A 114,295-nucleotide genomic window follows, 5' to 3' on the forward strand; every position below is an offset into this window, starting at 1 on the left:
TCCCGGTGCGCGTTGAATTACACGAGCCAGCCGAACGGCTGGTCCGCATCGGTGCCAGCGCAGTCGTGGAGATCAGACATGGCGCTGCCTGCCGGTGACCTGCAGCGCCCGGGGTTTGACGATCTGCTGAAGTGGCTCGCCCCATTTCCGGGGCGTGCGGCGACGGCGACCCGGGTCGCGATCATCTGTGTGCTGACCACGCTCGTGGCGACCGCCTACGGTACGCCCGAGGCGGCACTCTCGGCCTATGTGGTCTTCTTCCTGATTCGGCCGGATCGCGTCACGAGCATCGTCATGAGTGCAGCGATGCTCGTGCTTGTGAGCCTCATCGTCGGCTTCGTGCTGTTCGTCGCCACGCTCGTGCTTGACAACCCGATGGCACGGGTCGCCGCCATCGCCGGACTCTCGGCGGTGCTCCTGTTTGTCACCTCGGCCAGCAAGCTGCGCCCCGTCGGCGGGATTATCGCGATGATCGTCGGCTTCGCGCTCGACAAGCTCGGCAGTGTCCCACTCGGTGAAATCGCCACGCGTGCGTTGCTGTACGCATGGCTCATGGTCGCGATTCCGATCGGCGCTGCGATCTGCGTGCAACTCGCCATCGGCGCCTCGCCGCGAAAGCTCGCAGGCAACGAATTGGCGAGGCGATTGCGCATTGCGGCCGAGGTGCTGCGCACCCCCGACGCCCCGCGCGACGCACTCGACGTCTGTCTGAGCGCCGGCGACGAAGAGATCGGCAAGTGGCTCAAGCTCTCGGTGCTGGAAGGTTCGTCGGCACGCGCCGACGCCGCCGCATTGCGACAGGCGACGTCGGCCACGTTTGCCATTCTCCTCGCCGCCGATCTGGTCGGCCGTGAACCGACAGCGCGGCTGCCCGCCACGTTTGCCGCCCCCTTGGCCAGCGCACTGGAACGTATGGCGGAAATGCTCGAGGCCGGTGGCTACCCGGTCGATATCGCCCCCTCCGACCTGCCGCTGCCGCCGTCCGGTGCACTTGCGACACTGACACCGCTCGCCCGCGTAGCTGTCCGGCAGCTGAGCGACGCCATCAGGGGCTTCACGACGGTGGATGCCCCTGCGACCGCGCCCGCCCCCCAACCACCGGCGCACAGCGGGTTCTTCCTGCCCGATGCCTTCTCCAATCCGGATCATGTGCGGTACGCGCTCAAGACCACGGTCGCCGCCATGATCTGCTACCTGCTCTACTCACTGCTGGACTGGCCCGGCATTCATACCTGCTTCATCACCGTCTATCTCGTGTCGCTCGGCACGACCGCCGAAACAGTCGAAAAGCTGACGCTGCGCATTGCCGGATGTATCGCCGGCGCGCTGGCGGGCACTGCGATGATCGTGTTCGTCGTCCCCGGTCTCACCACGATTGCCGGTCTGCTGAGCGTGGTCGCCATCGGTGCGTGGCTATCGGCCTGGATTGCGTTTGGCTCGCCGCGTATCGGCTATGCCGGTTTTCAAATCGCGTTCGCCTTCTTCCTGTGCGTCGTGCAGGGCCCGGCCCCGGCGTTCGATCTGACGATTGCGCGCGATCGCACCATCGGCATCCTGATTGGCAACGTTGTCGTCTACCTGATCTTCACCCGCGTGTGGCCCGTGAGCGTGGCCGGGCGTGTCGACGCGGCCCTTATCGAGTTGCGTCAGCGCTGGCGCGCGTTGACGACGATGCCGTACGCCAGCCTCCTGCGCGCACAAGCCGCCAGTGCGATGGCCCAACGTGGAGCCTTGCAGAACGACATTGCGCTGACGCACTACGAACCGTCGTGGGTGCGTCCCGCGCAGGACTGGACGGCGACGCGCCGGCGTGTGCTGGCCGAGCTTGAAGCGCTCGAAGGCCCGATGGTGCTGCTGGCCGAAAGACATCCCGCCGACGCGGGCATCGACGGCTGGTTGAAACGCCTTGACGAACGGCTCGATGGCGATGGACGCACCGGCTCCGCAGTATCGACTCCCCTCACGTCATCCCCCTCGGCCACGTCGTGGTCCGCCGATCAGGAGCGTCAATCATTGCTGATGCTTGGCGACGCACGCCTTATCCAACTCGACCATGCGACGCACGACGACAGTGTGGCGAAGGAGCCCGTTCCCCATGCGCCGGCTTGATCCGCCCACGCTTGCCCCGACGATGTCCCTCGCGGCCATGCTCACGCTGGTGGTGCTGGCGGGATGCGCGACGTCGTCGCTCGACATGGCGCCGGAGCGGCCGGATCGTCCATGGCAACCGAATACGGACGCATCCGGTGCGATCCGGCCCGGCGCCCCCGTGCTCGCCAGCGCCTATCAGAATCGTGGCACTTACCGGCTGCCCGCCAACCCGGCGCTCGCCAACGTCTCGCCCCCGCCCCCGCTTGAGCAAGACCACGCTTACACGCTGCCTGAGCTCATCGATCTGGCGCAGACGTCGAACCCCACGACACGCATCGCATGGAACGACGCGCGTAACGCCGCACTGGTGGCAGGCGTGGCGAAAAGCGCCTATCTGCCGCAACTGTCGCTGGCCGCGATGGGCCAGTACGCCGCCGCCCACAACTCGACGTCCAGCGTGCTGGGCGACTCGTCGGCCAGCGCCTCCACGCATGGATTGACGTCGGTGGTGGCGCTGCAATGGCTGTTGTTCGATTTCGGCGGACGTGCCGCTCGCGTGGAAGCGGCGTCGCAAGCCTCGGTCGTGGCAAATATCGGATTCACTGCGGCCCATCAGCAGGTGGTGTACGACGTCAGCGTCGCCTTTTACACCTACCAGGCAGTGCGCGCGCGTGTAGTGACGGCCGAGCAAGGCCTTGAGAATGCCGGCGCCGTGGCGGAGGCCGCCAAGTCGCGTTACCGGCGTGGTATCGGAACCGTGATCGAGGTCGCGCAAGCGAACCAGAACTACGCGCAGGCGAAACTAGCCCTCGTGCAGGCGCAAGGTGCGCAGAGCAATACCTATCTGACGCTGATTTCTGCGCTGGGCATCTCACCGCTGTCGAAGCCGAAGATTGCCGACATGCCGGTGCACGCGCTCTCGCCCACGCTACGCCAGCCGGTCGAGGAGATTGTCGCGACGGCAATTGCACGTCGACCGGACGTGCTGAGCGCCTATGCCGCAGAGCGCGCGAACCTTGCGAAAATTCAGGCGGCAGAGTCGGACTTCAAGCCGAAGGTTTTCCTGTCGGCCTCCGGTGTCTACAACACCGGCAATTCTTCACTGTCTGCCGTGCCCGCCATCGGTCAGCAGTTGCCGACCGTCAATCTGAGCGGCGGCCGCTACGGCGGCAGCGTGATCATCGGCGTCTCGATTCCGCTCTACGACGGCGGGCTGCGCTCGGCAGCCCTCGCGCGGGCCCGTAACGACGCCGACAGCGCGAGTACCCGGCTCGAACGCAGTCGTGAGGAGGCGGTGCGACAGGTCGTCGGCGCGCAAAACATGCTGCAAACCAGCCTGTCGGCACACGAAGCGGCCAAGGCGTTGATGACGGCAGCGCAAACGACCTACGACGCCGCATTCGACGCCTACAAACACGGCGTTGGCTCGGTCACCGACGCCTTGCTCGCTCAGAATCAGCTATTGGTCGCGCGCAACGCATACGCCGACAGTTACAGCAATGCGTTGTCCGCTGCGGCGTCGCTCGCGTTGGCGACAGGGGCCATCGACTGATCGACGGGTTGCGTTGCGTCACGCCTGGCCGCGACATCCGGATGGCGGCAGACAAGTGCTATATTGCGGCCAGACTTCCCCCACCACTCTTCGGAAACGAACCTCGAATGAAGGAATTTGCAGGCAAGTCCGCTAGGGCGACGATCGGGGCCTGGCTGATGGTTGCGACCGGCGTCGCGCTTGCGCAGACGGGCGCGCCGAGCACCGACGCCGCGCAGGCCCGCGCACTCGAGAAACTCGCTCGCGAGCGCAATTGCATGACGTGTCACGCCACCGACCGCACGCTGCTCGCGCCGTCGTACCGGGAGATTGCCAGGCGTTACGCAGGCAAAGCCGGTGCAGTGGACGAGATATCACGCTCCATTGCGGATGGGAGTCGCGGCAAGTGGGGAAACCTTCCGATGCCGGCCAGCCCACAGGTCGCCCCGGACGAGGCGACGCGTTTGGCAAACTGGATTCTCGGCATGGCGCATTGAGCCGTCAGTCATCAGCCGTCGTATGCCCTGAGCGTCGTGTCACAGCACGGCTGTCGTCCTACCCTTGCGAGCGGACCTGCTTCGCGACCTCTTCGATGACAGCCTGCCGGATCCGGTCCGGCAGTTGTACCTGCAAAGCGTCCGCGACCTGCTTGCCGATCAGTTGCACCAGCCACGCGGTCTGGTCGATCAACGCGTCGTGACAGCGGCGCTCCACCATTGTCGTGATGTCGTCGGCCAATTGCAGCGTGAGCCGGGCGCTCACACGTTCCGCGAAGACCGCGACATCGGCCGGCACGCCCTGTTCGATCGCCGCAGCCGTAGGGGCTGCGTGCTGCGGCGCTGTGGCCTCGCCGGGCGCGAGCACTTCGGTCAGCGTGGGAATGCCGGGATCGGTGCGCTCGGGCTCGTTCGTCACGGTCAGCCTCTCTGGTCGTAGTTGTTCAGGGTGTAACCGCGGTCGCGATAGAAGCGGTAGCGCTCACGGGCACCGGACAGTTCGTCCGGCGTGTCGCCCACAATCTCGACCACGCGCTCGAACCGCGCGAAGTGTGTGGGCACGCCCGCCGCCAGATTGAGCAGCACCTGATGATGCTGGGCCTCCTCGTCGGGGGCGGCCAGCACCACAGGCGTTTGCACGGCGAGCGGGTCGCGGGTGAAGCAATGCGGCACGAATTCCAGCGGCGAAAACGTCCACAGCGCCTGATCGAACGCGCGCAGCACGTCGGGTTCGCCGACGACCACGAGCGTCTGCCCGGCCCCATAGACCTTGCGCGCGAACCGGCAAGCGTACTCGATCCGGTTCGCCACATGCGTGTGAAAGTCGACGCGGGTCACCGGGCCTCGCGATCGATCAGGAACTGTGTCAGCAACGGCACCGGACGTCCCGTCGCCCCCTTGGCCGCCCCGCTCTTCCATGCCGTACCGGCGATGTCGAGGTGCGCCCATTCATACTTCTCGGCGAAACGCGCCAGGAAGCAGGCGGCCGTCACGCTGCCCGCCGGACGCCCGCCGATGTTCGCCATGTCGGCGAAATTCGACTTGAGCTGTTCCTGGTACTCGTCTTCGACCGGCAGACGCCAGGCCGTGTCGCCCGTCGTGCGGCCAGCGGCGAGCAATTCGTCGGCCAGCGCGTCGCTCTTCGAGAAGAGGCCCGAGTTCACATGGCCGAGCGCGATGATGCAAGCGCCCGTCAGCGTGGCGACATCGATCACGGCAGCCGGCTTGAAGCGTTCGGCATAGGTCAGCGCGTCGCACAGGATCAGACGGCCTTCGGCGTCGGTATTGAGCACTTCGATGGTCTGGCCGGACATGCTGGTGACCACGTCGCCCGGCTTCGTCGCCTGACCGTTGGGCATATTCTCCGTGGCCGGCACGATGGCGATGACGTTGAGCTTCAGGCCCATCTCGGCGACCGCGCGGATCGTGCCGAGCACGGAGCCGGCGCCGCACATGTCGTATTTCATCTCGTCCATGCCCTCGCCCGGCTTGAGCGAGATGCCGCCCGAGTCGAAGGTCACGCCCTTGCCCACCAGAACGACCGGCGCCTGCTTCGCGCCACCGCCCTGATATTTAAGGACGATGAAGCGCGGCGGTTGCACCGAGCCACGCGCCACCGACAGGAACGATCCCATCTTGAGCGCCTCGATCTGCTTCGGGCCGAGGATTTCGGACTTGAGCTTGAATTCGCTGGCGAGTTTCTGCGCCTGTTCGGCCAGATACGTCGGGGTGCACACATTGCCCGGCAGGTTGCCGAGATCCTTGGTCAGCGCCATGCCGTTGGCGATGGCTTCGCCACGCTTGGCAGCGAGCTTGGCGGCCTTCAGATTGTCCGGCGCCACCGCAAAGCAGACCTTGCTCAGCACCGTGGTGGACGGCTCGACCTTGCTCTTCATCCGCGTGAAGCGATAGGTGGCCTCGCGCAAGGCGAGCACCGAAGCGCGCACGGCCCAGGCCGTGTCCTGCTTGGCAATCTTGGCCTCCGGGAGCGTCCAGATGGCGTCGGACGCACGCGACGCCAGCACGGCACGCACGGCGGCGCGGGTAGCGTCGTTGAAACCCTTTTGCGTCAACTGATCCTCAGGGCCCAGACCGACGAACAGCACGCGTGCCGGGCTCCATCCGGCGACTTCGTGCAGCATGAGCGTGCTGCCGAGCTTGCCGTTGAGTTCGCCCCGCTTGACCATGCGGGCGAGCAAGCCCTTGCTTGCGACGTCGAGCACCTTGGCGAGCCCCGCCAGGGGCTGCTGCTCGAACACGCCAACCACCAGACACTCCGTCTTTGCGTTGGCAAGGTCGGCCTGGCCCGCCTTGGTCGAATCGAAGGCTTTTGTGCTAAAGTCCATCGCGCTTTCCTCGGGTAAAATTCGTACGAGCCGCAATTATCCGCTTTTTTCCGCGCTCGCCCAACCGCGAGAGCTCCCCAATCGTCATCACATGATTTTTCAGCGTTCCCTGCAGCGCGAGCTGAACTACACCGCCGGGGCCGTCTTCATGGTGCTGATCACCGTCATGCTCACCACCATGATGATCCGCATCCTGGGCTTCGCCGCGTCGGGGAAAGCCGATCCGCGCGACGTCCTCGTGCTCATCGGCCTGGCCGTGATCGGCTACCTCGCCGTCATCCTGATCGTGACGTTGTTCGTCTCGATTCTGTTCGTCCTCACCCGCTGGTACCGCGACTCCGAGATGGTCGTGTGGTTTGCCTCGGGCCTGTCGATCACCAACTTCGTCAGGCCCGTGCTGCGTTTTGCCGCGCCCTATCTGGCCGTGATCACGTTCTGTGCGCTGGTCGCCTGGCCGTGGGCAAATCAGCAGATCGCCGCCCTGGAGGCCCGCTTCGCCCAGCGCGACGATGTCTCGATGATCTCGCCGGGTCAGTTCCGCGAGAGCGCCGCCAGCCATCGGGTGTTCTTCGTCGAGACGGTCTCGCCGGATGCCACGAAGGTCCATAACGTCTTCGTCTCCGGCACCGAGAACGGCAAGGTCAACGTCATCGTCTCGAAGGACGGCCATATCGAGACGGCCAAGGACGGCAACCGCTACATCGTGCTGGAAAAGGGCCGCCGCTACGACGGCGTGCCGGGTCAGCCCGATTACCGCGTGATGGAGTTCGAGCGCTACGGCGTGAAGATCGACAATCCGACAACGGTCGACACCGACAACACCCCGACCAAGGGCGTGCCGACCACGCGTCTGTTCCGGGAGATTCAGAACCCGATCTTCCGTGGCGAAATCGTCTGGCGTATCGGCTTGCCGCTGCTCGCACTCTCGCTAGTGCTGCTCGCCGTGCCGCTCGCCTATCAGAATCCGCGCCACGGCCGCACCATCAACCTGGTCATGGCCGTGCTGATCTATCTCGGGTACACCAACCTGTTGAGCCTGTCGCAAGCCTATGTCGCGCAGGAGCGCCTGCCGCTCGCCATCGGCGTGTGGCTGTTGCACGTGGTGGCCCTCGGTGTCATCGTGCTGCTCTACCTGCGCCGTGTGCGCTTCCGAGGACTGTTCGGCCGCCGCCGTCACAACGGCACAGGCGGGATGCGTGCATCGGGAGGAACCCGCTGATGCGCATCTACGAGAAATATTTCGCGCGCCAGATCTATCTCGCGTTCCTGTTCGTTCTGCTTGCGTTCGTCGGTCTGTTTGTCTTCTTCGATCTCGTGAGCGAACTGGGCGACGTTGGCCGTGGCGGCTACCGCTTCCAGCACGCCCTCGCCTATGTGCTGTTGTTTGCCCCGCAGCGCATGTACGAAATCATTCCGGTCGCCTCGCTCATCGCCGCTATCTATGTCTGCGCGCAATTGGCGGGCAATTCGGAATTCACGATCTTCCGCGTCTCGGGGCTCTCGACCGGACAGGCACTGCGCTCGTTGCTGAAAATCGGCTTCCCGATCGTGTTGATCACCTTCGTCATTGGCGAGTACGTGGCGCCGAATGCCGAGCAGCTTGCACAGAAGATCCGCCTCGAAGCGTTGGGCAGTTCGGTCTCGGCCGGTTTCCGCTCCGGGGTCTGGGTCAAGGACACGGTGGATCAGGACGGCGCGCGCGTTACCCGCTTCATCAATGTGGGCACGCTCAATCCGGATAACACCATCGCCAACGTCCGCATCTACGAATTCGACGACAAGTTGCGGCTCGACAGCGTGCGGCTGGCCAAGCTCGGACAGTTCGACGCGCCGAACTTCTGGAAGTTGACCGACGTGTCCGAGACGGTCTTCAGCGCGACCGACGACGCCACCACCAGCAACGACCCGCTGCGTGCGCTCGTGCAGAGCAAGCAGGTGCATATCGACACGGTACAAATGCGCTCGGAGCTGACACCGCAGATTCTGTCAGTGTTGATGGTCTCCCCGGACAACATGGCGATCGGCAGTTTGTACCGCTACATCGGCCATCTGAAAGAAAACCAGCAGAACACCGACCGCTATAACCTCGCGCTCTGGCAAAAACTGCTGTATCCGCTTGCTGTCTTCGTGATGATGGCGCTGGCACTGCCGTTCGCCTATCTGCATGCACGGGCGGGGGCCATCGGCCTGAAGGTGTTTGGTGGGATCATGCTCGGCATGAGCTTCCAGTTGATCAACAACCTGTTCTCGCACCTGGGTCTGCTCAACACCTGGCCGGCGTGGTTCACGGCGGCGTTACCGTCGTTGCTCTATCTTGTGCTCGCCATCGCGGCGTTGCGCTGGGTGGACAAGCACTGAGGCGCGGGTCATGAACGGCAAATCCGGCGTCATTCTGTTCGCTCACGGCTCGCGCGATCCGCGTTGGTCCGAGCCGTTCGAGCGGCTGCGCGACAAGCTGCAAGCGCAGCGTCCCGATGCCGACGTCCGGCTTGCCTTTCTTGAGCTGATGACGCCGAACCTCGACGACGCGGTGGCCGGCATGACCCGACAAGGCGTGACCGATATCACGCTGGTGCCTGTCTTTCTGGGGCAGGGAGGCCATGTGAGACGCGACCTTCCCGCCCTCGCCGACGCCTGCCGCGCCGCACACCCCGGCCTCTCGCTACGCGTGAGCGCAGCGATCGGGGAAGACGACGCCGTGCTCGACGCCCTCGTCGACTACTGCGGCAGGATGATGGATGGCCGCTGATCGCCATAAAGAAGGCGGGACTGCCCTTAAACGTAAAAACGGCGTCACAGATCACTGTGACGCCGTTTTTGCATGAAATCTCCGGACACGTAGTCCCGGACACCTCGCTCAGGCAGCCATCGCCGCCTGCGCCGCCCAATCATGCAGCGACGCGGCATCGGCATGCGCAAACGCCTCGCCGATCAACAGAACGCTCGGCTGCGACGCGTCGAACCATGAGGCAGCCAACCCTTGCCGGACATCGTCCAGCGTGAGACGCACGCGCCGCTCGCGAGCGGTCGTGGCCGCCTCCACGATGGCCACGGGCGTCGACGCCGGTTTGCCCGCCGCGATCAATTCCGTCGCAATGCGCTGGGCGCTGTCGCGTCCCATGTAATAGACAAGCGAATCGGCCGACGCTTGCGCAGCAATCTCCGCCGACTCGGGCGCACGGCTTTGCGTGGCAAAGGCCACACTGCGGGCCACGCCACGCAGCGTGAGCGAACGGCCAAGCGCCGCCGCACTGGCCAACGCGGCCGTGATACCGGGAACGACTTCTACGGCGATGCCCGCCGCCTCCAGCGCGCGCAGCTCTTCGTCTGCCCGGCCGAACAGCATCGGATCCCCGCCCTTCAGGCGCACCACCAGCGCATGCGTGCGGGCGTGATCGATCAATTGCTTATTGATGAAATGCTGCGCACTCGATTGCTTGCCGCAACGCTTGCCGACGGCAATCCGCTTGGCCTGCGCGCACAACGCGAGCATCTCCGGTTCGACCAGTGCGTCGTGAAGTACCACGTCGGCCTGCGCCAGCAGTCTTGCGCCACGCACGGTAATCAGATCGGCTGCGCCGGGGCCTGCCCCAACCAGATAGACCTTGCCCGGTGTCTGACCGGGTTGCGAAGAAGTCACCATCATGATGCCGCCAGGGTTCCAGGGGTGTGACGCGGGCGCCTTCGAGGGCGCCCTACGCCAGGCAATACCAAAAGAGAACGTGTGTCCACCGAGGCGGACGAAGCCCGCCAAATCGTTACGCCGCGAGCGCGCGAATCATCCCTGCGGCTACCGTGTGGTGCGTCGCTTCGTCGATCAGCACGAACGCGCCCGTCGCAGGATTCGCATCATACGTATCTGCCGCCAACGGCTTTTGCAGGCTCAACTGTACGCGGCCGATATCGTTCATGGCGAGCGTGGTCTTGTCCGTGCCGTGCAGGAGCGTACTCACGTCGAGCACCGTGTCCACGCTGCCGATCTTCACATAGACGGTGCTGGTCGCCTGCTTGAGCAGATACTTGCGCTGCGGGGCGAGCGCATCTTCGTCGAACCAGCAGACGTCTGCGGACAGTTTGCGCGACGGCGCAAGCGCCGACTCGGCGGTGACGAACGTATCGCCGCGCGACACATCCACGTCCTCCGTCAGACGGATCGTGACGCATTGACCGGCAAAGGCCTCATCCACCAGACCACGCGGACCGACGATTTCGGCAACGCTCGCCGAGCGGCCCGCCGGCAACACCCGCAGCGCTTGACCGACACGCACCGAGCCCGACTCCACGCGGCCCATGTAGCCACGGAAGTCGTCGGCGTGCGAGCCGTCCTGACGCGCCACCAGTTGCACCGGGAACCGCAACTCGCCGCCCTGCTGCGAGACCGGCAGCGATTCGAGCAGATCGAGCAGCGGTTCGTCCTGATACCAGGGCATGCGCTCGCTGGCGTACACAATGTTGTCGCCCTTGAGCGCCGACACCGGCACGAAGCGCACGTCTTCAATTCCCAGACGCTGTGCCAACGCCAGATAGGCGGCGCGAATCGCGTTGAACGTCGTTTCGCTGTAATCGACCAGATCCATCTTGTTGATGGCGACGATCACGTGCTGCAAGCCGAGCAGCTTGACGATGGCGCTGTGGCGCTTGGTCTGCGCGAGCAACTCGGTGCGGCCGTCGACTTCGGTGACGCGCGTGGCATCGACCAGCACGATCGCGGCGTGTGCCGTGGATGCGCCCGTGACCATGTTGCGGGTGTACTGCTCGTGGCCCGGCGTGTCGGCGATGATGAACTTGCGGCGCGCGGTCGTGAAATAGCGATAGGCGACGTCAATGGTGATGCCCTGCTCGCGCTCGGCTTCAAGGCCGTCGGTGAGCAGCGAGAAGTCGATGTCTTCGCCGGCGGTGCGTTTGTTCTTCGCGCGGGCGAGCGCGGAGAGCTGGTCGGTCAACACCGATTTGCTGTCGTACAGCAAGCGACCGATCAACGTGCTCTTGCCATCGTCGACACTGCCTGCGGTAATGAAACGCAGCACGCCGAGGTCTTCCTGATGCGGGGTGAGGCTCATGATCTCTTCAACTCGATTGCGTGGCCCCCGGTGCGGCGAATCTGCTCGCCCGGCGGGCCGGTGTCTCTGAACGTAAGGGAGGACAGCCGTCCGGCGCCTTAGAAATACCCTTGCTTCTTGCGCTGCTCCATCGCCGCCTCGGACGTCTGATCGTCCATGCGGGTGGCGCCGCGCTCCGTGATGTCGGTCACGGCCGTCTCGGCAATGATCTCCACCGGGCTCGCGGCGACGCTTGCCACCGGGCATGTGCAACTGATGTCGCCGACCGTGCGAAAGCGCACCGATGCCGTCTCGCTCGACTCGCCGTCCTGCTTGGGGGTGAGCGGCGTCACCGGTACGAGCAACCCGTTGCGGCGCACGATTTCGCGCTCGTGGGCGTAGTAGATCGACGGCAGATCGAGGTTCTCGCGTGCGATGTACTGCCACACGTCCAGTTCGGTCCAGTTCGAGATCGGGAACACGCGCAGGTGTTCGTCGCCGTGCAGACGCGCATTGAACAGGTGCCACAGTTCAGGGCGCTGCGCCTTCGGGTCCCACTGACCGAACTCGTCACGGAACGAGAAGATGCGCTCCTTGGCACGCGCCTTCTCCTCGTCGCGACGCGCACCGCCAATCATGGCGTCGAAGCCGTGCTCGGCAATCGTTTCGAGCAGCGTGACTGCCTGCGCGGCGTTGCGCGAATCGGTTTCGCGACGCAGACGGACCGTGCCGCGACGAATCGAGTCTTCCACATGCCCCACGACCAGTTCGGCGCCGAGCGCCTTGGCGTGACGGTCGCGGAACTCGATCACTTCGGGATAGTTGTGGCCGGTGTCGATGTGCACCAGCGGGAACGGCAGCACCGTCTTGCGGTTCGGCCCGAGGCCGAAGGCCTTGAGCGCGAGATGCAGCACCACAACCGAGTCCTTGCCGCCCGAGAACAGCAGCGCGGGCTTGCGGCACTCCGCCACGACCTCACGCAGGATGTACATCGATTCGGCTTCGAGCCAGTCCAGATGATCCATTCGCGAGCCATTGGCCTGCGCGACTTCGTGCATCGCACCCATAGTGTTCCCTTCCTTAACGATTCCGAGATTTCCGAGATTCGATTTGCCACGATGTACCGCCACTCAGGGGCGCCGCATCGCCATATGTCTTGTTTGGCTGATCCTCAGCCGCTTTGCCCGGTGCCTCAGTTCGACTGCACCGAGACGGGGATCTTGCTCAGGTTGCCGGCGTGCAGCCCGCATTCCTTGCTGTCGCGCGACTCCCACCACCAGCGTCCGGCCCGGCTGTCTTCGCCGGGGCGGATGGCGCGGGTACACGGCTCGCAGCCGATGCTCGGGTAACCGCGCGCGTGCAGCGGGTTCACCGGTACGTCGCGCGCCGTCAGGTAGGCCCAGACCTGCGCTTCCGTCCAGTCGAAGAGCGGGTTGTACTTGGCGATGCCGCGGGCGTCGTCCTGCTCGGCGAACGCCAGTTCACCGCGTGTCACCGACTGCTCGCGACGTTGGCCGGTGAGCCATGCGTCGGCGTCGGCGAGTGCGCGGCCAAGCGGCTCGACCTTGCGAATCTGGCAACATGCCTTGCGCAGATCCACGCTCTCGTAGAAGGCGTTCGCACCATGTTCGGTCACGTATTGCTCAACGGCGTCGGCCTGCGGAGCGTACTGCACAACGTCGTAGCCGTACCGGGATTTGATCCGATCGATCATGCCCAGCGTCTCGGCGTGCAGACGCCCGGTATTGAGCGTGAAGACCGTAATCGGCAGTTGCTGGCGCAGAATCACGTGCGTGATAAGCATGTCTTCGGCGGCCAGGCTGCTGGCAAATTTCACGTTGCGATGCGACCCCGCAATGCGTGCGAGGCGCTCGGCCAGCACGGCTTCCATCTCGTCGAGCAGCGCCATGTCCTGATGCTCGGCATCGGTCGCATTCGACGGCACGGCGGCCGGGGTGGGTTCCCAGCGGGATTCGTTTCGCATGTCGCGAACTCCTTATGATCTGTGGGGTGTCAGCCGACCAGCTTCACTGCTGCAAGCGTGAGCGTCGCCGCCAGCGCCCCGCGCACGATGCGCTCGGGCAGGTGACGGGTGAGCTTCGCGCCCAGCCAGATCCCGGGCAGCGAGCCGATCAACAGACTGCCGAGCAGTGCCCAGTGCACCGTATCGAGCCAGATATGACCCAGCGCGGCAATCGCGGTCAGCGGCACGGCATAAGCAATATCGGTACCGGCGACTTCGGCCGGTTCCAACTGCGGGTACAACATCAGGATCAGCGTTGCGCCAACCGCGCCGGCGCCAATCGAAGAAATCGTCACGAGCCCACCGATCAGCGCGCCGACCAACACGGTGGCGACAGCCTGGCTGCGGCCCGTCAACTGCCAGTTCGGGTGAGCGCGCAGCGTCGCCAGCAGCTTCGCGCGGAACAGCAGGGAGAGCACCGTGAGCAGGACCGAGGCGGCAATCGTCAGCTTGATGACATGCAACGCCGCGTCGTCGATGCCGCCCAGACGCTTCAGCAAGAGAATCGTCACCAGCGCCGCCGGCAGCGCGCCGAGCGTGAGGCGGCGCACGATGTGCCACTTCACGTGGCCGTGCGAGCGGTGCGCCACCGTGCCGAAGCTCTTGGTAATGGCCGCAAACGCCAGATCCGTCCCAACCGCGACCGGCGCGGCATAGCCAAGCAACAGCGTGAGCACCGGCGTCATCAGCGAGCCCCCGCCTACACCGGTCATGCCGACCAGCAGGCCGACGCCAAATCCGGAAAGGGGTTCGAGCCACAGCGACATGTATGACGTTCCTGTTGGGTGCTTAATGCCTGGCGGGAATAACGTTATCGAAACAGTGGCACCCACTGTAATGAAAACCCTATATACTTCAAACGAATTAAAAATTGTTTGTATATTTTCTAAAGTTATACAAATGAACCTGCACCAGTTCCGTTTTGTGCGCGAGGCCGTTCGTCAGAATTTCAACCTGACGGAGGCCGCCAAGGCGCTATTTACCTCCCAACCGGGGGTTTCCAAGGCCATCATCGAGCTTGAAGAAGAGCTTGGGGTCGACATCTTTGCCCGGCATGGCAAGCGCATCCGTAATCTGACGGAGCCCGGGCGCATCATCTTCGAGTCCGTCGAGCGGATCCTTCTAGAGGTGGAAAGCCTCAAGCGGATCGGCAAGGACTATGCCGCCCAGGATCAGGGCAGCCTGACGATTGCCACGACGCACACGCAGGCGCGCTATTCGCTGCCGCATGCGGTGGCCGAATTCAAGAAGCGCTTTCCGAAGGTGCGTCTGTCGATCCTGCAGGGCAGTCCGACCCAGATCGCCGAGATGGTTTTGCACGATCAGGCCGATCTGGCCATCGCGACCGAGGCGATCGCCGGCTACAAGGATCTGGTGTCGCTGCCTTGTTATCAGTGGCAGCACGTGGCGGTGGTGCCGCCGGATCATCCGTTGTTGCAATTGCCGTCCGTGGGCATCGAGGATCTGGCGAAATACCCGCTGATTACTTATGACCCGCAGTTCGCCGGACGCGCCAAGATCGATCAGGCGTTCGCGTTGCGCCATGTCCAGCCGGACATCGTGCTCGAAGCCATCGATGCAGACGTCATCAAGACGTATGTGGAGCTGGGGCTCGGGGTAGGGATTCTGGCGGGTGTGGCATTCGACCCGGAGCGCGATCGTAATCTCCGGGCCATCCACGTCGGGCACTTGTTCGGCACGAACGTGACACGCGTTGCGCTGAAGCAGGGTGCCTATCTGCGTGGATACGTCTTCACGATGGTCGAACTACTGTCGCCGATTCTGACGCGCAAGCTGGTCGAGCAGGCATTGCGCGGCGAACACGAAAGTTACGAACTTTGAAGTCGTGACGCGCCGGAAAGCGCCCGCCCAGGCTGGCGAACCCTTTCGGCGCGGCAAACACCATCGAATTCCGCAGCGAAATTGATGCGTGCCTCCTCTCTGAGTCCTCTCAAATAGTGTGTCACCGGCGCGCCCGCGCGTTTTGCGGGGCGTTTTGCCGGATGGCCACACATCGCCTCGTTGAATGCCTGCTGGACTTTCTCCACCTTCTTCAGTTTCTGCGGATGGTGAAGGTGCGTCGCCCTGAGGTCGTGAAGCGACGAACAAATGTAGGCGTATCGAAACTGCGTTTCCGGCGTGTTATCGGATGCCGAGAACGAACGCATATTCAGGTTCTTGATCGCTTTGAACAGGTGCCGGAATGAACCCATCGTGACACGGCCTTGATCGTTTCGAGCGCTCTGGCTGCAACGCGCCGCCACGGTCTCACTCAAACTCACGAGCTGGGATGAGACGGGGATTCGGGTAAAGAACGTCATACTGATTAGCTCCATCGAATTACCAGGGGGATGCGCCACCGCGAGACGCCGCCCCTCAGCACAGGTTCGCTGACGACGCGCGCCGCACGGCGACACGCAGGCAAAGACCCCGGCCTGTGCCGACGCGTTCCCGGCCCGACGTCGCCACGCCCGAATCGGGAAATCCCCTGCGCCCCCCGCCCTGCTGTACCGCCCGACGCGGTGAGTCCGGCACTATTTTTCTTCGGTGGTCGAACGTAACCTGTGCGGTATGCTTACGCGATTCGACCAAAAGGAGACCCCATGCGCTCACCTGTTCGCGGCATCCGTCTGTCGGGCGTGCTGCTTGCCATGACCCTGACCGGCGTTGTGACGGCGGCTCGCGCCGACATCACCGTCGGCATCGATCTGTCGTCGACCGGCCCCGCGGCCGCTATCGGCATTGCCAGCAAGAACGCCATGCAACTTTGGCCCGACCAGATCGGCGGACAGAAGGCGCATTACGTCTTTCTCGACGACGGCTCCGACCCCGGCACGGCCGTGAAGAACGCGCGCAAGCTCATCAGCGAAAACAAGGTCGACGTGATCGTCGGCCCGAACATCACGCCGAGCGCGCTGGCCATGCTCGATCCGATTTCCGAGGCAGAAACGCCGATGATCACGTTGATCGGCTCGGCCGTAGCCGTGGAACCGCAGGATGCCAAGCGTCGCTGGGCGTTCAAGATGGCGGCGAACGATTCGGCCATGGCCGACGTGATGACGCGCTACATGGCGAACCACGGCATCAAGACGGTAGGCTTTATCGGCTTCGCGGATGCCTACGGCGAGAGTTGGTGGAAAGAATTTTCGAAGTTTGCCGAACTGCGCAAATTGAAGATCGTGGCGCAAGAGCGTTTCAACCGGACGGACACGAGCGTGACCGGTCAGGTTTTGAAACTGATGGCGAGCAAGCCGGACGCCATTCTGGTGGCCGGATCGGGCACCCCGGCCGCGCTGCCGCAACGCACGCTGCAGGAGCGGGGCTACGCCGGGAAGATCTATCAGACACACGGTATCGCCACCTACGACTTCGTTCGCGTGGGCGGTAAGGACGTGGAAGGCACCCTGTTCCCGACGCAACCGGGGGTCGTGGCCAAGACGTTGCCGGCGGGGCATCCGGCGCGCACGGCGGCCCTGGCCTTCACCAAGAAGTACGAGACCAAGTACGGCGCCGACACCGTCACGCAGTTCGCTGCCGATGCCTATGGCGTGTGGGATTTGCTCAACGATGCCGTGCCGCGTGCTGCGAAGGTCGCGGCGCCGGGCACGCCGGCATTCCGCACGGCGCTTCGCGAAGCGCTCGAGTCCACGCACAATCTCGCGATCCCGAACGGCATCATGAATCTGAGCCCGCAGGATCACGTCGGGCTGGATCAACGCGCCGGCGTGATGGGTCAGATCAGGAATGGCAAGTTTGTTTACGTCTCGGACTGATCGCGGCATGACGACACACACCATAGCGTTTATCGGGCTGGGGGCCATGGGTGGCCAGATGGTTCGGCATCTGATGGCGGCGGGACACCGGTTGCACTTGTATGCGCGCCGGCCCGAGGCCGCCGCGCCTTTCATCGAGCAAGGCGCGAAGGGATTTGCCACGCCCGCAGAGGCGGCAGCGGAGGCGGATTTCGTCATCACCAACGTCACCACGACGCAGGACGTGGAAGACGTGTTGCTTGGCCCCGAGGGCGTCGTCCATCGGGCGCGGGCGGGCACGATCTGCATCGATCACAGCACCATTTCGGCGGAGGCGACGCGGCGCATGGCCGAACGTCTGGCGCGCCACGACATCGCGTTCGTGGATGCGCCCGTGTCTGGCGGTCCGTCACGCGCAGCGGATGCTTCGCTGTCGATCATGGTCGGGGCGTCGCCCGATGCCTTCGATAAAGTCAGGCCGCTGCTGTCGGTCCTGGGCACGACGATCACCCATGTGGGGGACGTTGGGGCTGGACAGGTGGCCAAAGCCTGCAACCAGATCGTTCAGGTGATCAACATTCAGGGCATCGCGGAGGCAATGCTGTTTGCCGCGCGCAACGGCGTGGATCAGGACAAGGTCATCGAAGCCATTTCCCAGGGTCTGGCGGGCAGTCGAATGCTCGACATGATGGGGCCCAAGATGGCGCATCGGGATTTTTCCGCGGGCATTGAAGCTCGCCTGCACGACAAGGATTTCTCGATGATTCTGGACGCGGTGGCTGACGCGGGGCTATCGCTGCCTGCGCTGACGCTGGTGAAGGGGCAGTTGTCCGCGTTGATGGAAAACGGCTGGGGCCGCGACGACACCTCGTCACTGCTGCGCGTTCTGGAAGGGCAGCAGAAACTTCACTGAATGACGACGAGACGGGCTTGTGGCCGACAGAAATTTCGGTCATAATCTCGCCTTCGTCCGGTGAGTCCTCCGAGATTTATCGCACGAATCACGCTGCGACACCGTTCGGTGAACGCACACCCGCCCAGGTGGTGAAATTGGTAGACGCAGGGGACTCAAAATCCCCCGCCGCAAGGCGTGCCGGTTCGATTCCGGCCCTGGGCACCACCGACATTCCAAGGCATTCGGCGATTCCGCCCCTTTCTGCCCTGCTCCGCAATTCGTATTTTGCTCCGCAAACCGGTTATTTAGTCGGTTTAACCTTGTCGCCTAGTCGGTCACGCACGTAGTGTTCCGTCATCGCTAGCGACCTGTGCCCTAACTGCTTTTGCGCTTTGCGAATGTCCCCGGTCGCCGCCTCGCCGAACCTGTGTACGCATGCCTAGCGGCAGATTTAAATTCTTCGCAGGTTAGCGAATAAACACTTTTCGGAGGTACTTCCATTCGTCGGGGATTCGACACTTCGGATATGTGACGAACAGCACGAAGCACTGTGGAGGGAAGACGACGAGGCCGAGGCAAAACCTCGTCGTCTTTTGCTGTCAGGTTGTCAGAGTGAGACATCCTCAGGCCACAGATAATAAGCGCCATGCCGGGACTTCGAGATAAACTCGATCCCCGCACTTGCCCCCTGAGGTGAGAGGACATGCTCGCCGTGTTGCAACTCGAGATACCCGGCAGCGACAGCACGTTCCAGAAGTTCGCTCGTGCGCAAGCCAAGACGTCTGCCAAGCTTTGAGGACGTAAGCTTTTCAATTGTTACGCTAACAGCGCGATCCTCTTTCACCACTGAATTCGTACAACTTCCGACGGGACGTTCCAACGAAATGCGGACTTCTTCGCTGATACGAATAATGCGTTGGGCTTCTTCGTAGACATCTCGGTACAACTCCGCATCTTCAGATCTTCGGACGAGCATCCCCATCTCATTGTTATTAACCTGACTAAACTCATAAAGATTCAGACTTGTAACAACGCACAGCTCCTCGTTCATATAACACTTGGCGTGCAAGTTCTTGCAGTAGCTGGTACGAACATAGGTCAGACCTCGGAGCCATTCGATTTCCTGAGGTTGCAACTCACTCTTTCCGTATATCAGCCTGACGTCAATTTTCAGACGATTCTTGTCCGATAGAAGCTCCTTGATACGGTCATTCAGCTTCAGGAATGGACTTATCAAAATGAGCCGATCAACCGCGCCCTTGATCAACTCCTCTAGAAAGTAGTTTGTCGCACTAGTATTTAAGAATTTCGCCACGTTGTGCCCTCCTTGCTGTGGGTAACCGGGGGGCTCTGAGGTAGAGAATACGCGTTAGGGCGGCGCGTAAAACCTTTGATGGCAGAGTTTGAACTTTTCCGTGATAGCAGCCAACACCAACGCCGGCTTCGTCCGAGCAAGCATTGCGCGGTAAGAGGAATGCGGTGATGACGGCCAACGGCGTGCGTCTCATCCGTTTTGTCTCTAATCGCTGTCTATCCGAATTTGATGTGCAAGCAACTGCCGAAAACGAACATACGAAATATTCGTCGGTAGCGGCTTCACGAAATGCGCCTTGGGGCCGGAGGTAGCGAATAACGGCCCACCGCATCGGACGGGCAGCAACAGCAGTTACCGGACTAATCGCGGTTTCTCCCCACGCTTCGACGCGTGAAGAATAACGTGAGGCCCCATCAACATATCTGTCGCTACCATCGCTTGTGCGAAGGTCTCGAAATAAATCGCGTGCTCGGGGTCAGACACATGCGCTCGCCTGATTTCTCCCGCTGCCTCGTCCCAGGCGTAGCCGAGGTACTTCTTGTACTCGTGAAACCAGACCACATGCCCTTCACGCGCCAGCGACTTAGGGAGGGCGAGCCCGTCATCGGCCCGACCGCCATTTCCTCCATCCTTTCCGTCGCTTTGGGTTGAATCATTCATCCAAGTCTCCTGAAATGTGAGTGGATTGAGCCGACCTAACGGCTAAATCCATCATCGCAGGAGTGCCGCCCCCTGAGTTTCAGTAACTTCCGAATGTCCCCGCTTATGCGTCGACACTCGAAACGTTTCGATGCACTGCGAAAACGTTCGCGACGTATAACGGGCGAAAAGATGACGGGCGGAAAGTTTGTCGACGGCGGCTTAACGAACCGCCCGGTGAACCAACGAACCTCAGGCACAAATAAAAACATCATTTGATGCTATAATCGTGCCACCCACATCAATGGAGCTGGCATATGCGCACTACTTTGGCACTGGACGACGAGCTTCTCGCGAAAGCGCAGGCATTCACGGGCTTGCAGGAGAAGTCAGCATTGATCCGTGAAGCTCTCAAGGCTTTGATCGAGCGCGAAAGCGCCCGCCGTTTGGCTCGTCTGGGCGGAACAGAGGCAGATCTCTCCGACATCCCGCGCCGCCAAACGGAGCCCGCATGATTCTGGTCGACACCTCGGTTTGGATTGACCATCTAAGGGCCGGTGACGCCACACTTGTCCAGTTGCTGGAGACTGGGCGAGTGTTGGCTCATCCCTACGTGATTGGCGAACTTGCGCTCGGTAGCCTGAAGAATCGAGATGTCGTCATTTCAACGCTACGCGATCTTCCACGCGTTGCCGTTGCAACGGATGACGAGGTCTTGCGTTTCATTGGGGAGCAAACGCTTTTCGGGTTGGGCATCGGCTACGTTGATGCCCATCTACTTGCGGCAACACGCCTCACGCCGGGGGCCGCCATTTGGACACGAGATAAGCGTCTAGCCGCGACGGCCGAGCGACTATCTCTCGCTGCAAAGATTCTTCACTAAGAGAAACCGGTGTTCGTTGAAACTCACGAACACCAGCCCTCACACGCTCCGCAACGCACGCTACCACCTCGGTAATCATGCAATTTTCCACGATTGCCGTTTTTGCTTTGCGGAGCGCGGCCGAACCCTAAGTATTTGATTTCATCGTCTACAACCGCCCCCTCAAAATCCCCCGCCGCAAGGCGTGCCGGTTCGATTCCGGCCCTGGGCACCACAAGACCTATATCCCGTAAGACTTTCCCTGTTGTTTGGCGTAATTTCGGCTGAGGCGAAGGAAGGCCCATACCGATTCTTCTATCTTGTTGCGTACAGTCCGTTACCGGGAAACGGTCCGCGAACGACCAGACACACGTCAGCGAACGATCACTCCCCCGCGCCAAGAAACGCGACGACCTCCTGAGCTGTGGCTCGGGCACTGCGCATGACGCCAATCAGCGTCGCCGAGGCATATCCCGTCCACTCTCCATAGCCGACGAGCCACAACCGGGGCTCCTCGATGGCGCGTGTCCCGGACACACGAATCCGTCCATCGTCATCCGCAATCGGCAACGCCTGCAAATGCGCCAGCGCCGGACGAAACCCCGTACACCAGATGACGAGATCGACCTGCGTATGCGTGCCGTCCGGCCACACCACGCCGTCCTCGACGAATCGCTCGAACGCCCGCACCGCGTGCAAATCGCCCCGGTCTCGCGCTGCGAGCACAGAGGGCACCATCACTATGCGTCCCAGCCCGTTATCCGGATAAGGATCAGGCAAGCCTCGCTGGACCGCTTGCCAACGTGCCGTGGCTCGCTCGAAAAGTACGCGACCGTCCACATCGTCCGGCAGGAAGGACGGCGGCGTGAGCGTGACCCATGTGGCCTCGCTCACGCGTGAAACCTCTGCGTAAATCTGCGCCCCCGAATTGCCGCCCCCCACCACCAACACGCGCAGCCCATGCAGATCGTTCGCGCCGCGGTAGTCCGCCGAATGCATCTGACGGCCACGAAACGAGGCCTGTCCCGCATAGGTCGGCACATACGGCGAACGCCACGATCCCGTGGCGCTGATCACAGTGCGCGCCAGCCACTCGCCGCTGTCGGTCTGCACACGCAGCCCGTCGCTTTGCGCAAGCACCGTCTTCACCTTCACGGGGCGTTCCACCGGCACCCCATAGCGCGCTTCGTATGCCCGCAAATACGCCACCACCTCGTCGCGCGACGGGTAATGCCGCTCGCCACCCGGCATCGGCCATCCCGGCAGCGAACTCCATTGCGCGGGAGAAAAGAGTTGCAGTGACGGCCATGCACACTGCCACGCCCCACCCGCCGACGTCTGATCGTCCAGCACGGCATACTCCACCTGCCAACGACGCAGGAAATACGCCGTGGCCAATGCCGATTGCCCACCGCCGATGATCAACGTGTCAACGCGTCGCGGCGAAGCCGTATCCCGCCGGCTCATGACCTCCCCTCCTCGTCTTCCCCATGCAGATTCGCGAGCGGCCCGACCTGCCGGAAATAGCGTCCCGGCGACTCGCCGAACGCGCGACGGAACATCGCGATGAAATTGCTCGGCGTGGAGTACCCAAGCGTATCGGCAATGGTGCCGACAGGCTCGCCGTTGGCCAGCCGCTCAAGCGCGCTCACCAGTCGTGCTTGCTGCCGCCACTGCGTGAACCCCATCCCGGTTTCTGCGACGAAGAGCCGTCGGGCGGTACGCGACGATACCCCCGCGCGTTGCGCCAGTGTTTCCAGCGACGCATGTCCGCCCAGATCGTCGAGCACCGCGCGGGCCACGCGCAACACTCGAGCATCGACGGGCATCGGCAGACCGAGCGGTTCTGCCGGCGCGCGTTGAATCTCGTCCACCAGCACTTGCGCAAGTCGCATCTCGTCGTCGGTGAGCACGTCGCGCGACGCCCACGACACGGCCCGCTTGACGAGCGCCGCCAGCAACTCCGAAACGCCCACCACGCACGGCGCCGACGGGAGCCCGGTCGCCGCATACGGTGCGACGAGCACGATCCATCCGCTAACCACACCGGTGAACGCCACGCGGTGCGTCACGCCTGACGGAATCCACCCTGCGCGGTACGGAGGCAGCACCCACGCGCCAAACGGCGTATGGACATGCACCAATCCCGAGTGGATGCAAAACAACTGGCCGCGCACATGCGCATGCCAGTTCAACTCGCGCGTGCCGACCCGGAAAAGGCTGCGCTCTCGATCGCGCCCGCCGAATGCCCATATCGGTGGCCCGTCGGGCCGGTCGTTCGGCTGATATTGGGCGAACGGCGAGTCGGAGAGCGATACCAGGCCGGTATCGGGCGCGGCATCCGGCGTATCAAGGCTCATCGTTTTGTCCGATCTGCATTGTTTTATGACCAAACGATGTTATCAGGTCAGCAATCAACCCGCAGACAATGAGCGAAGTGCCACTGCCGGCCGCCTCCGGGCGGCTCATTCAACATCATGTCTGCCTTGCATGTCACCATCATCGGCGCGGGTCTGGGCGGCCTGTGCCTTGCCCAAGGGCTGCGTCGCGCGGGAATTTCGTTCGACGTCTACGAACGCGACGACGCCCCCGCCGCCCGGTTTCAGGGCTATCGCCTGCGCATCGACGCCGACGGCCTCGACGCCCTCACCCAGTGCCTGCCCGGCGCCCAGGTCGAGCGGATACGCGAGCGCGCCGCCGTGACGCGCACCGGCGGGCGCTTCGTGACCCCGCAGCTCCACGACGCCGATGTCGTCCTGCCGCCAAGCTGGCACAACGCACACACGGATAACGAAATTGTCGTGCAGCGCCGCTGCGCACCGCGCTCCACAGCACGCCGAACGTCACCCGAGAGCATTCCCGGCGACCTCAGCCTGCACCGTCAGACGCTTCGCGAGATTCTGCTCGACGGCATTCTCGATCGCGTGCACTTCGGCAAATCCTTCTCGCGCACGACAACGACGGATGACGGCCGTCGCATCGCTCACTTCGACGACGGAACGTGCAGTGCGCCGGGACTCGTCGTGGCCGCCGACGGCAGTCACTCCCGCGTGCGCGAATACGTGCTGCCGGGCATGGCGCCTCGAGACACCGGCAATGTCTGCTGCTATGGCCTCACACCGCTGTCTACCGCGCTGCTCGTGCTCATGGACGCTCACGGCGAAGCCACGGTAATGGAAGGCAGCACCGTGGTGTTCGCCAACGGCTTCGCCGTCGTGATCGAAGCCATGCTGTTTCGCCGGCAGCCCGGCGGCAGCGCCCCGTCAACCCCCATCGCCGCGGACCGCATGCCGCTCTCCTCGGTCTCCGACTACCTTTACTGGGCATTCATCGGTCCGTCGAAAACGCTATTGGGCTCCCCTTGCGCGAACGCCGAATCCTCGGGCCCGGCACCCCTTGCCCGCATCGAGACGCTCACCGAAACCTGGCATCCCCACCTGCGCTCACTGTTCGCGCACGCGGTTCCTGACACCATCCGGACAATGCCGGTGCGCAGCACGACCAGCCCGCTGCCGTGGCAGGTCGACGGGGTCACCGGTCTGGGAGACGCCGTCCACACGATGAGCCCCGCAGGCGGACTCGGCGCCAACACGGCCTTGCGAGACGCCGCACAACTGACCGAGCATCTGCAAGCCGTGGCGAAGGGCCATCACACATTGCCCCAGGCCATCGCCGCTTACGAACGCGATATGTGCGAACGGGCTCGCGAGGCAGTGCGCCTCGCCGACGCAGGCGCCGCACTGCTCAACGCCCGTCGCCACCCACCGCAGGCCGCCGCAACACCTGCCGCCGACACCATCCAATGATGAGCCGACGTCGCTCTCGTGTTACTTTTACGGCAACGTTACTGCGCGCAAGGAGTGACCATGTACACCGTAATGGGCATCACGGGACGAGTTGGCGGCGTCATCGGGCACGACCTGCTCACTGCAGGTCTGCCCCTGCGGGCGGTCGTTCAGGACCCGGTCAAATCCAGCCGATGGGCAACGCTCGGCGGTGAAATCGCCGTCGCCGAAAATGGCGATGTCGGCGCGCTCACGAACGCCTTTCGCAATAGCGAAGCGGTGTTCGTGATGCTTCCGCCCAACGCCGACCCCGAACCGGACTTCTCGCATGCGCGGCATCTGATCGACGCCATTCGGCAAGCACTCGCCGCCACACGTCCGAAGCGGGTGGTGTGCCTTTCCAGCATCGGCGCCGATTGCGAATCTCCCAGCCTGCTTACTGCGCTGCACATGTTCGAGACGGCGATGGTGTCACTCTCGTTGCCGGTGACATTCCTGCGCCCTGCGTGGTTGATGGAGAACTTCGCGTGGGACATTGCCCCCGCACGCGAGCGCGGCGAACTGCCGAGCTATCTGCAACCGGTGGACCGGGCGATTCCGATGGTCTCGACGAGCGACGTCGGTCACTTTGCCGCGCGCGCCATGCAGACGGACTTCACCGACGAACGCATCTGGGAAATCGAAGGCCCGGATCGCTACTCGCCCGACGACATTGCGGCGGCACTCGCGCGTGCGCTGGTACGCGATGTCCGTGCCGAGGCCGTGCCGCGCGCTGGCTGGGATCCGCTGTTCCGGGCGCAGGGCATGCGCAATCCGTTGCCCCGCATTCAGATGCTCGATGGCTTCAACAATGATGGATTCCGGTTCCGCGATGGGGGCCAACATACGCTGCGCGGCGACGTCACCCTCGTGGAGGCGATTGCCGCGTTAGTGCGCGAAAGCTGACGCGCCCCGCTGACGTCGCGTCCCAAGACTCCCGCTTCCGCCCATTACGGGCGAGCGTCGCAAACCGGCGTTTGCGCGAGCAGGTCTCGCCAACGTTGTGCCCAGTCGCCATCGTGGGTCATGCCGTTCACAACGCGTGTCTTCACGCACGCCCCGCCCGCGGCCGATGCGAAGCGGCGTGCTACCTCTGGCGGCACGACCGTATCCTGTGCGCCGCTGAAATGCACTTGCGCAATGCCGGCCACCTGTCTTGCCACATCGATGGGATTACGCGACGCGGGCATTGGCGAGACCCGATGCACCTGATTGACGTACTCAACGTCGAGATTGCCTGCCACGGTACGCAGGGTAACGACATCATGCCGACGAGCCGCCACCAGCACCGCAATGGCACCGCCGCCTGAATAGCCGACAATCTCCACGGCCTGCCCCGGCACCCGCTTTGCCAACTGTCCGACGGCGGCGTCCATCGCATCGACGACTTCGGGCGCGAAACGCTTGCCCGTCCAGTAAGCGACCTGACAGCGGGGGTTGTCCTGCATCGGGGTGAACTGGCAGGGTCGCGCCAGATAGGCGACATTCGCCGACGGATCCACGGCGGCAAGCGCCAGCCCGGTCGCGGCAACCGGCGTCGGATCGAGCGATGGCTCCGTGCGCGAGATCCACGCGAGACCATCGCCTTCGATGTAGATGCGCAGCGGTGCATCGGGTCGGGTGATCCGCGAGAACGTGGTCAAGCGGAAGTCGCCCGCCGCCAGCACTTCGCGTCGCAGTCCGGCAGGTTGGGCGAGCGCATCGGCGTGCGCGTTGCGATCCAGGCTCGCGCAGCCGGACATCACCGAGACGACGCCCAGCAGGCTCACGCCCAGCCACCCGAGACCACGTCGATCAAACCACGCCTTGCGCCACGAATCAAGCCGTGCCATCACGCCGTTGCGCCACGAATTGCTTCAACGCTTGCGCCATGCGCTCGACGACCGGCGCCCATTGTGCGCGGGCCTGTTGACGGAACAAACGCATGCCGGGGTACCACGGCGTGTCGTCCCGGTCGAGCAACCAGCGCCAGTCGGGCACGAACGGCAGCAGCACCCACGCCGGACGTCCCATGCCCCCCGCCAGATGCACTGGCGAAGAGTCGACGGAAATCAGCAAATCGGTCAGATGCAAAATGGCTGCCGTGTCTTCGAAATCGCGAATCTCGTCGCTCAACGACACCATCGACATGCCCTCGGGTGGCGTATTCGCCTGCGATGCCGCGGGCCCCTTCTGAATCGACAGGAACGTTGCGCCGCTCGCGCCCAGCGGCCCAAGCTGGTCAAGGTGCATCGACCGGTTGCCGTCGTTCACATGTTCTGGCCTGCCGGCCCATACCAGCGCGACCCAGGGTTTGGGCAATGCCGCGAGACGCGCTTGCCAATGCGCGACGCGGGCGGGGTCGGCGCTGAGGTATGGCATCGGCCCCGGCAGGTCGCCGAGCTTGAGTCCCATCGCCATGGGCAGACTCATCAGCTCGCAGTGCTGATCGAATGTGACCGGCAGCGTGCCACGCGCAACGATATCGTCATCGCCCCACATGCGCTTCGCAATGGAAAACGTTTCCTGATTCACCTCGAAGATCACACGCGCCTGACTACGCTCTCTAGCCCAACGAGCCATGCGCATGAACTGGAACGTATCGCCGTATCCCTGCTCGTCATGAATCAAGAGCGTCTGGCCGGGAATGGGCCGACCGTCCCATCGCGGACGTTGCACCTTGCGCTCGATGGATTGGGTGTGCTCAAGACTGTAGCGATAGCGATACTCGCGCCACCCGCGCTCGAAGTCGCCGAGCAAGAGCAACGCTTCGGCAAGATCGAAGCGATTCGACAAATCGCCCGGCACCTGACGGGCGAGCATATCCAGCAGGTCCCTGCCTTCCTGTGCCTTTCCCTGAGCACGCACAACGTGTGCCAGCAGTCGCCACAAGGCCATGGGCGCCACGCCGGTTGCCACGACTTCGCGAAGCATCGCTTCCGCGCCCGCGTAGTCGTGTGCGTGTGCACGTGCCACGATGGCTTTGTGAATAGCGGCAAGATCCGGCGACACGGGAACGTCGTTTCGCTGAATCGGCGCGATGGCGACGGGCGCCGTACCCGTCGCCTCCCGCGCGGCAATATCCGCCTCGACATCCGCTAGCGCCGCCTGCGCATCGGCGCTCTCCGGCAGCAGGACCAACGCTTCACGGGCATTCGTCAGTGCTTCGTCCAGCCGCCCGACGAGCCGCAGAATCCGCGCACGCGTCACGAGGGTCGACGGGTGCTTCGGCGCGAACGCCGACATGACCTCGACGATCTGCAATGCCTCCGCCACCTTGCCGCGCGCGAGGTGGATGTCGGCGAGATTCCGGTAGGCATCAACAAACTGCGGGGCCAGCTCGATGGCTCGACACGCGAGCGTCTCCGCCTCGGCAAAGCGCTGTTGCGCGCTCAGTAGCGACGCCAGATTGCTATGCGTATCGGCGCGCTCCGGATCTCGCTCAAGGGCGGCGCGATAGTGTCTCTCGGCAGCCTCCAGACGTCCAAGCAGACGCGCCGTGTTACCCAGATTGTTCTGCGCATCGGCCGAGGCCGGCAGCAATTCGCTCACCCGGGTCAGACATGACAGGCTCTCGTCAAGCTGCCCTGTCTCCTGCAACACAATGCCCAGATTGTTCCATCCCGCAGCAAACGCCGGATCGATGGCGACGGCCCGTCGCGCCGCTGTCAGCGCCTCGTCGAGACGTCCCGCCTGCCGGCACATTTCGGCAAGATCGGACCAAGCGGACGCGGGAGCATTCGGTGCGCGGCACGTCACCCGAAGATGATCGATGGCCATGTCCCGCTTGCCGTAGGCATGCGCCATCAAGCCCAACAGATAGTGCGCATCGGGATGTTCGGGCGACACGTCGAGCACGCGCCGGCACAGCAGTTCCGCCTGTGGCGCTTGCCCTGCCTGCCAATGCGAATGCGCCAGCGCAATGGCTTGCGTGAAAGTCAGCGTGCCGGGGGGCGTCGAAGGGGAAGACATCGGAAGGGAATGGGGCGGTGGGAAAGTTCGTGACTGCGCGATACTTTCACGGCGGATGCAGCCATGTCAATGACTGCGTCCGCCGGCATTGTCCGAGCGCGTCGGACGATCAGAAGCGCTGTTGCACGCGCACGATCCCCGTGTGCGACACGAAGCCGGAGCCCGCCTGCAGGTCGTAGCGAATCGAAGCGCTCAGATTGTTCGCCTTCATCAGCGTGAGACCCAGCGACATCTCGGCCAGATCCGACACCGGCGTGGCGCCCACGGTCGTGAACCCCGTCTGTCCGATCGGATCGGCAGCGAAGCTCGCCCCCGTCGTCTGGCGCGTGCGGTTGTACTCGTGAACCCAACGCACGCTCAGCTCGGGTACCCATGTGCCCGTCGAGGTCTCGAACGGCAACGCGAACTTGGCCCCCAACGCGCTACGCACCGAACTGCTGCCCGCACTGCCCACCGACAATGCCGTGCCGTTACCGCCCGTTTCCGTATAGCTGTTCTGATTCAGATAGCTATACGTAATGCTTGCGAGTGGCGTGACGACGGCGCGACCAACCGCCAGAGGCCAGCCGAACTCGGCACTGGTCACGTACTGCTGACCGTTGAAGTTGCCGTTGGCCATGCCGTTGAAACCCTGCATCGTGACGAAGCGCTTCGAGTCGTAGCGTTGCAGCACCACCGAACCGGTCAGGTTCACATACCACGGCTCGCCCGTATAGGCCGCGTAACCGATCAAGCCGTACCCGTTCACGCTGGTCGAATTGCCTGACGTGCTGCCGTCATTATTGATGACGGTGCGCGAGAACTGGAACGCCCCCCCCGCCCGCACACGGTCGCCAAATGCCCGGTCGGCACCGACAAGCAGCCCTCCATAGTTCGCACTGTAGCCATCGACGCCGTCACGCGCAGACTGACTGGCGTGACCACCAAACGCCTGTCCCCAGACACCCCAGTTGGCTGCACTGTCGCCCGTCGCAACCCCGGTGCCGCCAGCTTGCGCAACGCGCAGACCATTGACGTGCGAGTTCACCACACCCAGCGAATCGAACGTGGCCGCCCCTGCGGCGCGCGCGTTCTGTGCGGGCGCCAGTTGCTTGCCAATGCGGTTGGCCGAGTCGGCCGACCGGTCGCTGAGTGCACCGAGCGTGGCGTTGAACAGGTTCAGCAACTGCGGATCGCTCACGCCGGTATAGCCCAGCAATCCGCGCAGCGAAGATGCCGCGTTGGGTGTCGATGCGATAGTGGCGTTGGTTCGCGGATCGAACGCAGGCAGACCACCGCCATTGTTGCCGTTGCCCGCCACCGGATCGCTGCCTGCGCCGCTGCCCCCCGTACCACCCGTGGTTTCACCGGTGTTAATGCCGCCATTGCCGCTGGGGTTGTTCGCCCCGGTGCCGTTGGCCAGCGTAACCACCAGATTCTTGTGCGTGCCACTCGCCACTTCGGCGCCGCTCGCGTCGAGCGTCTTGGATCCGTTCACTCGGTAGACGAGCGAGTTGGCGTTGTAGTTGGCGATACCTGCCGTATCGATCACCACAAAGCGCTGGCCGGCGGCAAAGCTGTAGCCGAGCGATTGCAGGCCGATGCTCGAGCCTGCGGCCAGGGTGGTGTTGCCGCTGACGACAAGGCGACCGTAGCCACTGTCTGTCGCCACATCGCCCGTCGTGACTGCATTGGCGGCGACACCGAACTGAACCGTTGCACCCGCCGCCTGCGCGTAATTGCCCGAGACCTGTACAGCCTTGTCGACCTGCAGCACCGAGGCATCGTTGTTGACTGTGCGCACGCCGGCCAGATCGAAGTTGTTGCCGACCACGAGGTTGCCGCCGTTAAAGCGAACATCGGCTTGGGTGCTGACGATCGTGCCGCTGTAGTTCGGACCGAAGCTGGTAATCGTGCCGAACGTGCCATCCGACGGGCCACTGATACGTAAATCGTTTGGCGAGCGGTTGATGATCCAGCCGGCAATCACGCCCGCATTGTTGATCTGACCGATGGACGAGGTGGTACTTTGATTCGAAATGGCCCCCCCCAGGCCAGTGATGACGCCACTGGCCTGGTTATTGATGGTCCCAATGCTCGCCTCGTTGTAGATCCCGTAGTAGCCGCCAGAGATCGTACCTGCGTTATTGATCGCGCCGATCGTTCCGGCGTAAGCAATACCATTGGCCGTCGTCCAGCCGTTGTTGATGCCCGACGAGTAAGTCGCGTCGGTGCCTGTGAACCGGCCATTGGCAAGATTGTCGACGCTCGAAATCGTACCGCCATAGTTCGACAGCCCGGCGAACGTTCCGACCACACGGCCGCTGTTAGTCAAATTGCCCAGCGTCGAGCGCGGCGAAATGTTGCCCGACGGGACGAGCATCACGCCCGTGTAACCCGAGATCAGCCCACTGTTGTTGATCGAACCGACCTGCCCCGTGCTCCATATCCCCACCGCTGTCGACTGCGCCGAGGTGGCCGAGATCGTGCCCGTGTTGACTGCCGTGGTCAGCACCCCGGTATTGGCTACGCCAAACCGATCGCCCGTGATCTGAGCGTTGTTTTCGAGCCGCGTCAGCACATTCACCGTGTTCACGCCGGCCATGTTGTCCGAGAGCAGCGTTCCCTGATTAACGAGCGTGCCAACTACACCGCCGTTGTAAATCGCCGAGTCGGTCGCGCCGGTCGCGTGCATCTGACCGTTGTTTTGGATGCGTCCGATGCCGCCGCCGTTGCCCCCGACGGACAGGGCAGACGTGCCGGTCAACGTACCGTTGTTCGTCAGCGTACCGAGCGAACCGTTGATCGAGCCGAACGTCGTTCCCGAGATAGTGAGGTTCGTGCCATCGAACGCCCAGTCGGGCGAGGCGTTGACAGGACTGCCGGGCACGAGCGCCGTAGTCCCGCCAATTGTGCCTAGGAACTGCGGCGCGAAGATCGTCACCACCAGATCCAGGTTATTGCCGTTACCGACCTTGGCGCCGCTGGCGGACAACGCAGGATTGCCATTTACGACATAGCGCAGCGAGCCTTCGTTGTAGATTGCCGAGCCCACGGTGTCGATCACCACGTAGCGCTGCCCCGCCGCAAAGTTATAGCCCAGCGATTGCAGCGCGATGGTCGAGCCCGCCGCGATGTAGCTGTTACCCGCGACAAGCAGGCGACCGTAGCCGGCATCGGTAGCGACGTTTCCCGTAGCGATCGCACCGCTGGCCACACCGATTTGCAACGTAGCGGCGGCACCTTGCGAGTAATTGCCCGCGACGCGCAGCGCATTATTGATCTGCAATACCGACGAATCGTTATAGGCCGTGCGGGTATTGGCCAGATCGAAGTGATCGTCGAGCAGCAGATTGCCGCCATTGAAGTGCACGTCGGCTTGCGTACTCACGATGGTGCTGGAGTAGTTAGGTCCGTAGCCGGTGAGCGTGCCGAAGGTGCCGTCCGTAGCGCCGCTGATGTTCAGATTATTCGGCGAGCGGTTGATGATCCAGCCGGCAATCGTGCCCGCATTCACGATTTGCCCGATAGACGACGTGATCGCCTGATTCGAGATTGCACCGCCCAGCCCTGTAATCAGTCCGCCGCCAAGGTTGTTGATCGTGCCGATACCGGCTTCGTTGTAGATACCGTAGTACCCACCTGAGATCACCCCTGCGTTCCTGATAACGCCGATGGTTCCCTGATAGGGAGTACCGCTGATAGTCGAGTTGAAGTTCGTGATGGCGGAAGTTGCCACAGATGTCTTGTCGCCGGTCGCGAGAATCTGGCCAATCGCCTGATTGTCGATCGTCCCGATGCTGGAACCAACGTTCGATACGCCTCGCTCTCCCCCCGATATCGTGCCCCTGTTCGTCAAGACGTCCATTTGCGGGTTCGCCGCGCCTGTCTTGACAGACCCCACACCATAGTAAACGCCGGTGATCAGCCCCGTATTGGTCAACTGGCCGAATTGCGCCACATTGAGCGCACCGTAACCCGATGGCGCACGAATCGCCCCTGCGTTCAGGGCTGAGCTCAGCGTGCCGCTGTTGTACAGCCCTTGCGACGCCCCCGTAATGTCGCCGTAATTCTCGAAGCGGGTCATCGATCCGCCGTTGCTGATACCACTGTAGGCCACCGTCGTCACCCAACCACGGTTGACCAGCGTGCCAACAGTGCCACCATTGAACAGAGCCGAGCTGTTCGCCCCGGAGGCAGCGATCAAACCGTTGTTCTCGATCACCCCGATGTTGGCAGCCGTCGAGGCCGACAGCGCGTAAGCGCCGCTCAGCGTGCCCGTATTGACGATGGATCCGAGGCTACCTGTAATCGTTGCGAACGTCGTACCTGTGATCGAGAGATCGGCGTTGGTGTAACTCCAGTCAGACGAAGATGTGTCCTGTACCCCCTCGGAAAGCATCGTCGTGCCACCTATCGTCGCGACAGGCAAAGGCACTGCGTACGCCGTTGCGGCATTGAGCGACATCACGGCAATCGCCGTCATTGCGGCATTACGCGCGCAACGGCGATCGACCGAGCGCGACTTCGCGCCGCGACCACTCGCCACCTCCGACGCCACCTGATACATGCCAAGACTGGCGCTCCACACCACTCGATAGACGTGATTCATTCAATTCCCCTGATGAGTATTCTGTTTCTAATTCGACGGTTTCTGAATTCGGTGCGACCCCGCTCGAACGCCCGTGATGCCAACGCAAAGACTCCGCCGCGCGGGCAAAGTCCGTTGATGAGGCGCATATGAAGCGGGAGGTGGCGCAGACGCTAGTGCGTCATGACGCGAGATATTGCGATGCGGGGGACAAGTAAGACAGGGACGGTCGGAAAGGCGTCGCTTTGCTGTGCAGCAAAGGAAGTTTGCGTTCGCACAAACGCGCGAGACGTCTGAAAAGCAATACGAAGCATCTGGACAACCCCGTTTTATTGACTCACGCCGTCGATCAGCGCTGTGTACTTGTTATATGCGGTAACTATTTTTAATTCCGCGAATACTTTCACAAGCTTTCCCGACTGTCAATCGGGAATCGAGGATTCCGAAATAATCATTGATTTTATTGATAATTTTCTGATCATCACATACAACACGTCGCCTAGAAAATTCCACAAAATATGTAATATCGAGATAACGAACAGGGCGATCCAGGAAAATTTGTTCGCCCCGTTTTATCTCTCTCTACGCCAGGGCATTCAAGGCAACGCTCAGCTTACATATTGCTTACATTCACTCCAGGGCAACCCGATTTTCATAAAACGATACCGCCAAGTGAAGCGATGTCTCCCTGGGCGCATGCAAACCCCGTCAGCGAGGTTTCCAGGGTTCCGATACACTCGGCTTCGTTCACCGCAGCCACTCTCGGATCATTTTCGGAAAGGAATTTACGTATGAGCACGAACATCGAAACCATTGCCGTCAATCGCAACGACGGCACCGCGGCAACGCTGGGCGATTACGCCGGCAAAGTACGTCTGGTCGTCAACGTTGCGTCGAAGTGTGGCCTTACGCCGCAGTACGAAGGACTGGAGCGTCTGTACGAAGACAAGCGCGCCGCCGGTCTCGAAGTGCTGGCCTTCCCCGCCAACAACTTCAAGGGTCAGGAACCCGGCACCGATGCCGAAATCCTCGACTTCTGCACCACGCAGTACAACGTCACGTTCCCGCTGTTCGCGAAGCTCTCCGCGCTGGGCGAGGACCGCCACCCGCTCTACACGGCGCTTGTCGAAGCGCAGCCTGCGGCGATCGGCGAAGGCCCGTTCCGTGAGCGTCTGAAAGGATTTGGGGTCGAGCGGGAGAACCCCGCCGACGTGCTGTGGAACTTCGAGAAGTTCCTGATCGGTCGCAACGGACAAGTCGTGGCCCGCTTCTCGCCGGATGTGAAGGCCGACGATCCGCGTCTCGTTGCCGCCATCGACGCAGAACTGGCCAAGTAAGTCGCTTCAAAGGGGACTCATCATCCCCTGTGTCGCAGCGCCGGCAAGACGGTCGCCGGCGCGCAACGTGCCCCTCGGGCAACCCCTCACGTCTGGGCAAGTCGCTGCCCGGGCCTCATGGGGCAACGTCACGCGCCGGTTTCCGCTTCTCGCGACAACTCGCGAAAAACGGGCGCGCCGTTCCCCCCGGATCGACGCGCCCGCGATGACCCGACTCAGCGCTTGGCCGTGTCGGTCATGAACTTGCCGGTCGGCGCTTCGGCGCCCTTCTTCTGGCGACGCGTGTTGCCATCCAACCCACCGTCCACCGCCCATTCCGCAAACACCGTCGGCCCCGGCTCGAAATCGCGCGGCTGCCATTCCGGCGTGAGAATGTCTTCGTCGGCGTAGTACTCGATGAGCGCGCCGCAAGGATTCTTGAAGTACCAGAAATACGCCGACGAGATCGGATGACGGCCCGGCCCCAACTGCGTTTCCCAGCCGCAGCGGTCGATATGCATGCCGCCACCGAACACCTCGTGAATATCGCGCACCGTGAACGCCACGTGATTGAGCCCTCGCTTGCCGTTGGGCAACGCCAGCAGGAACAGATCGTGATGGCCTCCGTGCGGCGCACAACGCATGAACGCGCCTCGCTCCGGGTAGCGATCGGACAACTCGAAGCCCAGCTTGTCCTCGTAGAACGCCTGCGTCGCTGCCAGCGCATTCGTGAAGAACACCACATGCCCCACCTCGATGGGCTGTGCACGCTCGTACACCGGGCTGGGCGTATTCACGCGCTGCGCCGGCACACCCCACGGGTTGGTCGGCGCGCCCTGCACGTCGAGCGTGCGTTTGCCTGTCACCTCGACGCGCATCGCCAGACCGTTCGGGTCGATGCAGCCGGTCGCACCGTCCTTGAAGTAATAGCCCGGTTGATCGGCGAGCCGCTCGGCAATGGCCGCCACCTCATCGGCCGTGGTCACGCCCCACGTCACCTCGCGCAGCGTCGGCCCCTCTTCCATGGCCGGCGGCAACGACGGATCGTCGTGACGTACCGCCAGCACGCGGCAACCGTTCAGCGTTTCAAAGCGCAGGCCGTTGGCGTCGCCCGACACTTCCGTCAGTCCCCAATCGCCCAGAAAGCGGCGGCAGGTGTCGAGGTCGGTGACCCCGTAGGTAATTTGTTCGATGCCCAGAATCGTCATGACAGTCTCGGGTAAAAGTTCGGAGTCGGAGCGATCACAGATCCAGCGTCAGACGGTCGCCCTTGCAACCGGATACGCAAATCATCATGACCTTGTTCCCCGCGCGCTCGGATGCACTCAGCACCGAGTCGCGATGGTCGGGGCAACCGTCGAGCACGCGCGTCTCGCACGCGCCGCACACGCCTTCCATGCAGCTATGTTCGGCGTCGATGCCCGCAGCCAGCAAGGTGTCGAGCAGCGTCGCACCGGCCGGCACAGCGACCTCCTTGCCAGACTTGGCGAGCGTCACGACATAGCCTTCGGACGTGGCGGGCGGCGGCGCGTCGGGTGCCGCCGCGAAGCGTTCGATATGAACGTTGGCGATGCCCGCGTCGGCGCATGCTGCCTCGAAAGCATCGAGCATGACACCAGGGCCGCAGCAATACGCATGCGTGCCTGCCGGTTGCCCCGACAGGAACGCCGCGAGCGACGCAGGCTTGCCGTCGTGCTGATCGTCGAAGTGATAGGTGATGTCGCCGCCCAGCGCGTTCAGTTCGTCGACGAACGCCGCTTGCGGCGCCGTGCGCGCGCAATACATCAGCTTGACCCGACGGCCAAGCGCACGCAGACGCCGGTACATGCAAAGAATCGGTGTGACGCCAATACCGCCCGCCACGAGCACGGTGTGTTCGGCAGCTTCGTCGAGCACGAAGTGATTGCGCGGCTCGGAAATGTCCAGCGTCATCCCTACGCGGAAATTGTCGTGAATGAAACGGGAGCCACCGCGGCTCTTCGGGTCAGCCAGAATGCCCAGGACATAACGATTCACCTCGCCCGGCGCGTTCACGAGCGAATAGCTGCGCACCAGTCCGCTGGGCAGATGCAGATCGATGTGTGCGCCCGGGGTGAAGTCGGGAAACGGCGCACTGCTGCCCGCCGCTGGCACGAGTTCGATGCTCATGATGCCGGCCGCTTCGTAACGAAGCGTGCGCACCATCGCCGACAGGTTTGACTTGCTCATAACGCCGCTCTCTGATGTTTCTGATGTTGCTTGTTCTGATGAGGTCCGCCGCGTCAGCCCGCAGCGGATAAATCGATATCGAGCCGGGCGAACGCCTCGATCTCCACGCGCAGTTCCGGGAATACCAGAGCGCCGACCTGCACGAGCGTCGAGCACGGATACGCGCCGCCGTTCGCTGCCACCTCCGCGAAGACCTCGCGGCGCGCACGCCCGACCTCGTCCTTGTCGGCGATGTTGGTTACGTACACCACCAGCTTGTAGACGTTGGCCAGCGTGCCGCCGCCCGCCTCGACCAGCGCGCGAATCTTGCCGAGCACCACGAGCGTTTGCTCGTAGGCGCTGAGCGGCTTGTCCGAATCGCGCGTGGCCGGGTGGGCGGTCATGCCCGACATCAGGATCTCGTTGCCGAAACGAATGCCGTTGCTCCACGTTGCCGTGCCCAGATCGGGCACGGCCGGTGCGCGGATTCGCTCGGCCTTGAGGGGGTGATCGATTGACATGACCTGTCTTGCGCGGCTTACGCCTTGCCCTGTTGCATGCGCTCGAGTTCCGCCTTCGCCAGATTCTTCAGATGACGGCGCAGACGCACGATGCCCATGTCGTGCTGATACAGATGCTCGTTCTGGTTGGCGTCCGGCTCCATGTCTTCGAGCATCACGCGATCCTGCTCCAGCACCGCCCAGTGACGCGCTTCGAGACGATTACGGTACAGGAAGCGCCACGTATCGCGTTGCCAGCCTTGCAGCTTGCGGCAGCGCCAGTGGAACACGGCAGCGAGCGTCGGCGAGATCGGCGTATAGCTGCCCACGATCACGAAGTTGCCGCCGGGGCCGCCCGTCTTCGGGTACGGAATTTCGAGACGCATCCAGTGCGTGCCGGTATCGGCCCACTCGGTCCAGTCGAAGTTCACGTCGCGCTGGCCTTCCTTCTCGAAGACAAAACCACGGTCGGTGTCGCGAATGCGGAAGGCCGCCGAATTGTCCCCCTCGGCCATGGAGTGAGATTGCTTGTGCAGATACGTGCCGTGCATCGGGTCCATCACGTTATCGAGCACGTAACGGTAGTCGCCCTTCCACTCCGTGTAGCACAGGAACGACGAGTATTCGCCGTCGGCATCGAGTTCTTCCGGCAACACGAGCGGCGGCGGCGTATCGATGTTCTCGGTCGCGTTGTAGAGCCAGATCGCATCGTTGCGCTCGACAATGTGATACGACTGCGTCGGACGCGAGCCCTCGAGCTTGCAGCCGGGGCTGCCCGGCACACGCATGACGGTACCGTCGCAACGCACTTGCACGCCGTGATAGCCGCACGCGATCCGGTCGCCCATCACAATGCCCTTCGAGAGCGGGGCGCCACGGTGCGGACAATGATCGTCGAGCGCATGCACCTGATTGTCCTGATCGCGCCAGAACACCAGCTTCTTGCCCAGACGGCGCAGCGAGACCGGCTCGCGGCCGATCATGTGCGACGGGCAAATCGGATACCACAGTTGCTTCAGGCCGCGCTCGAGAATGGCGTCGGCGGTGAGAATAGGCTGTTGCGTAGTCATGGGGGACCTCCGTCGCGGTCGCCGCGCACTGGGCAGCGGGCAGCGACTGCGTTATGTGATGTATTTACTCTTCGGCCAGTCGGGCGATCTGCGCGGTGTAGTTCGCCTCGGTCCACACGTCGCCGTCCTGCGGACCGGGACCGGTGCGATTCAGATAGGCCACGAGACCCGCCAGGTCATGCGTACCGGCGGCGTAGGCGCGCTCGATGGCGTCGCCCAGCAGGCTTTCGTATTGCGTCGGCTCATGACGACGCGCTTGATGCGGTTCGAGATAACGGTCCATCATTTCCCTCCATTGCGAACCCGTTCGCGAATGCGCGCGTGTACGGGTACGAAGTCGTAAGTCGGATAGCATTCGGTGCGAAACACGCCCCAGGCCGAGCGTTCGAGTTCCACGTTGACGACAGGCAGCAGATGCGGTGGCAGTTCGAGCGTGACGATCTGGCCGAAGCCCATTGCCACCGTCCACGACACCACCTTCACGCCTGCCGGCGGAAAACGCTCCCACCATTCGGCCGCCTTCAGGCGGTCCTGAAATGCATCGAGATTGTTCGACTGGTCGTGTCGCAGGAACACCGTCAACAACATCGTCTCGGGCTGAACGGCGGTTGCGTTCTCGCTCATGGATAGCCTCGCCTTATTGCACGAACTGGTTGGTGAAGAGGTCAGCCGGATTCGACTTCTCGCGGATGACCTTTTCCTGCGCATAGAAGTCCTGCAGCTTCGTCACGCGCGCCGGATCGAACGCACCCAGTCGTTGCTGGCCCGGATAGACATTGCGGGCGTAGTACGTGAGGATCTTCTCGATCTCGGCTTCCTTGCCCTTGTAGGCAGGGACTGCGGCGCAGTAATCCTTCGCCGCACCGGCCGGGTCGCGCATGATCTCCGCCACCGACTTGATCGTCGCGCGAACGAACTTGCGGATCATCTCCGGCTTCTCGGCGATGGTCTTGTCCGACGCCAGAATCGCCTGCGCCATGCCCGGGAAATACTTGTCGGTCGACGTCATGGTGATCTTCACCCCGGCGTCTTCGATGTTCTGCGCCCACTCCGGCGTGCCCACCATCACTTCGGCCTTGCCCGTGGCCACTTGCTGCCACACACCGGCCGGGCCTGCGCCCTGAATGCGGGCATCGTTGCGCGTAAGACCGGCGGACGCCAGCAAACCGAGCGTGGCGTAGAAGCCGGTGTCCTGATAGGCGAGCACGGTGATCGTCTTGCCCTTCAGATCGGCGGGCGACTTGATGTTCGCATCGTCACGCACGACCAACTGGTGCAGCGTGCGCCCGCCCAGCAGCGCCACGCCCTTGATGGGGATACCGTTCGGGCGCAGCACGATCGGCGTGTCGCCAAGACCGCCGCCCAGATCCCCGTTGCCGGACGCGAGTTGCTTGCCGACGTCGGCACCGCCCTGCACGGTCAGCCAACGCACCGACAGCCCTTCCGCAGCGTAGTAGCCCTTCTTCTCTGCCAGCATCAGCGGCGCAAAGGCCGGCAGGTTCGCCGGTGCCGGCAGCAGATAGGTAATCTGCTGGGTCGCTGGCTGGGCCATGACCGGCGCCGCCAGACTCGTGAGTGCTGCCACGGCACACAGGCCGGCGGCTTGACGCGCGCGGCGCGCCAACGATGCACGGAAAATCGACAACATATCTTTGCCTCGCTCAAGTATCGGATTACCGCGATGCCCCGTGCATCGCGGCTTGCTTTGGCACTACCTGTCGTTCACACCCGGCCCGCCCAGGCGAGCGGGTTGTCGTTCATGCCCCAATAGAGGCTCTTCTGATTCGTGTATTCCAGCAAACCCAGACGGCCCTTCTCACGCCCCATGCCACTCTCTTTCCAGCCACCGAACGGCGTCGAAATCGAGAACTGCTTGTAGGTATTGATCCAGACGGTGCCCGTCTCCAGCGCACGGCCGATGCGCCAGGCACGCTTGTAGTCGCGCGTCCAGATACCCGCCGCCAGCCCGTAGACGCTATCGTTCGCCTCGGCCATCAGGTCGTCTTCGTTCTCGAACGGCAGTACCGCCAGCACCGGTCCGAAGATTTCCTCCTGCACCATGCGCGCCTGATTCGTCAGGCCCGCAATGATGGTCGGCGCATAGAAGTAGCCCTTCTCGCGGCCATCGCCCGCCGGACGCTCGCCGCCGCACAGCAGGCGGCCACCCTCTTCGAGTCCGATGGCAACGTAACGCTCGATGGACTCGCGATGCGCAGACGTGACAAGCGGCCCCATCTGCGTGTCTTCGCGCAACGGATCGCCCACGCGCAACTGCTTCGCCCCCGCCACAAGGCGCTCGACGAACGTGTCGAAGATCGCTTTGTGAACGAACAGACGCGAACCCGCGATACACGACTCGCCCGACGAACTGAAGATGCCGTAGAGCACACCGGCGACGGCGTGATCGATGTCGGCGTCTTCGAAGACAATGGTCGGCGACTTGCCACCGAGTTCGAGCGAGACCGGCATGAGCTTGTCCGCCGCCAGACGCGCGATGCCACGGCCGACTTCGGTGCCCCCGGTGAAGGCGACCTTCTTGACCTTGGGATGGCGCACGAGAATGTCGCCGATGACCGAGCCTTTGCCCGGCAACACCGACAGCACGCCGCGCGGGACTCCGGCGGCTTCGCAGATGCGGCCCAGTTCCAGCGAGGCGAGCGGCGTGACTTCCGCAGGCTTGAGCACCACGGCGTTACCCGCCGCCAGTGCAGGCGCAAGCTTCTGCGCATCCGAGGCAATCGGCGAGTTCCATGGCGTGATGGCGGCCACGACACCGAGCGGCTCGTGCACGCTCATCGTCAGGTAATCGCCACGCGACGGCGTGAGCGTTTCCTCAAGCGTCTCCAGACACGACGCGAAGTAGCGGAACGTGCCCGCCGCGCTCGCTACCAGTGCGCGCGTCTCGCTGATCGGCTTGCCGTTGTCGCGGCGTTGCAGATGCGCAAGCGCCTCGGCACGTTGCGTAATGCCGTCGGCCACGCGGTGCAGCACGGCGGCGCGCTGATGCGGCTTCAGTCCGGCCCAGTCGGCACGACGCCAGGCGGCATCGGCCACTTCCACCGCTTCGACGGCATCCTCGGCGCCGGCCGCCGCAATCTCGGCGTTCACACTCTCGTCGGCCGGGTACAGGCTCTGATAGCGCTTGCCTGTCCCGGGGCGCCACTCGCCGCCGACCAGAATGTCGCTCGAAAACCCTTGCAGCAAATCTTGATGGCTCATGATGCGCTTCCTGCTAGATCACACAGTTCGCAACGCGATTGCGCAGCGCACGAATGGCGGAATAGGCGGTCAGTGCCGACGTCTTGGGGTTGTCAGGCAAGGGCTTGCCGCACATCTCCAGCGACATTTCGCCGAACGCGCCACGCGCAGCGATGTGGTGCACATTGCGTGTGGTCGCCGGATCGGCGATCAAACGCACGCGCGTCGCGTCGAGGCCAAGACCGGCGATCGCCACGGTGGCCGCAACATTCGCATTCTTCGGATACAGACGCGCCGCGTCGCGGGCGCTGCCTTCGAAAATCACGGTCGCGGTGCTCAGCGTGGCCAGATCGCAGACCTGTTCGGCCGGCGTACCCTGCCACCCCAACGGCGGCTTGCGTCCGGTGTAAAGCACTTCGTCCAGACCGCCTTCGCGCGCAGCGGAAATCGCGTCGATGCCACCGATGGCGCCGGAGAGCAGCGTGACGGTGGACGCGCCATCCTTGGCGGCTTGTTCCAATGCGGCGAGCAGCTCGGTGTCGGACAGCGCGCCGATCGAGGCCACCGCGCAGTCGATACCGGACCTGAGCAGCGCAACGACGTGGCCCGACAGCGCGCTGTGACCCGCGCACTCGAGCACGAAGTCAGGACGGGTGGAAAGCGCTTGCGCCGACGACACGACCTCGGTATCGGCGCGCACGCTGCCGCGAACGCGCTCGGCAGCGTCTTCCGGCACGATCACATGGCCCACGCGAAGGTACGGGTCGCTGGCACAGGCTTCGTAGACTTTCGAGCCGATAGCACCGAAACCAATCAGTGCGACATCAACGCGACGGTGATTCACTTCATGCATTCACGGGCTCCCGGACCGGCGGGCCGGCAAAGTGCGAGGCGAAGCTGCCGACCGACAGCATGTCGACTTCGAGCAGCACCGGGCCGTCGTGCGCGAAGGCGCGAGCCACGGCGCCTTCCGCCTGATCGATGGCCGTAATACGCTCGTGCTTGAGTTGCAGGCTCGCGCAGAACGCGGCGAAATCCGGTTGGTGCAGTTGCACGTAGTGACGGCGGCCGCCGTACTGCGCGTCCTGAATGTTGCGAATCACGCCATAGCATTGGTCGTTCATCAGCAGAATCACGACCGGTGCCTTTTCCTGCACGGCGGTCGCGAGTTCGCCCACGTTGACCATCAGGCCACCATCGCCGCACAGGGCCACGGTCTTCTTCGCGTTGCCTGCAAGCGCCGCGCCGATGCCCATCTGCATGCCTTGACCGATGCCGCCGCCCAACGCGTGCACGCCTGCGCGCGGCGAGAAGATCTTCAGCAGTCGGTTGCCCCACGTGCTGTTCGAGATCGTGACGTCGCGCACCCAGTTGAAGTCGCGGCCCAGCGCGCCTTGCAGCGCTGCGACCAGTTGACGGTAAGGCCCAAGACCTTCTGCCACCTGTTTCACGGCTGCATCGCGTGCGGCGGCAAGGTCGGCGTGGAACGCCGGATCGACCGAGAGACGGCCTTGCAAGCGATCGGCCAGCGCGTTCAGCACGCGTGCGGCGTCGCCTTGCACGAACAGGTCGTTGCGATAGCCCCGGCCGTCCGCCAGACCATCGGCGTCGACACGATACAGCGGGCGCGGAAGCCCCAGCTTGTACTTGAGCGTCTCGTTACCGCGCAGACGAGAGCCGACCACGAGCACGGCGTCGCACGTCTTGTAGAACTTCTCGACCGTGGGGTGAATATTGAACGCGCCGAGGGTGGCCGCATGATCCTCCGGCACGATGCCGCGACCTTGCACGCTGGTCACAACGCCAAAGCCCATGTCGACCAGACGCTTGACGGCAGCCTCGGCGCCACGCGCACCGCCGCCCAGCCACAGCAGCGGGCGATGGGCCGCAGCCAGCTTGTCGGCCAGTTCGGCCACGCGGGCGTCGTCGTGCGTCGGCACCGAAATGTGCGGTGCCGCCAGATCGGTCGGCCATTCGATTTCCGCCGCCTGAATGTCGATCGGAATCTCCACGCTCACCGGGCCGGTCGGCGCCGTGAGCGCCGCACGCACCGCTTCGCGCACGGTCGAGAGTGCCGTGTCGACGCAGCGCACGCGGTACGCGGCCTTCGAGATCGAGTTCAGCATGCTGAGCTGATCCGGCGCTTCGTGGATATACGCGAGATCGCGGTCGAGGAATTCGGTCTCGATCTGCCCGGTGATGTGCAGCACAGGCGTGCCCGCGGTGAGCGCTTCGACCATCGCACCGGCCGCATTACCGGCGGCGGTGCCCGTGCTCGTGAACGCCACGCCGAGACCGCCCGACACGCGAGCGAGGCCGTCGGCCATGTTCAGTGCGCCGGCTTCGCCGCGTGCGCCGACATAGCGGATCTTTTCGCGGCGCGCGATGGCGTCGAGAATCGGCATGTTGTGAATCGAGATCACGCCGAATGCGGTCTGCACACCGCACTGTTCGAGAAACGCCGCGATGACTTCGCCGACGGTGGTTTTGTTAGACATGTCTTGCCAAGCCTCCGGAAACATCGATATGGCTGCCCGTCGTGTAGGACGATTGCGGGCTCGCCAGGAAAAAGATCGCTGCGGCCGCCTCTTCAGGCTTGCCCAGACGTTGCAACTGGATTTGCTTCTTCTGCGCGAGAGCGCCGGTCCATTCCTCCCACGTCTTGCCTTCGCCCTGCTCGGCGAAGCGTCGACGCCACTGGCCCGACTCGACCAGCCCGATCAGAATGGAATTGACACGCACGCCGTCGGGCGCGAATTCGCCGGCCATCGAGCGCACGAGGTTCTGAATCCCCGCGCGCGCCGAAGAAGTCGCCACCATGTGCGGCTCGGGCTGGAGCGCAAGCAACGAGTTGACGCAGACGATAGCGGCGTCGCCCGTCTCGCGCGCCGCCTCGCGCAGCATCGGCAGGCAGGCACGCGTGGTGCGAATCACGCTGAAGTACTTCAGCTCCAACTCTTCGCGCCACGCCTCGTCGGTCGTGTCGGCGAACGTCGAGACGCGGCCCTGCCCGGCGTTGTTCACCAGCATGTCGAGACGGCCGAACTCGCGGCGAATGCGCTCGGCCAGCGCACTTACCTCGTTCGCGTCGAGCACGTCGCATTGCGCGGCAATGAGGCGCGCTTCGGGATGACGCTCGCGCAAAGTCGCCTCGGCCTGCGCGAGACGCTCCGGGTTGCGGCCGCAAATCGCGACAGCGGCGCCCGCTTCGAGCAGACGTTCGGCAGTGGCAAGGCCGATGCCGGACGTACCGCCAGTGACCAGCGCTGCGCGCCGGGTGAGGTCGATCTTGATCATTTCAATCCCAGTGACTTCATGTAGGGGGTAGGTTGGCTGTCGCTGCCGGGTCGGTAATTCAGACGGTGCGACAGCGCGTCGGCCGCCTCGCGTACCTGGCCGATCAGCCCCGCATCGAGCATTGACGAATCGATGTTGGCGCGCGGAATGGTGACGGTGATCGCCGCGCAGATGCGGCCCGCGTCGTTGCGCACCGGCGCGCTCACGACACTGATGCCGCGCTCGAACGAGGATGCCGACACCGCATAGCCGCGCTCGGCGTCTTCGCGCACACGTTCGAACAATTCCGCAAGCGTCTCGGGCGTCTGCGGCGTGTATTTCTCGAGCGTCTTTTCCGGATACAGCGCGCGCAGCTCGGTCAGCGTCAGGTCACCCATCAACACGTGACCGTGCACCGTGGCATGGGCTGGCAAACGCGTACCCACGTTGACCTTGATCGAGTTGAACACGCCGGCGACGCTTTGCGCCTTGGCCACGAACACGATGTCGCGTCCGTCGCGGATCACGATGTGCGAGGTCAGTTGGGTGGCGTCGCGCAACCGTTCGATGATCGGAATCCCCAGATCGGTCAGCTCCAGCGAACTGAGGTATTCGAAGCCCAGACGCAGCACCGCCACGCCCAGACGGAAATTCTTCTCGCTACCTGCACGCTCAAGAAAGCCCATCGCTTCGAGCGTCTGCAACAAGCGGAAAACGGTCGTGCGCGGAATGCCGAGGCGTTGCGACAACTCCGGTGCACTGAATACGGCCTCACGCGGGGAGAACTGCGTGAGAATGCGCAAACCACGCTCCAGACCCGGCACGAGATAGCGAGTCTCGGACGTCGAACCTTCGGCGAGATCCTCGCCCTCGGTCTGGGCGCCCTGAAGGCTCGGCGAGTCGTCTTCGATCTGCGCGTCGGCCACTGCCATTGCGCGCTTCGGGGTTGCCGGTGCCATGTCAACGCTCTCCTGCCGCGATGCGTTCGAGCCACGCGGCAAGCGCGGCATTCAGAACGTCGGGGGTTTCGATATACGACGCGTGTCCCGCGCCTTCTATGATTTGCAGCGGCACGCCGGCCACGTCGGCAATCGTCTGGCAGGCCGCAGGCGGCGTGATCGCATCCTGCGCCCCCACTGCCACGGCGACCGGCCCCGCGTTCGCCGCCACGTATTGCGTCAACTCGCCGGCCACGTCGCCGTTCGAGAGCAGATGCGTGGCCTGACGGTAACCGGCCGGTTGCACGCGCGCCATGTTCCACTTCACCCACGCACGCGCCAGGTCTGCGGCGCCCGGTGCGACGAGGTTGTCGCTACGTTCGCGGGCCATGCCTGCGGGGCCAAGCTTGTCGAGCATCGCCAGACGGCTATCGCGTTTGCTCACCCGCACGTCAGGGTCGGCCTTGCCGTAACCGCCGGCCGGCGAGCATAGAAAGAGTCCGCGCACGCGTTGCGGTGCGCGGCTCGCGAACGTCGTCGCCATGATCGCGCCCAGCGAGTGGCCCACGAGCGCCACGCGCTCAAGCCCGAGGGCATCGAGCCAGGCTTCGAGGGCGTTGGCGTAGACGTCGGCATGCGGTTCGGCGTCGGCGACATTCGACGTCTGTCCATAGCCGGGGGCGTCCCACGCATACAGCGAGGCGTCGAGCCCGGTGGCTTCGAACTGCGCCAGCCATGAAGCGGCCCCCGATCCAATCCCGTGCAACATCACGACCGGCATGCCGCCCGCTGTGCGTGCGCCCGAGCAGCGATAGCCGACAGTGCCCGTGCGCGTGGCGAGGGTGTGGTACGGGAAGGCATTCAGACGCTCGCACAACGGGGCGACGGTGGCATCGTCTGGCACTTCGGACGGAAAGGCTTCGGCTTGCATGGTCTGGACTGAACGTCTGGCTTCGTGAATTCCTGCCGGTGCCGCACTTGCCAAAGACAAGCCCATCACCGGACTTTCCGGGGCGGATCCCCCGGAGGCTTACTTCTGTTCGCGCTTGATCTTCGCGAGCGGCGAATCGGGCGGATACGTCGGCGTGACCGGCTTTTGCGAGCCAAGCATCACGCACATGAGCGCGTCTTCGTCGCCAATGTTGATTTCCGTGCGATACACGCCCGGCGGCACCGAGATCAGGTCGCGCTCACCGAGAATGGCTTCCCACGTCTCGCCATCGCGCTCGCAGATCACCTTCATCTTTCCGCGCATCACGAAGAAGATTTCTTCGACGTCCATGTGGATGTGGCTCGGGCCGATGTTGCCGGCCGGAATCACCATCGTGGAGAACGTGAAGTGACCGGCGGGCACGGTATTGACGTCTTTGGCCACGCCGGTGCCGCCCGTGCCGACATAGCGCATTTGCGCACGGCGGTACTTCGGGTCGTAATCGGCCTGGAACTTGAGCGCGTCCCAGTCGTACTTGCGCGTGGAGAAACGCGCCACGCGCGTGTCCAGCCAGTCGCCGAATGTCTGGCCTTCGGCCTGCGTCCAGCTTTCGACGGCCTGCGGCGTCGCGGTGTTTTTAGCTTCGGCTTGCGCCATGTTTGTCACTCCTTGAAGGCGTTGCGAATGAGGGGTGGCTCGTCAGGGCATGACGAAACCGCCGTTGACCGGCAGCACTTGCCCGGTCACGAAACGGGATGCATCGGAGAGCAGGAACAGCACCGGCCCGATCACGTCGTCGGGCACCTGAGCGCGCGGCAATGCACGCCCCTCCAGATAGTGGCGATGACGCTCAGCCGGCACGTAGGCCGTGGCCTCGACCTCGACGAGCCCCGGCGCGATGGCGTTCACGGTGATGCCGTCGGGACCGAGTTCGCGCGCAAGCGAGCGGGTCATCGACATCACCGCGCCCTTGCTGGCGGTGTAGGCGAGCAGGCGCGGGGCACCCCACAGCGCCGTGTCCGACGCGATGTTCACGACGCGCCCCTGACCGGAAGCGCGCAGGAAAGGCAGCGCGGCCATCGTCATGAGCCAGGTGCCGCGCACGTTCACGTTCATGACCGCGTCCCACGTCTCGATGCTCAGTTCGGCGGCGAGCTTGCCGCCCGAGTTGGTGATCGCACCGTTGTTGACCAGTCCGTCGATGCCGCCCATCCGGTCGGCGGCGGCTTTCGCTGCCGCGTCCACCGACGCGGGGTCGCAAAGATCGAGACGCACAAACGACACGGCGTGTCCGGCCCCTTGCAATTCGGCCGCGAGCCCCTCGCCCGCCGGAGCGGCGATGTCGGCAATCGTCACCTGCGCGCCGCGTGCGACAGCGGCACGCACGAACCCTTCGCCCAGACCACGTGCACCGCCCGTGATCAGCAGCTTCTTGCCGTCGAGCGGCGCCAGCGAGTTGGCGTCGAGCGGGAGGATAGGCAATTCGTTCACGATGGACGTCCCCGGCGCTCAGGCAATGTTCATGGAAGCGCGCGGCACGTAATGCAGTGCGCGGCGCTCTAACCAGACCACGGCGGCGTAAGCCGCGATACCGATGACGGTGAGCCCGGCGATGGCGACGAACACCATCGCGGTATTGCCCTGGCCTTCGCCGTACACCAGCAGATAGCCCAGCCCCCGGTCGCCGCCGACCAGTTCGCCCACGGTCACGCCGATCACGGCCAGCGTCGACGCAATGCGCAAACCGGCGAAGAGCGCCTGCATGGCCGAAGGAAATTCAACGAAGCGGAAGATCTGCCAGCGACGGCCGCACAGGGCGCGCACCAGATTGACCATGTCGGGATCGACGGAGCGCACGGCGCCGAGCACGTTGATCATCACGGGGAAGAAGACGATCAGCACGGCAACCAGAATCTTCGGGTAGATGGTGTAGCCCATCCACATCACGAACAGCGGCGCGAATGCGACTTTCGGCGCGATCTGCAAGGCGAGGATGTACGGCGAGAGCATCGCTTCGGTCGACGGCGACAAGCCGAGGATCACGCCGATCAACACGCCCAGCGCCGAACCGATCACGAAGCCTGCGATCACTTCGAGCGCCGTCACGCCGATGTGCAGCCAGAGGTTCTCGACTTGGAACATGCGCACGCCTTCGATCAGGGTCGACGACAGCTTGGGCAACACGAATTCGGGCACGCCAAACGCCGTCGGGCCCCATTGCCACACGGCCGCGAAGATCAGCAGCAACACGAAGCTGCCGGCGGTCAGTTGCGTTTTGGAAAGGGATTTCATAGCGGGATTCCAGTGTCTTGCAGTGTCGGGAGCCGGGATCAGCCCAGGTGGTCGTCGCGGCCGACCTTGAGCAGTTCCATCAGATGGGCCACGTATTCGTTCATGCCCGCCTGCTTGCGACGCTCGATGGGGTTGTCGCGATGCGGCAGATCGACCGTAATTTCTTCGATGATCGTGCCCGGGCGTTCGCTCATCACGAACACGCGATCCGACAGCGCGATCGCTTCTGCGAGATCGTGGGTAATCATCAGCGCGGTTTTGCCTTCGGCGGCGAGCATCTGCGCGAGGTCTTGCTGGAGCACCATCTTGGTCTGCGCATCGAGCGCCGAGAATGGCTCGTCCATGAGCAGCACGTCCGGCTCGACGGCGAGCGTGCGCGCGAGCGCGGCTCGCTGGCGCATGCCGCCCGACAGTTGGTGCGGGTAGTGGTTTTCGAAGCCCTTCAGATGACAACGCGCAAGCAGCGTCTTCGCGACTTCCGCACGCTCAGCCTTGCTGCGCCCACGAATCTGCATGCCGAGCTCGACGTTCTTCTGGATCGAGCGCCACGGCATGAGCAAGTCTTTCTGCAGCATGAAGGCGACTTGCTGAGACGGACCGCGCACTGGCTTGCCGGTGAGCGTGACCTGACCCTCGCTGGGCGCGTACAGACCGGCGCCCATGTTGAGCAATGTGCTCTTGCCGCAGCCGCTCGGGCCGATCAGCGAAACGAACTCACCGGCCTTGATGCCGATGGACACGTTCGAGACGGCCGTCATTTCGCCCTTGCCCTGGCGATTTTTGAACCGACGCGTGACGCCGCGGTATTCGATGGCGAACGGCAGGGGTGCCGCCACCGGCTGCGCCTGACGCGCGTCGGCATACGCCTCGGCGACGTTCGCGTCCTTCAATTGAATCGACCTGAGCATGGGAAACCACCGTGTTTCTGGATGTTCAACTTGCCTCGGGCAGCCTGCCGCTTCACTTCGCCTGCATGGCCTGCCAGCCTGTCCTTCGCTTGCGTCTTTCGTTTCATATGTGAAACGTTGATTTACTTATGGATCAATTATAGGGAGTGACGCGCGTAGTCAAAATTGTTTTTTGACTAGGGGAAACCCGAATTCATGCGGAAGCCGGCCGACGAGCGCCGTTTCCGGACGAAAAAAACGCCGGCAAGCGGGAGCCGGCCGGCGTGTGAAGTGAGACCACTGGGTGAATCTCGAAATGCGCGACGTCAGAACGAGTGATGCACGCCCGACATGATGACGACCTGGTTGGCGGTCGACGACGCGCCGATGGTGTTGATCGCCGTCACGGCACCATTGCCGCTCGCATGTTGGTAGACCCCGCTCACGTACACCTGCGTGCGCTTGGAGAACGCATAGACGTCGCCCAGGCTCACCTGCGTCCAGCGTTTGCCGGACATGTTGGTCGTGGCCGCGCCGAAGGTGATCGTGTTCGCCACGCTCGTGGCATAGTTCGCGCCGCCGTCGAACGACTGGTAGGTGTCGCTGAAGCCGGGCGACTGGAGTTTTACGCGCGTGTACAGGGCGTGCAGCAGCCACGGCCCGAAGCCATACGACACACCGGCGCCCATGTTCTCGACATTCGAAGCCGCATAGGTACCGACCGGCTGGCCCTGGAACGTGGCGCCGCCGAGCACGGCGACGTTCGGCGTGCGGTTGTTTTCGTTCGAGTACACCGCCGACGCCTTGAAGCCGCCGTTGGTGTAATTGGCCGCCACGCTCCACTTGCGCCCATTGGCGAAGTTCGTGTTGTTGCCCAGGGAAATCATGGCGCCCGCCTTGAAACCGGCGAAGTCAGGCGTGACGTAGCGCACCGAGTTGTCGACCTGCACGACGGACGTGTTGGCGAGTTCGTCGAGATTGCCCGGGTGGAACATGTACCAGTTCATGCCCAGATAGGCCGTGCTCATCGGGCCCAGCCAGTCGAAGTTGAACGTGGTCATGTGGCCGATGGTGAGCGTGCCCATCTTGTCCGACTGGAGACCCAGCCACGACTGACGGTTAAACATCGCGCCCGCTTTGATCGTGTTGCCCGTCAGCGTGGAGAAGCCGTTTTCCAACAGGAAGATGGCGCGATTGCCGCCGCCGAGATCTTCCACACCGCGCAGGCCCCAGCGATCCGGCTGCGTGCCGCCCTGCTGCGCGATCCAGTTCGCGCTGCCGCTCTGGTTGTTCACGTATGCCACGCCCGCATCCATGCTGCCGTAGATCGTGACGTTGCTCTGCGCCTGCGCTGCGACCGGCACGCCAGCCGCCAACAGCGTTGCCGCCGCCAGCACCGTCATGCCCGGGATCCGCCCCATCGGAAACCGCTTCATCTGTGTACTCCTGTCGTTCGATGATTCGAGAACGGTGAAGACGCCGCCTCCGGTGCACGGCGACCCAAACCGGTCACACCCCTCGCGCACCTGTCTTTTTCGACGTTCCACCTGTGAAACGTTGGATTACTTATGAAACCAACAGAGCAGAGCTTAGGCCAGGTGACGTGCGAGTCCCGCAGCGGAGATGCACGAATTGATGAAGAGAAATTGGCGTGCTATCGCGCGCATGTTGGGTCGTCATTCCACTGTGTGCATGGAGTTCTTTCGGCACCGTTCGTCCCGTGCGCGTTGCCGGAAGTCCACGGCGCTCGCCGCTTTGCGCGATACCGTCTGCTCCGGATTTACCCGATGACCTCTTGCGATCGAACGAATCAAAAACAATAATATTTGAACATCATGTTCATATTTGAACGTTTTATTTTTTCTGATTCGTCGTCTCTTTTGTCAAAGGATGTCCCCATGCAAGCTCCTCTCATCGGCATCAACGGTGCCGGCATCGGCGGTCTGGCCGCTGCCATCGGTCTGATTCGCGCAGGGTTTCGTGTGCGTGTGTATGAGCAGGCCTCGCAGTTCGCCCGCGTCGGCGCAGACATCAATCTGACGCCCAACGCCGTGCGCGCGCTCGACGGCCTCGGTGTCGGCGACGCGTTGCGCAAGACCGCTGCACAACCGAGCCATCGCATCAGCCGCACATGGGATTCGGGAGAGGAGACCTCGCGCCTCGAGATGGCGCAAACCGCACAGACGAAATACGGGGCGCCGCAACTCACGATGCATCGCGCCGATCTGCTGCAAGCGCTGGAGCAAGCCGTGCCCGCCGACGCAATTTCGCTGGGCAAGAAGCTCGTGTCGTTCGACGCGCCGCAGGACACGCAGACCGGGCCTATTCGCCTGACGTTCGCGGACGGCTCGCATGACGAGGTTGACGTGCTGATTGGCGCAGACGGCATTCACTCCGTGGTGCGTACCGGCCTGTTCGGGCCGGAGTCGCCCGAGTTCACGGGAGTGGTGGCTTATCGGGCGGTCGTGCCGGCGCACAAGCTCGAGGGCGTGTCGAATCTCGGTGCGTTCACGAAATGGTGGGGGCCGAATCCGTCAAGCCAGATCGTGACATTCCCGCTCAATCTCGGTCGCGACATTTTCGTCTTCGCCACCACACCCCAGGATAGCTGGACGCTCGAATCGTGGACCGCGCCGGGCGACGTGCATGAGTTGCGCGCCATGTATGCCGACTATCACCCCGAGGCGCGCGCCCTCCTCGACGCTTGCGACAGCGTGCTCAAGTCCGCCCTTTATGTGCGAGATCCGTTGCCGCAATGGTCTCGCGATCGTGTCTCGTTGCTCGGCGACGCGAGCCATCCGATGATGCCGTTCATGGCGCAAGGCGCCGGCATGGCGATCGAAGATGCTGTGGTACTGTCTCGCCACCTGGGCGCTGTGGGTCCGAACGCCGATGCCGCTGCCCTGTGCGCAGCGCTGACGCGCTACGAAGCCTCGCGGCGCGAGCGCACGGCGCGTGTGCAAATCGGCTCGCGCGGCAATCAGTGGCTCAAGGAAGGCGGCAATGCCGATTGGGTCTACGAATACGACGCATGGCAAGTCCCGCTCGCGGCCTGATGCTCGCCTCCGGGCAGCGCGCCGCCGCCTTTGCCCGACGAATGGAATCGAACGCATGACCAAAGCCTCGCAACGCGCCGAAATCGCTACCGACAAGACCGACATTCACGAGTCCCCCGACGCTACGCAAGCCGGCCTTGTCACGCCGGTCATGCGCGCGCTCAAACTACTGCGCTTCGTGGCAGACGGCGGATCGACGGCCAACATGAGCGAAGTCGGTCGCCGTATCGGCGTGAATCGTGTGACGGTCATGCGTCTGATCGAGACGCTGCAATTCGAGGGGGTACTGGAACCGTTGCCGCACGGCGGGCATCGCCTCGGGCTGGGTTTTCTGACGCTCGCGGCCAGCGCACTCGCCGGCGAGGATCACCTCGCCACAGCACGACGCGTGCTGACACGTGTGACAAGCGAGACCGGTTTGTCGAGCTATCTGACGGTGCTCGACGGTGCGCAAGTTCGCTATTTACTGTGCGAGACCCCGGCGTTGCCGCTCGTCAGCAATATTCGCGCGGGCAGCCGTGTCACCGCGCATCTGACGGCGCCGGGCCGCTCGTTGCTGGCCCATCTGAGTCCCGAGCGTCGCCGTGTGCTGCTCGGCCCGGAACCGCTCGCCGCTGCCACGGCACAAAGCGCACGCACGTATGCGGCGCTCGATGCCCAACTGGCGCGCGACCGCGAAGCCGGATGCGCCTGGAGTCAGGACGGCTTCGAAGCGGGCATCGATGCCTGCGCGGCCGCCGCGCTCGATGCGCGTGGCAGGCCGCTGGCCGCACTCAGTGTGGCAGGTCCGCGCTCGCTGGTCGGCACCGATGCGGTAGCGCGCGAGCGAACCGCCGCTGCGGTCAAATCCGGTGCCGCCGATCTCGCCGTATTACTGGCAGATGCGCCAGCTTTCCTCGCGGCGGCCGGACGTCTGTAAACACACAGAGAATGCCCGCCGGCCGTGCACGACGAGCGGTGTTTCGCTCGCTTGTCGCTAGCCCCGCCTTTCGAAGACTTTCACGAGCCTCGCCCTGCCGTCTCGGTTGACCCGGCGTTTCGGTGTCCCATACGATACGCGTTACCGAGACCGTAATCTTCGGTAATGCGCCCGCGCAAGACACAACGCCTCGCGGCAAAAAACGGACTGCTACGATAGCATCTGCTCAAGCGCGTCTGCGCGCGACATCGTGGCGTAGGACATGTGTGTGGTCTGCGACAACGAACCCACTCACTCACGGCAACGGCCCGAATGAAAATCAATCCATGGTGGTTACGCACGGCAGCAGCCGGCATTCTTTTTGGCATCTCAGCCTTTGCCCAAGCACAGGAGGCCACCGTCTTCGCAGGCGGCATGAACGCACGCAACGATGACAATGCGCACACTTACGCCTGGGGTTTCGAATACAAGCAGGCGATCACGGAACATTTCTCCACCAGCTTCACATGGCTGAACGAAGGGCATGTACCCGATCATCACCGTGACGGCTTTGCCGTGCAGTTCTGGGCCCATCAGCCCTTCTTCGACCGGCGCCTGGATGTCGCGGCGGGCGTGGGCCCTTACCGCTACTACGACACCGTCGCCGCCAGTCGCGGCAAACTTTACCAGGACGATCACGGCTGGGGCGCGATGTTCTCGGTCGCGGCAACGTGGTACTTCCAAAGCCGCTGGTATGTTCAGGCGCGCGCGAATTATGTCCAGTCGCCGTCGAGCATCAACTCCGTGACCTATCTGCTTGGCGTGGGCTATCAACTCGACAAACCGGCGTCGGCCGGTCCGCTCACCGGCGCCAATTCGCAAGCGATGCCGACCGGCGACGTGCTCTCCGTGATGGCCGGCCTGTCCGTCGTCAACAGCCTGGACTCACAGAATGCCGCCGCCGAGGCCATCGAATACCGGCACGGCTTCGGCCGCTTCTTCGACGGCACGGTCTCGCTCATCAACGAAGGTCACAGCAATCTCGGCAACCGTCAGGGCATTGCCGCGCAGGCGTGGATCAAGAACGACTTCTTCGACAGTCGCTTCAGCCTTGGCCTCGGCTTTGGGCCCTACGTCACATGGAACAAGTACAAGGAGAATCGCCTGGCGGATGGCGCGCAAAACATCGTGGCCGGCTTGCTTACGATGAGCGCCGCCTATCGGTTTTCCGATCACTGGGTCGCCCGCCTGTCATGGAACCGCGTGGTGACCGGTTACGACCGCGACAGCGATATCTTTCTCGGTGGTATCGGCTACAGGTTCTGAACATCCACGCACGACAATCGAGGACTGCGGCATCCTGTCGCAGTCCTTTTTATTAACATCTTCATTAGAGTCAGGATTCAACATCCAACGAAGTATTCGGATGCCTTGAAACCCTTATTTCATGAGGCTTTCGAGGCCATTCGATATTCGCAATTGATTGTTTCGCCGCATGCGGTTTCTCCTGCGACGTGGTCGTCCTACCTTAGAGGCGTAGGCGGTGCCGGGCACTCAAGTGAGCCGGCCGACCACCAGAAAAGCAATGACAGGAGAATCAACATGACCCGCACACTTTCCCATCTGATGATCGCCGCGACCCTGGCTGTGGCAGCGGCCCCGGCAGCATTCGCCGGCACGGGCGGCAACGGTTACCCTGACGAAAACCTGTTCTGGCAATCGAGCGTGTATAGCGAAAAACTCGCCGTACCGCGTGCCGAGGTTCGTCAGCAACTGATCGACGCGCAAGGCACGCTCACGCAAACCGATAGCCAGTACCCCGCGTTGAAGACCTACGGCAAGCCAATCGCCGAACGTGTGCAAGGCTCGACCGCGTTGATCAATTCGACTTACGCAGGCAGTTAAGCGCCTGATCGCTCGCAACTGCTGCGCCACACCCCGCGTATTTCCGCGGGGTGTTTCTTTTTGGGCGACGAAAATACTCGCCGCCCAAGTTCAGACCGCGATGGCGGAGAACTGGCGCTCGCCCAACGGCGTGACACGTAAGGCACGGGGCTCGCGCGTGGGTTCGAGCCACTTGGCGTGCAGGCATGTGCTGAGCAGCGCCGCCCCCAGTGCACCGCCAAGATGAGGTTTGCGCTCGCTCCAGTCGGGGCAGGTGCAGGCGAAGCGCCTGCGGCGGGCGCGGGCGGAACTCAGATCGACGCCGAGGGCCGTGAGGCCGCTCACCCCGGCATCCGTGAGCGCCACGTCGCTGCCGTCGATCCGAAGCCAGCGATGTGCGCGCATCCGCTCAAACAGGTCGACGGCGATCTCGCCGGCCAGATGGTCGTAACAGGTGCGCGCATGGCGCAGTGGGACAGGCGTGGTTCGGCTGACCGGCACGGGACGCGGGCGCAACTCTCGGGTCGCCAGCACGGCGCTGGCCAGCGCTTCGATGGCCGCTGCCGTCTCGGGCGTGGCAATGCGGAAATAGCGATGACGCCCGCGCGCTTCCTGCGCCAGCACACCGCCATCGACGAGACGCGCCAGATGCCCGCTGGCGCTCGACGGCGAAAGCCCGGCCACCAGCGCCAGTTCGCCGGCCGGCCGCGCCGAGCCGTCCATCAACGCCCACAGCATGGTCATACGGCTGGCATCGGCGAGCAGCGCCGCCAGCGAGCTGACACTGGGGGCATGATCTCTTGCGATGTCCACAGATAGACTCCCGTGAAGAATATGAGCGCAGTATAGGCGTCGGAATGCGATCAACACTTCATCGCGTCATGAAACATGCCGGTCAGGGAATGCGTGAAGATGGGCACCATTGAGTCCTTCACGAAAACACGCCGCCATGCTCGCTGCCAACGTCGCCCTCCATACCGTCGCGCCTCCAGCCAACCCTTTGGCTGCCGTCGTTCACCCGAATCCGTATCCGTACTACGCATCGCTCGCCGAACGGCGTCCGTTCGACTTCGACGCCTCTCTCGGCATGTGGGTCGCCGCCGGGCCGGAAGCGTTGGCGGCTGTCCTGCGCCACCCGACATGTGGCGTTCGTCCCGCCGGGGCGACGGTGCCCCACGCCCTGACCGACGGCGCCGCCGGTGACTGGTTCGGCGCGCTCGTCCGCATGAACGACGGGGCGGCGCACGCCGCGATGAAGCCGTGGCTCAAGACACGCCTCGCCGCATTACGCACCGAACGCGCCACCCTCGCGAAACTGCACGAAGCCAGTCAGGCCGCGTTTGCGGACGCCTACCTCGCGTGCGGCGAAGGCCTCACCGCACGCCTGGACGACTTCGTTTTCCGTCAACCGATTTACGCCCTCGCCGCATGGCTAGGTGTCCCCTCGTCGCAGTGGACGGACGTTTATGACAACGTGCGAAAGCTGGTCGCTGCGATGGCGGAGTCGGCCAAACCCTCGCCCCGCGCCGACGTGCTGACATGCGGGCACAACTCAGCAGCCGCACTGCGCCGCCGCGCGACACATTGGCTCGACGGGGAAGTCGGCTCGGATACCTGGCTGCACGGCACCGCCCGAAGCGCCCTATCCGACGACGCCATCGACTACGACGCACTGACGGCTAACGTCGTCGGCCTCTTTACGCAAGCGCATGACGCCTGTGCAGGGCTCGTCGCCAACAGCCTGCGCAGGCTTGCGCGCCACGCCTCACCGTCACCCTCGTGCGCGGCTACCGGGCGGACGGCGGTTCCGGCCAACCTGAGCGTCGCCATCGCCGCTGTCGGCGAGGTGATCCGCCTCGATCCGCCGGTGCAAAACACACGACGATTCGTCCACGCCCCCGTCGTCATCTGCGAGCGAACGCTGGCGCGCGGCGATCAGATCCTTGTCGTGCTTGCCGCAGGTCCTGCGGGCGCCTCATCCGACGACACGGCATGGACCTTCGGACGCCACGCACACGCCTGCCCGGGACAGACACCTGCCAGCACGATAGCGGCCGTCGGCGTGCAGACGATTCTCGACAATACCGTCGATCTGGTGTCGACGGCCAATGGCACCGCCTATCATCCGCTCGGCAATGTGCGTATCGCCCGATTCCATGCCGACGCGGCACACCTCTGACCATGTATCGCTCGTCTTTGCTGCCATTGTTTTACCTAAAAGAACAACAATTCCATCAGGCGAAACAACCCATGGCAACCCAGAACCCAATAAGCACAAGGCTTTGCGGGCCATGACGTCCGACGCCGGGGATTTCGGGCACGATAGCGGTTTCCTTTCGCGCATCTGAGTAACAACGTTTGACGCCCGACGTTCTCGCGCGCGACCGCTTCGCCTTGCACTGCTCTCATGTCCGACATACACACTGACGGCATGCCCATGCCCGCCCGGGTCTGGGCCGTTGCGACCGTCATGCTCGCCATTTCGCTCTCAGTCCTCGATGGCGCCATTGCCAACGTTGCGCTGCCCACGATCGCGCGCGATCTGAACGCCAGCCCGGCCACGTCGATCTGGATCGTCAACGCTTACCAACTGGCCATCACGATTTCCTTGCTGCCGCTGGCTGCGCTGGGCGAGATCGTCGGCTATCGCCGCGTCTACAGCGTCGGCCTCGCGCTCTTCACGCTCGCGTCGCTGGCCTGCGCCCTCTCGGACTCGCTCGTCACCCTGACCCTCGCACGCGTGGCCCAGGGCTTTGGCGCGGCCGGCATCATGAGCGTGAATACCGCACTGGTGAAGGCGATCTACCCGTCACGCTGGCTCGGCCGCGGCGTCGCGCTCAACTCGCTCATCGTTGCCGTCTCCTCCGCCGCCGGTCCGACGATTGCCGCCGGGGTGTTGTCCATCGCGCACTGGCCATGGCTCTTCGCCATCAACGTGCCGCTCGGCATCATTGCCTTTGCCATCGCCGTGCGCTCACTCCCCGATACCGCGCGTGCCTCGCATCCGTTCGACTGGGTCGGCGCCGTGCTGAGTGCGCTCACCTTCGGCCTGCTCATCTCCGGGATCGACTCGTTCGGGCACGGGCAAGATCGCTGGCTCGTGGCCGTCGAACTCGTGGCTGCCGTCGTCATCGGCACGGTCTTCGTGCGGCGCCAACGTACCCAGCCCGTCCCGTTGCTGCCTGTCGACTTGCTGCGCATTCCGATTTTCGGATTGTCGATCTGCACCTCGATGGCGTCGTTCTGCGCGCAAATGCTCGCCTTCGTCTCGCTGCCCTTCTTCCTTCAGGACACGCTCGGCTTCGACCATGTTCAGACCGGGTTGCTGATGACAGCGTGGCCGCTCACCATCGTTGTCGTCGCGCCGCTGGCCGGACGCCTGCTCGAGCATTACAAGCCGGGACTGCTGGGCGCGATCGGTCTGGCCGCCTTCGCTCTCGGGCTGCTCGCGCTCGGCCTGCTGCCGGCCCACCCGAATCAGATCGATATCGTCTGGCGCATGGCGCTGTGCGGATTCGGCTTCGGTCTGTTCCAGTCGCCCAACAACTACGCGATGCTCATGTCCGCCCCGGCACATCGCAGTGGCGGCGCCAGCGGCATGCTGGGCACCGCACGCCTGACCGGACAGACAACCGGCGCCGCGCTCGTCGCGCTGGTTTTCAGCGTCTCGCCGGAAGGCTTCGGCACGCGGGCGTCGCTCTATGTCGCCGCTGCGTTCGCCGCGGTGGCCGCCGTGGTGAGCAGTCTGCGCACGTTGCCGTCCGCGCAGCCGGGCGCGAAATCGTCGCACGGATGAGAATCGCGCGCAGGCGATTCCAACGGGTTCACCCGGCCGCCCGCCCGGCCGTGCTACACTGCCGACCTTTTACGGCTCGCCTGCGCGGGCCGCAAACGCCATGAGTTTTTGCGCTATCGATTTCGGCACTTCGAATTCTGCCGTCGCCGTGCAAGACGGCGCGGCCATGCGTCTGGTCGAACTGGAATCCGGCTACGGCACGCTGCCGACCGCCGTATTTTTCAATGCTGACGAAGGCGGCCGTGCCTCATTTGGCCGCCAAGCCGTCTCCGATTACATCGATGGCTACGACGGGCGCCTGATGCGCTCGCTCAAAAGTCTGCTCGGCTCCTCCCTGATCGAAAGCACCACCGACCTCGGCAACGGCTCGGCGATGCGCTACATCGACATCATCGCCACCTTCCTGCGACATCTGCGCACACACGCGCTCAAGGCCGATGGCGGCGATCTGCGTCAGGTGGTCATGGGCCGCCCGGTGTTTTTCGTCGACGACGATCCGCGCGCCGACGCCGCTGCGCAACGCTCGCTCGAACAAAGCGCGCGCGACGTGGGTTTTCAGGACGTCCACTTCCAGTTCGAACCGATCGCCGCCGCTTTCGATTACGAGTCGCGCCTCACCAGCGAGCAGCAGGTGCTGGTCGTCGACATCGGCGGCGGCACCTCGGACTTCTCGCTCGTGCGCGTCGGCCCCGAACGCGCCCGCCATCTGGAGCGCAAGGGCGACGTGCTCGCTCACCATGGCGTGCATATCGCCGGCACGGACTTCGACCGGCGCATCGAGCTGGCCACGATCCTGCGCGAACTCGGCTACAAGGCGCTCGGTCCGGACGGCAAGGAAGTGCCCAACCGGATCTATTTCGATCTCGCGACGTGGCATCTGATCAACACCGTCTATACGCCGAAGCGCGTCGGTGAACTGGCCCTCACCGCACATCTGTACGCCGATCCGGCGCATCATCGTCGCCTCATGCGCACCGTCGAGCAACGCCTCGGCCACGCACTCGTCGGTCTTGCGGAAGACGCCAAGATCGAAGTGTCGGCGGGCGGCGAGACAAGCATCGATCTGTCCGTCATCGAACGCGAGCTGGCCGTTGCGTTCTCGGAAGCAGGACTGGTCGAAGCGGTCAGCGATGAAATCGCCAGCATCACGGCAGGCGCCGTGCACACGGCGGCACTGGCAGGACTGCGCGCCGAAGACGTCGATGCGCTCTATTTTACCGGTGGCTCGACCGGACTGCGCTGCCTGTCCGACGCGATGTGTGCCGCCTTCCCGAAAGCCACGCCGGTCTATGGCGATCGCCTGGCCAGCGTGGCACTGGGTCTGGGCATTCACGCCAAACGCGTGTTTTCCTGAGCCTTCGCCGCCGAAGCCAATGCCTGACCGGCAACGTCCGGCCATTCCGGCCATTCCGGCCATGACGAAACAAGCGCGCAACCGAAAGGTCTGCGCGCTTTTTTCTTGCTGCCCGGAGGGCAGGTCAGACGAGTAGCTGCCAAAGCAGCAGCGTCATCGCCAACCCCACCACGGACACGATGGTCTGCAAGACCGACCAGACCCACAGCGTCTCCTTGAGCTTGAGTCCGAAGTACTCGCGCACCATCCAGAAACCTGCGTCGTTGACGTGGCAGAAGAACACCGAACCTGCGCCAATCGCCAACGCGATCAGCGATCCCTGCACCGGCGGCAGGTGCATCACCAGCGGCGCGACGATGCCCGCCGTTGTGGTCGTGGCGACCGTTGCCGACCCTGTCGCCTGACGCAGCGCCACCGCAATCAGCCACGCCAGCAGGATGAGCGGCATATGCGTGCCGACGGCCACCTTGCCGATGGTCGTGGCAATGCCCGCCGTCACCAGCGCCTGCTTCAGACCGCCACCTGCACCGATGGTGAGCAGCAGCCCGGCAATCGGCGGCAAGGCACGACGCAGCGTCTCGCCCACTCGTGCACGCGGCAGGCCACGGCTCCAGCCCAGCACGACGATGGCGACGACGACCGTGAGCGCCAGCGCGATGATCGGCTCGCCCAGAAAGTTAAGGGCGTCGAACAGCGGCGTCTCAGGCGTGAGTGCGATCTTTGCCAGCGTGCGGCCCAACATCAGCACGACGGGGAGCAAAATCACGAGCAACGCAGCGGCGAACGGGGGCGGCGCCACATCGTCGTCGCGCTTGGTGAACAGGTCGCCAAGTTGTTGCGGTGCTTCGACATGCAGACGGGGGGCCAGCCACATGCCGTACAACGGCCCGGCCAGAATCACCGCCGGAATGGCGATCAGCAGGCCAAGGCCCATCGTCATGCCCAGATCCGCGTGCAACGCAGACACGGCGATCAGCGGCCCCGGGTGCGGCGGCACCAGGGCGTGCAGCGTGGTCATGCCGGCAAGCGCGGGTATCGCCACGCGCAGAATCGGCGTGTTGGCCCGGCGCGCCATCACGAAAATGATCGGGACCATCATGACCAGTCCCACTTCGAAAAACAGCGGCAGGCCGATGATCATGGCGACGAGCGCCATCATCCACGGCAACGCCGAACCTTTGGCAAACGTGAGCAGAACGGTCACGATCCGGTCGGCCGCGCCTGTGTCGGCCATCAATGCCCCGAGCATGGCGCCCAGCGCGATGATCATGCCGGCGTCGCCCAGCAGGCCGCCTGCCCCTTTGCTGAACGCGCTGGCCACCGCATCGAGCGGCAGGCCCGCACCAAGACCGGCGATGAACGTGCCGATCAGGATCGACAAAAACGGCGATAGCTTGAGGGCGCTGATGAAAACGATGATGGCCACGAGGCCGACGAGACAGGACAGCAGAAGGCGAGTGTCGTGCGCTGCCCAAGGCACGACGTGGTTGACTAGCTCCACGATGATCCTTGATGACGAGAAACGAGAACACCGGCGCGCAGCGTGCGGCCGGTGTGTGCGGGGATTGTGCTACTGGTGTCGGCCGCGTGCACGCACGGGCTGCGAGGCCCCGTGACACGGGGCGCGAGGGGGACGGCAGCGAGTTTCAGTCGTCGAAACATCGCGGCCGCCAGCGCGCGTTACTGGAACGCGACTTCGTTGAAACTGCGCAGCTTGCGACTGTGCAGGCGATCCAGACCGTTATCGCGCAATAGCTCCATCGCCTTCACACCGATCTTCAGATGCTGGTCGACCCGCTCGCGATAGAACCGGTCCGCCATGCCGGGCAACTTCAGTTCGCCATGCAGCGGCTTGTCGCTCACGCACAGCAATGTGCCGTAGGGCACGCGGAAGCGGAAACCGTTCGCTGCAATGGTCGCGCTTTCCATGTCGAGCGCAATCGCCCGGCTCTGGCTCATGCGCTGCACGGGCTCGCGGTGATCGCGCAACTCCCAGTTGCGGTTGTCCACCGTGACGACCGTGCCGGTGCGCATCACGCGCTTGAGTTCGAAATCGTCGAGTTGCGTGACGTCGGCCACCGCGCGCTCGAGCGCAACCTGCACTTCCGCCAGCGGCGGCACGGGCACCCACAGCGGCAGATCGTCGTCGAGCACGTGATCCTCACGCACATAGCCATGTGCCAGACAGTAGTCGCCCAGTCGCTGCGAGTTGCGCAGGCCGGCGCAGTGCCCCAGCATGATCCACGCATGCGGGCGCAGCACGGCGATGTGATCGGTGATGGTCTTCGCGTTGGACGGCCCCACGCCGATGTTCACCATCGTGATGCCCGTGTTGTCCGGACGCACGAGGTGATAAGCCGGCATCTGCGGCAAACGCGGCGGCGGCGTGCCATGCGCTTCGCGCGCACCGATGTTCTGATTCCAGTGCGTGACGTTGCCCGGTTCCACGAACGCGGTGTACTGACTGCGGTACTCGCGCGTTGCGGGGTCGTCGCTTGCACTCATCAGTTCGCGGCCCAGTTCGACGAACTCGTCGATATAGAACTGGTAGTTCGTGAAGAGCACGTAGTTCTGGAAGTTCTCGGGCGAGGTCGCCGTGTAGTGGCGCAGACGATGCAAGGAGTAGTCGACGCGCGGCGCCGTGAACAACGCGAGCGGGAGAATCTCGTCGGGCAGCGGATCGCGCGTGCCGTTCACGATGCTGTCGTCCATCGTGGCGAGATCGGGCACGTCGAACACCGTGCGCATGGCGCGCAGGTGCGTCTGATCGAGATCGCCTTCGAGATACACGCCGTCCTGATAAGCGAAATGCACGGGAATCGGCTCGTCGGAGACACCGACTTCGAAAGCGACGCCATGATTGTGCGCCAGACGCCGAAGCTGCTCGATGTAGTAACTCTCGAACAGATCCGGTCGCGTGACTGTCGTCTGATAGCTGCCCGGCCCCGACACAAAGCCGTATGACAGGCGTTTGTCGAGTTGGGTAATGTCTTCGGTGGTGATGCGAATGAACGGGTAATGCGCGCTCACCCGCCGCGCCTGATCTTTCTGTGTGGAAAAACGTTCGAAAGCGGCGCGGAGATACGCTGTGTTGGCGTCGTAAATCGTCTTCAGATAAGCGACGGCTTCCACCGGATCCGTGATCGATCGGGTGGCATGGACCGGTTCTTGTTCTGACATGCGCAAACCTCTTCAGTCTTTTTCATGATCTTGAGTATGCGCCTATTGTGACACGACTGTATGACGCCCGCGGTGTCCTTGCGTCACGCGAATTCCCGGTGGCTGAGGCGCCGGGTAGCGTCGACAGCGCGGGACGTCGACCGCCGCAGGCGACGGTCTGCCGGCATCAGTCCTCCAAACGCACGCCGACCTTGAGCGTGACCTGCCAGTGGGCAACCTTGCCGTTCTCGATATGGCCGCGTGTCTCGATGATCTCGAACCAGTTCAGATTGCGCAGCGTCTTGCTCGCGCGCTCGATGGCGCATTTGACGGCATCGTCGATGGACTTGGTCGACGAGCCGGTCAGCTCGATCTGCTTGTACACGTGATTCGTCATGACAGTCTCCGGGGTTGGTTTGGAGACTTCCCATGCTAGGCGTGTACTACTGCGGCCGCAAGTCGGCGCATTCCGACAGGTCGTCGTCGGGGCCGGCAATGGGGTGGGGTGCGCCGTGGGTGTCGTCGGGCTCGCCAGCCACCGGGTCGCGGCGCAGCATGGCCGGCACCACAGTATCGAGCGGCGTCGGCACGACGTTCGAAAGGTTGCGGCGCACCTTTTGCAGCAACTGCATGAGTTGCACCGTCTCGAAGGCGGTCAGCCCGTGCAGCGCCTCGTTGCGCACTTCGTCGGAAAGCGTGCGCGCGACCTGCAACTGCGCAACAGCAGCGCGCGTAACGAACAGACGTTCGATGCGCGGATCGCGAGCGTCCGGGCGGCGGCGCACCCACCCGGCCTCTTCCATGCGTTCGAGCATGCGGGCGAGCGTTTGCGGCGGGGTTTCGAGAATGTCGGCCAGCACGGTCTGACTCACACCGCGATTGACGGTGAGATAGACGAGCACACGGCATTGCGCACGCGTCATCGGCAACGTGCGTTGGGCAAACTGCTCGAAGCGGCGCCCGAACAGACGTTGAACGTCTGCCACGAGAAAGCCGAAACGTTGGGCGGAATCGGACACTTTCATATGCCGCATTATGCTAAACATGTTTAGGGATATCAAGCCGCGCTTCGCCCCGGTGCGGCAATTCTCGTCCTTGTCATGGGCGAAAGGCCACGGCATGCACCGTGGCCTTTCGATTTGCCGCTTGCCGATCGAGCGGATTCCGAACGGACATCAGGCATCAAGCCGCAGCGGGTGTGCCCGAGCCCTGCCCGCTGCCATGCCCCAGCCAGTCGAGCGCGCCCTCGCCTGCCGCCTCCCCGCCCGGCCCGGCGCGGCGTATCGCAACGCCGACGGCCAGCACATCGATGGCCGCGAGATGCAGAATGCGCGCAATCATCGTCACGTGAGCCCCCATCGTCTCGACGTGATCGTTCGGCAACACCAGCGTCGCCTTGCGCGCCAGCGGGGAGTTGCGGGCCGTAAGCGCGATGACCTTCGCGCCGCGCACCACCGCAATGTCGACAGCCTGGTTCAGGTCTGCCGAGCGTCCCGACGCGGAAATCGCGACCACGACATCGCCATCGCCCAGCAGCCCTGCCGACGCCTGCAACAGATATGGGTCGCCGTAGGCGATCGTCGGCATGCCGAAACGGAAAAACTTGTAGTGGGCATCCTGCGCAATCACGCCGGAATTGCCCAGCCCGTAGAACTCGATGCGATGCGCGCCGTCGAGCAACGTGACGGCCGCCTCGACCGTTCGTGCGTCGAGATGCTCGCGCATCTGGAGAATCGACGACACGGTGTTGTCGAGCACCTTGGCGCTGAACTCCGCCGCCGAGTCGCCCACATGCACCTGCCCGTGACGCACCGGAAGCGTGCCGGTCAACGCACTCGCGAGCTTGAGTTTGAAGTCCGAAAGCCCCTGGCAACCGAGCTTGCGGCAAAAGCGAATGACCGTGGGCTGGCTCACCCGGGCCAGACGCGCGATCTCCGACACCGGCTCCGCGAGCAAAGCGCGTGGTTGCTTGAGCGTGAGTTCCGCCACACGTTGTTCGGCCGGACTGAGCCGGTCGCGCTGACGATGCAAACGATCGATCAACGCCCCCGCGCCCGCCGCATGCGTGCCGAGTTGTTCGGCAAGAATGGCGGACGTGCCGAGAAACGCCGGGTGATCCGCCGTGATGACATACGTCGGGATCTTCTTCAGATAGGCTTCGAACCGGCCCTTTGCCTCGAAGCGCTGTCGGAATGGCGAGTCTTCGAACAACTTGCCCAGCTTCGGGATCACACCACCGCCCAGATACACGCCGCCAACAGCGCCCAGCGACACGGCAATATTGCCGGCCAGTGTGCCGAGCATCGCGCAAAAGCAATCGACCGTTTCGCGCGCGAGTGCGTCGCCCCCTTGCGCGAGCTTCACGATGGCGGGCGTCTCAAGTGGCTTCACCTCACGCCCCTCTCGCTGCGCCAGCGCTTGGTAGACGAGCGCCATGCCCGGCCCCGCCACAAGCCGTTCGAACGACACATGCGGGAAGTGCTTCCATGCGTAGCGCAATACGTCGATTTCGCGCTCGTCCGCCGGAGCGAACGTCGTATGGCCGCCCTCGCTGCCAAGCGCGATCCAGCGATCGCCCGCCGGGATCAGGCCCGACACGCCCACGCCCGTGCCCGGGCCGAGCAAACCGATCACGCCGTTGGGCTGCGGCTCGCCTTCGCCAACCTGCCGCTTCTGCGCATCGGAGAGGTAAGGCAGCGCCATCGCGAGCGCCGTGAAGTCGTTGACAACCAGCAAGGTCTCGAAGCCCAGCGCGCGCCGCGTCGCTTCGATGGAGAAGTGCCAGTCGCGATTCGTCATGCGAATCTCGTCGCCCTCGATCGGATTGGCTATCGCGATGGCGGCGTGCTGCACCGGCTCGGCGTGATCGGCCTCGTCGAGATAAGCACGGATGACGTCGAGAACGCCGGAATAATCGTCGCAGGCATAGTCACGGATCTCGGCCAGATCGCCGGGCGCCATTTCCAACGCGAACCGGGCGTTGGTACCCCCGATATCGGCCAGCAGTCGCGGGCCGCTCATGTGCGGCGGATTATTCCTCACTCCAGAAGACATCGATCTTTACTCCTTCATGGTGGATCAGCCGGGAGATGGCGTTGTCCTGTTCCTCGGTTTGCGCAGCTTCGAGCACTTCGCGTTTGGCCGGGCCCTGAATCTGCAAAATGAGACGCTCGCACGCCGCCAGTGCCGTGAGCGACCACGACACGCGCAGATGCGGTGCGTGCTGCGGCTGTACGAGCACGAACTTGCGGCGCGTGGTGATGGCGTCGTGCCATTGCGGCGCGTCGGCAAATAGCGATGCGGTATGGCCGTCTTCGCCCATGCCGAGCACGCACACTTGCGGCACGCCGTGCGTCCAGGTGTCGTTGAGCGTTTGCACTTGCAGCGCGGCATCCGTCGTGGTGTCGACGAGCGGCAACCATTGCGCGCCCGTGGCGCCCGGCAGCAGCGTCTCCGAGACCAGCCGGGCGTTGCTCTCGGCATGCGTGGGCGGCAACCACCGGTCGTCGACGAGCGTGACGGCAATGTCTCGCCATGCCACCGGCAGACGCGCCAGTTGCGAGAGAAATGCCTTGGGACTTGTGCCCCCCGACACGGCGAGCAACGCGCGCGGGCGAATGGTCAGGGCCTCATCGAGCCCGGCAACGACAGCGTTGGCGAGCGCCTGCGCCTGTGCTTCGCGCGTGGGGAAAATGCGCCAGTGAATCATGCGTGTCTGCCTCCGTTTCCTTGGCTGCGGACTGGCTGCGCCGGACGGATCGATCCCTCGCCCGGCGCGCCGTCTCAATTGTCTTCTTCGACCCAGCTCGTGCCGTACTGCGCCAGCAATGCGCTGGCGGCGGGCGGCCCCCAGGTGCCGGCGGCGTAGCGCTTCGGCCCCTTGTGCTGACGCGACCAATACGCCTGGATCGGCGCGACCCAACGCCACGCCTGCTCCTGCTCGTCGCGGCGAACGAAGAGCGCGAGACGTCCGTTGATGACGTCGAGCAGCAACCGCTCATACGCATCCATCCTGTGCCCCTTGAAGAACTGATCGAACGCCAGATCAAGGTGGACCGATTGCAGGGTCATGCCCTCGCCCGGCAGCTTCGCCAGACAGTAGAGACGGATGGATTCATTCGGCTGAAGGCGAATGACCAGACGATTGGCGCCGGGGTGTGCCGTGGCTTCGCCCAACAGCGGATAAGGGGTTGCACGATAGTTGACGACGATCTCCGCCACACGCTCGCCGAGGCGCTTGCCCGTGCGCAGAAAGAACGGCACGCCCGCCCAGCGCCAGTTGTCGATTTCGGCCTTGAGGGCGACGAACGTTTCGGTCTGACTGTCAGGCGGCACGCCCGGTTCGTCCACATAGGCCGGCACCGCCGACTTGTCGATGGCACCGCCGCCGTACTGACCTCGCACCACGTTGCGGGCCACCGTTTCGTCATCGAGCGGGCGCAGCGAGCGCAATACGCGCAGCTTCTCGTCGCGCACCGCGTCGGCGTCCATCGACAGCGGCGGCTCCATTGCCACGATGGCCAGCAGTTGCAGCAAATGGTTCTGCACCATATCGCGCAACGCACCGGTCTGCTCGTAGAACTCGCCGCGTCCCTCCACACCGATGGCCTCGGCGATCGTGATCTGAATGCTCTCGATCAACTCGCGCCGCCACAACGGCTCGAAGATCGCGTTCCCGAAGCGCAGTGCCAGCAGGTTCTGCACCGCCTCTTTCCCGAGGTAGTGATCGATGCGATAGATCTGATCCTCCCGGAAGCTCGCGCCCACCGCATCGTTGATGGCCACCGAGGACGCCAGATCGTGCCCGAGTGGCTTTTCCAGCACGATGCGGCTGTTGTCGTTGAGCTTGGCGCTGCGCAGCCCTTCGCAAATCGGGATGAACAGCGAGGGGCCCGTCGCCAGATAGAAGATGCGCACGCCCTTGCGCTGGGACAGACGCTCGGCCAGCGCGTCGAATTCCTCCGTGCGGCCGAGGTCGAGCGGCATGTAGTCGATGGTGGCGAGAAAACGCTTCCAGGCATCCTCGTCCCAGACGTCGGGCTTGATGTGCACCCGCGCATGTTCCTCGCACCACGCACGGTACGACGCAGCATCCATCGGCTTGCGGGAGATGGCCAGAATGTGGCCGGTATCGGTGGCGGCGTCCGAGCCCAACTGGCCCGTGCGGAACGCCCGGAACAGCGCTGGCAGCACTTTACGCAGCGACAAATCGCCGGTAGCGCCGAACAACACAAAGGTATAGGGTGAAGGCGTGTTCATAGAGAGCGTGGACTCCGTGCGACCGGCGCTCTTCATCGACACCACCTGACGACGACCGAACTTGGCAGGCATTCGGATGTCACTGAAGAAGCGCAACTTTGACACTGCATTGTAGTTTAACTACACTTCGAATCAACAAAATCTCGTGCTTTGACTACATCATCCGTCGATGATTTAGGACAGGGCAGCTTGTCACGCCAGCATGCGAACGGTGCCGCAGGCCGCACACGTGTCAGTCGCGTCATCCGCATCGGGCAACCCACAACGTCCCGGAATCACCATGACCCAGTCTTCGCAAAACGTGTCGCTGCATCCGGTGGTACAACGCGTGACCGAGCGCCTCATCGAGCGCAGCCGGTCGTCCCGTCAGGCGTATCTGGAAGGGGTCGCCCGCGCCACGCAAGGGCAGCCGGGGCGCGAGAAGCTGGGCTGCGCCAATCTCGCCCACGCGCTGGCCGCCGCTCCCGCCGACGATCGGCTCAAGATCCGCTCCGAGCGCACGCCCAATATCGGCATCGTGACCGCCTACAACGATATGCTTTCGGCGCACGCACCGTTCGTCGAGTTCCCCGACATCATCAAATCCGCGGCCCGCGCCCACGGGGCAAGCGCGCAGGTCGCAGGCGGCGTGCCCGCGATGTGCGATGGCGTAACGCAGGGCTACGCGGGGATGGAACTGTCGCTGTTCTCGCGCGACGTGATCGCCATGGCCTCGATCGTGGCGCTCTCGCATCAGATGTTCGACGCCGCCATGTTCCTCGGCGTGTGTGACAAGATCGTGCCGGGACTCGTGATCGCCGCACAAGCGTTCGGTCACCTGCCTGCCGTGTTCGCGCCGGCCGGGCCGATGCCCTCGGGGCTGCCCAACGACGAGAAGTCGCGCATCCGGCAGGAATATGCCGCCGGACGTATCACGCGTGCCGCACTGCTCGACGCGGAACTCGCCGCGTATCACACGGAAGGCACCTGCACGTTCTACGGCACGGCCAACAGCAATCAAATGCTCATGGAGTTCATGGGGTTGCATCTGCCGGGCGCGTCGTTCATCAATCCGCATACGCCGTTGCGTCACGCGCTGACGCAGGCCGCGACCGCACGCGCCGTGGCGTTGGCGAAGTCCGGCATCAATACGTCTCACATTCTCGATGAGCGGGCGTTCGTCAACGGCGTTGTCGGTTTGCTCGCCACGGGCGGGTCGACCAACCATACGCTGCACCTTGTCGCCATGGCGCATGCGGGCGGCATTCTGCTCGACTGGCAGGACTTTTCCGATCTGTCCGACGTCACACCGATGCTCGCGCACGTCTATCCGAGCGGCAAGGCCGATGTGAATCAGTTCCATGCGGCGGGTGGCCTGAATTTCCTGATCCGCGAACTGCTCGACGCCGGCTTCCTGCACAACGACGTCACTACCGTCATGGGTCGCGGTCTGCGCGCGTACACGCAGGAAGCCTTCCTGCGCGACGACGTGCTCTCCTGGCAAGACGCGCCCAAGGACAGCCTCGACGAGAACATCGTGCGGCCAGCGTCCCGGCCATTCGCTCGCGAAGGCGGCTTGCGCATGCTGGAGGGCAATCTCGGACGCGCAGTCATCAAGTCGTCTGCCGTCAAACCGGAACATCAGACGGTACGCGCCCCGGCGCGCGTGTTCTCCGATCAGGAGTCGGCACAAGCCGCGTTCCAGGCCGGAGAATTGACGCGCGATGTCGTCGTCGTGGTGCGTTTCCAGGGACCGCGCGCCAATGGCATGCCCGAGTTGCACAAGCTCATGCCGATGCTCGGCCTGCTTCAGGACGAAGGTCACCATGTGGCGCTCGTGACCGACGGGCGAATGTCCGGGGCGTCGGGTAAGGTGCCGGCGGCCATTCATCTGTCGCCGGAAGCCGAGCAAGGCGGCATGCTCGCGCGGGTGCAGGATGGCGACATCATCGTCATCGACTGCGAGAAGAATCTGCTGCATTGCGAGGTCGACGACACCACGCTCGCCGCGCGTACCCCGGAGCCGATGCCCCAACGGCCGTTCGATCCGTGGCGCAACGTATTCCGGCTCTTCCGCGACAATGTCGGCGCCGCGCCACACGGCGCTTGCGTGCTGTTCAACGACGCGGAATATCCCCCGTCGCGCTGACAGGCAGCGCCGCCATTCTGCCGCTTCCCCGTCGGGCATCGGGCGTCAAAATCTTGACGCCTTTTTTATCTGCGCGTCCCTAGACTGGCCTCGTTGTCACTCCTGTCGTCAATCGACACGTTGCCATGCCTACCCTCGCTCAGCGCGCCAGCCTTGAACCTCCCGATGTCAGCGGGGCTTCGGCCGACGCGCTCCATGCCCACGGCACAGCGCCCGCCCCTGCGGCGCGCGCTTCGGTCACCGCGACCGGCACCACCATCGCCGCCACGCCGGCGAGTACGCAGACCTTTCCCCCGCCCGACGCGTTCGCGACACCGCGGCAACGCAATCGACATATGCCTCGCGTTCGACTCGACGCGACGCTCGACATCACGCTCAGCCGCGCTGCCGTCTCTACGCTCGCCGTCACCCTCGCGATGAGCCTGCCGCTGCCATGGCGCGTCGAGACGATCCGCCCGATCCGGCGCGATACGGCGGCGGTGGTGTCGATCGCGCTGCCGCGTATCGAAGCCTCGCGGGCCATGCACGTCGTCATGCAATCGTTGCCGGAAGCCGAGTTCGGCGCGTTGCGTCTGCGCCCGGCCGTCTGAGCGACCGACGTGTCGTGCGTGTCCGACGCTCGCCCGATGCCTCCGATGCTTGTTGCGTCCCCCAGTCAACTTTGCTCCGCCCCGTTATGAACACAGCCATCTTCGAAGGCGTGTGGATTCCACTCGTCACGCCCATGACCGGCGCCAATGGCGCGCAGATCGATCGCAACGCCTTCGCGCGCCTGGTCGACTACTACCTCGCTGCGGGCGTGAACGGCCTCGTCGTGGCCGGCACCACCGGTGAAGGCACACTGCTGGACGACGACGAACGTCGCTGGCTCGTCGAGACTGCGTGCCATCTCGCCCATGGGCACGCTCCGGTAATGGCCGGTGTCGGTGCCGCCGATACGGCCAATGCCGCCCATCAGATCCGCAGCCTCGAGGATCTGCCGCTGGCCGGATATCTCGTGCCGCCGCCCTACTATCTGCGTCCGTCGCAGGAGGGCATTCTCTGGCATTACCGAACGCTGGCGGCCGGCACACGTAAGCCGCTCGTGCTCTACAACGTGCCGCTGCGCACGGGCGTAACGCTGGGCGTGGAGACGATCCGCGAATTGGCGTCGCACGACGCGTTCGCAGCGATCAAGGAATGCGACGCGCACCCGCTTCTGCACCTGCCGTCGCAGGTCACGATGCGCGTGCTGTGCGGCGACGACATGCAGTTGCTGGCGGCTCTGCAAGCGGGGGCAGCGGGGTGCATTTCGGCCGCCGCTCACGTGCGGCCGGACCTCTACCTGAAGCTGTTCCGCTACGTGCGCGACGGCGACATGTCGCACGCGACGACGCTCTTCAACGGCATGAAGCCGCTCATTCGCCGATTGTTCTCGGAGCCGAATCCGGTGGCGATCAAAGCCGCACTGGCGTCGCTGGGGTTGTGTGCGGAGACGGTTCGCCGCCCGCTCATGCCTTGCTCACCGATGCTTCGCAAAGAGCTCGACGCCCAACTCGAAGTGACGATGGCGTTCTGAATTCGGTCTGTGCATCAAAACGTGCATGGCCTCCCCCCGCCAGCCTTCACGACAGGACACCCGTTATGGATGACATCGAACAGCGTCACCGCACCGTCGCCCGCCTGCTCATCAAGCTCTCGGGCACCACACTGGCCCGGCTTGCCTATGCCACCGGCATCACCGGCAATACGATTTCGCGCTGGGTGCACGGCGATCACTGCGCGTTGGGGCCACAAGGCCGCGAGAAGCTTTTCGCGGCGCTCGGGGCCTACAGCGACGGCACCCACGTGCGATTCGCACCGCGTGCGACCGGTGCCGCACAGCCGGTGTTTCAGATCAACGGACTGGTGCAGGCGGAGCGCTTCGCCACGCTCGCGGCGCTGACGTTGACGCAGTTCGTTGCCGCGAGAGAGACGTGCCAGGGAAAAACGCTCGTGAGTCTCGTCACCGATATCACCGGGCAGACCACGGCATTGCTCGTCGGCACGCGCGAGGCGCTCGACGAGTTGTATGCGGAACTGGGCATTGCCGTCTCGCCGAAACGCCGTTTGGAGGCGGGACTCCGCGCTCGCGCTTCAGGCAATGACGCGGCGCGTCTACACTCGAACTGAACGAAATTCGCGTAGCGAAGCGCCGCTATCCGGCGATCCATTTTTGGCCCCCCGTCAACGATGGAGCGTGTCATGACGACAGATCGCATCAACAAACGCATGAAGGTATATGCCGCGCAAGGCTGGCAGGACACGGGGTACAGGATCGGCGCGCAGTCTGCACCGAAGGTGATCCTGCGCGCCTCGGGCGAATGGTGCACCAACACGGACGACCGCAGGTTCGGACGCCGCGATGCCGACGGCCGCACGCCGAACTCCGGCGCCACGTATCTGCACAAAGTTTCGGGCGACGATGAGTATCCGTATCACGGATCGGATGCGCTGATGGGGCAATTGGTCGGGCGCTTCGGCAAGGACGGACAGCCGTTCCTTATCGGGAAGCACAAGTCGTTCCGTGTGGAAGGGATGCCCTCGGACGTGTCGTTATGGCTGTGCTGCAACGATCCACTGGATAGCGCGAAACGTAACAACGACGGCGCGCTGGACGTCACACTCGAACTCGACGACGCCCGCGACGTCTTCGCGCCCAGAAGCCAGCACTTCGACCGGCCGTCGGGGACTTGGGTGGACGATTGAGGAAGTGCCCCGCAAGTAACGTTCCACCTATCGGCGGCGCCCGGCGCGCCGCCGGGCTTCGCGGGACTGCATGCCGTGCCGCGTGGAATGACCTAAGTCATGCGAAGTTGCTCGATCCAAACGGGTGTCGGTCCTTCCTCGGTGCCGCATCTAACACCGCAAACCAGATCAAAACCCGGATCTCCAGGCCATCACTCATGTAGACGGACCTGCCAGAGTTTGGACTGTGACCTACGAGCAAAGCGCTTGCTACATCGGGTTCTTTCCGAATTTCACGGTCTCCGCCGGGGTGGCGTGCTCTGCGACACTCCATTGAATTTTAACGGTGCAGGCTTCATCGACCGAACTCCCGATCTAGCCAACAACGCGCGCGAGGTCCATCTAAATGGATTTGTCGTTGAGGATAGGCGCTACATGCGTAAATGTAGCGCTGCCGCTACGCAAAGCGAGCCGTCGTGAGCCTACCCTCCAGTTTCGGAAACTATCCCCGCCTTCTCGCCTCTCGTTCGCTGGGAGCCGCCATCTTATGGATCGACTTCACGTTGATCTTCGAAAGTCTGGCGTTCCGATGGGATGCAGATGCCGTTTCGGTCGGCTTCGCCATGACGCTGTACGGCTTACCAGGCGTTCTGCTCGGGCCGTGGGTGGGTGCATATGCAGATAAGGTCTGTCCGTGGCGTCTACTGCGCTGGAGTTATGCGGCGAGGGCACTCACCGCCATCGCGCTCTGGCAAGCACCGACGTTAGGAATGTTCCTGGCATGCGTCGCGCTCAAGGGACTCTCCAACATGGTGCCAGCGCCCGCCGAACAGCAGCTATTCCGTCGCATTCTTGATGACAACGCACTGCCCGCGAATGCGGGACGGGTAACGCTCATTGATCAAATCACCAAGGTCGTCGCGCCTCTCGTTGCCGCCTTCACCGCTTATGTAGGTTTTTCCGGCTTCGCTATTTCCGCCGCTTTTGGGGGAGCAGGCTTCTTCCTCGTGTCAGGATCAAGAACACCGATCAACACCGGTGCCCATCCCCCCACCCAACGAGCACGCCCACTTTGGGCAGTATTCCATTCGGTACTGCGTGACCACGCCATGCTCAAACGGGTGTTTATCATCACGCTTTGCCAAGCGTTCATTCTCGGTTTTTACGACGCACTGCTATCTCTGTTTTTGAAGGCGCGCGGCTATCCGGACGGTACCTATGGCAGCCTTGTAGGCTGCACGGCCGCGGGAGCAATGATCGGGGCAGTTGTTTTCCGACATGCCGTCGGGCGGTTCGAATCGTCAGCGCTACTCGCAATATCCTGTCCATTGTTCGGACTGACGATTCTGACACCAGCTGTCATGGTGTACGCGAATGTCGCCATGCCTCTTCCCTTCATGCTTGGCCTTTGGGTCTGCAACGGGCTCGGCTATGGACTCGGCGTGATGTTGATGATGGTGACATTTCAGCGAGAGTGTCCCCCCGAAACCCTGGGCACCGTGACCTCGACCGGCAGAAGTCTTCAACTGCTGCTTTTGATCGTTGCGCCACTAGCCGGCGGAGCGCTCTCAAGCGTCACCAGCATCGAACTCGTATTCCTGATTGCAGGGGTAGCGGCAGTGGGACTTGGCCTCTTCGCCCGAATCCCACTGCACTCAACCGCCTCTCGCCTTTCGCGTTCGCAATAGCAAAACAGCCCCCTCACTGCCACCCAAACCGTCTTGCAAACCTACCTTTCATCAGTTGCGTCAGCACGGCGTAGGCGAGCAGGATAGCGGCGAGCATCGGGAAGTACGCGAGCGGCAGGGCCTGCATCTTGAACGTGTCGGCGAACGGCGACATGGGCAGCATCAGGCCAATCAGCATCACCGCCCCCGTCATCAGCAGCAGCGGCCATGCAGCGCGGCTCTGTACGAACGGAATGCGGCGCGTGCGGATCAGGTGCACGATCAGCGTCTGCGACAACAGCCCCTCGACAAACCATCCTGACTGAAAGAGCGTCTGGTGCTCAGCGCTGTTCGCCCCGAACAAGTGCCACATCGCCAGGAACGTCAGCACGTCGAACACCGAACTGATCGGGCCGAAGAACACCATGAAGCGCGAGAGATCCGCCGGGTTCCAGCGTTGCGGACGGGTCAGTTGTTCGTCATCGACGTTGTCGAACGGAATCGTCGTCTGCGACAGGTCGTACAGCAGGTTCTGCGTCAGCAACTGCAACGGCAACATCGGCAGGAATGGCAGGAACGCACTCGCGATCAACACCGAGAAGACATTGCCGAAGTTCGAGCTGGCCGTCATCTTGATGTACTTGAGCATGTTCGCAAACGTGCGACGCCCCTCGATCACCCCCTGCTCGAGCACCATCAGGCTCTTTTCCAGCAGGATCAAATCGGCCGCTTCCTTGGCGATATCCACCGCCGTGTCCACCGAAATACCAATGTCCGCTGCGCGCAGCGCCGGCGCATCGTTGATGCCGTCGCCCATGAAGCCGACCACGTGACCGTTCGCGCGCAACATGCGCACGAGCCGCTCCTTATGCGCCGGCGTGAGCTTGGCGAATACGTTCGCGCGCTCGACCGTCTGCGACAGTTCGGCATCGCTCATCGCCTCGATGTCCTCGCCCAGCACGCAGCCATTCACCTTCAGCCCCACTTCGCGACAAACCTTCGCCGTCACGAGGTCGTTATCGCCGGTGAGCACTTTGACATCGACACCCGAAGCCGCAAGCGCCTTCAAGGCCGGCGCCGTCGACTCCTTGGGCGGATCGAGAAACGCGATGTACCCCACGAGAATCAGTTCGCTTTCGTCAGCGATCCCATAGCGCTCGCGCACTGGCGGCAGATGACGCGTCGCCACGGCCACCACGCGCAACCCCTCGGCGTTCAGATCGGCCGTTACGCGACGCAGCCGCGCCAGCACGTCTGGCGTGAGCGGCTCGACATTGGCGCCATGCTGCACGCGATCGCACACCGCCATCACCTCTTCCACTGCGCCCTTGCAGATCAACTCGTGATGCGCACCGTTTTCGCTGACGACCACCGACATGCGACGGCGCTGAAAGTCGAACGGAATCTCGTCGATCTTGCGATAACGATTGACCACATCCAGACGCTGATGCAGTTCGGCATGGTCGAGCACTGCGACATCGAGCAGGTTCTTCAGGCCGGTCTGGTAGAAGCTGTTGAGATAGGCGTACTCAAGCACGTCTTCAGAGCCATGGCCCCAGACATCCGTGTGACGTTCGAGACAGATCCTGTCCTGCGTGAGCGTGCCAGTCTTGTCCGTGCACAGCACGTCCATCGCGCCGAAGTTCTGGATCGCGTCGAGCCGCTTGACGATCACCTTCTTGCGCGAGAGCACGACCGCGCCCTTCGCCAGCGTGGCCGTCACGATCATCGGCAGCATTTCCGGCGTCAGACCGACCGCCACCGACAGCGCGAACAGCGAAGCTTCGAGCCAGTCGTGTTTGGTGAAACCGTTGATGAGCAACACGATGGGCGTCATGACCATCATGAAGCGGATCAGCACCCACGACACGCGATTCACTCCCTGCTGGAACGACGTGACCGTCGGTTGCAAGGCGGTAACGCGCTGCGCGAGCGAGCCGAAGAACGTGCGCGCGCCGGTCGCCACCACGACCGCCGTGGCCGAACCGCTGACAACGTTCGTCCCCATGAACGCGAGGTTGTCGTAAGCGAGCGGATTGCCGCCGCCAGACTCGCATGCGTGCGCGAATTTCTCGACAGGCAGTGCCTCGCCCGTGAGCGCCGATTGCGAGACGAACAGGTCCTTGGCGGCGAGAATGCGCACGTCCGCCGGAATCATGTCTCCGGCGGCGAGCAGTACGATGTCGCCCGGCACCAGTTCGGCCAACGGGATTTCGCAGCCCATGCGGCCTGCCCGGCGGACAGGCTCCGCCTCGACATCGCCGTCCGTTGGCACCTCGCGACGCAGCACGGTAGCCGTGGTGCTCACCATTGCCTTGAGCTTCTCGGCTGCCTTGTTCGAACGCGCTTCCTGCACAAATCGCAACACCGTGGAAATGATCACCATCGACGCGATGATGATCGTTCCCTCGGTGTCGTCGGTCGCGTATGACACAGCGGCCAGTGCCGAGAGCAGCAGATTGAACGGATTGCGGTAGCAGTTGAACAGGTGCCGCCACCAGGGCAACGGCTTCTCGTGCTCGACTTCGTTGGCGCCGACATGGGCACGCACGGTGGCAGCTTCATCGTCGGACAAACCGTCTCGGGTGGTGCCCAACCGTGCGAGCAGATCCGGACCGGTGTCGCGGGCAGCCTCGACCAGACCGGGTGGTGCCTCGTGGCCATGCGCTGGCGCATCGAGGGTTTCGAGCATGTCGCGGCGACGGAAGAAGCGCAGGCCAAGGCGCGCGCCAAGCACCGCAATCAGTCGCTCGCTGAGCGTGAGAGCTTGTTGCATCGGATACCTCCTGAAATTGCCCCCGGGGCACCCGTGATTCGCCGGTGCCCCAGGAAGGTCGTGAAGCGGGTTCAGCCCGCCGTTTTCTCGCGGCGCACGAACGCCCGCAGCCATTGCCCGACACGCGTCGCAGCACCGGGTCGCACCGCCTTGGCGGCCTCCGGATGCGGGTCGACGTGATAGTGATGCAGGCACTCGCCCGGCAGCATCAGGGCTTGCGGATTGCCTCCGCGAAGGGTCATGGAGTAACGGAACACGATAAATCTCCCGGCCGCGCGGCATTCCGTCCGGCGCAGGCGATGCGTTCGGGGTTCACGACCGGCGCCTGTCTGGGACAGACGGTCTGAAAACGAACACACGCGCACGACGGGACGGCCCGAACGGCAAAGGTAATGCGAATGAGGGAGCGTGCTACGAGAGACGGACGCTATCGATATGGCCCAAGAAAACCCTTTGGCGCACGGGCCAAGGGGACAAGGCAATCGAAGCGGACATCAGAGGTGCGCGCCAACCCGACTATGCGAGTCAGCGGCGGGGAAGTACCCGGGGACTAACTCGCGGTGATGGTGTCGACCTGTGTCGACCGGCAACTACCACTAGAACTACTGTCCACGGAAGGACCTCCTGAGAGCTATGACGGCGCGATTCTACCTCCGAGTGCGTCGAAAGAAAAGTGACAATTCAACGTGTTACAAAATGATGACAAATGCAACTTTCCAACGGAAAGCGGCTCAGTCAGAATCCGTCATGTTTTCGTCACAAACCGCCTGCCGGCGGCCGTCGATGCGCCGGCACTGCGTGTGCAGCCCGGTAGCGTCCCAGACGCTCGGCAGTCATTTCTCGCCCTCCCGGACTTCATGGATTCGCTCAACCGCGCCCTCTTTCTGGCCATCAATGCCTCGCCCAATGTGAGCGAAGGCGAACTGGCCGTCGCCATCTTCCTCGCCAAGTACCTGATTGTCCTGCTCCCGGTGGGTCTGGCCACCCTGTGGCTGGCGGGCGGGCGCGACCGCGAAGGCGCCGTTCACGGACTGCTGGGGGTGGCGCTCGTGCTGCTGATCAATTTCGTGATCGGGCTGGCGTGGGCCGAACCCCGGCCGTTCGTCGTCGGCCTCGGCACGAACCTGCTGGCCCATGCGCCGACGAGCGCGTTTCCCAGCAATCACGCGTCGATCATGTTCACCTCGGCATTCGTCCTGATGGGCACCGTCGCGCGCACTCCGCGTCTGCTCGGCCGGTTGCTGCTGCTTTGTGCGCTGCCAGTGTGCTGGGCACGCGTCTACCTCGGCGTTCATTGGCCGCTCGACATGCTCGGCGGGCTGGGCGTATCGATCGTGGTCGCACTCATCATGCGCACGGCGAGCGCACGGGAAACGAGCCGCATTGTCTCGGCAGTTCTGGAAGGCATCTATCGCCGCCTGATGGCATGGCCGATTGCACGCGGCTGGCTGCGTCGCTGAAACAGGAAAATCCGGGACAAGCTCAGGAACTGCCTGAAATTCACGTAGGGATGTCGAAGAACAGCGGGGAATGTCGGTCGTGCGAGGGGAAGGTGGGGAGACTCGGGAGATCCGAATCTCCCAATGGTACTGCGCAGAGGGAAATCAGCGGTGGTATTCGCCAGCGGCTTCGGGCTGGTAATCGATGCCGAGCAGTTCCAGCTCGATCAGGTGGCCACCCGGCACTTGCCAGTGAATCGACTGACCGACGCGCAAACCCAGCAACGCGCTGCCCACAGGGGCCAGTACCGAGATTGCGCCTTCCGTACTCGCCAGATGCTGCGGATACACGAGCGTCACGCGATGCTCCTGCTGCGTGGCGAGATCACGATAGCGCAACACCGAATTCATCGTGGCGACGTCGGCCGGCATTTGCTCCGGATCGACGGCGATCGCCCGGGCGAGCTCTGTTTCGAGTGCCTCCACATACGGCAATGCCGCACGCGGCGCCTGCGCCATGAGCGCTTCCAGGCGTTCGAGGTCGAGAGTCGAGACAGTGATCGAAGGGCGTTGAGAGTGAACGGTGGACATGTCGGTGGGCCTGTTTTTCCTTGACGTTAAGAGAGTGGCCTTCAATCTAACAGAAGCCCCGCGCGGCGAGAAGTCCCGGACTTGAGCGCCATCCGCTAGAATCGACGCATCAAGACGTCTCAAAAAGCCGAATTCATGTCCGAATCTACTACGAACGCCGCCCTCTTCGAGCGCGCCCAGCAAACCATTCCCGGCGGCGTGAACTCGCCGGTCCGCGCCTTCCGTTCGGTCGGCGGCACGCCCCGCTTCATCGCTCGTGCGCAAGGCCCCTACATGTGGGATGCCGAAGGCACGCGCTATATCGACTACATCGGCTCGTGGGGCCCGATGATCGTCGGCCACCTGCATCCGGATGTGGTCGCCGCCGTGCAGACAGCCATGTCCCAGGGTTTCAGCTTCGGTGCCCCCACCGAAGCCGAAGTGGTGATGGCCGAAGAGATCTGCCGCCTCGTGCCGTCCATCGAGCAGGTGCGTCTGGTGTCCTCCGGCACCGAGGCCACGATGAGCGCGCTGCGTCTGGCACGTGGCTTTACGGGCCGCAACAAGATCGTCAAGTTCGAAGGCTGCTATCACGGCCACGCAGACAGTCTGCTGGTCAAGGCGGGCTCGGGCCTGCTCACCTTTGCCGATTCCACGCGCAATGCACCGTCGTCGGCCGGCGTGCCGCCCGAAGTCACACGCGACACGCTCGTCCTCGAGTACAACAATGTCGAGCAGCTTCGCGAGCTGTTCGCCGGGCAAGGCGGTGAAATCGCTGCCGTGATCGTCGAGCCCGTGGCCGGCAACATGAATCTGGTACGCGGCTCGCGCCATTTCCTGCAAACGCTGCGCGAGCTGTGCACCGCGCACGGCGCCGTGCTGATCTTCGACGAAGTGATGTGCGGCTTCCGCGTCGGTCTGGGCGGTGCGCAAGCGCTTTACGGCATTACGGCCGACCTCACCTGCCTGGGCAAGGTCATCGGCGGTGGCATGCCCGCCGCGGCATTCGGCGGTCGACGCGACATCATGTCGCACCTGGCACCACTGGGTGGCGTCTACCAGGCGGGCACGCTCTCGGGCAACCCGCTCGCGGTCGCCGCTGGCCTCGCCACGCTCAAATTGATTCAGGCGTCGGGCTTCTACGAAGACCTGGCCAAGCGCACGTCGAAGCTCGTCGCAGGGCTCGTCGATGCGGCGCAAGCTGCCGGCGTGCCGTTCTCGGGCGACAGCGTCGGCGGCATGTTCGGCCTGTACTTCCGCGCCAACGTGCCGCAGAGCTTCGCCGAGGTCACGACATCCGACGTGGCGCGTTTCAACAAGTTTTTCCATGCGATGCTCGACCGTGGCGTCTATCTTGCGCCGAGCGCCTTCGAAGCGGGCTTCGTCTCGGCCACGCACGACGACGCCATTCTCGATGCCACGCTCGACGCCGCCCGCGATGCGTTCCGGGCGATTGCCTGAGCGTGTCGCTCACCTGATTTCGCTCACGTCTTAACGTCTCACGTCACATGTCACGGATCGGGCCTGCTGGCAGGCTCGTCCGACTCCAACAAGGAGAATCACCATGCAAATGCTGCTGCCGACCATTCGCCGTCAATCGTTTGTTCGCTGGCTCGCGCTGGGACTGCTCACCTCGTTGCTGTCTGCCTGCGGTTACAACGAAATTCAGGTCAAGGACGAAGCGGTGAAGGCGGCCTGGAGCGAGGTCGTCAACCAGTACCAGCGCCGGGCCGATCTGGTGCCGAATCTGGTCAATACGGTCAAGGGCTACGCATCGCACGAGCAATCGACGCTCACCGAAGTGATCAACGCCCGGGCTAAGGCCACGAGCATCACCGTGACGCCCGAGACGTTGAACGACCCCGAGGCATTCAAGCGCTTCCAGCAGGCGCAAGGCGAACTGTCCGGCGCGCTGTCCCGCCTGATGGCCGTATCGGAGAACTATCCGAACCTGAAGGCCGACGGTCTGTTCCGTGACCTGCAATCGCAACTCGAAGGCACGGAAAACCGCATCACTGTCGCGCGCAATCGCTTCATTCAGTCGGTGCAGGACTACAACGTGTACGTGCGCCAATTCCCGAACAATCTGACGGCGAAGATGTTCGGCTACTCGACCAAGCCGAACTTCACGGTGGAAAACGAGAAGGCCATTTCGACCGCACCGGCCGTCAAGTTCTGAGGATTACGCCATGGCCGCCGTCTCTGCCGTCTCCCCGGTCACGTTGGACAGCGGCGGGCTGCCACGGCCCCCGTCGCGCCATTCGATGCCCCCTGACACACGCGTCGGCGCCGTCGGTGGTCAACGACACGCCGCCAAGGGGCGCTTGTTATGGGGGCTCTGGGCGCTCATGCTCGCATGCCTGTGCTGGCTGGCGCTGCCTGCCGGCGCAGAGGCGCTGGTGGCCGTACCTGCGCTCACCGCGCGTGTGACCGACCTCACGGGAACGCTCACGCCGGAGCAACGCAACGCGCTCGAGACACAACTCGCGCAATACGAACAACAGCGAGGCAGTCAGATCTTCATTCTGATGCTGCCGAGCACGGCGCCCGAGACCCTCGACCAGTACAGCATTCGCGTCGCCGACGCATGGAAAGCCGGCCGCAAGGGGGTGGACGACGGCGTCATCATGCTCATCGCGAAAGACAATCCGAACGACCTGCGCAAGATGCGCATCGAAGTCGGGCGCGGCGTGCAAGGCTCGCTCACCGATGCCATCTCCGGGCGCATCTTGCGCGACGTCATGGCGCCGTATTTCCGCAATGGCGACTTCTTTGGCGGACTGGCAGCGGGCGTCGCGGCGGTGCAAGCCGCCATGAACAATGAAGCGCTGCCCGCGCCGAACCTGCCCTCGACACGTGCGCCACACTCGGATCTGTCCGATTTCCTGCCGCTGCTTTTCATCGTCTTCATCATCGCGATGGTGGTGATCATGGAAAGCCGCCGACGCTTCCGTGGCCCCGGCCTGCCGGGGGGCGATCCCAACGATCCGCGCTCGCGCGTGCTCACGGGTCAACGCGGACGCATCGGTGCAGGCGGCTTCGGCGCGGGCCTCGGCGGCGGCCTCGGTGGCGGACTCGGCGGCTGGGGACGTAACGACGGCGGTGGCTTCGGCGGCGGTGGGGGCGGCGGAGGCGGCTTCGGGGGTGGCGGCGGTGGCGGCTTTGACGGCGGTGGCTCGTCGGGGAACTGGTGATAGCAATGACACACGAACCGATCACGATGCAACAGAAGCCGCACGACGTCTCACGCTGGCTGCGCCACCTCGGCACCTGGCGCGCGCACGCCCGGTGGATCTTCCCGGACAAAGCGCTCGATACGCTCGAAGCCGCGATCCGCGAGTCGGAGACGGAACACCGCTGCGAAATCCGCCTGGTGATCGAAGCGGCGATGCCGCTCGCTGCGGTATGGCAAGGTCATACGTGCCGTCAACGCGCCGTTCACCTGTTCCGCCAACTTGGCGTCGCCCATACCGGCGAGCGCACGGGCATACTGCTGTACATCAACATCGCCGATCACGATATCGAGCTGATCGCCGACAAAGGCGTCAATGCGCTGGTGCCCGCCCGCACGTGGGACACCGTCGTTACGCAAATGAGCGCCGGCTTTCGTGACGAACGTTATGTCCAGAGCGTGCTCGACGCGCTGAACACCCTGCGCGGCATTGCGCGCGAATCCCTGCCGGCCCATGCCGGCGCAGCGCCGGACAATGCACTGACCGACCGGCCGCTGATGATCTGACGTCTCATGTTTTCCGAACAGGATTTTGCTTACATGCGCCGCGCGCTGGCGCTTGCCGAGCGCGCAATGTTCACCACCACGCCGAACCCGCGCGTCGGCTGCGTGATCGTGCAGGACGGCCGCGTCATCGGTGAAGGCTTCACGCAGCCCGCCGGTCAGGACCACGCCGAAGTGCAGGCCATGAAAGACGCTCGCACACGCGGCGAGTCGCTACGCGGTGCAACGGCTTACGTCACGCTGGAGCCGTGCAGCCACTACGGCCGCACACCGCCCTGCGCGAAAGGGCTGATCGAAGCCGGCGTGAAGCGCGTGATCGCCGCAATGGAAGACCCGAACCCCCTCGTGGCAGGACGCGGCCTGACCATGCTGCGCGACGCCGGCATCGAGGTGCGTTGCGGACTGCTGGAGCAGGAAGCGCGCGAGATGAACATCGGCTTTGTCGCACGCATGGTGCGCGGCACGCCCTGGGTACGGTTGAAAGTGGCCGCGAGCCTCGACGGCAAGACCGCACTGAACAATGGCGTCAGCCAATGGCTCACCGGCCCCGCAGCGCGCGCCGATGGCCATGCGTGGCGTGCGCGGGCGTGCGCCATTCTCACCGGCATCGGCACCGTGCGTGAAGACGACCCGGCGCTCACGGTGCGCGAGGTCGAGACGACGCGTCAGCCGCTGCGCATCGTCGTCGATTCCCATCTGGATATTTCCCCGACTGCCAAAGTCCTCGCGAACGGCAACGCGCTCGTGGTCTGTGCGAATGGCGCGCCCGACCGGGTGTCGCGTCTGCACGATCTGGGCGTGGAAGTCCTCGATCTGCCCAATCCGAATGGCAAGGTGGAATTAGCCGCCCTGTTGCGCACGCTGGGCGAGCGTCAGCTCAACGAAATTCACGTGGAAGCCGGCTACAAGCTCAACGGCTCGTTGCTGCGCGAGGGCTGTGTCGACGAGTTGCTGACGTACCTCGCGCCGTGCATCGTCGGCGATGCGCAGGGCATGTTCAACTTGCCGGCATTGACGTCGCTCGACGACAAGCTCACGCTCGGCTTCACCGATGTGCGCATGATCGAGAGCGATCTGCGCATCATGGCGCGCTTCAGGCGCGACTGAACCGGCATTGGATTGGGATTGAAAAAACGGGGCGTACCCATAGGTGCGCCCCGTTCTTCTTTGCAGGACCGAAACCCGGCCCTGCCATCCCCTTCGGCCGTTCGCTCAGACGTGGAAACCCACGCGGCCAAGCGACTCCATTTCGACCGACACATACTGTCCCGGCTGGATGTACTCGGCCGGCGTTGCCCCGCCTGCCATCACGATCCAACCGGCTTGCAACGGCTCGCCGGCGGCTGCCGACAAACGCGCCGCCGCCACCAGCGAGCGCAGCGGATGCCCGAGCAGCGCCGCCGTCGAACCGACTTGCACGGTGCGGCCATTGATCGTCATCGCCAATCCCAGATTCGAGAAGTCGACGTGCGGATCGTGCCAGGCACCGATCACGAAGCCACTCGACGATGCGTTATCCGCAATCACTTCCGGCAACGTGAACTTGAAGTCCTTATAGCGCGAATCGATGATCTCGATGGCCGGCGCAATCGCTTCGACGGCGGCAAGCGCCTGCGGCCCCGTGACGTTGCCCTCGAGCGGCTTCTTCAGAATGAAGGCGATCTCCGGCTCGACACGCGGATGCACATAGCGCTTGAAGTCGATGGACGTGCCCTCTTCGACCTGCATGCCGGACGTGAGACGCCCCCAGATCACGTCGGACAGCCCCATCTGAATCATCTTCGCGCGGCTGGTGAAACCCATCTTTACGCCGACGCGCGTTTCACCGCGCTGCGCACGCCGCGCGAGCGATGCGGCCTGAATGGCGTAGGCGTCGTCGAGCGACAGACGGTTCTCGGTATCGAACTGCTCCACCTCGTGCGCGAAGTGCGCCGCGTCGTCGAGCAGCTTGGCGTAGTCTTGAATGTGGCTCATCGTGCCGCCTCGCTGACAGGGTCGAACACGGCGCGGACCGAGCCCAGGCCGTTGATACGGGTTTCGAAAATATCGCCGGGCGTGACCGCGGCCATCGGGCCGAGCGCGCCGGAGAGCACCAGATCGCCCGCCTTGAGCGGCGTGCCCACCGCCGCCATCGTGCGGGCGAGCCACACCACGGCGTTGATCGGGCTGCCCAGACAGGCGGCGCCAGCGCCCACCGACACCGGCTCGCCGCGACGCTCCATCACCATGCCGCACATCCGCACGTCGAACTCAGAGAGTCGCTTCGGCGTGTTACCGATCACATAGGCCGACGACGACGCGTTATCGGCAATCGTGTCGGTGATGCGGATGTTCCAGTCGGCCACGCGGCTGCCGACGATCTCCAGCGCGGGCAACGCGTACTCGATGGCGTTGATGACGTCGAGCTGTCCGGGGTTATCGACGTTCAGATCGCGGCCGATGACAAAGGCGATCTCGGCTTCGATCTTCGGCTGCGTGAGGATCGACGCCGGAATCGGCTCGCCGTCACCGTAGCCCATGTCGTCAAAGAGCATGCCGAAATCGGGCTGATCGACGCCAAGCTGCTTTTGCACGGCAACCGACGTGAGGCCGATCTTGCAACCGACGATACGGCGCCCGGCGGCCAGACGCCGCTCGGTATTGATGCGTTGGATGGCGTAAGCGTCGTCGATGCTCAGCGGTGCGTAGGTCTCGCGCAACGGCGCGATGAACTGGCGTGAACGCTCGGCTTCGAGGAGCGCGTCGGCCGCCTGCTGGAGACGTGCCTGCGTGGCGGCGTCGCGGGGTGTGCTCGCCGTCATCACGCGCCTGCCTTGGCCGGCGCGGCCGGCTCGTCCTTGGTGCGCTCGCCCACGGCCCAGTGCGCCGCCGGCACCTGCGTGGCATATACGCGAATCGACTCGAGCGGTGCGCCGAGCGTTTCATGCACGGTGCGCGCCACGGCCTTCACGCAAGCCTTCACGGTGGCGTCGTCGCGACCTTCCACCAGATTGATATGTACGATTGGCATGCTGCTGTCCCCTGAAAATGCCGAAAAGAGAGCCTTCGGACCCCATGATGCGCGCACCTCGGGGATACCGTCCAATACCAAATTTCGAGTTTCCGATACCATTTCGGTATTGAGATATGGCGCTGATCGCGGCGTCGGGACGGGATTTCCATGGACATCAAGCAGATGCGGTACTTTCTTGCCGTCGCGCAGGAAGGGCATTTCGGACGGGCGGCGGAGCGGCTGAATATGGCGCAGCCGCCGCTGACCCGGCATATCCACGCCCTCGAAGCGCAATTGGGCACGCCGCTTTTCGTGCGCACGCCCAAGGGCGCCACACTCACCGCGGCCGGGCAGACGCTGCTCGCCGAAGTGCCGAACATTCTGGCGCTGGCGCGTCGCGCGGAAGAACAGACGCGTCTGGCTGGCGAAGGCTATATCGGACGTCTCGATGTCGGCATCTTCAGCTCCGGCATTCTCAACGTCATTCCACGGTTGCTGGCAGGCTTTCATACCGAGCGCCCCGAAGTGAAGATCGGGCTGCACAACCTGTCCAAGACCGAGCAGATCGCGGCGCTGCGCGAACGGCGCATCGCCATCGGCTTCAACCGCCTGATTCCGGATGAGCCGGATCTCGTCGTCGACTGGATTCACCGGGAGCCGTTTCTGGTGGCGCTCTACGAGGGGCATCCGCTATGCGAGCGTGCCTCGCTGACGCTGGCCGACCTCGACAACGAGCGCATGATTCTCTATCCGAATGCGCCGGTCCCCGGACTCGCCGAAGAGGTTGCCGCCGCGTTCCGTGCCGAGGGTGTGGTGCTACGCGTAGAGCAGGAAGTGGAAGACGTGGTGACGTCGATCGCGCTGGTGGCGAGCCGCTTCGGCGTGTGCGTGACGACGGAATCGGCCGCGAACCTTCGCCTGCCCGGCGTGGTGTACCGGCCGCTGAAATCTCAGCGTCTGCGCTCCATCGAACTGAACTGCATGTATCGCCGAGACGACGACTCCCCGATTCTGGCGGCCTTTCTGGCGCTGATGCGGCGCTCACGCAATCAACGCCACGCGCTGACGATGTAGTCAAGCCGCATATCCGTCGATATATGCCATCGGATGCAAAGCATCACAATTGGATTCCAATGAATTGCAGATTGTATCCAAAACGTCCTATTCGATTCTCGACGCCGCCGATTCAACATGGCCCCGATTTGCGGATTTGAATCGATTTGCGTGCGTTTTTCATCTGCGTAGTACTACGGAGTTTCGCTGTGAGGACTCTTATTTTTTTCTTCTGACCCCGCCAAGATCGTTTGTTTATGCGGGTCTTCGAGGCATCGGGGATACCTGTTTCAATTGGGCTGCGTATTACGCTACTATTGCGCATCGTTCAGGCCAATGACGGCATGAATGATCCAATACCGACAGGTTTAGCAGTCGATCAAGACCACCGCACGCTCGGGTAGTCAAAAAATACAAATCAAGGAGATGTCCACAATGCAGTTCCGTCACAAATCCCTGTTCGTCGCCGCTGCTCTCGCCTTCATTGGAACGACCGCCAACGCCGAGACCGTCAAGATCGCCATCGCCGGCCCGTTCAGTGGCTCGGTTGCCCAATACGGCGACATGGTCAAGGCCGGTGCCCTGACCGCCATTGAAGAAATCAACGCGGCAGGCGGTGCGAATGGCAACAAGCTGGAAGCCGTGATGATGGACGATGCATGCGAGCCGAAGCAGGCCGTCGCCGTCGCCAACAAGATCGTCAGCCAGAAGATCAAGTATGTGATCGGTCACGTGTGCTCGGGTTCGACGATCCCGGCATCGGACATCTACGAGAACGAAGGCGTGGTGATGATTACGCCGTCGGCGACCGCGCCGCAACTGACCGAAGGCAAGAAGCGTCACTTTATCTTCCGCACCATCGGTCGTGACGACCAGCAAGGTCCGGCAGCCGCCCAGTACATCATCAGCAAGGTCAAGCCGAAGAAGGTTGCCGTGCTGCACGACAAGCAGTCGTATGGCCAGGGCATCGCCACCTCGGTGAAGAAGGACCTCGACGCCGCCAAGGTGCCGGTCGTGCTGTTCGAAGGGATCAACGCCGGTGACTCGGACTACTCGGCGGTGATCACCAAGCTCAAGTCGCAAGGTGTGGACTTCGTGTACTTCGGCGGCTATCACCCGGAAATGGGCCTGCTGCTGCGCCAGGCGCGTGAGCAAGGCGTGAAGGCCACGTTCATGGGTCCGGAAGGCGTGGGCAACAAGGACGTGACGGCAATCGCCGGCCCGGCCTCGGAAGGCATGCTCGTGACGCTGCCGGCCGACTTCGCTGCCGATCCGGCCAACGCCAAGCTGGTGAAGGCATTCGCCGACGCCAAGCGCGATCCGAACGGTCCGTTCCAGATGCCGGCTTACACGGGCGTGCAACTGATCGCCAAGGGCATCGCCGGCGCGAAGAGCACCGACTCGGAAAAGGTCGCCAAGTACCTCCACGCCAACACGTTCGACACGCCGATCGGCAAGGTTGCGTATGACGCAGCCGGCGATCTGAAGTCGTTCAAGTTTGTGGTGTTCACGTGGCACAAAGACGCCACCAAGACCGCCGCCAACTGATTCCCTGACGCTTTACCGGCCAGCGAATCACCCCCAGCCGCCCGCCGACCCCGGCGGGCGGCGCGCATTCGCGCTCGGCCCCCGCTCGTCGCGAGGCTTCCCGCATGAACGAATTTTTTCCACAGCTCGCCCAGCAACTGGTCAATGGCCTGACGCTGGGTGCGATCTACGCGTTGATTGCCATTGGCTACACAATGGTCTACGGCATCATCGGCATGATCAACTTTGCCCACGGCGAGATCTACATGATCGGCGCCTATGTCGGGCTTGTCACACTGACTGCCATTGGTGCAGCGGCGGGTTACCCCTTGCCGCTCGTGCTGGGGGCAGCGCTGCTGGTATCGGTGCTGGTCACGGGCCTTTACGGCTTCGCGATCGAGCGGGTGGCGTATCGCCCGCTGCGCGGCGGACCGCGTCTTGGACCGCTGATCTCCGCGATCGGTATGTCCATCTTCCTGCAGAACTACGTTCAGATCGGTCAGGGCGCGCGTGATGTGTCCGTGCCGATGCTGATCTCGGGCGCGATCGATATTCCGATGGGCGACTTTACCGTCACCATTCCCTACGCTCGCATGCTGATCGTGGGGGTGACCATCGCGCTGATGATTCTGCTCACACTGTTCATCGCCAATTCACGCATGGGCCGTGCCTGCCGTGCCTGCGCAGAGGACATGCGCATGGCCAACCTGCTCGGCATCGATACGAATCGCGTGATCTCGTTCACGTTCGTGCTCGGCGCCATGCTCGCCGCCGTGGGGGGCGTGCTGATCGGCCTGACGATTGGCAAGCTCAATCCGTACATCGGCTTCATCGTCGGTATCAAAGCCTTCACGGCGGCGGTGCTGGGCGGTATCGGCAGCATTCCCGGCGCCATGCTGGGCGGTGTGCTGCTGGGGCTGGCAGAGACGCTCGCTTCGGGCTACATGCCCTCCGAGTACAAGGACATCGTGGCGTTCTGCCTGCTGGTACTGGTGCTGCTGTTCCGCCCGACCGGCCTGCTGGGCAAGCCCGACGTCGAGAAAGTCTGAGGTCGACCATGACACAACAACTCACGCTCAAGTCCGGTGCCGCCAACCGTGCACCGGCAGGCGACACGCTCAAGGGTGCGGTCATCGCCGCGCTCGTGACGATCGTTCTTACGGCCCCCATCCTTGGCCTGCAACTGAAGCTCGATGGCTATCGGGTGGTGCTCGAACAACACTGGCGTCCGGTCTGGATCGCCACCGCCATCGTCTTCGTGTTCCAGTTGCTCAAGCCGCTCCTGCTGCGCTCCAAGCGTGCGGTCAAGCTGCCGACCATGCCGGCGATGGGACGTCGTCAGCAACTGACCGCGATGTGGGTGCTGCTCGCCGTCGGACTCGTGTGGCCGTTCATCGGCTCGCGCGGCGCGGTGGACGTGGCCACGCTCGCCCTGATCTACTGCGTGCTCGGCCTTGGCCTGAACATCGTCGTGGGCTTCGCCGGCCTGCTCGATCTGGGCTATGTCGGTTTCTACGCCGTCGGTGGCTATACGTATGCCCTGCTCAACCAGTACTTCGGCCTGACCTTCTGGGAATGCCTGCCGCTCGCGGCGCTCATGTCGGCCACGTTCGGTTTCCTGCTCGGCTTCCCGGTGCTGCGGCTGCGCGGCGACTATCTTGCGATCGTGACGCTGGGTTTCGGCGAAATCATTCGTCTGCTGCTGAACAATCTGACGAGCATTACCGGCGGTCCTGACGGCGTGTCGGGCATCCCGAAGCCCACCGTGTTCGGGTTGGAGATGGCGCGCTCGTCGAGTGTCGAAGGCGCGAAAACGTTCCATGAACTGATCGGCCTGCCCTACAGCGGCTCGCACATGGTGATCTTCCTCTACCTGCTCGCGTTTGCCCTGGTGGGCTTCACGCTGTTCGTCACGAGCCGCCTGATCCGCATGCCGATCGGCCGCGCGTGGGAAGCACTGCGCGAAGACGAAATCGCATGCCGATCGCTCGGTCTGAACCCAACGCGAATCAAGCTCTCCGCCTTCACGCTGGGCGCCTCGTTCGCAGGCCTCGCCGGCGCGTTCTTTGCCGCGCGTCAGGGGTTGGTCACGCCCGAATCGTTCACGTTCATCGAATCGGCACTGATCCTCGCCGTGGTGGTGCTCGGCGGCATGGGCTCGCAGATCGGTGTGATTCTCGCGGCCATCCTGCTCACGATCCTGCCGGAAGTCGCGCGCGACTTTGCGGAATATCGCATGCTGATTTTCGGTCTGGTGATGGTGCTGATGATGATGTGGCGTCCGCAAGGTCTGCTGCCCGCCACCCGCCCGCATGTGGAGTTGCCGCAATGAGTGCAGAACTGTTGAAACTCTCCGGCCTGCAGATGCGCTTCGGCGGTCTGCTCGCCGTCGACGGCGTCGCGTTCGACGTCCGCAAGAACGAAGTCTTCGCCATCATCGGCCCGAACGGGGCAGGCAAGACGACGGTGTTCAATTGCGTTGGCGGCTTCTATCGCCCCACGGGCGGTTCGATCGTGCTGGACGGCGATAACATCACCGGCCTGCCGAGTCACATGGTGGCCCGACGCGGTCTCGTGCGTACCTTCCAGAACATCCGTCTGTTCCGGCAATTGACGGTCGTGGAGAATCTGCTCGTCGCGCAGCACATGCGTGTACACAGTGGCTTCCTGCAAGGGCTGTTCTCGACGGGGGCGTTCCGTCGTGCCGAGCGCACCGCACTCGAGCGCGCCAAGATGTGGCTCGACCGCCTGGGGCTGAGCGCCGTGGCTAACCGCGAAGCGGGCACGCTGTCTTACGGGCATCAGCGACGTCTCGAAATCGCGCGCTGCATGATCACCGAGCCACGCCTGCTCATGCTCGACGAACCGGCTGCCGGCCTGAACCCGCAGGAGAAGGTCGAGTTGCAGCAGCTCGTCGACAATCTGCGTCACGAGTTCAACATCTCGGTATTGCTCATCGAGCACGACATGAGTCTGGTGATGGGCGTGTCAGACCGGATTCTCGTGATGGAACACGGCAAGCCGATCATGACCGGCAAGCCCGACGAGGTGCGCAACGACCCGCGCGTCATCAAGGCCTACCTCGGGGAGGAATAATGCTGAAGCTGGAAAAGATCCATACCCACTACGGGGCCGTCGAAGCGCTTTGCGGCGTGTCGATCGAAGTGAACAAGGGCGAGATCGTTACGCTCATCGGCAGCAACGGCGCTGGCAAGACCACGCTGATGATGACGGTATGCGGCACGCCGCGTGCATCGAGCGGACGCGTGATGTTCGAGGGCAACGACATCACTGCCTGCCCAACGCACGAAATCATGCGCAAGGGCCTTGCGATTTCGCCGGAAGGCCGCCGCGTGTTTCCGAGTCTGACCGTGATCGAGAATCTGAAGATGGGCGGCTTCTTCGCCTCCAGCGACGAGATCGAAGCCGGCATGGACCACGTCTTCAAGCTATTCCCGAGACTCGCGCAACGCGGCAAGCAACGCGCCGGCACGATGTCGGGTGGCGAACAGCAGATGCTGGCCATCGGGCGGGCACTGATGAGTCGTCCGCGTCTGCTGCTGCTCGACGAACCGACGCTCGGTCTGGCGCCGCTCGTCATCGCACAGATCTTCGACATCATTCGTGCGATCCGCGAAGAAGGCGTCACGGTGTTTCTGGTGGAGCAAAACGCGAACAAGGCGCTGCACGTGGCCGATCGTGGTTATGTGCTCGAGACCGGTCGCGTGGTGCTCGCCGATTCGGCCGACAACCTGCTTGCGAACGACGACATCAAACGCGCCTATCTCGGAGCATGAGGTTGCAGCCTACGAGGTAGGCTGCCGTCGCTAGCTGCCGAAAGCAAAAAAAGGACGCGCCCGAAGGCGCGTCCTTTTTTCATGCAGCGGCGAAGCCTTCGCGGGCGTCGCCCCGCCGCATCCCCCATCACGTCATCAGTTCGACCAGTTGATCGAGCGCCTTGCCCCAGCCGTCGTGGAAACCCATGGCCTCGTGCTGCGCGCGCGTCGCTTCGTCGCCATGAATGGCAATCGCGGTGTAGCGCGTGCCCTTGCCTTGCGTCTCCATCAATACTGCCGCCGTGAAATGAAAGCCACCATGCTCCGCCACCGGTGCTGGCGCCGGACGGAAACCCGGCAGAACCGCATTCGTCCAGACCAACCGCGAGTTCTCCACGACTTCCAGATAGCACCCGTCATTGGGGAACTGCTGCCCCTCGGGCGAGCGCATGACGGTGTGGAACAGTCCCCCGGGGCGCAGATCGATTTCGCATTCGATGGTCTGCCACGGCGCTGGCGTGAACCACTTCTTGACGTGCTCCGGCTGCGTCCACGCCGCCCAGACACGCTCGCACGGCACATCGACGTAACGCTCAAGCACCAGATCCAACTTCGGGTCGATCGAGAAAAGGTTGGCACGGCTCATGTTCATGTCTCCTTCATCTGCAGCAGATAACTATCGAGTTGATCGAGGCGGCGCGTCCACTTGTCGCGCTGCAACTGGAGCCAATCCTGCGCACCGGCCAGTGTCTCCGTCTCCAACGCGTAGGTACGCACACGCCCGTTTTTCCGTGAGACGACCAGACCGCTCTCCTCCAGCACGTTCAAATGCTGCGAGAACGACGGTAACGCCATCGAGAACGGGCGCGCCAGCTCGCTCACCGAGGCAGGGCCGAGCGTCAGACGCTCGACGACCGCCCGTCGCGTGGGGTCGGATAGCGCTTGAAAGATCCGGTCGAGGGGGATGGATTGGTTAGCCATGTGCCTAACTATAGTCACGCAAATTACTTAGGTCAACACCTTTGTATTGAGAATCCTCCGACCGATAGCAAGCCGAACTCCGATTCCCTGCGTCGATTCTTCCGAGATCCGATTCAGATACCGTCGGAATTGTCTGTGTCGGCCGATTTTCCGGGGGCTTCGGCGCGAGATTCGGCCGCAGCCGTGCACCGGCTTGGCGTAGAATAGAGCCTTTCCAAATTCAGCCCCCGCGTTGTCCGCTATGCCGTTGGCCACTACAGAAGAAATCATTGCCGAGCTGAAGGCCGGTCGCATGGTTGTCCTCGTTGACGAGGAAGATCGTGAAAACGAGGGCGATCTGGTCATGGCGGCCGAGTTCGCGACGCCCGAGGCCATCAACTTCATGGCCAAGTACGGCCGCGGGCTGATCTGCCTGACACTCACGCAAGCGCGTTGCAAGCAGCTCAACCTGCCGCTGATGACCTACCGCAACGGCACCCAGTACGGCACCGCATTCACGCTGTCGATCGAGGCGGCCGAAGGCGTTACCACGGGCATCTCGGCGGCCGATCGTGCGCATACGGTCAAGACCGCCATTGCACACGAAGCGCGCCCGGAAGATATCGTTCAGCCGGGTCACGTGTTCCCGATCATGGCGCAGCCCGGCGGCGTGCTGGTGCGCGCGGGTCACACGGAAGCCGGTTGCGACCTGACGGCAATGGCTGGCCTCACGCCTGCCGCCGTGATCTGCGAGATCATGAACGACGACGGCACGATGGCGCGTTTGCCGCAGTTGATGGAGTTCGCGGAGCAGCACAACATCAAGATCGGCACGATCGTCGATCTGATTCACTACCGCAGCCGTACCGAATCGATGATCGAGACGGTCGCAACGCGCGAAATGCAAACGGCCTGGGGCACCTTCCAGGCAACGTTGTATCGCGATAAACCGAGCGGCAATCCGCATCTGGCGCTGGTACGCGGCACGCCGACCCCGGCTGACGAGACGCTCGTGCGCGTGCACGAGCCGCTTTCGGTGCTCGATCTGCTCGAAACCGGCGTCTCGACGCACTCCTGGACGCTCGCTAGCGCCATGCAAGCAATTGCCGAGGCAGGCAAGGGCGTGGTCGTGCTGCTCAATTGCGTGGAAACGCCGGATCACCTGTTCAACCAGTTCGAAGCGCTCGACGAATCCGAGAAGGCCGCGCGTGCCAAGCGTCGCCCGGTGGACTTCCGTACGCACGGCGTTGGCGCGCAAATCCTGCGCGAGCTGGGCGTCGGTAAAATGCGAGTGCTTTCGAGCCCGCGCAAGATCCCCAACATGGCAGGTTATGGCCTGGAGGTCACCGGTTTCCAACCGATGCCCGGCGCCGAAACCGCCTGAGTATTTCCGTATCGATCTCTGCCGGCAACTGGCGGCGGAGATCATCTTGCCGAGCATTGCCCGTCTCGGGCATGTCGGCACAACGTTGGCCGCACCGCCTGGACGGTACTTTTTTAGAGGAAGCCCATTATGGACATCGGACAATACCAGCCGGAACTCGACGGTGAAGGCCTGCGCGTGGGTATCGTGCAAGCACGATTCAACGACGCTGTTTGTACGGCGTTGCGCAGTGCCGCTGTGGCTGAACTCGACCGCCTTGGCGTCGATGGCGAAGACGTGCTGCTCGTGACGGTGCCCGGCGCGCTGGAAATTCCGCTGGCATTGCAGAAAATGGCCGAAAGCGGCCAGTTCGACGCACTCATCGCGCTCGGCGCGGTGATCCGTGGCGAGACGTATCACTTTGAACTGGTGTCGAACGAAAGCGGCGCCGGTATTTCGCGCATCGGTCTCGATTTCGGTATCCCCATCGCCAACGCGGTGCTCACGACCGAAAACGACGAACAGGCCGAAGTGCGTGCCGCCGAAAAGGGCCGCGATGCAGCCCGCGTGGCGGTGGAAATGGCCAATCTGCTCGAAGCCATCGACATGCTCAGTGGCGACGAAGGATCGGATGAAGACGAAGACGAAGAAGAGGAAGATCGGTAATGAAGAGTGCTCGCCGCCGCGCACGCGAATTTGCGCTGCAAGGGTTGTATCAATGGCTGCTCTCGCGCGACCACGCGGGTGAGATCGATGCGCACCTGCGCACCACCCCTGGCTACGACAAGGCTGACCGTGCTCACCTGGACGCGCTGCTGCACGGCAGCATCCGGGAAGCGGACGCCTTGTCGCAGCAACTCCAGCCGTACCTGGACCGCCCGGCCGCCGAACTGTCGCCGGTCGAACACGCCGTACTCGTCATTGGTGCCTACGAACTGATTCACCACCTGGACATCCCGTACCGCGTGGTCATCAACGAAGCCGTCGAACTCGCCAAGACGTTTGGCGGCGTCGAAGGCTTCCGCTACGTGAACGGTGTCCTCGACAAGTTCTCGGCAGAAGTGCGTCCGGACGAAGTCGCAGCGAACCGTAACGGCGGTCGCGGCAAAAGCGCCTGACGCTCAGCAAGGTGTCTCGGGCCAGCCGCCTGAAGACACCTGCCGCCAGATAGGCCCGACGGGGTCGTTGTCCACCCCGCAGCGCCTACCTGGCCTACCCGGCCAGCCCCTCATCCACTCGTTCCCGTCTCCCCCCGACATCATGGACCGCACCCCTGACCTCACCCCCGCCTCGCTCAAACTCGCGCAACGTGTCGACGACATCGCCCCGTTCCACGTGATGGAGCTAGCCAAGCAAGCGGCGCTGCGGGAGAAGGCGGGACATCATGTGATTCACATGGGGATCGGCGAGCCGGATTTCACGGCGCCCGAGGCGGTGATCGAGGCGGCAGCGAAAGCCATGCGCGATGGGCGCACGCAATACACCGGCGCCATGGGCATCCCCGCACTGCGCGAGGCCATCGCCGGTTACTACCGAAACCACTACGGGGTCGACGTCGATCCGTCGCGGATCGTGGTGACGGCCGGCGCATCGGCCGCGCTCGTGCTGGCTTGCGCCGCTCTCGTTGGCGTGGGCGACGAAGTCCTGATGCCCGATCCCTGCTATCCGTGCAACCGCCATTTCGTCTCGACGTTCGACGGCAAGCCGGTCCTGATCCCCTCGGGCCCGGCGGAACGCTTCCAACTGACGGCCGAGCGTATTGAATCCCATTGGGGCCCGGCGACGAAGGGCGTGCTGCTCGCCTCGCCGTCGAACCCGACGGGCACGTCCATCGAGACGGAGGAACTGTCCCGCATCGTCAAGACCGTGCGTGCACGAGGCGGCTTCACACTGGTCGACGAGATCTATCAGGGGCTCTCCTACGATGGCAAGCCGACAACGGCACTGACTTTCGGCGACGACGTGCTGGTCGTGAGCAGTTTCTCGAAGTACTTCAACATGACGGGATGGCGCCTGGGCTGGCTGGTCGTGCCGCCGTCGATGGTATCGACGTTCGAGAAGCTCGCGCAGAACCTGTTCATCTGCCCGTCTGCCGTGGCGCAACACGCCGCAACGGCCTGCTTCCTCCCGGAGACGCTGGCGATTTACGAATCCCGAAAGGAAGCGTTCCGCGAACGCCGGGATTACATCGCGCCCGCGCTTGAACGTCTTGGCTTCAAGGTGCCCGTGATGCCGGACGGTGCGTTTTACGTCTACGCAGATTGCACTGGCGTATCGCATCCGCACGCCGCCGACAGCGACCGCCTCACGCAGTCGTTGCTCCAGCAGGCAGATGTCGTACTCGTGCCGGGGCTGGACTTCGGTTTTGCCGAACCGCGTCGCTACATCCGGTTGTCTTATGCCACGTCGCTGGCGCAGTTGCATGAGGCAATGGACCGGATCGGAAGGGTCTTCGCGGCGGGCTGACAATCGATAGCGTCGACGAACAGGGAGATACGCGGTCCCCACGCAGCGCGGCGCCACCGGAAAAACAAAAAACCCATCGAATCGCTTCGATGGGTTTTTTGTTGCCTGCGTGCTGCCTCTCTATATAGATAGGCAGCGCGCATGCCGATGACGATTTGCCCGAATGCCATGCGCCGGCCGTGGCGCGCGTCATCCGAGGTCGGTCTCGGATCGTCAGGATCCTTCGATCAGGCAGCGGTGCTGTCGTCGGCCTCGAGCGGCTTGGCCGCCGCAGCGGCCTTACCCGCCGACGTCGACGCTGCCGGCGCAGGCGCCGCCGAGTCGGTCGATTCGTCCGACTTGCCCGCCGAGACCGGCTTTGCCGCCGGCTTGGCGGAACTGACGATCACCGGCGCTTGCGGCGCATTCGGCGAGATCTTGCGGCCCATGGTCACGCCACGCAGACGATCGCGCTCGGCGAGTACCTTGGCGCCATAACCACCATCACCCGTGCTGGTCGAACCGACGTAGAGACGCAAACCACCGGCGAGCGAGCCACCGCGTGCAATGCATTCCTTCAGGATCAACGCACCCACCTTGATATTGGCAAGCGGATGCAGGGCTGCCTCAGGTCCGCCGAAGTACTCAAGCTTGTCCTGATGCACCTTGGACATGACCTGCATGAGGCCCTGCGCGCCCACGGTGCTCTCGGCATACGGGTTGAAGCCCGATTCGATGGCCATCACGGCGAGCAGCAGGAGCGGATCGAGTCCGACTTCCTTACCCGTCGAGTAAGCGGCGCGCACGAGATTGCCCGTCACGTCACCGGCCACGCGATAACGGCGTGCCAGATAGTCGGCGACGGCAATTTGCTCGCGCGTATCCAGCACTTTGGTCGCACGCGCATCGGCGGCCACCCGCTGGTTCGGAATATAAGCGGCGAGGACGGCGGCCGATGGCACGTGTTGTGCCGCTTGCGCCATCAACGTCGCGTCGGACGATGTGCCCTGTGCAACCATGCTGCCGTTGGCGCCCTGCCCGGCCGCATTGGCCGAACCGGTGGCTGCCTCGAGCAGCGGACCCACGCGCGACGCCAGATCGGCGCGCCACGTCGGTCGAGCCCACAGCGCCAGCGTGCCAACCACGGCAACCAGACCGACCGCGCTGGACGTATACAGTCCAACACGACCGCCGTGCCATGCAAGGCGACGCCAATCGCGGCGAGCCGCGGCTACCGTTGCCGCACCGCGTGCGCCAAGCGCACGGACAGCGGCCAGTAGCCAGGGTGATAAACCAGACTTCTTCATACTACGTACTCCGGTTACGCCGTCACCACGGGGTGGCCCCGGGGCGTAAGGAAACGAGCCGACATGCCCGCCAGGCATCCCGTTAAGTGCTCATTTACGGCATATGGAACGAGGCGGTGCATCGCGTTTGTCATTGACGATGCCGCTACCGCCGCAGCGCGCCGACCTGTTCAGGTCCCCGGCGCTGACGAGCTATCGCTCGCGCTGCTTCCTAAAACACTGGCTTCCCGACCTCGGTGAGAAAACCAGCCACTGAAAATCCACGTCGATGTTGTAGTTGTCGCTAAGCTTGAGCGGGTCGGCCTACCCGTCTTCAAAGCCGCCTTTCTGGATTCAACGGGCGGATTGTAGCAGCCACATATAATCCGTCAATACTATGATTAACAAAAATCATTACCAAAAGTAATTTGTAACGGCTGTTTTGCCGTGACGTTCGGGAGCCTTGACCGGTAAAATGCCCTGCCTCACCCCGCGTTTACAAGGGTGCAACCCCGACATTCTGCGAATTCAAACAACCGTTTTCACCGGACGTATGAATTTCGTAAAAATTTTTGGTAACGGTTTGTTTCATGAAATATCTCGATCTTCGTGACTTCACCGCGCAACTGGAGCGATCCGGCCAGCTTCGTCGCGTAGACGTGCCGGTTTCGCCGGTGCTGGAGATGACGGCGCTCGCCGACCGTGTCCTCAAATCGGCAGGCCCCGCGCTGTGGTTTGAACGGCCAACGGGCTACGACATGCCGGTGCTCGCCAACTTATTTGGCACCCCTGAACGAGTGGCGCTCGGCATGGGCATCGACGATGGCGAAAACGCGCTGGGTTCGCTGCGTGACATCGGCCGCCTTCTCTCGACGCTCAAGGAACCGGAACCCCCTCGCGGGTTGAAGGACGCAGGCAAGTTGCTCGGCATGGCCAAGGCTGTCTGGGACATGGCGCCCAAGGAAGTCAGCAGCCCTGTCTGTCAGGAAATCGTATGGGAGGGTGATGACGTCGACCTCGCGCGCCTGCCGATTCAGACCTGCTGGCCCGGCGACGCTGCCCCCCTCATCACTTGGGGCCTGGTCATTACGAAGGGACCTCACCGCAAACGTCAGAACCTCGGCATCTACCGTCAGCAGGTCATCGGCCGCAATCAGGTCATCATGCGCTGGCTCGCTCACCGGGGCGGAGCCCTCGATTTCCGTGAGTTCGCGCAGGCGAATCCCGGCAAGCCGTTTCCGATTGCCGTTGCGCTCGGCGCCGATCCGGCGACGATGCTCGGCGCCGTCACACCCGTGCCCGACACGCTCTCCGAGTATCAGTTTGCCGGTCTGCTGCGAGGCAGCCGCACCGAGCTGGCCAAGTGTCTGACGCCGGGGCTGGAGTCGTTGCGCGTCCCCGCGCGCGCCGAGATCGTGCTTGAGGGCTTCATTTATCCGTCCGAACAAGCCCGCACTATTCCCGACGGCGCCCCGCCACCGCCATCGCGCGGCGCGACAGCGGGTTACGACCACGCCCTCGAAGGTCCCTACGGCGACCACACCGGCTATTACAACGAGCAGGAGTGGTTCCCTGTGTTCACGATCGAGCGCATCACGCTGCGCCGCAACGCGGTCTATCACTCGACGTACACCGGCAAACCGCCCGATGAACCGGCCGTGCTGGGCGTGGCGCTCAACGAAGTCTTCGTCCCACTCCTGCAAAAGCAATTCCCCGAGATCACCGATTTCTATCTGCCGCCCGAAGGTTGCAGCTATCGGATGGCCATTGTGCAGATGAAGAAGGCCTATCCGGGGCATGCCAAGCGCGTGATGTTCGGCGTGTGGAGTTTCCTGCGTCAGTTCATGTATACGAAGTTCATCGTCGTGGTGGACGAGGACGTCGATATCCGCGACTGGAAGGAAGTCATCTGGGCGATCACCACCCGCGTCGACCCGACCCGCGACACCACCCTTGTCGACCAGACGCCGATCGACTATCTCGACTTTGCCTCGCCCAAGGCGGGGCTGGGTTCCAAGATGGGCATCGACGCAACCAACAAGTGGCCCGGGGAAACTTCACGCGAGTGGGGACGTCCCATCGAAATGACCGCCGATGTCGACGCTCGCATGGCGGCGCTATATAAGGATCTCGGCCTGTAAAACCGGCCAGGCAGGGCGAATCGAGAGGCGCGTAATCCGCCGGCGGCCGTCGAGCCGCCGGGATTGCGCGCGCAGCGCCCGTCAATACGGTATGACGTCATGCGGTGCCCATGCGTCAGAAGCCGCGCGCGTCATTGGAGTAAGCTGGCACCCGACACACCGACAAGCCGTATCCGTTTCCGTCCCCCCGCACGACGCGCCCCCCCTGAGCGCGCCGCCCGGTCACCGAGAGGAGAGCTGATCGTGTCATCAACCCGCCAACCTGCGCCCCCTCGCGCATCGGCCAAGGCCCATCCGGCACTGGCCCGTCTGAAAGATCCCGAATTACTCAAGTCCGACGCCTATATTGATGGCGCCTGGACGCCCGCCGACTCGCACGCGACCTTTGTCGTCAACGATCCGGCCACAGACGCCGACATCGCCCATGTTGCCGATCTGGGCGCGAAGGAGACGGAGCGCGCCCTGGTCGCCGCCGAAACCGCGCTGCCCGACTGGCGCCGCAAGACCGGTAAGGAACGTGCGCGCATCATGCGTCACTGGTTCGACCTCATCATGCAGGCGCAGGACGACCTCGGCGCCATCATGACCGCCGAGCAAGGCAAGCCGCTGGCCGAGGCCAAAGGCGAGGTGGCTTATGGGGCGTCGTTCATCGAATGGTTCGCGGAAGAGGCCAAGCGTATCGACGGCGACGTGCTCGGTTCGCCGGAAGGCGACAAGCGCCTGCTGGTACTCAAGCAGCCCATCGGCGTGTGCGCCTCGATTACGCCCTGGAATTTTCCGATCGCGATGATCACCCGCAAGATCGCGCCTGCGATTGCGGCGGGCTGCACGATTGTGGTCAAACCGGCGCGCCTCACCCCGTTGTCGGCATTGGCGCTCGCCGAACTCGCCGACCGCGCCGGGTTGCCCAGGGGCGTGTTCAATGTGGTGACGTCGAAGCACTCGTCGGACGTGGGCAACGTGCTCACCTCGAGCCCGCGGGTACGTCACCTGTCCTTTACGGGGTCCACACCGGTCGGCGCAAAACTCATGGAGCAATGCGCATCGACGATCAAGAAAGTGGCACTCGAACTCGGCGGCCTCGCGCCGTTCCTCGTCTTCGACGATGCGGACGTGGACGCGGCCGTCGAAGGTTGCATCGCCTCAAAGTTCCGCAATGCCGGGCAAACCTGTGTCTGCGCGAATCGCATTTACGCGCAGGACGGCATCTATGACGCCTTCGTCGAGAAACTCACCGCCGCGGTGAGCAAGCTGCGCGTGGGCAATGGGTTTGAACCGGGTGTCGCGATTGGCCCGCTTATCGAAGACGCCGCCGTGACGAAGGTCGAGCGCCACGTTGAAGATGCGCTCGCCAAGGGGGGACGTGTGACCGTGGGCGGCAAAGTGCTGCATGGCCGCTTTTTCGAGCCGACTGTGGTGGCGGACGCCAGCGCCGACATGCTCGTTGCGCAGGAGGAAACGTTCGGCCCGGTCGCGCCGGTCTTCCGTTTCAAGGACGAAGCGGACGGCATTCGTCTGGCCAACGCCTCCGACTTCGGGCTCGCGTCGTACTTCTTCGCCCGCGACGTTGGACGCGTCTGGCGTGTGGCCGAAGGCATCGAAGCCGGGATGGTCGGTATCAACACGGGTCTGATCTCGAACGAGGTAGCACCCTTCGGCGGTGTGAAGCAGTCGGGGCTGGGTCGTGAGGGCTCCAAGTACGGCATCGATGAATACCTTGAAATGAAGTATCTCTGCCTGGCCGGGATGTGAAGGTCATCTGACCCTTTAACACTTTGTAATAGGCGCATTCCCACGTGGAGATCCGCGTCCTGACTGGCTTGCCCGCAATTCTCTGTAACGTCGCCCAACCGGACGCCATCGGGAAAGTGTTACAAAGTCCCACAGAAGCAGGTCGCCTCGGGTAGAATCGCGCTTTTTTCGCGAACGGCGACTCCGACCCCAATTCGGGCAATGCACGCTCCCCCGTGCAGCGCGACATGGGAACGGTCGATATTCGCGAAGCCGATCAACGGAAGTCGTGTCCGTCAGCGCCGCCCCCGCGCCGTCATACGCTTTGTGACGGTGACCGGCCTGCCGGCAGTTTGTCCGCCCTCGCGCAGCGTACCGCCCCGCCCTCATCGGGGCCGGTGCCCTGCTCCCCCCGGGCGTGGAGAAGACATCGAATGGATAACAATCAATCCCTCATGCGCAACATCGGGCCGTTTGCCCTGATGTTGACCGGGCTCGGCTCGATCATCGGTTCGGGCTGGCTGTTTGGCGCCTGGAAAGCTGCCAAGATTGCGGGCCCCGCCGCCCTTCTCGCCTGGATCATTGGCGCTATCGTGATTCTGGCCATCGCACTCACCTACGCCGAACTGGGCGCGATGTTCCCCGAATCGGGCGGCATGGTGCGTTATTCGCGTTATTCGCACGGCAGCCTGGTCGGCTTCATCGCGGCCTGGGCCAACTGGATCGCTATCGTGTCGGTAATTCCGATCGAGGCCGAAGCGTCGATTCAGTACATGAGCACATGGCCATACGACTGGGCGCACAGCCTGTTCGTGGATGGCACACTCACCACGAGTGGCCTCGTGCTCTCGGCGCTGCTCGTGATCGTCTATTTCATGTTGAACTACTGGGGCGTGAAACTCTTCGCTCGCGCCAACACGGCGATCACGCTGTTCAAGTTCGCGATTCCGGCTCTGACGATTGCGGGTCTGATGATTGCGGGCTTCCACCCGGGCAACTTCAATCTGGTGGAGCACGGCGGCTTCGCGCCGAACGGCATGTCGGCTGTACTCACGGCTGTTGCCACGTCAGGCATTGTGTTTGCGTTCAACGGCTTTCAGAGTCCGGTGAATCTCGCAGGCGAAGCACGCGATCCGGGCCGCAGTATTCCGTTCGCGGTGGTCGGCTCGATCCTGCTCGCAACCGTGATCTATTTGCTGCTGCAAGTCGCCTACATCGGGGCACTGACTCCCGAACATCTGGCAGGCGGCTGGCACATGGTGAGCTTCAGTTCACCGTTTGCCGAACTGGCAATTGCCCTGGGCCTGAACTGGCTCGCCATCGTGCTCTACTTCGACGCGTTCCTGAGCCCAAGCGGCACCGGCACCACGTATATGGCCACCACGAGCCGCATGATCTACGCGATGGAACGCAACCGCACGTTGCCCGAAATCTTCGGCCGCGTGCACCCGCTGTACGGCGTGCCACGCCCAGCCATGTGGTTCAATCTGGCGATCTCGTTCATCTTCATGTTCTTCTTCCGTGGCTGGGACTCGCTCGCCGCCGTGATTTCGGTGGCCACGGTGATCTCGTACCTGACCGGCCCAATCAGTGTGATGGCGCTGCGTCGCGCAGCCCCGGAGATGGATCGCCCGCTCCGTCTGCCAGGACTGTCGCTGATTGCGCCGTTCGCCTTCGTCTGCGCTTCGCTGATTCTTTACTGGGCACGCTGGCCACTCACCGGTCAGATCATCGTGCTGGTCGTCGTGGCGCTGCCGGTCTATTTTTACTATCAGGCGAAGGACAAATGGCAAGGCTTCGGCCGCGACCTCAAGGCGTCGTGGTGGCTGATCAGCTATCTGCCCGTGATGGCGCTCTGCTCGTTTATCGGTAGCAAGGAATTTGGCGGTATCGGCCTGCTGCCCTACGGCTGGGACATGGTGATCGTGGCAGCGCTCTCTCTCGCCTTCTATCACTGGGGCGTCAAGGCCGGATGGCGCACGCCCTACCTCGCCGAGGAACGCGAGCAAGACGCAGCCAGCATGGAAGGCATGCCCGCGCTCTCTCACTAAGCTCGTGTTTTTTCTGTCTGTCTTCGGGGGATGCTCTCAACACCTCCCCCCAGACGGACCGGGGCCCCTTTCCGCCTCTCAGACATAAACCCAACTCGCTGCAGAAAGGGGCCCCGGTCCATCCCCCTCCACGCCCTCAGCACTTCCACCGAAACCCTCCCCCTCTTTCAACATTTCACGCTGTTTGGGGGCGTCTTCATTCGCCTTTTTTTTCGGTCTCGCTTATCGGTGCGCGCGCCGACGTTCGATGAACAAGCTGTTGCCCAGCGCCCGCTTCGCCATCTTCTTTGCGTCAGCCGCCGCCGCCGATACTTCCACATGTGACGGGAAGCTCTCAGGGGTGACCGCCACTACACCAATCGACAAGCTCGTGATCGGATGGAAAATCACCATGCCACGACGATCCTCCGCCTCAAACCCTCCCGCCGCAATCTGATCCGGATGGAAGTATTCCGTCACCGCTTCTCCAAATCGCGTGAGCGCTTCCCGGCATCGCGCCTCCCAATCCGGACTGCGAAATAGAATCAGAAAGTCGTCGCCGCCAATGTGCCCAAGGAAATCCCGCTCGGGATTGCGCACCGCCATCAGGACTCGCGCGACCAGTTGAATCAAGTCGTCGCCGCGTCGATAGCCGAATACGTCGTTGAACGGCTTGAAGTTGTCGAGATCGACATAGCACGCATGGAACGACTGCCGCTCGCCAATCATGCGATCCATGTAGTCATCGATCGGTACATTGCCCGGCAACAACGTCAACGGATTCGCGTAACGCGCCGCATCCAGCTGCATATCGGTGATGTGACGCATGAGCGCATGGCCCTGCGCGACACCAAAATATCGCCCCTGATCCGTCACGATGAATCCCGCCGCAATCTGCCGACTCGCGCCCTCGGCAATCATGCGACTCAAATCTTCCATGCGCGCAGTCTTGTCGAACGTGAGCGGACGCGGCTCCATCACCGCAGAACATGGCTTGCGGCCATATAACTCTCGCGTGAACGGGCGCGCGAACCGGCCAATGAGCGAAGCGCGTCCAATCAATCCCACCGCGCGATCACGCTCGACCACCGGCAGGACCTCCAGCGCCGGATCACTCTCGAAACGCGCCACTACATCCTCGCTACGCGTGTCTGGCGACACCGGCTCGACATACGCGGCAATGCGCTCGAGCGTCACATTGCCCGAACCCAGTTGGCCTGGCTGCTGGTGCACGTAGGCACGACGCTCGTTCACGACTTCCTGCACGTTGGCCGTGATCGCCCGCTGCGGCTGCGCTTCCGGACGCGCAATGAAGTACCCCTGGCCGAGGAAGATGCCAAGATCGCGCACGACCTGCAGTTCTTCGGCGTGTTCGATACCTTCGGCAATGACGCGCGTGCCGCTGGTCTCCGCGATCTGCCGTATCGAGCGCACGAACTGAAGTTTGACGGTGTCGCTATCGATACCGTCGACGAAATGCCGGTCGATCTTGACGTAGTCGGGTCGCAGCTCGGACCAGAGTCTGAGGCTGGCGTAGCCCTCACCCATGTCGTCCAGCGCCACTTCGAAGCCCAGTGCACGATACGCGGCGAGCGAGGCCCGTGTGCTCGCCAGATCGAGTGTCGGCGCATGCTCGGTCAGTTCGAGCACCACGCGCTCGGGCGCGAGGCGGAACGACTGGAGCATGGCGAACGTCTCGTCGAGCCCCAACGATTCGCTCACACCACCACCCGGTTGCGCTCGGGTGACGGGACCAATATTCAGGAACAGACGTTCAGGCAGATTCTGTTCGACGAATCCGCGCAGCACCGCGCGGCGACACGCCAGTTCGAGCGGACCGACCAGTCCATGCCGACGCGCGGCGGCAAACAACGCCATCGGCGAGTGAATCGATGTGCCAGCCGGCCCTCGCACCAACCCCTCGTATCCGGCGATTTCGGATGTCCGGAAGTCGAGAATCGGCTGAAATACGCAGGTCAGGCCAATGCCTTCGCATAGCTCGGCGAGCAAGACGCTCTCGTCGGGATCGGCATACGGTGAGGCAGCGCTGGCAGGCGAGGATTTCGCTTCGCGCGATGCGCCGGGCGTGTCGAGGCGCTCCGACGGACGTGTCGCGACAGGCGGGAGAGGGTTCAACTGAGACTCCGTAATTCGGTGCGGTGCGCCGCCATCATGCAAACTGCAATGCGTTGTGCGGGCATGTATCGGGCGCAATCCTGCGCGCCGAAGGCAAGTGCGCTCCGATGAAGTGTCTCACCCGTATTCCCCGTGCTTCGCGTGCGGTAGCTGCTCTGTGGCCCATATCCGCGTCTTGTGACGGTGCCCGCAGGCACCCTCTTTTACTTGGCACTCAGGCTATCGCCGTTTTTTGACAGAACGGTGACAGTGCCGGAATTGCCACACACCCGGAGACCGCCAAATCCCGGCATATCACCTGACAGAAAAGCTCACCGCGTCGGGCCGATCTCCGACACCGGGACGAAAAAAAACGGCAACGCCGCAAAGCGTTGCCGTGTCTTGTGGTCGCCTCCATGCTCTGGAGCAACCGTCGGGAACTTACCAGGCCGTCACGACCGAGCCACCGAATTTCTGCTCGATGAATGCCTTCACTTCCGGCGAGTGGTAAGCCTTGATCAGCTTGGCCACCCACGGCTTGCTCTTGTCGGCGGTACGAATGACCAGCACGTTGGCATACGGGCCGTTGGCGTCTTCGATGGCGAGCGAATCGCGTTTCGGGTTCAGGCCGGCTTCCATCGCGAAGTTGGTGTTGATGACGGCCACGGCCACGTCGTCAAGCGAGCGCGGCAGTTGAGCAGCGTCCAGTTCTACGAACTTCAGCTTTTTCGGGTTCTCGACCACGTCGAGCGGCGTTGCCTTCAGACCGGCATCGGCACGCAGCTTGAGCAGGCCCTGCTTTTGCAGCAACAGCAGCGCACGGCCGCCATTGGTCGGATCGTTCGGCAGCGACACTTTGTCGCCCGACTTGAGATCGGCCAGCGACTTGAGCTTCTTCGAGTAGATGCCCATCGGGAAGATCACGGTCTTGGCGATCGACTCGAGCTTGTAGCCACGGTCTTTCACTTGCGCGTCGAGGTACGGCTGGTGCTGGTAGCTGTTCACATCCAGATCGCCCGACGACAGTGCGGCATTCGGCTGCACGTAATCGCTGAATTCGATGACCTTGATGTTCAGGCCGTCCTTGGCCGCCACTTTTTTCACTTCATCGAAGATCTGGGCGTGCGGGCCGCCCGTGACACCGACCTTCAGGTTGATGGCATCGGCTGCGGCAGCAGGCGCGGCGAATTGGGTGGCGAAGACCGTAGCGGCACCGACGCCGGCCAGCAGCTTGAAAATCTTACGACGTTGCATAGAAAACCTCGCGTGTGTGTGAAGTGCCGGTTCGCCGGCGACGTTGTTATACGAAGCGTGATTACTTATGGCTCAGACGGCGCACCAGCCAGTCGCCGAACGTCTGCACCAGTTGCACAAAGACAATCAGGATCAGCACGACAGTGATCATGACTTCCGGCAGGAAGCGTTGATACCCGTATCGGATGCCCAGATCGCCCAGACCGCCGCCCCCGATGGCGCCGGCCATCGCCGAGTAGCCGACGAGACTCACGAACGTGATCGTCAGGCCCGCCACGATACCGGGCAATGCCTCGGGCAGCAGCACCTTCATGACGATCTGACCGGTTGTCGCGCCCATCGATTGAGCCGCTTCGATGAGGCCACGGTCGACCTCGCGCAGCGCGGTCTCCACCAGACGCGCCACGAACGGTGCAGCAGCAATGGTCAGCGGCACCACGGCGGCCATCGTGCCGATGGACGAACCGACGATGAGTCGCGTGAACGGAATCACGGCTACGAGCAGGATGATGAACGGTGTCGAGCGCACGGCGTTGACGATGATGCCGACGATGCGATTGGTCGGCAGGTTCTGCAACACGCCATTACGATCCGTCAGATACAGCAGCACGCCAAGCGGCACGCCAACGACCGCACCAATCAGGCCGGAAATCCCGACCATGATGAGCGTCTCCCAGAACGAGGAGACGAACAGATCGAACATTTCACTCCACATGGCTCAGCTCCTCAACGACAACGCCCTGACTGGCGAGGAACGCCATGGCTTCGGCCACGCGGGCCGGGGTGCCGCCCGCCAGGACGGCGAGCGATCCGAAGGCCTGCCCCTGGATCTCGTCGATCTGGCCATGCAGGATATTGAAATCGAGTTCGTAGCGGCGAATCGCCTCGGACAGCAGCGGCTGATCCACACCCGCGCCGGAAAACGCCAGACGATACAGATGGTCGTGGCCATTGCCGATGCGCGATGCGACACGTTCGCGAACGCCCTCGGGCAATTCCTGTGCGATCACGTCACCGATGAGCGCACGCGTGACTTCGTGGCGCGGGCGCAGGAACACGTCGATCACCCGCCCCTGCTCAACCACACGGCCGGCGTCGAGCACGGCAACACGGTCACATACCTGCTTGATGACCTCCATCTGGTGCGTAATCAGCACGACGGTCAGTCCCAGCTCGCGATTGATTCGCTTGAGCAGTTCAAGAATCGAACGCGTGGTCTCGGGGTCGAGCGCCGACGTGGCCTCGTCCGAAAGCAATACCTGCGGCTCGCTCGCGAGCGCACGGGCAATCCCTACACGCTGCTTCTGACCACCGGAGATCTGCGCCGGATAACGATCCTTCTGCGCCGTCAGGCCCACGAGTTCGAGCAACGGCAACACCTTCGCACGAATCTCGGCAGCCGACATGCCCGCCAGCTCCAGCGGCAGCGCCACGTTGTCGTAGACGGTGCGCGAGCTAAGCAAGTTGAAGTGCTGGAAGATCATGCCGATGCGACGGCGCGCCTGACGCAACTCGTCCGAGGACAACGACGTCAGATCCTGGCCGTCCACGCGCACTGTGCCGTCGCTCGGGCGATTGAGCAGGTTGATCACGCGCACAAGCGTGCTCTTGCCGGCGCCGCTTCGGCCAATGATGCCGAAAACTTCGCCGCGCTCGATCGACAGGCTGATATTGGAAAGCGCGTCGATCGGCCCCTTGGGTCCAGCAAATCGCTGGGTAATGTTCTGGAGTTCGATCATGCAAAAAAATGGCAGCCCCACTGCCTGAACTGCTCGCAGTGCCGCCGCCTTGACCCGGTATATAGCGCAAAGGCGACATTCTAGCCCATGCATCTAAATAGTTGAAAATAATAAAATTTGATCTCTTTATACCGGATTTCGCCTTAAGTAAGGGTTGCCCGGCGATGGCGAAACGAGAGGTCGTCGCCGCGTGCCGCAATGCAACAAGAAACGGGAGCGCAGCAGGATGCCTGCCCTCTCAAACGGGAAAAAGTGAGGTGATTGCGCTAATCGGAAGTTCGATTCCCGAAGCATGGGAATAGGAGGCGAGGCGGGATGTCTGCACCGGATCGCCTCGGCAATCCGGAAAATGGGGAAATGTCAGGCCTGCCGGCTGGAGGCAAAATCGTCGAGCACTTCGATCACGCGGTCGAATTCCAATGACTTGTCGAAGAAGTACTGCACACCCAACTGCTGGCAACGTTTGCGATACGTCGCCAATGCGTAGTTCGTCAGCACAATGGCCATGAGTTGCGGCAACAGGCCTGCGTCGTGCAGATACGACAGCACGTCCATGCCCGAGCCGCGCCGCAATTGAATATCGACAATCACCGCGTCGAACTGGTCTTCCTTCAATGTGCGAACCGCGTCGTCAGCAGTCTCCGCCACACCTGCCACCTGAAGCATCCCGGTCGACCCGAGCGCTTCGGACAGGCTCTCGCGAATTACCGCCGAGTCTTCGATCAACAGCACCTTGAGGGGCAAACCGGACCCCGTATGCGTTGCCGCGTTCCCGGTTGACATCACAAGCCTCTCTTTTCCATCAACTGATCAGGCCGTTCTTGAGCGCATAGAGCGTCAGGTCGGCATTGGTCTTCAAATGCATTTTTTCCAGCACACGTGCGCGATACGTGCTGACAGTCTTCACCGACAGATGCAGTTCGTCGGCGATTTCCGTGGGGGTGCGTCCCTGTGCAAGCTTGCAGAACACCTGGAACTCGCGCTCCGAGAGTTGTTCATGCATGGGCTCGTCGATCGGCTTGTCCAGCTTCTGTGCGAGCAGATCGGCCGTTCCCTCACTGACATACCGGTGGCCGCGCGCCACCGTGCGAATCGCCCGGATGATTTCCTCGGGCGGCGCATCCTTCATCAGATAACCGTTCGCCCCGGCGCGCAGCAAATTCACGGCGTACTGCGCTTCGGGGTAGGTCGACAGGAACAGCACCCCCTGCTCGGGACGCAATTGCTTGATCACTCGCAGGGTGTCGATGCCGTTCTTGTCAGGCATGGCGATATCCAACAGCACGACATCGAACTCGGTGTTGCGAACGGCATGAATCACCTCGTCGCCACTCGCGGCCTCGCCCAGCACTTCCATGTCCGATTCGTCGGCAATGAACTGCTTGAAGCCAGTACGAACGATCGCGTGGTCGTCGGCAATCAGGATTTTTATTGTCGTCAATGACATCTAAGCTCCAGAGACTGTCCCCATCGGCCCGATGGCGCTGTCCACATGTTTTGGCTGTGCAGGCCATGGCCGTCACCGCGGGTTATTCGCGCTCGAGCAGGTCGTGCATATCGTCGGCATGCTCCTCCTCGACCGCCAGGATTTCCTCGAGCATGCGTCGCGTCGTCGTGTCCCGGTCTCCCAAATAATGAATCATCTCGCGGTAACTCTCAATCGCAATACGCTCTGCCACGAGATTTTCGCGAATCATGTCCCGCAGATTGCTCCCCGTGACGTATTCCGCATGGCTACGCGCCGAGAGCCCATCGGGTGAAAAATCGGGTTCGCCGCCCAGTTGCACGATCCGCGCCGCAATGCGATCCGCGTGATCCTGTTCCTGCATTGCGTGTTCCGCGAACTCGGCCGCGACCGGCTCTGCGTGAATGCCGGTGGCCATGAAATGGTGGCGCTTGTAGCGCAGCACGCACACCAGCTCGGTAGCCAGTGCGTCGTTGAGCATGTGCACGACCGCATCGCGATCGGCACGGTAATCTTCCGTGACGGCACCTTCGTCGAGATGCTCACGGGCACGCTCGCGCAATGCACGAACGTCGATCTCGAAGTCTTCACCCGCGTGCTTGCTGTGACCATTGCCTTTCATCGCGGGCTGGCCATGAGTCTTGACCTGGTGCTTGGCGTGCTTGGCGGTTTGCATGAGCGAATCCTCCTTGGTAGGGGTTTGCGGGGATGGGGGCGTTGAATCCACGTGGGCGTGTGTCGCAATCGGACCTCGCACCGGGCGGACCGTCGGGCGGTTCAGACCGCCCCGCCCGCCCGGGCAGGCCGAACGAGAGGTACGCGTCTATCGTCGGACCACCCCGAAAAGCAGCGTGACCAGAAAGATCACCAGGAAAATGAAGAACAGAATCTTGGCAATCTCGGCCGCACCGGCAGCAATTCCCGTGAAACCGAAAACTGCGGCGATCAACGCGATCACGAAAAACACGACAGCATAGTGAAGCATCGCAACCTCCTTGAATGGGAACGGCCCGTGAGCGGCATGACTGACGCATCACGGAATCGCTGCAACGCGAGATCCTGCGCCGCAGCGCACCGTCTAATCGACGATCTTCTTGGCGACGGTAAGTCCAAGCAGCAGGAAGATCACGAACAGCACCAGGAACAGCACAAACAGAATCTTCGCGATCCCGGCAGCACCGGCAGCGATCCCCGTGAAGCCCAACACGCCGGCTACGATGGAGATCAGTGCAAATAGCAAAGCCCACTTCAACATAGCGCTCTCCTTGGTTATGGCATCGTTTTCCGGAGACATTCCTGGCATCCGACGGTGTGACATCGTGTTACACACTGCGACGCAAACTATCGGACGCTGAGTGTATGGTAGGGAATGCGCGTCGGCTGGACTGCCCGGCCGGCGCTGGTTTTTGCGTAGGAATTCGCTGACAATTCGCGAAATGACGCGATTTTCGACTTATGATCGAAGCGAGCCTTACCTATCGAATTCCCCGCTGAATCACCTCAAAACCACCCGACAAACGCCCCCATGCCCCGATTGTTGACGTCCTGGCTGCGCCGCCGAAGCTGGATCATTGCCATGATTGCCGCGATCCTCATCACGGTCGGGAGCCTGATCGGGCTGGAGTCGGCGCACCGCCGCCTCGCCTCCACTTACGAGACCGCCCTACAGGCCATGACGGCGGCCAACGAGCTCAACGAGATCATGGCGCGCACCTCCACTGTGGTCTCCAGCCAGCGCGGCTACCTGCTCACGAACAACGCGATCTATCTCGACCCCTATCTGTCGGCGGTGCGACGCATTCGAGACCTTGCCGCGCTCATCATCCAGCATTACGAAGATGTCGGCGATGCCCAGGCCACAAGGGACTTCGCCAACGTGATGACATTGTTCTCGCAGCGCATTACCGCGATGGAAACGGCGCGCGCAGCGGTCAAGCAAGGGGAGATGAGCATCGAGGAAGCGCTCTCGCCCGCCAACCTCGGCATGGGCACGATGGAGCCGGTGCAGAACGCCATCACGGACCTCTACAACCGCGAGCTGGCGCGCGCACGTACCGCGCA

108 protein-coding genes, 1 tRNA gene and 1 pseudogene (2 of these 110 running past the window's edge) are annotated in these 114,295 nt (G+C 63.2%); 49 read left to right on the forward strand and 61 right to left on the reverse strand.

The features are described from left to right. The 4 genes from mdtN to PI93_RS22070 all read left to right on the forward strand — a co-directional run. A protein-coding gene (gene mdtN / locus PI93_RS22055; RefSeq protein ID WP_039375281.1) for a multidrug transporter subunit MdtN crosses the window boundary here: on the forward strand, positions 1–98 show its final stretch. 952 nt of this gene lie to the left of the window's left edge; the window shows 98 of its 1,050 coding nt (coding positions 953–1,050); its start codon lies off the left edge, out of view; it ends in the stop codon at positions 96–98. Next, positions 79–2,109, forward strand: a complete 2,031-nt coding sequence (locus PI93_RS22060; protein ID WP_039375279.1) for an FUSC family protein — start codon at positions 79–81, stop codon at positions 2,107–2,109. Before mdtN ends, PI93_RS22060 begins: the two co-directional genes overlap by 20 nt. Beyond that, complete coding sequence (locus PI93_RS22065; protein ID WP_039375277.1) at positions 2,096–3,643, forward strand: TolC family protein; 1,548 nt, start codon at positions 2,096–2,098, stop codon at positions 3,641–3,643. Before PI93_RS22060 ends, PI93_RS22065 begins: the two co-directional genes overlap by 14 nt. A 107-nt stretch (positions 3,644–3,750) precedes the next feature. Next, positions 3,751–4,119, forward strand: a complete 369-nt coding sequence (locus tag PI93_RS22070) for a c-type cytochrome (RefSeq protein WP_201278413.1) — start codon at positions 3,751–3,753, stop codon at positions 4,117–4,119. 58 nt (positions 4,120–4,177) lie between these two features. Here the strand turns inward: PI93_RS22070 and PI93_RS22075 are convergent, their stop codons facing one another. The 3 genes from PI93_RS22075 to PI93_RS22085 are packed head-to-tail and all read right to left on the reverse strand — an operon-like array spanning position 4,178 to position 6,464. Next, entirely contained in the window at positions 4,178–4,537 is a 360-nt protein-coding gene (locus tag PI93_RS22075) for a DUF2486 family protein (RefSeq protein ID WP_052241099.1), read from the reverse strand. A 2-nt stretch (positions 4,538–4,539) separates the two neighbouring features. Further along, the gene (locus tag PI93_RS22080) at positions 4,540–4,956 is read right to left on the reverse strand and encodes a DNA polymerase III subunit chi (protein WP_039375276.1); all 417 of its coding nucleotides are present in this window, start codon (positions 4,954–4,956) and stop codon (positions 4,540–4,542) included. Then, positions 4,953–6,464 carry a leucyl aminopeptidase gene (locus PI93_RS22085; RefSeq protein WP_039375275.1) on the reverse strand — a complete coding sequence of 504 codons (1,512 nt, stop codon included), beginning with the start codon at positions 6,462–6,464 and terminating at the stop codon, positions 4,953–4,955. Before PI93_RS22085 ends, PI93_RS22080 begins: the two co-directional genes overlap by 4 nt. A gap of 91 nt (positions 6,465–6,555) precedes the next feature. On the opposite strand from PI93_RS22085, the gene lptF reads away from it, so the two are divergent. From lptF to PI93_RS22100, 3 genes are read left to right on the forward strand one after another with little or no spacing between them, the layout of a single operon-like run. After that, a complete protein-coding gene (gene lptF / locus PI93_RS22090) occupies positions 6,556–7,683 on the forward strand; it encodes an LPS export ABC transporter permease LptF (protein ID WP_039375273.1) in 1,128 nt (375 codons plus the stop codon). Then, positions 7,683–8,822: an LPS export ABC transporter permease LptG gene (lptG, locus tag PI93_RS22095; protein WP_039375272.1), complete on the forward strand. Its 1,140-nt coding sequence runs from the start codon at positions 7,683–7,685 to the stop codon at positions 8,820–8,822. Before lptF ends, lptG begins: the two co-directional genes overlap by 1 nt. Before the next feature lie 10 nt (positions 8,823–8,832). Continuing rightward, complete coding sequence (locus tag PI93_RS22100; RefSeq protein ID WP_039375271.1) at positions 8,833–9,213, forward strand: sirohydrochlorin chelatase; 381 nt, start codon at positions 8,833–8,835, stop codon at positions 9,211–9,213. Positions 9,214–9,321: 108 nt separating this feature from the next. Here the strand turns inward: PI93_RS22100 and cobA are convergent, their stop codons facing one another. From cobA to PI93_RS22125, 5 genes are all read right to left on the reverse strand, one after another. Beyond that, positions 9,322–10,107 (reverse strand): uroporphyrinogen-III C-methyltransferase, encoded by a 786-nt coding sequence (gene cobA, locus PI93_RS22105; RefSeq protein WP_052240644.1) that lies wholly within the window; start codon positions 10,105–10,107, stop codon positions 9,322–9,324. 115 nt (positions 10,108–10,222) lie between these two features. Next, complete coding sequence (locus PI93_RS22110; RefSeq protein WP_039370036.1) at positions 10,223–11,524, reverse strand: sulfate adenylyltransferase subunit 1; 1,302 nt, start codon at positions 11,522–11,524, stop codon at positions 10,223–10,225. Positions 11,525–11,622: 98 nt separating this feature from the next. After that, positions 11,623–12,570 carry a sulfate adenylyltransferase subunit CysD gene (gene cysD, locus PI93_RS22115; RefSeq protein WP_039370039.1) on the reverse strand — a complete coding sequence of 316 codons (948 nt, stop codon included), beginning with the start codon at positions 12,568–12,570 and terminating at the stop codon, positions 11,623–11,625. Positions 12,571–12,695: 125 nt separating this feature from the next. Then, positions 12,696–13,412 (reverse strand): phosphoadenylyl-sulfate reductase, encoded by a 717-nt coding sequence (locus PI93_RS22120; RefSeq protein ID WP_052240645.1) that lies wholly within the window; start codon positions 13,410–13,412, stop codon positions 12,696–12,698. Between the two features lie 104 nt (positions 13,413–13,516). Continuing rightward, on the reverse strand, positions 13,517–14,293 hold the full coding sequence (locus tag PI93_RS22125) for a sulfite exporter TauE/SafE family protein (RefSeq protein WP_039370042.1): 777 nt from the start codon (positions 14,291–14,293) through the stop codon (positions 13,517–13,519). A gap of 133 nt (positions 14,294–14,426) precedes the next feature. On the opposite strand from PI93_RS22125, the gene PI93_RS22130 reads away from it, so the two are divergent. Further along, positions 14,427–15,368 (forward strand): CysB family HTH-type transcriptional regulator, encoded by a 942-nt coding sequence (locus PI93_RS22130; protein ID WP_039370044.1) that lies wholly within the window; start codon positions 14,427–14,429, stop codon positions 15,366–15,368. On the opposite strand, the gene PI93_RS22135 is transcribed toward PI93_RS22130, so the two are convergent. Next, a complete protein-coding gene (locus tag PI93_RS22135; RefSeq protein ID WP_144400392.1) occupies positions 15,356–15,847 on the reverse strand; it encodes a hypothetical protein in 492 nt (163 codons plus the stop codon). The genes PI93_RS22130 and PI93_RS22135 overlap by 13 nt on opposite strands. 330 nt (positions 15,848–16,177) lie before the next feature. Here PI93_RS22135 and PI93_RS22140 point away from each other — a divergent pair, with 330 nt between their 5' ends. From PI93_RS22140 to PI93_RS22150, 3 genes are all read left to right on the forward strand, one after another. Beyond that, positions 16,178–17,299, forward strand: coding sequence for an ABC transporter substrate-binding protein (locus PI93_RS22140; RefSeq protein WP_052240646.1), 1,122 nt, complete (start codon positions 16,178–16,180; stop codon positions 17,297–17,299). 7 nt (positions 17,300–17,306) lie between these two features. Continuing rightward, a complete protein-coding gene (locus PI93_RS22145; protein ID WP_039370050.1) occupies positions 17,307–18,191 on the forward strand; it encodes an NAD(P)-dependent oxidoreductase in 885 nt (294 codons plus the stop codon). 122 nt (positions 18,192–18,313) lie between these two features. Further along, positions 18,314–18,398: transfer RNA gene (locus tag PI93_RS22150), tRNA-Leu, on the forward strand. A gap of 382 nt (positions 18,399–18,780) precedes the next feature. Here the strand turns inward: PI93_RS22150 and PI93_RS22155 are convergent. Both PI93_RS22155 and PI93_RS22160 read right to left on the reverse strand, forming a co-directional pair. Next, positions 18,781–19,488 (reverse strand): phospholipase D family protein, encoded by a 708-nt coding sequence (locus tag PI93_RS22155; protein WP_039370052.1) that lies wholly within the window; start codon positions 19,486–19,488, stop codon positions 18,781–18,783. A gap of 351 nt (positions 19,489–19,839) precedes the next feature. Beyond that, a complete protein-coding gene (locus PI93_RS22160) occupies positions 19,840–20,148 on the reverse strand; it encodes a hypothetical protein (RefSeq protein WP_039370056.1) in 309 nt (102 codons plus the stop codon). Between the two features lie 296 nt (positions 20,149–20,444). On the opposite strand from PI93_RS22160, the gene PI93_RS22165 reads away from it, so the two are divergent. Together PI93_RS22165 and PI93_RS22170 are read left to right on the forward strand one after the other, a co-directional pair. Beyond that, the gene (locus PI93_RS22165) at positions 20,445–20,642 is read left to right on the forward strand and encodes a type II toxin-antitoxin system VapB family antitoxin (RefSeq protein WP_010804388.1); all 198 of its coding nucleotides are present in this window, start codon (positions 20,445–20,447) and stop codon (positions 20,640–20,642) included. Next, complete coding sequence (locus tag PI93_RS22170; RefSeq protein WP_039370059.1) at positions 20,639–21,010, forward strand: type II toxin-antitoxin system VapC family toxin; 372 nt, start codon at positions 20,639–20,641, stop codon at positions 21,008–21,010. Before PI93_RS22165 ends, PI93_RS22170 begins: the two co-directional genes overlap by 4 nt. Positions 21,011–21,373: 363 nt before the next feature. Here the strand turns inward: PI93_RS22170 and PI93_RS22175 are convergent, their stop codons facing one another. Continuing rightward, positions 21,374–22,456, reverse strand: coding sequence for an ArsO family NAD(P)H-dependent flavin-containing monooxygenase (locus PI93_RS22175; RefSeq protein WP_039370062.1), 1,083 nt, complete (start codon positions 22,454–22,456; stop codon positions 21,374–21,376). After that, positions 22,453–23,349 carry an AraC family transcriptional regulator gene (locus tag PI93_RS22180; RefSeq protein WP_080759167.1) on the reverse strand — a complete coding sequence of 299 codons (897 nt, stop codon included), beginning with the start codon at positions 23,347–23,349 and terminating at the stop codon, positions 22,453–22,455. The genes PI93_RS22175 and PI93_RS22180 overlap by 4 nt, the downstream gene beginning before the upstream one ends. 117 nt (positions 23,350–23,466) lie before the next feature. Between PI93_RS22180 and PI93_RS22185 the strand changes: the two genes are divergently transcribed. Together PI93_RS22185 and PI93_RS22190 are read left to right on the forward strand one after the other, a co-directional pair. Continuing rightward, positions 23,467–24,795: an FAD-dependent oxidoreductase gene (locus PI93_RS22185; RefSeq protein WP_052240634.1), complete on the forward strand. Its 1,329-nt coding sequence runs from the start codon at positions 23,467–23,469 to the stop codon at positions 24,793–24,795. 60 nt (positions 24,796–24,855) lie between these two features. Beyond that, entirely contained in the window at positions 24,856–25,719 is an 864-nt protein-coding gene (locus PI93_RS22190) for an NmrA family NAD(P)-binding protein (RefSeq protein WP_039370065.1), read from the forward strand. A gap of 44 nt (positions 25,720–25,763) precedes the next feature. Here PI93_RS22190 and PI93_RS22195 read toward each other — a convergent pair whose 3' ends face one another. From PI93_RS22195 to PI93_RS22205, 4 genes and pseudogenes are all read right to left on the reverse strand, one after another. Continuing rightward, positions 25,764–26,645, reverse strand: coding sequence for an alpha/beta hydrolase (locus tag PI93_RS22195; protein ID WP_052240635.1), 882 nt, complete (start codon positions 26,643–26,645; stop codon positions 25,764–25,766). Next, positions 26,632–27,783 carry a glycosyl transferase family 8 gene (locus PI93_RS25125; protein ID WP_052240648.1) on the reverse strand — a complete coding sequence of 384 codons (1,152 nt, stop codon included), beginning with the start codon at positions 27,781–27,783 and terminating at the stop codon, positions 26,632–26,634. The genes PI93_RS22195 and PI93_RS25125 overlap by 14 nt, the downstream gene beginning before the upstream one ends. A gap of 315 nt (positions 27,784–28,098) precedes the next feature. Further along, a pseudogene (locus PI93_RS25130) lies at positions 28,099–28,764 on the reverse strand (tetratricopeptide repeat protein); the annotation flags it as partial. Between the two features lie 109 nt (positions 28,765–28,873). Further along, positions 28,874–33,355, reverse strand: a complete 4,482-nt coding sequence (locus PI93_RS22205) for an autotransporter domain-containing protein (RefSeq protein ID WP_052240636.1) — start codon at positions 33,353–33,355, stop codon at positions 28,874–28,876. 770 nt (positions 33,356–34,125) lie between these two features. Here PI93_RS22205 and PI93_RS22210 point away from each other — a divergent pair. Next, complete coding sequence (locus PI93_RS22210; RefSeq protein ID WP_039370068.1) at positions 34,126–34,671, forward strand: glutathione peroxidase; 546 nt, start codon at positions 34,126–34,128, stop codon at positions 34,669–34,671. Between the two features lie 215 nt (positions 34,672–34,886). Here the strand turns inward: PI93_RS22210 and PI93_RS22215 are convergent, their stop codons facing one another. From PI93_RS22215 to PI93_RS22300, 18 genes are all read right to left on the reverse strand, one after another. Continuing rightward, complete coding sequence (locus PI93_RS22215; protein WP_039370071.1) at positions 34,887–35,858, reverse strand: VOC family protein; 972 nt, start codon at positions 35,856–35,858, stop codon at positions 34,887–34,889. A gap of 34 nt (positions 35,859–35,892) precedes the next feature. Further along, positions 35,893–36,858: a PDR/VanB family oxidoreductase gene (locus PI93_RS22220; RefSeq protein WP_039370074.1), complete on the reverse strand. Its 966-nt coding sequence runs from the start codon at positions 36,856–36,858 to the stop codon at positions 35,893–35,895. Between the two features lie 53 nt (positions 36,859–36,911). Next, positions 36,912–37,358: a RidA family protein gene (locus PI93_RS22225; protein WP_039370077.1), complete on the reverse strand. Its 447-nt coding sequence runs from the start codon at positions 37,356–37,358 to the stop codon at positions 36,912–36,914. A 17-nt stretch (positions 37,359–37,375) separates the two neighbouring features. Further along, the gene (locus PI93_RS22230) at positions 37,376–38,407 is read right to left on the reverse strand and encodes an aromatic ring-hydroxylating oxygenase subunit alpha (protein ID WP_039370082.1); all 1,032 of its coding nucleotides are present in this window, start codon (positions 38,405–38,407) and stop codon (positions 37,376–37,378) included. A gap of 64 nt (positions 38,408–38,471) precedes the next feature. Then, a complete protein-coding gene (locus PI93_RS22235) occupies positions 38,472–38,690 on the reverse strand; it encodes a recombinase-like helix-turn-helix domain-containing protein (protein WP_201278458.1) in 219 nt (72 codons plus the stop codon). Beyond that, positions 38,690–39,031, reverse strand: coding sequence for a hypothetical protein (locus tag PI93_RS22240; RefSeq protein ID WP_039370088.1), 342 nt, complete (start codon positions 39,029–39,031; stop codon positions 38,690–38,692). The genes PI93_RS22235 and PI93_RS22240 overlap by 1 nt, the downstream gene beginning before the upstream one ends. A gap of 13 nt (positions 39,032–39,044) precedes the next feature. Further along, on the reverse strand, positions 39,045–40,055 hold the full coding sequence (locus PI93_RS22245) for an ABC transporter substrate-binding protein (protein WP_052240637.1): 1,011 nt from the start codon (positions 40,053–40,055) through the stop codon (positions 39,045–39,047). 74 nt (positions 40,056–40,129) lie between these two features. Beyond that, positions 40,130–41,626 carry an aldehyde dehydrogenase gene (locus PI93_RS22250; RefSeq protein WP_039370091.1) on the reverse strand — a complete coding sequence of 499 codons (1,497 nt, stop codon included), beginning with the start codon at positions 41,624–41,626 and terminating at the stop codon, positions 40,130–40,132. A 13-nt stretch (positions 41,627–41,639) separates the two neighbouring features. Further along, a complete protein-coding gene (locus PI93_RS22255) occupies positions 41,640–42,458 on the reverse strand; it encodes an aspartate dehydrogenase (protein ID WP_039370094.1) in 819 nt (272 codons plus the stop codon). Next, positions 42,451–44,103 (reverse strand): thiamine pyrophosphate-binding protein, encoded by a 1,653-nt coding sequence (locus tag PI93_RS22260; protein ID WP_039370096.1) that lies wholly within the window; start codon positions 44,101–44,103, stop codon positions 42,451–42,453. Before PI93_RS22260 ends, PI93_RS22255 begins: the two co-directional genes overlap by 8 nt. Next, on the reverse strand, positions 44,096–44,902 hold the full coding sequence (locus PI93_RS22265) for an SDR family oxidoreductase (RefSeq protein WP_039370097.1): 807 nt from the start codon (positions 44,900–44,902) through the stop codon (positions 44,096–44,098). The genes PI93_RS22260 and PI93_RS22265 overlap by 8 nt, the downstream gene beginning before the upstream one ends. Beyond that, a complete protein-coding gene (locus tag PI93_RS22270; RefSeq protein WP_080759169.1) occupies positions 44,899–45,840 on the reverse strand; it encodes an IclR family transcriptional regulator in 942 nt (313 codons plus the stop codon). The genes PI93_RS22265 and PI93_RS22270 overlap by 4 nt, the downstream gene beginning before the upstream one ends. Before the next feature lies 1 nt (position 45,841). Next, positions 45,842–46,750, reverse strand: a complete 909-nt coding sequence (locus PI93_RS22275; protein WP_052240638.1) for an alpha/beta hydrolase — start codon at positions 46,748–46,750, stop codon at positions 45,842–45,844. Between the two features lie 99 nt (positions 46,751–46,849). Then, positions 46,850–47,407 (reverse strand): cupin domain-containing protein, encoded by a 558-nt coding sequence (locus tag PI93_RS22280; RefSeq protein WP_039370100.1) that lies wholly within the window; start codon positions 47,405–47,407, stop codon positions 46,850–46,852. A gap of 42 nt (positions 47,408–47,449) precedes the next feature. Continuing rightward, positions 47,450–48,241, reverse strand: coding sequence for an SDR family oxidoreductase (locus PI93_RS22285; protein WP_080759170.1), 792 nt, complete (start codon positions 48,239–48,241; stop codon positions 47,450–47,452). A gap of 18 nt (positions 48,242–48,259) precedes the next feature. Next, positions 48,260–49,042, reverse strand: a complete 783-nt coding sequence (locus tag PI93_RS22290) for an ABC transporter permease (RefSeq protein WP_039370103.1) — start codon at positions 49,040–49,042, stop codon at positions 48,260–48,262. A 38-nt stretch (positions 49,043–49,080) separates the two neighbouring features. Then, positions 49,081–49,950, reverse strand: coding sequence for an ABC transporter ATP-binding protein (locus tag PI93_RS22295; RefSeq protein ID WP_144400394.1), 870 nt, complete (start codon positions 49,948–49,950; stop codon positions 49,081–49,083). Positions 49,951–50,255: 305 nt separating this feature from the next. Next, complete coding sequence (locus PI93_RS22300; protein WP_039370229.1) at positions 50,256–51,332, reverse strand: porin; 1,077 nt, start codon at positions 51,330–51,332, stop codon at positions 50,256–50,258. A 495-nt stretch (positions 51,333–51,827) separates the two neighbouring features. Between PI93_RS22300 and PI93_RS22305 the strand changes: the two genes are divergently transcribed. The 4 genes from PI93_RS22305 to PI93_RS22320 all read left to right on the forward strand — a co-directional run bounded on the left by PI93_RS22305 (position 51,828) and on the right by PI93_RS22320 (position 55,788). Then, positions 51,828–52,985, forward strand: a complete 1,158-nt coding sequence (locus PI93_RS22305; RefSeq protein ID WP_039370106.1) for an FAD-dependent monooxygenase — start codon at positions 51,828–51,830, stop codon at positions 52,983–52,985. 55 nt (positions 52,986–53,040) lie between these two features. Then, a complete protein-coding gene (locus PI93_RS22310; protein WP_039370109.1) occupies positions 53,041–53,904 on the forward strand; it encodes an IclR family transcriptional regulator in 864 nt (287 codons plus the stop codon). Between the two features lie 312 nt (positions 53,905–54,216). Next, complete coding sequence (locus tag PI93_RS22315; RefSeq protein WP_039370112.1) at positions 54,217–55,209, forward strand: hypothetical protein; 993 nt, start codon at positions 54,217–54,219, stop codon at positions 55,207–55,209. Between the two features lie 276 nt (positions 55,210–55,485). Continuing rightward, positions 55,486–55,788: a DUF4148 domain-containing protein gene (locus tag PI93_RS22320; protein WP_039370115.1), complete on the forward strand. Its 303-nt coding sequence runs from the start codon at positions 55,486–55,488 to the stop codon at positions 55,786–55,788. A 90-nt stretch (positions 55,789–55,878) separates the two neighbouring features. Here PI93_RS22320 and PI93_RS22325 read toward each other — a convergent pair whose 3' ends face one another. Next, entirely contained in the window at positions 55,879–56,511 is a 633-nt protein-coding gene (locus tag PI93_RS22325; RefSeq protein ID WP_052240651.1) for an ArsR/SmtB family transcription factor, read from the reverse strand. A 205-nt stretch (positions 56,512–56,716) separates the two neighbouring features. On the opposite strand from PI93_RS22325, the gene PI93_RS22330 reads away from it, so the two are divergent. From PI93_RS22330 to PI93_RS22340, 3 genes are all read left to right on the forward strand, one after another. Continuing rightward, entirely contained in the window at positions 56,717–57,946 is a 1,230-nt protein-coding gene (locus PI93_RS22330) for a cytochrome P450 family protein (protein WP_052240639.1), read from the forward strand. Between the two features lie 237 nt (positions 57,947–58,183). Next, the gene (locus PI93_RS22335) at positions 58,184–59,563 is read left to right on the forward strand and encodes an MFS transporter (protein ID WP_080759174.1); all 1,380 of its coding nucleotides are present in this window, start codon (positions 58,184–58,186) and stop codon (positions 59,561–59,563) included. Positions 59,564–59,663: 100 nt separating this feature from the next. After that, the gene (locus PI93_RS22340) at positions 59,664–60,917 is read left to right on the forward strand and encodes an Hsp70 family protein (RefSeq protein WP_039370121.1); all 1,254 of its coding nucleotides are present in this window, start codon (positions 59,664–59,666) and stop codon (positions 60,915–60,917) included. A gap of 124 nt (positions 60,918–61,041) precedes the next feature. On the opposite strand, the gene PI93_RS22345 is transcribed toward PI93_RS22340, so the two are convergent. From PI93_RS22345 to zwf, 7 genes are all read right to left on the reverse strand, one after another. Next, positions 61,042–62,418: a GntT/GntP/DsdX family permease gene (locus tag PI93_RS22345; protein WP_039370124.1), complete on the reverse strand. Its 1,377-nt coding sequence runs from the start codon at positions 62,416–62,418 to the stop codon at positions 61,042–61,044. Positions 62,419–62,597: 179 nt separating this feature from the next. Next, entirely contained in the window at positions 62,598–64,097 is a 1,500-nt protein-coding gene (locus PI93_RS22350) for an AMP nucleosidase (RefSeq protein WP_039370127.1), read from the reverse strand. Positions 64,098–64,263: 166 nt separating this feature from the next. Continuing rightward, positions 64,264–64,473, reverse strand: coding sequence for a dodecin (locus PI93_RS22355; protein WP_039370129.1), 210 nt, complete (start codon positions 64,471–64,473; stop codon positions 64,264–64,266). Between the two features lie 46 nt (positions 64,474–64,519). Then, positions 64,520–65,101 carry a MarR family winged helix-turn-helix transcriptional regulator gene (locus PI93_RS22360; RefSeq protein WP_052240640.1) on the reverse strand — a complete coding sequence of 194 codons (582 nt, stop codon included), beginning with the start codon at positions 65,099–65,101 and terminating at the stop codon, positions 64,520–64,522. A gap of 157 nt (positions 65,102–65,258) precedes the next feature. Continuing rightward, positions 65,259–67,130, reverse strand: a complete 1,872-nt coding sequence (locus PI93_RS22365; RefSeq protein ID WP_039370132.1) for a bifunctional transcriptional regulator/glucokinase — start codon at positions 67,128–67,130, stop codon at positions 65,259–65,261. Then, positions 67,108–67,785, reverse strand: coding sequence for a 6-phosphogluconolactonase (gene pgl, locus PI93_RS22370; RefSeq protein ID WP_039370134.1), 678 nt, complete (start codon positions 67,783–67,785; stop codon positions 67,108–67,110). Before pgl ends, PI93_RS22365 begins: the two co-directional genes overlap by 23 nt. A gap of 74 nt (positions 67,786–67,859) precedes the next feature. Next, a complete protein-coding gene (gene zwf, locus PI93_RS22375) occupies positions 67,860–69,335 on the reverse strand; it encodes a glucose-6-phosphate dehydrogenase (RefSeq protein WP_039370239.1) in 1,476 nt (491 codons plus the stop codon). A 280-nt stretch (positions 69,336–69,615) separates the two neighbouring features. Here zwf and edd point away from each other — a divergent pair, with 280 nt between their 5' ends. The 6 genes from edd (at position 69,616) to PI93_RS22405 (ending at position 75,857) form a co-directional block, all read left to right on the forward strand. Beyond that, positions 69,616–71,463, forward strand: a complete 1,848-nt coding sequence (gene edd / locus PI93_RS22380; protein ID WP_191623367.1) for a phosphogluconate dehydratase — start codon at positions 69,616–69,618, stop codon at positions 71,461–71,463. A gap of 125 nt (positions 71,464–71,588) precedes the next feature. Further along, complete coding sequence (locus PI93_RS22385) at positions 71,589–72,053, forward strand: hypothetical protein (protein WP_039370138.1); 465 nt, start codon at positions 71,589–71,591, stop codon at positions 72,051–72,053. Between the two features lie 86 nt (positions 72,054–72,139). After that, entirely contained in the window at positions 72,140–73,021 is an 882-nt protein-coding gene (gene dapA / locus PI93_RS22390) for a 4-hydroxy-tetrahydrodipicolinate synthase (RefSeq protein ID WP_039370141.1), read from the forward strand. Between the two features lie 65 nt (positions 73,022–73,086). Further along, positions 73,087–73,614, forward strand: a complete 528-nt coding sequence (locus PI93_RS22395) for a hypothetical protein (RefSeq protein ID WP_039370144.1) — start codon at positions 73,087–73,089, stop codon at positions 73,612–73,614. Positions 73,615–73,686: 72 nt separating this feature from the next. After that, positions 73,687–74,190 (forward strand): DUF1120 domain-containing protein, encoded by a 504-nt coding sequence (locus PI93_RS22400; RefSeq protein WP_039370147.1) that lies wholly within the window; start codon positions 73,687–73,689, stop codon positions 74,188–74,190. 455 nt (positions 74,191–74,645) lie between these two features. Next, positions 74,646–75,857, forward strand: coding sequence for an MFS transporter (locus PI93_RS22405; protein ID WP_052240641.1), 1,212 nt, complete (start codon positions 74,646–74,648; stop codon positions 75,855–75,857). Positions 75,858–75,870: 13 nt separating this feature from the next. On the opposite strand, the gene mgtA is transcribed toward PI93_RS22405, so the two are convergent. Together mgtA and PI93_RS22415 are read right to left on the reverse strand one after the other, a co-directional pair. Then, positions 75,871–78,612 carry a magnesium-translocating P-type ATPase gene (mgtA, locus tag PI93_RS22410; RefSeq protein ID WP_039370149.1) on the reverse strand — a complete coding sequence of 914 codons (2,742 nt, stop codon included), beginning with the start codon at positions 78,610–78,612 and terminating at the stop codon, positions 75,871–75,873. Between the two features lie 71 nt (positions 78,613–78,683). Further along, complete coding sequence (locus PI93_RS22415; RefSeq protein ID WP_144400398.1) at positions 78,684–78,869, reverse strand: hypothetical protein; 186 nt, start codon at positions 78,867–78,869, stop codon at positions 78,684–78,686. Positions 78,870–79,469: 600 nt separating this feature from the next. Here PI93_RS22415 and PI93_RS22420 point away from each other — a divergent pair. Continuing rightward, positions 79,470–80,072: a phosphatase PAP2 family protein gene (locus PI93_RS22420; RefSeq protein WP_039370152.1), complete on the forward strand. Its 603-nt coding sequence runs from the start codon at positions 79,470–79,472 to the stop codon at positions 80,070–80,072. Between the two features lie 144 nt (positions 80,073–80,216). On the opposite strand, the gene rnk is transcribed toward PI93_RS22420, so the two are convergent. Then, positions 80,217–80,642, reverse strand: coding sequence for a nucleoside diphosphate kinase regulator (gene rnk, locus PI93_RS22425; protein ID WP_039370155.1), 426 nt, complete (start codon positions 80,640–80,642; stop codon positions 80,217–80,219). Positions 80,643–80,777: 135 nt separating this feature from the next. Here rnk and hemL point away from each other — a divergent pair, with 135 nt between their 5' ends. The 5 genes from hemL (at position 80,778) to ribD (ending at position 85,464) form a co-directional block, all read left to right on the forward strand. After that, positions 80,778–82,082 (forward strand): glutamate-1-semialdehyde 2,1-aminomutase, encoded by a 1,305-nt coding sequence (gene hemL, locus PI93_RS22430; protein WP_039370158.1) that lies wholly within the window; start codon positions 80,778–80,780, stop codon positions 82,080–82,082. 103 nt (positions 82,083–82,185) lie between these two features. Next, on the forward strand, positions 82,186–82,800 hold the full coding sequence (locus tag PI93_RS22435; RefSeq protein WP_039370161.1) for a LemA family protein: 615 nt from the start codon (positions 82,186–82,188) through the stop codon (positions 82,798–82,800). Between the two features lie 169 nt (positions 82,801–82,969). Further along, a complete protein-coding gene (locus tag PI93_RS22440; RefSeq protein WP_039370247.1) occupies positions 82,970–83,815 on the forward strand; it encodes a TPM domain-containing protein in 846 nt (281 codons plus the stop codon). Positions 83,816–83,820: 5 nt separating this feature from the next. Beyond that, the gene (locus PI93_RS22445) at positions 83,821–84,360 is read left to right on the forward strand and encodes a TPM domain-containing protein (protein ID WP_052240642.1); all 540 of its coding nucleotides are present in this window, start codon (positions 83,821–83,823) and stop codon (positions 84,358–84,360) included. A 6-nt stretch (positions 84,361–84,366) separates the two neighbouring features. Then, positions 84,367–85,464: a bifunctional diaminohydroxyphosphoribosylaminopyrimidine deaminase/5-amino-6-(5-phosphoribosylamino)uracil reductase RibD gene (gene ribD / locus PI93_RS22450; RefSeq protein WP_039370164.1), complete on the forward strand. Its 1,098-nt coding sequence runs from the start codon at positions 84,367–84,369 to the stop codon at positions 85,462–85,464. A gap of 105 nt (positions 85,465–85,569) precedes the next feature. On the opposite strand, the gene PI93_RS22455 is transcribed toward ribD, so the two are convergent. Genes PI93_RS22455 through PI93_RS22465 form a run of 3 tightly spaced genes read right to left on the reverse strand, consistent with a single transcriptional unit; the run spans position 85,570 to position 87,367 of the window. After that, the gene (locus tag PI93_RS22455; protein WP_039370167.1) at positions 85,570–86,331 is read right to left on the reverse strand and encodes a 2-keto-4-pentenoate hydratase; all 762 of its coding nucleotides are present in this window, start codon (positions 86,329–86,331) and stop codon (positions 85,570–85,572) included. Continuing rightward, the gene (locus tag PI93_RS22460) at positions 86,328–87,158 is read right to left on the reverse strand and encodes a 2-keto-4-pentenoate hydratase (protein WP_052240643.1); all 831 of its coding nucleotides are present in this window, start codon (positions 87,156–87,158) and stop codon (positions 86,328–86,330) included. The genes PI93_RS22455 and PI93_RS22460 overlap by 4 nt, the downstream gene beginning before the upstream one ends. Further along, entirely contained in the window at positions 87,158–87,367 is a 210-nt protein-coding gene (locus PI93_RS22465) for a tautomerase family protein (protein WP_023597244.1), read from the reverse strand. The genes PI93_RS22460 and PI93_RS22465 overlap by 1 nt, the downstream gene beginning before the upstream one ends. 150 nt (positions 87,368–87,517) lie before the next feature. Between PI93_RS22465 and PI93_RS22470 the strand changes: the two genes are divergently transcribed. The 6 genes from PI93_RS22470 to PI93_RS22495 all read left to right on the forward strand — a co-directional run bounded on the left by PI93_RS22470 (position 87,518) and on the right by PI93_RS22495 (position 93,726). Next, positions 87,518–88,423 (forward strand): LysR substrate-binding domain-containing protein, encoded by a 906-nt coding sequence (locus PI93_RS22470; RefSeq protein ID WP_039370177.1) that lies wholly within the window; start codon positions 87,518–87,520, stop codon positions 88,421–88,423. A 414-nt stretch (positions 88,424–88,837) separates the two neighbouring features. Then, complete coding sequence (locus tag PI93_RS22475; RefSeq protein ID WP_039370180.1) at positions 88,838–89,950, forward strand: branched-chain amino acid ABC transporter substrate-binding protein; 1,113 nt, start codon at positions 88,838–88,840, stop codon at positions 89,948–89,950. A 104-nt stretch (positions 89,951–90,054) separates the two neighbouring features. Beyond that, positions 90,055–90,978: a high-affinity branched-chain amino acid ABC transporter permease LivH gene (gene livH / locus PI93_RS22480; protein ID WP_039370182.1), complete on the forward strand. Its 924-nt coding sequence runs from the start codon at positions 90,055–90,057 to the stop codon at positions 90,976–90,978. 8 nt (positions 90,979–90,986) lie between these two features. Continuing rightward, entirely contained in the window at positions 90,987–92,261 is a 1,275-nt protein-coding gene (locus PI93_RS22485) for a high-affinity branched-chain amino acid ABC transporter permease LivM (RefSeq protein WP_039370184.1), read from the forward strand. After that, positions 92,258–93,025: a high-affinity branched-chain amino acid ABC transporter ATP-binding protein LivG gene (gene livG, locus PI93_RS22490; protein WP_039370187.1), complete on the forward strand. Its 768-nt coding sequence runs from the start codon at positions 92,258–92,260 to the stop codon at positions 93,023–93,025. The genes PI93_RS22485 and livG overlap by 4 nt, the downstream gene beginning before the upstream one ends. Next, positions 93,025–93,726, forward strand: a complete 702-nt coding sequence (locus tag PI93_RS22495) for an ABC transporter ATP-binding protein (RefSeq protein WP_039370190.1) — start codon at positions 93,025–93,027, stop codon at positions 93,724–93,726. The genes livG and PI93_RS22495 overlap by 1 nt, the downstream gene beginning before the upstream one ends. Before the next feature lie 127 nt (positions 93,727–93,853). Here PI93_RS22495 and PI93_RS22500 read toward each other — a convergent pair whose 3' ends face one another. Then, positions 93,854–94,351, reverse strand: coding sequence for an SRPBCC family protein (locus tag PI93_RS22500; protein ID WP_039375857.1), 498 nt, complete (start codon positions 94,349–94,351; stop codon positions 93,854–93,856). Between the two features lie 2 nt (positions 94,352–94,353). Then, positions 94,354–94,686 carry an ArsR/SmtB family transcription factor gene (locus PI93_RS22505; protein WP_039375859.1) on the reverse strand — a complete coding sequence of 111 codons (333 nt, stop codon included), beginning with the start codon at positions 94,684–94,686 and terminating at the stop codon, positions 94,354–94,356. 241 nt (positions 94,687–94,927) lie between these two features. On the opposite strand from PI93_RS22505, the gene ribBA reads away from it, so the two are divergent. The 4 genes from ribBA to PI93_RS22525 all read left to right on the forward strand — a co-directional run bounded on the left by ribBA (position 94,928) and on the right by PI93_RS22525 (position 98,494). Next, positions 94,928–96,049, forward strand: a complete 1,122-nt coding sequence (gene ribBA, locus PI93_RS22510; RefSeq protein WP_039375860.1) for a bifunctional 3,4-dihydroxy-2-butanone-4-phosphate synthase/GTP cyclohydrolase II — start codon at positions 94,928–94,930, stop codon at positions 96,047–96,049. A 129-nt stretch (positions 96,050–96,178) separates the two neighbouring features. Further along, positions 96,179–96,694, forward strand: coding sequence for a 6,7-dimethyl-8-ribityllumazine synthase (gene ribH / locus PI93_RS22515; RefSeq protein WP_039375863.1), 516 nt, complete (start codon positions 96,179–96,181; stop codon positions 96,692–96,694). Continuing rightward, on the forward strand, positions 96,694–97,146 hold the full coding sequence (gene nusB, locus PI93_RS22520) for a transcription antitermination factor NusB (protein ID WP_039375864.1): 453 nt from the start codon (positions 96,694–96,696) through the stop codon (positions 97,144–97,146). Before ribH ends, nusB begins: the two co-directional genes overlap by 1 nt. Before the next feature lie 142 nt (positions 97,147–97,288). Next, a complete protein-coding gene (locus PI93_RS22525; RefSeq protein ID WP_039375865.1) occupies positions 97,289–98,494 on the forward strand; it encodes a pyridoxal phosphate-dependent aminotransferase in 1,206 nt (401 codons plus the stop codon). 227 nt (positions 98,495–98,721) lie between these two features. On the opposite strand, the gene PI93_RS22530 is transcribed toward PI93_RS22525, so the two are convergent. After that, positions 98,722–99,780: a lytic transglycosylase domain-containing protein gene (locus PI93_RS22530; protein WP_080759467.1), complete on the reverse strand. Its 1,059-nt coding sequence runs from the start codon at positions 99,778–99,780 to the stop codon at positions 98,722–98,724. Positions 99,781–100,349: 569 nt separating this feature from the next. Between PI93_RS22530 and PI93_RS22535 the strand changes: the two genes are divergently transcribed. The 3 genes from PI93_RS22535 to PI93_RS22545 all read left to right on the forward strand — a co-directional run bounded on the left by PI93_RS22535 (position 100,350) and on the right by PI93_RS22545 (position 105,682). Further along, positions 100,350–101,900: a UbiD family decarboxylase gene (locus PI93_RS22535; RefSeq protein WP_039374849.1), complete on the forward strand. Its 1,551-nt coding sequence runs from the start codon at positions 100,350–100,352 to the stop codon at positions 101,898–101,900. A gap of 243 nt (positions 101,901–102,143) precedes the next feature. Beyond that, positions 102,144–103,652 carry an NAD-dependent succinate-semialdehyde dehydrogenase gene (locus PI93_RS22540; protein WP_039374851.1) on the forward strand — a complete coding sequence of 503 codons (1,509 nt, stop codon included), beginning with the start codon at positions 102,144–102,146 and terminating at the stop codon, positions 103,650–103,652. A gap of 413 nt (positions 103,653–104,065) precedes the next feature. Then, positions 104,066–105,682 carry an APC family permease gene (locus PI93_RS22545; RefSeq protein WP_039374853.1) on the forward strand — a complete coding sequence of 539 codons (1,617 nt, stop codon included), beginning with the start codon at positions 104,066–104,068 and terminating at the stop codon, positions 105,680–105,682. 222 nt (positions 105,683–105,904) lie between these two features. Here PI93_RS22545 and PI93_RS22550 read toward each other — a convergent pair whose 3' ends face one another. The 9 genes from PI93_RS22550 to PI93_RS22590 form a co-directional block, all read right to left on the reverse strand. Then, a complete protein-coding gene (locus PI93_RS22550; protein WP_039374855.1) occupies positions 105,905–107,797 on the reverse strand; it encodes a GGDEF domain-containing protein in 1,893 nt (630 codons plus the stop codon). Between the two features lie 420 nt (positions 107,798–108,217). Continuing rightward, complete coding sequence (locus tag PI93_RS22555) at positions 108,218–109,030, reverse strand: MetQ/NlpA family ABC transporter substrate-binding protein (RefSeq protein ID WP_039374856.1); 813 nt, start codon at positions 109,028–109,030, stop codon at positions 108,218–108,220. Between the two features lie 61 nt (positions 109,031–109,091). Further along, positions 109,092–109,745, reverse strand: a complete 654-nt coding sequence (locus PI93_RS22560; RefSeq protein ID WP_010804449.1) for a methionine ABC transporter permease — start codon at positions 109,743–109,745, stop codon at positions 109,092–109,094. Then, complete coding sequence (locus PI93_RS22565) at positions 109,735–110,769, reverse strand: methionine ABC transporter ATP-binding protein (protein WP_039374858.1); 1,035 nt, start codon at positions 110,767–110,769, stop codon at positions 109,735–109,737. The genes PI93_RS22560 and PI93_RS22565 overlap by 11 nt, the downstream gene beginning before the upstream one ends. Before the next feature lie 360 nt (positions 110,770–111,129). Then, positions 111,130–111,552: a response regulator gene (locus PI93_RS22570; protein ID WP_039374859.1), complete on the reverse strand. Its 423-nt coding sequence runs from the start codon at positions 111,550–111,552 to the stop codon at positions 111,130–111,132. 19 nt (positions 111,553–111,571) lie between these two features. Then, entirely contained in the window at positions 111,572–112,216 is a 645-nt protein-coding gene (locus PI93_RS22575; RefSeq protein ID WP_039374861.1) for a response regulator, read from the reverse strand. Positions 112,217–112,298: 82 nt separating this feature from the next. Beyond that, a complete protein-coding gene (locus tag PI93_RS22580; protein ID WP_039374873.1) occupies positions 112,299–112,856 on the reverse strand; it encodes a ferritin-like domain-containing protein in 558 nt (185 codons plus the stop codon). A gap of 201 nt (positions 112,857–113,057) precedes the next feature. Continuing rightward, positions 113,058–113,219, reverse strand: coding sequence for a DUF1328 domain-containing protein (locus PI93_RS22585; RefSeq protein ID WP_039374862.1), 162 nt, complete (start codon positions 113,217–113,219; stop codon positions 113,058–113,060). Between the two features lie 93 nt (positions 113,220–113,312). Beyond that, positions 113,313–113,489 (reverse strand): DUF1328 family protein, encoded by a 177-nt coding sequence (locus PI93_RS22590; protein ID WP_039374863.1) that lies wholly within the window; start codon positions 113,487–113,489, stop codon positions 113,313–113,315. A gap of 270 nt (positions 113,490–113,759) precedes the next feature. On the opposite strand from PI93_RS22590, the gene PI93_RS22595 reads away from it, so the two are divergent. Beyond that, positions 113,760–114,295, forward strand: the 5' end (the start) of a protein-coding gene (locus PI93_RS22595) for a sensor histidine kinase (protein ID WP_052241064.1). It continues 1,021 nt past the right edge of the window; 536 of the gene's 1,557 nt are visible here — the first part of the coding sequence; the start codon lies at positions 113,760–113,762; the stop codon falls past the right edge of the window.

The sequence above is a fragment of the Pandoraea fibrosis genome (assembly GCF_000807775.2).
Classification (GTDB): Bacteria; Pseudomonadota; Gammaproteobacteria; order Burkholderiales; family Burkholderiaceae; genus Pandoraea; species Pandoraea fibrosis.

Coding starts and splice junctions, on each gene's coding strand:
- edd (WP_191623367.1), top strand. CDS start 69,616: ATGACCCAGTCTTCGCAAAACGTGTCGCTGCATCCGGTGGTACAACGC.
- lptF (WP_039375273.1), top strand. CDS start 6,556: ATGATTTTTCAGCGTTCCCTGCAGCGCGAGCTGAACTACACCGCCGGG.
- PI93_RS22135 (WP_144400392.1), bottom strand. CDS start 15,847: ATGACGTTCTTTACCCGAATCCCCGTCTCATCCCAGCTCGTGAGTTTG.
- PI93_RS22360 (WP_052240640.1), bottom strand. CDS start 65,101: ATGAAAGTGTCCGATTCCGCCCAACGTTTCGGCTTTCTCGTGGCAGAC.
- rnk (WP_039370155.1), bottom strand. CDS start 80,642: ATGTCCACCGTTCACTCTCAACGCCCTTCGATCACTGTCTCGACTCTC.
- PI93_RS22230 (WP_039370082.1), bottom strand. CDS start 38,407: ATGACTACGCAACAGCCTATTCTCACCGCCGACGCCATTCTCGAGCGC.
- PI93_RS22325 (WP_052240651.1), bottom strand. CDS start 56,511: ATGACCATGCTGTGGGCGTTGATGGACGGCTCGGCGCGGCCGGCCGGC.
- PI93_RS22455 (WP_039370167.1), bottom strand. CDS start 86,331: ATGAGCCACATTCAAGACTACGCCAAGCTGCTCGACGACGCGGCGCAC.
- PI93_RS22565 (WP_039374858.1), bottom strand. CDS start 110,769: ATGATCGAACTCCAGAACATTACCCAGCGATTTGCTGGACCCAAGGGG.
- PI93_RS22220 (WP_039370074.1), bottom strand. CDS start 36,858: ATGAGCAAGTCAAACCTGTCGGCGATGGTGCGCACGCTTCGTTACGAA.
- PI93_RS22145 (WP_039370050.1), top strand. CDS start 17,307: ATGACGACACACACCATAGCGTTTATCGGGCTGGGGGCCATGGGTGGC.
- PI93_RS22570 (WP_039374859.1), bottom strand. CDS start 111,552: ATGTCAACCGGGAACGCGGCAACGCATACGGGGTCCGGTTTGCCCCTC.
- PI93_RS22365 (WP_039370132.1), bottom strand. CDS start 67,130: ATGTCTTCTGGAGTGAGGAATAATCCGCCGCACATGAGCGGCCCGCGA.
- PI93_RS22320 (WP_039370115.1), top strand. CDS start 55,486: ATGACCCGCACACTTTCCCATCTGATGATCGCCGCGACCCTGGCTGTG.
- PI93_RS22315 (WP_039370112.1), top strand. CDS start 54,217: ATGAAAATCAATCCATGGTGGTTACGCACGGCAGCAGCCGGCATTCTT.
- PI93_RS22395 (WP_039370144.1), top strand. CDS start 73,087: ATGGATGACATCGAACAGCGTCACCGCACCGTCGCCCGCCTGCTCATC.
- dapA (WP_039370141.1), top strand. CDS start 72,140: ATGAACACAGCCATCTTCGAAGGCGTGTGGATTCCACTCGTCACGCCC.
- PI93_RS22330 (WP_052240639.1), top strand. CDS start 56,717: ATGCTCGCTGCCAACGTCGCCCTCCATACCGTCGCGCCTCCAGCCAAC.
- PI93_RS22160 (WP_039370056.1), bottom strand. CDS start 20,148: ATGAATGATTCAACCCAAAGCGACGGAAAGGATGGAGGAAATGGCGGT.
- PI93_RS22350 (WP_039370127.1), bottom strand. CDS start 64,097: ATGTCAGAACAAGAACCGGTCCATGCCACCCGATCGATCACGGATCCG.
- PI93_RS22170 (WP_039370059.1), top strand. CDS start 20,639: ATGATTCTGGTCGACACCTCGGTTTGGATTGACCATCTAAGGGCCGGT.
- PI93_RS22110 (WP_039370036.1), bottom strand. CDS start 11,524: ATGAGCCTCACCCCGCATCAGGAAGACCTCGGCGTGCTGCGTTTCATT.
- PI93_RS22265 (WP_039370097.1), bottom strand. CDS start 44,902: ATGATCAAGATCGACCTCACCCGGCGCGCAGCGCTGGTCACTGGCGGT.
- PI93_RS22240 (WP_039370088.1), bottom strand. CDS start 39,031: ATGAGCGAGAACGCAACCGCCGTTCAGCCCGAGACGATGTTGTTGACG.
- PI93_RS22180 (WP_080759167.1), bottom strand. CDS start 23,349: ATGAGCCTTGATACGCCGGATGCCGCGCCCGATACCGGCCTGGTATCG.
- PI93_RS22355 (WP_039370129.1), bottom strand. CDS start 64,473: ATGACGAATCACGTGTACAAGCAGATCGAGCTGACCGGCTCGTCGACC.
- PI93_RS22590 (WP_039374863.1), bottom strand. CDS start 113,489: ATGTTGAAGTGGGCTTTGCTATTTGCACTGATCTCCATCGTAGCCGGC.
- PI93_RS22125 (WP_039370042.1), bottom strand. CDS start 14,293: ATGTCGCTGTGGCTCGAACCCCTTTCCGGATTTGGCGTCGGCCTGCTG.
- cobA (WP_052240644.1), bottom strand. CDS start 10,107: ATGGTGACTTCTTCGCAACCCGGTCAGACACCGGGCAAGGTCTATCTG.
- PI93_RS22255 (WP_039370094.1), bottom strand. CDS start 42,458: ATGCATGAAGTGAATCACCGTCGCGTTGATGTCGCACTGATTGGTTTC.
- PI93_RS22385 (WP_039370138.1), top strand. CDS start 71,589: ATGCCTACCCTCGCTCAGCGCGCCAGCCTTGAACCTCCCGATGTCAGC.
- PI93_RS22545 (WP_039374853.1), top strand. CDS start 104,066: ATGGATAACAATCAATCCCTCATGCGCAACATCGGGCCGTTTGCCCTG.
- PI93_RS22245 (WP_052240637.1), bottom strand. CDS start 40,055: ATGTTGTCGATTTTCCGTGCATCGTTGGCGCGCCGCGCGCGTCAAGCC.
- PI93_RS22560 (WP_010804449.1), bottom strand. CDS start 109,745: ATGTGGAGTGAAATGTTCGATCTGTTCGTCTCCTCGTTCTGGGAGACG.
- PI93_RS22100 (WP_039375271.1), top strand. CDS start 8,833: ATGAACGGCAAATCCGGCGTCATTCTGTTCGCTCACGGCTCGCGCGAT.
- PI93_RS22280 (WP_039370100.1), bottom strand. CDS start 47,407: ATGGCGCAAGCCGAAGCTAAAAACACCGCGACGCCGCAGGCCGTCGAA.
- PI93_RS22435 (WP_039370161.1), top strand. CDS start 82,186: ATGCAAATGCTGCTGCCGACCATTCGCCGTCAATCGTTTGTTCGCTGG.
- PI93_RS22165 (WP_010804388.1), top strand. CDS start 20,445: ATGCGCACTACTTTGGCACTGGACGACGAGCTTCTCGCGAAAGCGCAG.
- PI93_RS22210 (WP_039370068.1), top strand. CDS start 34,126: ATGAGCACGAACATCGAAACCATTGCCGTCAATCGCAACGACGGCACC.
- PI93_RS22475 (WP_039370180.1), top strand. CDS start 88,838: ATGCAGTTCCGTCACAAATCCCTGTTCGTCGCCGCTGCTCTCGCCTTC.
- PI93_RS22445 (WP_052240642.1), top strand. CDS start 83,821: ATGACACACGAACCGATCACGATGCAACAGAAGCCGCACGACGTCTCA.
- PI93_RS22175 (WP_039370062.1), bottom strand. CDS start 22,456: ATGAGCCGGCGGGATACGGCTTCGCCGCGACGCGTTGACACGTTGATC.
- PI93_RS22065 (WP_039375277.1), top strand. CDS start 2,096: ATGCGCCGGCTTGATCCGCCCACGCTTGCCCCGACGATGTCCCTCGCG.
- PI93_RS22275 (WP_052240638.1), bottom strand. CDS start 46,750: ATGCAAGCCGAAGCCTTTCCGTCCGAAGTGCCAGACGATGCCACCGTC.
- PI93_RS22440 (WP_039370247.1), top strand. CDS start 82,970: ATGCTCGCATGCCTGTGCTGGCTGGCGCTGCCTGCCGGCGCAGAGGCG.
- PI93_RS22120 (WP_052240645.1), bottom strand. CDS start 13,412: ATGGCGCTGCTCGACGAGATGGAAGCCGTGCTGGCCGAGCGCCTCGCA.
- ribD (WP_039370164.1), top strand. CDS start 84,367: ATGTTTTCCGAACAGGATTTTGCTTACATGCGCCGCGCGCTGGCGCTT.
- PI93_RS22070 (WP_201278413.1), top strand. CDS start 3,751: ATGAAGGAATTTGCAGGCAAGTCCGCTAGGGCGACGATCGGGGCCTGG.
- PI93_RS22485 (WP_039370184.1), top strand. CDS start 90,987: ATGACACAACAACTCACGCTCAAGTCCGGTGCCGCCAACCGTGCACCG.
- mgtA (WP_039370149.1), bottom strand. CDS start 78,612: ATGCAACAAGCTCTCACGCTCAGCGAGCGACTGATTGCGGTGCTTGGC.
- PI93_RS22575 (WP_039374861.1), bottom strand. CDS start 112,216: ATGTCATTGACGACAATAAAAATCCTGATTGCCGACGACCACGCGATC.
- PI93_RS22470 (WP_039370177.1), top strand. CDS start 87,518: ATGGACATCAAGCAGATGCGGTACTTTCTTGCCGTCGCGCAGGAAGGG.
- livG (WP_039370187.1), top strand. CDS start 92,258: ATGAGTGCAGAACTGTTGAAACTCTCCGGCCTGCAGATGCGCTTCGGC.
- PI93_RS22185 (WP_052240634.1), top strand. CDS start 23,467: ATGTCTGCCTTGCATGTCACCATCATCGGCGCGGGTCTGGGCGGCCTG.
- PI93_RS22460 (WP_052240643.1), bottom strand. CDS start 87,158: ATGACGGCGAGCACACCCCGCGACGCCGCCACGCAGGCACGTCTCCAG.
- ribBA (WP_039375860.1), top strand. CDS start 94,928: ATGCCGTTGGCCACTACAGAAGAAATCATTGCCGAGCTGAAGGCCGGT.
- PI93_RS22130 (WP_039370044.1), top strand. CDS start 14,427: ATGAACCTGCACCAGTTCCGTTTTGTGCGCGAGGCCGTTCGTCAGAAT.
- PI93_RS22400 (WP_039370147.1), top strand. CDS start 73,687: ATGACGACAGATCGCATCAACAAACGCATGAAGGTATATGCCGCGCAA.
- PI93_RS22585 (WP_039374862.1), bottom strand. CDS start 113,219: ATGCTTCACTATGCTGTCGTGTTTTTCGTGATCGCGTTGATCGCCGCA.
- livH (WP_039370182.1), top strand. CDS start 90,055: ATGAACGAATTTTTTCCACAGCTCGCCCAGCAACTGGTCAATGGCCTG.
- hemL (WP_039370158.1), top strand. CDS start 80,778: ATGTCCGAATCTACTACGAACGCCGCCCTCTTCGAGCGCGCCCAGCAA.
- PI93_RS22300 (WP_039370229.1), bottom strand. CDS start 51,332: ATGACGGTGCTGGCGGCGGCAACGCTGTTGGCGGCTGGCGTGCCGGTC.
- PI93_RS22140 (WP_052240646.1), top strand. CDS start 16,178: ATGACCCTGACCGGCGTTGTGACGGCGGCTCGCGCCGACATCACCGTC.
- PI93_RS22190 (WP_039370065.1), top strand. CDS start 24,856: ATGTACACCGTAATGGGCATCACGGGACGAGTTGGCGGCGTCATCGGG.
- PI93_RS22260 (WP_039370096.1), bottom strand. CDS start 44,103: ATGTCTAACAAAACCACCGTCGGCGAAGTCATCGCGGCGTTTCTCGAA.
- PI93_RS22250 (WP_039370091.1), bottom strand. CDS start 41,626: ATGAGCCATCAAGATTTGCTGCAAGGGTTTTCGAGCGACATTCTGGTC.
- PI93_RS22530 (WP_080759467.1), bottom strand. CDS start 99,780: ATGAAGAAGTCTGGTTTATCACCCTGGCTACTGGCCGCTGTCCGTGCG.
- PI93_RS22225 (WP_039370077.1), bottom strand. CDS start 37,358: ATGTCAATCGATCACCCCCTCAAGGCCGAGCGAATCCGCGCACCGGCC.
- PI93_RS22555 (WP_039374856.1), bottom strand. CDS start 109,030: ATGCAACGTCGTAAGATTTTCAAGCTGCTGGCCGGCGTCGGTGCCGCT.
- PI93_RS22310 (WP_039370109.1), top strand. CDS start 53,041: ATGACCAAAGCCTCGCAACGCGCCGAAATCGCTACCGACAAGACCGAC.
- ribH (WP_039375863.1), top strand. CDS start 96,179: ATGGACATCGGACAATACCAGCCGGAACTCGACGGTGAAGGCCTGCGC.
- PI93_RS22295 (WP_144400394.1), bottom strand. CDS start 49,950: ATGCTCAGGTCGATTCAATTGAAGGACGCGAACGTCGCCGAGGCGTAT.
- PI93_RS22505 (WP_039375859.1), bottom strand. CDS start 94,686: ATGGCTAACCAATCCATCCCCCTCGACCGGATCTTTCAAGCGCTATCC.
- PI93_RS22495 (WP_039370190.1), top strand. CDS start 93,025: ATGCTGAAGCTGGAAAAGATCCATACCCACTACGGGGCCGTCGAAGCG.
- PI93_RS22235 (WP_201278458.1), bottom strand. CDS start 38,690: ATGGACCGTTATCTCGAACCGCATCAAGCGCGTCGTCATGAGCCGACG.
- PI93_RS22215 (WP_039370071.1), bottom strand. CDS start 35,858: ATGACGATTCTGGGCATCGAACAAATTACCTACGGGGTCACCGACCTC.
- PI93_RS22305 (WP_039370106.1), top strand. CDS start 51,828: ATGCAAGCTCCTCTCATCGGCATCAACGGTGCCGGCATCGGCGGTCTG.
- cysD (WP_039370039.1), bottom strand. CDS start 12,570: ATGGGTGCGATGCACGAAGTCGCGCAGGCCAATGGCTCGCGAATGGAT.
- PI93_RS22060 (WP_039375279.1), top strand. CDS start 79: ATGGCGCTGCCTGCCGGTGACCTGCAGCGCCCGGGGTTTGACGATCTG.
- PI93_RS22580 (WP_039374873.1), bottom strand. CDS start 112,856: ATGAAAGGCAATGGTCACAGCAAGCACGCGGGTGAAGACTTCGAGATC.
- PI93_RS22525 (WP_039375865.1), top strand. CDS start 97,289: ATGGACCGCACCCCTGACCTCACCCCCGCCTCGCTCAAACTCGCGCAA.
- PI93_RS22195 (WP_052240635.1), bottom strand. CDS start 26,645: ATGGCACGGCTTGATTCGTGGCGCAAGGCGTGGTTTGATCGACGTGGT.
- nusB (WP_039375864.1), top strand. CDS start 96,694: ATGAAGAGTGCTCGCCGCCGCGCACGCGAATTTGCGCTGCAAGGGTTG.
- PI93_RS22340 (WP_039370121.1), top strand. CDS start 59,664: ATGAGTTTTTGCGCTATCGATTTCGGCACTTCGAATTCTGCCGTCGCC.
- PI93_RS22420 (WP_039370152.1), top strand. CDS start 79,470: ATGGATTCGCTCAACCGCGCCCTCTTTCTGGCCATCAATGCCTCGCCC.
- PI93_RS22290 (WP_039370103.1), bottom strand. CDS start 49,042: ATGAAATCCCTTTCCAAAACGCAACTGACCGCCGGCAGCTTCGTGTTG.
- pgl (WP_039370134.1), bottom strand. CDS start 67,785: ATGATTCACTGGCGCATTTTCCCCACGCGCGAAGCACAGGCGCAGGCG.
- PI93_RS22270 (WP_080759169.1), bottom strand. CDS start 45,840: ATGGCACCGGCAACCCCGAAGCGCGCAATGGCAGTGGCCGACGCGCAG.
- lptG (WP_039375272.1), top strand. CDS start 7,683: ATGCGCATCTACGAGAAATATTTCGCGCGCCAGATCTATCTCGCGTTC.
- PI93_RS22535 (WP_039374849.1), top strand. CDS start 100,350: ATGAAATATCTCGATCTTCGTGACTTCACCGCGCAACTGGAGCGATCC.
- PI93_RS22205 (WP_052240636.1), bottom strand. CDS start 33,355: ATGAATCACGTCTATCGAGTGGTGTGGAGCGCCAGTCTTGGCATGTAT.
- PI93_RS22085 (WP_039375275.1), bottom strand. CDS start 6,464: ATGGACTTTAGCACAAAAGCCTTCGATTCGACCAAGGCGGGCCAGGCC.
- PI93_RS22465 (WP_023597244.1), bottom strand. CDS start 87,367: ATGCCAATCGTACATATCAATCTGGTGGAAGGTCGCGACGACGCCACC.
- PI93_RS22500 (WP_039375857.1), bottom strand. CDS start 94,351: ATGAGCCGTGCCAACCTTTTCTCGATCGACCCGAAGTTGGATCTGGTG.
- zwf (WP_039370239.1), bottom strand. CDS start 69,335: ATGAACACGCCTTCACCCTATACCTTTGTGTTGTTCGGCGCTACCGGC.